Here is a 115,343-nt window from a genome sequence, read left to right as displayed (position 1 = left end):
GAGTCTGACGCCAGGGCAGAAGATTAATGGTAGCTATCATCAGTACGCGCCTCCCATAGCGAGTCCCAGCGCAATGGCGAAGTGATGGCTTTGCGTTGGAATGGGCGGCTGGCGTACAGACACGGCGCTCAAAGGGTCGAAGCCGTCAAGGGAGCATTGCGCAATGGCTGTCGTGGGCAGAGATAATGTCGTGGCAAGCTCATCGATACTGCCAATATCGCCCGTTGATTTACGTCCCCATGCCGAACGGGTCGCCCATAACCACTGGGCGTCATCACGCCATACCAGACACTGCTGATGCTCTAGCAAGAAGGGAATAAATCGCTGTAACGCGCTGGCATCCGGTGTAATCGCCGTAACCTGCACCTTCAGGGTTTGGATAAGCGTCAGAAGCGCTGAAATCTCTTTGCTTTGCGCAGCAGTGACGTTAAACGCCGGGCTCAACGTGTCTTCGCTATAATCAAAATGCAGCGCATCCGGCGCCATATCCAGTTCACGCGCCATCGAACCAGACAACCATGCGGTTTGCTCTGGCTCGCGTAACGTCATTGTCGGACGAGGAAACTTTTTTTGTAACGTCCTGTTGGCGGGAAAAGAGAGATGAATATGGTGTCGGCGAGGAAGCTCCCGGCTCCACGGCAGCAGCGCGGCGACCAGCTGTTCAGGCTCGCGAATGTGGCCATCGACGATAGCCTGAGGCGTCAGCGGTATACGCCACCAGCGTTGCAGATACCAACCTGATGCTTCGCGAACGATAGCGACAGCCAGCGCTTCATGTTGCTGAATATGCAGACCAATTTTCCAGATATTGAAAGCCATTGCTGATGATCTCCTTATCACCCGTCGCTTTAACGGGTATATCAATGCGTCTGGCTTGCCTTTATACTACCGCGCGTTTGTTTATAAACTGCCCAAATGCCACTAAATGGGAAATCTCCAGTGAAGTTCGTAAAGTATTTATTAATCCTTGCAGTATGTTGCATCCTGCTGGGAGCAGGCTCGATTTATGGCCTTTATCGCTATATCGAGCCGCAATTACCTGACGTCGCGACGCTCAAAGATGTGCGTTTACAGATCCCGATGCAGGTTTACAGCGCTGACGGCGAGCTAATCGCGCAATATGGCGAGAAACGTCGAATCCCGGTCACGCTGGATCAGATGCCGCCGGTAATGGTTAAAGCCTTTATCGCCACAGAAGACAGCCGCTTTTATGAGCACCATGGGGTAGACCCGGTGGGGATCTTCCGTGCGGCCAGCGTCGCATTGTTCTCAGGTCACGCATCGCAAGGGGCGAGTACTATTACCCAACAGTTGGCGAGAAACTTCTTCCTCAGCCCGGAACGTACGCTGATGCGTAAGATCAAAGAAGTGTTTCTGGCGATCCGCATTGAACAACTGCTGAGTAAAGATGAGATCCTCGAACTGTATCTGAACAAGATCTATCTGGGGTATCGCGCCTATGGCGTGGGTGCTGCCGCGCAGGTCTATTTCGGTAAGACGGTGGATCAACTCAGCTTAAGTGAAATTGCGGTGATTGCCGGTCTGCCAAAAGCGCCGTCAACCTTCAACCCGCTCTATTCGATGGACCGTGCAACCGCGCGACGTAACGTTGTACTGTCGCGTATGTTGAGCGAAAACTACATCACGCAGGCCCAGTACGATCAGGCGCGCGGCGAGGCCATTGACGCCAACTACCACGCGCCGGAAATCGCGTTCTCTGCACCGTATCTGTCTGAAATGGTGCGCCAGGAGATGTATAACCGTTATGGCGAAAAAGCCTATGAAGACGGGTATCGCATCACCACCACCATTACGCGCAAAGTACAGCAGGCAGCTCAGCAGGCAGTACGTAACAACGTGATGGATTACGACATGCGCCACGGCTACCGCGGCCCGTCGAACGTGCTGTGGAAAGTGGGCGAAAGCAGTTGGGACAGCAAGAAAATTACCGATACGCTGAAAGCGCTGCCGACTTATGGCCCCCTGCTGCCGGCGGTTGTTACCAGCGCCAATCCACAGGAAGCCATTGCCGCGTTAGCGGATGGTACATCAGTGTCATTACGGATGGATGGTATGCGCTGGGCGCGTCCTTACCGTTCGGATACTCAACAAGGCCCAACGCCGCGTAAAGTGACTGACGTAGTACAGACTGGCCAGCAAATCTGGGTACGCCAGGTGGGAGATGCCTGGTGGCTGGCGCAAGTGCCGGACGTCAACTCCGCCCTGGTCTCCATCAATCCGCAAAACGGCGCGGTGCTGGCGCTGGTTGGTGGTTTTGACTTCAACCAGAGCAAGTTTAACCGTGCAACCCAGGCGTTACGCCAGGTGGGCTCCAACATCAAGCCATTCCTGTATACCGCCGCCATGGATAAAGGTCTGACGCTGGCGAGCATGCTCAACGACGTGCCAATCTCCCGCTGGGATGCCGGTGCTGGTTCTGACTGGCAGCCGAAGAACTCCCCGCCGCAGTACGCCGGTCCTATCCGCTTACGTCAGGGGCTGGGTCAGTCGAAAAACGTAGTGATGGTACGCGCCATGCGCGCTATGGGCGTGGATTACGCGGCAGAGTATTTGCAACGTTTCGGTTTCCCGGCACAGAACATTGTGCATACCGAGTCACTGGCGCTGGGTTCGGCTTCGTTCACGCCGTTGCAGGTGGCGCGCGGTTACGCGGTGATGTCTAATGGCGGCTTCCTGGTCGATCCGTATTTCATCAGTAAGATTGAAAGCGATATGGGCGGCGTTATCTTCGAAGCGAAGCCGAAAATTGCCTGCCCGGAATGCGATATTCCGGTGATATATGGCGATACCCAGAAATCTAATGTGCTGGAAAACAGTAACGTAGAAGATGTCGCCGTCTCGCAAGAACAGCAGAATGCCGCCGTGCCTATGCCGCAACTTGAGCAGGCAAACCAGGCTCTGGTCGCGCAAAGCGGCACACAGGAGTACGCTCCGCACGTGATCAACACGCCGCTGGCCTTCCTGATTAAAAGCGCGCTGAACACCAATATCTTTGGTGAACCAGGCTGGATGGGAACCGGTTGGCGCGCAGGTCGCGATTTACAGCGCCATGATATCGGTGGGAAAACCGGGACCACCAACAGCTCTAAAGATGCGTGGTTCTCCGGTTACGGACCAGGGGTAGTAACGTCGGTATGGATCGGTTTTGATGACCATCGCCGCAACCTTGGTCATACAACGGCTTCCGGCGCGATCAAAGACCAAATCTCCGGCTACGAAGGCGGTGCGAAGAGTGCACAGCCTGCATGGGATGCTTACATGAAATCCGTGCTGGAAGGTGTGCCTGAACAGCCACTGACGCCACCGCCGGGTATCGTGACGGTCAATATCGATCGCAGTACCGGTCAACTGGCGAGCGGCGGTAACAGCCGTGCAGAGTATTTCATTGAAGGTACTCAGCCAACGCAGCAGGCGGTACACGAGGTAGGGACAACCATTATCGATAATGGTGAGACACACGAACTGTTCTGATCGATTGCCGGATGGCGCTTCGCTTATCCGGCCTACAATTTCGGTACAATTATTTGATCTTCCGGAATTTTGTAGGCTGGATAAGGTATCAGTTGGCAATCGTAATTAAAGCCGTCCCTGCCCTTTCAGCCATTCACGGACGAGGAACAGCGCACTGACATTACGTGCTTCATGAAAATCAGGATCTTCCAGTAGGTCCATCAAATGCGCCAGCGGCCAGCGCACCTGCGGTAATGGCTCGGGTTCATCACCCTCCAGCGATTCAGGATATAAGTCCTCTGCCACCACGATGTTCATCTTGCTGGAGAAATAAGATGGCGCCATGCTGAGTTTCTTTAAAAACGTCAGATCTTTTGCGCCAAACCCCACCTCTTCTTTCAGCTCCCGATTCGCCGCCTCAAACACGCTTTCGCCAGGATCGATTAATCCCTTGGAAAAACCCAGTTCGTAGGACTCCGTCCCGACCGCGTACTCGCGAATAAGGATCAGATGGTCGTCAACAATCGGCACAATCATTACCGCTTCACGCGTGGATGGACGCATACGTTCATAAACGCGGCGTACACCATTGCTGAACTCAAGGTCCACGCTTTCGACCTTAAACAGCCGGGATTGGGCGACGGTTTCCACTTTCAAAATCGTGGGTTTCTGTAATGATTTGCTCATTGTGAGGATCTATGCTGTGAAATCTGGGGTTATTGTGCGATATACCGCACGGTTTCGGCAATGTGAATTGCCGTTTATTTACATTTATGTAACGTACTAAAAGTTAATCCCTATTTCAAATTAAAAGTCAATAGGTTGAAATAACTCCAGGAATTTGCTGATATTCCATTTTTGGTGATTTTGCTATGATTCGCATTTACTGGGCTGTACTTAAAGATGCTCAAGTTCGACTCCACACTTGCCGATAGCCAACCACAGAATCACGAATATTGAACAGGGTGCGACTGACCACGCCTGACAGACTAAGTAAGATGGGGAAAGCATGAGCACCATTCTGATTTTTTTAGCTGCTTTGCTGGCCTGCTCATTGCTTGCAGGATGGCTACTCAAATCAAAATCCAGGCAGAAAAATTTACCCTTGAGCAGCGTCTTCTCAGACGCCTCGAAACGTAAACTCACACCTGAAGAACGCAGCGCAGTCGAAAACTATCTCGAAAGCCTTAGTCAAATTCAGCAAGTTCCTGGTCCAACAGGAGCCAGTGCTGCGCCGGTCTCATTAACGTTGAATGCCCAAAGTAATAGCGTCATCGTGCTTACTCGTTCGATTACACGTTACGGCATTACCACCGACGATCCTAACAAATGGCGCTACTATCTTGATTCCGTTGAGGTACATCTTCCCCCTTTCTGGGAACAATACATCAACGACGAAAACAGCGTTGAGATAATCCACACCAATACGATACCGCTGGTTATCTCGTTGAACGGCCATACGCTGCAGGAATATATGCAGGAAGCGCGAGGTTATGCGTTACAGCACACCGCTTCTACCCAGGCTTCCATTCGTGGTGAAGAAAGTGAGCAGATTGAACTGCTGAATATTCGCCAGGAAACCCATGAAGAATATGCGCTCAGCCGCCCTTCGGGATTGCGCGAGGCGTTGCTGATAACCGCCTCATTCCTGCTGTTCTTTTTCTGTTTGGTTATCCCGAACACGTTTGTTCCGTGGGCAGTTGGTGGCGCGGTATTGCTGTTAGCTGCGGGTCTGTGGGGATTGTTCGCCCCGCCGTCTAAAAGCGCCCTGCGGGAAATTCATTGTCTGCGCGGTACGCCGCGTCGCTGGGGATTGTTTGGCGAAAACGACCAGGAACAAATTAATAATATCTCGCTGGGTATTATTGATCTGATCTACCCACCTCACTGGCAACCTTACATCGCCCAAGACCTTGGCCAGCAAACGGATATCGATATTTATCTCGATCGCCACGTTGCCCGCCAGGGGCGTTTTTTATCTCTGCACGATGAAGTGAAAAACTTCCCGTTACAGCACTGGCTGCGCAACGCCGTCATCGCAGGCGGCTCGTTGCTGGTACTACTGATGCTGCTGTTTTGGATCCCGCTGGATATGCCGATAAAGGTCACGCTCTCCTGGATGAAGGGCGCGCAAACTATCGAAGCAACCAGCGTTAAACAGCTCGAAAACGCGGGCGTTCGCGTGGGTGACACGCTGCACCTGAGTGGTACGGGTATGTGTAACATTCATACCCAAGGGAGCTGGAATGCGCAGCCTGCCACGCCGTTTATGCCTTTCGATTGCTCGCAAATTATCTGGAATGACGCGCGCGCATTGCCGCTGCCTGAGTCTGACCTGGTGAATAAGGCTACCGCCCTCACGCAGGCAGTGAGCCGTCAGCTGCATCCCAAACCTGACGATGACTCTCGCGTCAGCGCTTCGCTACGCTCGGCAATCCAAAAGTCCGGCATGGTGTTACTGGACGATTTTGGTGAGATTGTCCTGAAAACGGCCGATCTGTGTGCAGCCAAAGATGAATGTGTACGCTTAAAGAATGCACTGGTTAACCTCGGTAACAGTAAAGACTGGGCCGCGCTGGTGAAACGGGCAAACGCAGGCAAACTGGATGGCGTGAACGTGCTACTGCGTCCGGTAAGCGCAGAGTCGTTGGATAATCTGGTGAATACCTCTACGGCACCGTTTATTTCACGCGAGACTGCGCGAGCAGCCCAGGCGCTGAATAGCCCTGCCCCTGGCGGTTTCCTGATTATCAGCGACGAAGGCAGCGATCTGGTCGATCAGCCGTGGCCGACGACCTCGTTATATGACTATCCGCCTCAGGAACAGTGGAACGCCTTCCAGCGCCTGGCGCAGATGCTAATGCAGACGCCGTTTCGCGCGGAGGGGATCGTCACCAATATTTCGACTGACGCCAATGGTACCCAGCACATTGGCCTGCACCGTATCCCGGATCGTTCAGGATTATGGCGCTACCTTGGCACGACGCTGCTGATGTTCTCCATGCTCGGATGCGCTATCTACAACAGCATACAGGCATTCAGACGCTACCAGCGTCACCGCACCCGCATCGCGGAAATTCAGAGCTACTATGAAAGTTGCCTCAATCCAACACTGATTGACAACCCGGAAAGCCTGATTCGATAACACGCTCGCGCGCCAGGATATGCTACCCTGTCGCGCATCATGTTTTCTTCTGGGGAGTTTCCATGCATATCAATATTGCCTGGCAGGATGTCGACACCGTGTTGTTAGATATGGACGGCACGCTGCTCGACCTGGCATTCGATAACTATTTCTGGCAAAAACTGGTGCCGGAAACCTATGGCGCGAAGCAGGGTATCTCTCCTCAGGAAGCTCAGGACTATATTCGTCAGCAGTATCATGCCGTGCAGCATACGCTAAACTGGTATTGCCTGGATTACTGGAGCGAGTGCCTGGATCTGGATATTTGCGCCATGACCACGGAACAGGGACCGCGCGCCGTTTTGCGCGAAGATACCGTACCGTTTCTTGATGCCTTAAAAGCCAGCGGCAAGCGCCGCATTTTGCTCACCAACGCGCATCCGCATAATCTGGCGGTGAAGCTTGAGCATACCGGTCTGGCCTCACACCTTGATTTATTACTTTCCACCCACACATTTGGTTATCCCAAAGAGGATCAGCGGTTATGGCACGCTGTGGCTGAAGAAACGGGAATGAGTGCAGAGAAGACGCTGTTTATTGACGACAGCGAACCCATTCTCGACGCCGCTGCTCTGTACGGTATTCGTTACTGCCTCGGCGTAACCAATCCCGACTCCGGCATCGCCGAAAAACAGTACGCACGCCATCCGTCACTGAATGACTACCGCCGACTGATCCCCTCACTGATGTGAAGGAGACGCCATGAAAGAAAAGCCCTCTGCTGAAGTCAGGCTGGATAAATGGCTGTGGGCTGCACGCTTTTACAAAACGCGTGCGCTAGCCCGCGAAATGGTTGAAGGCGGTAAGGTGCACTACAACGGCCAGCGCAGTAAGCCAAGCAAGATTGTCGAGCTGAACGCCACCCTCACCCTGCGCCAGGGAAATGACGAACGAACGGTCATTATCAAGGCCATTACCGAGCAGCGTCGCCCGGCAACGGAAGCCGTTACGCTGTATGAAGAAACCGCGGAAAGCGTGGAAAAACGCGAAAAAATGGCGCTGGCGCGTAAACTTAACGCGTTAACCATGCCGCACCCGGACAGACGACCGGACAAGAAAGAGCGCCGCGACCTGTTACGATTTAAACACGGCGACAGCGAGTGACTGTCACCTGCAAGAGAGATGATTATGCCGCAACATGACCAATTACATCGTTATCTGTTTGAAAACTTTGCCGTGCGCGGCGAGCTGGTGACCGTTTCGGAAACCCTGCAACAGATCCTCGAAAATCATACTTACCCGCAGCCGGTCAAAAACGTGCTGGCTGAGCTGCTGGTTGCCACCAGCCTGCTCACCGCCACGCTGAAGTTTGCCGGTGATATCACTGTGCAGTTGCAGGGTGATGGTCCGCTGAGCCTGGCCGTCATCAACGGCAACAACAACCAGCAGATGCGCGGCGTGGCCCGCATGCAGGGTGATATTCCTGAAGATGCCGATCTGAAAACGCTGGTGGGCAACGGTTACCTGGTGATCACCATTACCCCGGAAGAAGGCGAGCGTTATCAAGGCGTGGTCGGTCTGGAAGGTGACACGCTGGCAGCGTGTCTGGAAGATTACTTCATGCGTTCTGAACAGCTGCCGACACGCCTGTTCATCCGCACTGGCGACGTCGATGGCAAACCCGCTGCTGGCGGAATGCTGCTGCAGGTAATGCCGGCGCAAAACGCACAGGCAGATGATTTCGATCACCTGACCGCCCTGACCGAAACCATCAAAGCCGAAGAGCTGCTGACGCTGCCGGCCAACGAAGTGCTGTGGCGCCTGTACCACGAAGAAGAGGTTACTCTCTACGATCCACAGGACGTTGAGTTCAAATGCACCTGTTCACGCGAACGCTGCGCAGGCGCACTGAAAACGTTGCCGGACGAAGAAGTGGACAGCATTCTGGCGGAAGAAGGCGAGATCGATATGCACTGCGATTACTGCGGTAGTCACTATCTGTTTAACGCCATGGATATTGCTGAGATCCGCAGCAATGCCTCCCCTGCCGATCCCCAGGTGCATTAATCACTGTCTTGCCTGATGGCACGGCGCTTATCAGGCCTACGGAAAAACTGTCGTAGGCCGGATAAGGCGTTCGCGCTGCCATCCGGCAAAAACGATGTCGGCAACACACTCACTCGGTGTAATAAGTCATCGGCAGTCTTTTGCCATCAATAGTGATATCCCGCCAGATTCTGGGGGCTGAGCCCAGTTGCTGATTCGCCACCGCCTGCAGCAATTTATCCTTATTGAATCCTTCAGGTAGCCTGGCAACAGCTAACAAATCCCATTTGTTTTTTTGCACGCCGAAGACCAGACTCTCCCCATCGCCAAAGGCATATAACACCTGCTCAGGATGACCATCCGCATTGAGGTCCTGACTCACCAGTACGCACGCATTCTGCTCAGCACAAGAGGTGATGCGATACCCCTGTGTTTTGACAAACGCCCAGAACGCATCGTCTGGCTTCTGGCTCCCCGGAGCAATCACAACCTTCGATACTAACTGTGTTGCGGTTAGCTCTTTAACCGGATCCCGGCGCCCTTGCAGCAGAGAAATCAAGTCGCGTCTGCGTTTACTGTCTTGATTAAACGCCACATCTTTTTGTAATGCTTCCAACGCTGCGCGCCCTGGTTTTCCACTGTGATCCAACATATACAGGCTGACTTGATCCGGTTTAATTTTTCCGCTGTGATACAGCCTCATATGGCTGTTAACGCTGATGCGCCAGGCATCAATAACCGGCGATGACAGCAGAACCAACAGCCCCAACGCCAGCAACGAAACGCCAAGAATGACCGGCCCCTGAAGCTCAAGTGGATTGCGCCCGCGGCGCAAAATGCTGGCCAGATAGCCAAACGACCATACCAGCAGTACCACGACCACCAGCACGCCATACAAACGCTCAGGCGTCCAACCGTACTGTTGTATTCGCACCCACAGTGACCAACCGGCAATCAGCATATAGATAGGCGCGACAATCAGAGAGCATTTGATCAGATAGCGTAACGCGCCAGGATAGGGTAACGCCTCTTTTTGCGGTTCACGCACAATAGCCATCAACAGCAACAGGAGCAGCGTCAGCGTTGACATCAACCCGGCCGCAGACACGCGTTGCGAAATAGCCTCCAGCCCGGTGAAGGGTAAGGTCAGTATGAACATCAGCGCCAACAGCGCGACCAGAGGTAACAGACCGGTGGCGATAAACGTCAGTAATTTTTGTACCGCCGTGACCAGACGCGACTGTGTTCGGGCCAGTACCACTGCCAGTGCGGTAATCAGACCAAAGGCCACATAGCCAAACCAGTCAGTATCAAAGAAGAGCGTGCTGAAGAAGGGAATACCGACCAGCTTAAACATCTCGCTCCATAGAAGGAGCACCAGCCAGAACAAACCGTTGGCGACAAAGACAATCAGCAACGCCAACGCATTAAGCCACAATTGCCGATAAAAATGCGGGTAACGCGCCTGCTCACGAGAGACATGAAGCGAGTACTGAATCCAGGGCAAAGCAAGCATCGCCATCAGCAGTAAGCGCCAACCATAGAACATAAAAACTTCATGTTGCCGCCACTTATCACTGTCCTCGACTTGCCACTTTAGCCAGACACTCATCGCCAGCACGACAACAAAGATCAGCGCCATCCAGTACCACAGCGCGCGTTGTTTGAAAGAAACAACAGTAAGTAAAAGAGCCGAGGTGATCGCAATCGTCGCAGGCATGCCATAGAACAGCCAGCCGTCATTATGGGGCACCAGATATGTCATCAGCAGATAGCATAATGTCCCCTGCAACAGGCCGATGAATATCATGCCCCAACGCGTCGTACGTGAAATTTCAGCACTATCCATGTCAGTATCCAGAATGAAGGGAAAAGCTAATTATCGCATCAACTTCACAATTTTGAGCATTGATAGAGCGATTTCAGACCACGACGACGGGAAGTGAATCGATATTGTTTATGTATAACCCACATTCATTTCTTACGTGAATGCGATTACACTCACAAGATTCCCGCCAAAAACACTCTCCATTAACGTTTTAAGAACATTTTCCACAACAAAAAAGGGTTTCCTGCCATAATATCTGCCTCTTTGTGACAGGAGTCGCAGCGCATTCGGTCGCCCGTGATTTTCCCGGATGCGTAAATCTATGAGCCTTGTCGCGGTTAACAATCCCTAAAAAACCTTACTATTCCAGGTAATACATATTGGCTAAGGAGCAGTGAAATGCGTGTGAACAACAGTTTAACCCCGCAAGATCTCAAGGCTTATGGTATCAATGACGTTCAGGATATCGTTTACAATCCAGACTACGACACGCTTTTCCAGGAAGAACTTGATCCAAACCTGGAAGGTTATGAACGTGGCGTGTTAACGAATCTGGGCGCCGTTGCCGTTGATACCGGTATCTTTACCGGACGTTCGCCAAAGGATAAGTACATTGTCCGTGACGACACCACGCGCGACACGCTGTGGTGGTCCGACAAAGGTAAAGGTAAGAACGACAACAAGCCGCTCTCCCCGGAAACCTGGCAGCATCTGAAAGGATTAGTCACCCAGCAACTTTCCGGCAAGCGCCTGTTTATCATTGATGCTTTCTGCGGCGCTAACGCCGATACCCGTCTTTCCGTGCGCTTCATTACCGAAGTTGCCTGGCAGGCGCATTTTGTCAAAAACATGTTCATCCGCCCAAGCGACGAAGAGCTGGTTGATTTCAAACCTGATTTCATCGTGATGAACGGCGCTAAATGCACCAACCCGCAGTGGAAAGAGCAGGGTCTGAACTCCGAAAACTTCGTGGCTTTCAACCTGACTGAGCGTATCCAGTTGATTGGCGGTACCTGGTACGGCGGCGAAATGAAGAAAGGTATGTTCTCCGTAATGAACTACCTGCTGCCGCTGAAAGGCATTGCCTCCATGCACTGCTCAGCAAACGTTGGGGAAAAAGGCGATGTGGCAGTCTTCTTTGGCCTGTCCGGCACCGGTAAAACCACGCTGTCCACCGACCCGAAACGTCGCCTGATTGGCGATGACGAACACGGCTGGGATGACGACGGTGTGTTTAACTTCGAAGGCGGTTGCTACGCGAAGACCATCAAACTGTCTAAAGATGCCGAGCCGGAAATCTACAACGCGATCCGTCGTGACGCGCTGCTGGAAAACGTCACCGTGCGCGAAGATGGTTCCATCGATTTCGATGATGGTTCAAAAACTGAGAACACCCGCGTTTCCTACCCGATTTATCACATCGATAATATCGTTAAGCCGGTGTCAAAAGCGGGCCATGCTACCAAAGTGATCTTCCTGACCGCCGACGCATTTGGCGTGCTGCCGCCGGTTTCTCGCCTGACCGCAGACCAAACACAGTACCACTTCCTGTCTGGCTTCACCGCCAAACTGGCCGGTACCGAACGCGGCGTCACCGAACCGACCCCAACCTTCTCAGCCTGCTTCGGCGCAGCATTCCTGTCTCTGCACCCAACGCAGTACGCAGAAGTGCTGGTGAAACGTATGCAGGCGGCAGGTGCGCAGGCGTATCTGGTTAACACCGGCTGGAACGGTACCGGCAAGCGTATCTCTATCAAAGATACCCGTGCGATTATCGACGCCATCCTGAACGGTTCGCTGGATGACGCGGAAACGTTCCGTCTGCCAATGTTTGACCTGGCTATCCCGACCGAGCTGCCGGGTGTGGACACTCGCATTCTCGATCCGCGTAATACCTACGCATCTCCGGAGCAGTGGCAGGAAAAAGCCAATGCACTGGCGAAACTGTTTATCGAGAACTTCGAGAAATATACCGATACCCCTGCGGGTGAAGCGCTGGTTAGCGCCGGACCGAAGCTGTAACGAAAAGTGCCGGATGGCGGTTTCGCCTTATCCGGCCTACAGCAACAAAAAGGGAGGCATTTTGCCTCCCTTTGTTATGCGTCTTTCGTGTTGCCCGGCGCGCGAGTGAAGGGAACCGGAAGCCATGCACGAATCGACAACCCACCGCGTTCACTGGTACCAATCTCCAGCATACCGTTATGGTTATCAATAATACGCTGCACAATCGCCAGCCCCAGGCCCGTGCCGCTGGTACTGCGCGCGCTGTCGCCGCGGACAAACGGCTGGAACAGGTGCTTACGCTGCTCCGGCTTGATGCCCGGACCATCATCTTCTACCTGGAACCAGGCGCGATGCTGCTCCATTCCGCTACTGACCTTAATCCAGCCGTTGCCGTAGCGGGCGGCGTTAACCACCATATTGGCAACTGCACGCTTGATCGACAGCGGGTGCATCTTCACCTGAATGCTGCCCGGCAGCAGCGCAGTTTCGATTTCACGTTCGTAGCCGCTTTCTGCCGCAACCACTTCACCCAGCACCGAGTTCAGATCTGCCATCTCCATTGGCATCTCCTGACCGGTACGCAGGTAATCGATAAACTGCTCGATGATGGCGTTACACTCTTCGATGTCCTTATTGATGGACTCCGCGAGATAACCGTCTTCCTCGCCCATCATTTCCGTCGCCAGACGAATACGCGTCAGCGGGGTACGTAAATCGTGGCTCACGCCCGCCATTAACAGTGTACGGTCATCGGCCAGCTGCTTCACGCCCGCGGCCATATGGTTAAAGGCTCGGGTTACGGAGCGCACCTCTGAAGCGCCATACTCACGCAACGGCGGCGGAATGATACCTTTCCCCACCTGCAGCGCCGCATGTTCAAGATCCACCAATGGCCGGTTCTGGATACGGATAAACAGCCACGCCCCACCGATAGCCAGCAGCATAATCGCCAGCGTATAGCGGAACAGTGGTGAAAAATCGCCCTGATGAATTTCCGTAAGCGGCACGCGTACCCAGATATTGGGCGACAGCCAGGTTTTCAGCCACACGACCGGCGAGCTTTTGTTGACCTCAACGCGGACTTCCGTTGGGCCACCCAGCTGCTGCGCCATCTGATGGCTTAAGAATTCATAGTGTTGCGCCCAACGCAGTCCGGCCTCTTCAGCGGCCTCATTGGAATAGAGGGAAATACCCAGCTCACGATAAATTTCCCGGCGGAATGCGGGCGGCACCACCAGTTGCGTACCGTCCTCCAGTTGCAGTTTATCGGTCATCAGCATACGAACTTCGTACGCCAGGACCTTATTAAACTGCTGGAGGCTCGGCAGAATCGCGAAGTTCAGCACTACCAGGTATGTCGTCACCAGGCTGGCAAACAGCAAGGTGACGATGAGCAATAACGTGCGGGCAAACGAACTTCGTGGTGAGAAGCGCATTCGCCTCATGCTTTAGAACCGTCCGGAACAAAGACGTAGCCCAGACCCCATACGGTCTGAATGTAGCGTGGATGAGCCGGATCTTCTTCCACCATGCGGCGCAGACGGGAGATCTGGACGTCGATAGAACGTTCCATCGCAGAATATTCACGACCACGGGCGAGGTTCATCAGCTTGTCTCGCGACAGCGGCTCGCGCGGGTGGCTTACCAGCGCTTTCAGTACCGCAAATTCCCCGCTGGTGAGCGGCATCGGCTCATCTTCGCGGAACATTTCACGCGTACCGAGGTTCAGCTTGAACTTACCAAAAGCGATAACCGCTTCTTCCTGAGAAGGTGCGCCCGGCAGTTCATTCGCCTGACGACGCAGGACTGCGCGAATACGTGCCAGCAGCTCACGCGGGTTAAACGGTTTCGGGATGTAATCGTCGGCACCGATTTCCAGCCCTACGATACGGTCAACTTCTTCACCCTTCGCTGTGACCATAATGATCGGCATCGGGTTGCTCTGGCTGCGCAGGCGACGGCAAATAGACAGGCCATCTTCTCCCGGCAGCATTAAATCCAGCACCATCAGGTGAAAGGACTCACGGGTCAGCAGACGATCCATCTGCTCAGCGTTTGCGACGCTTCGAACCTGGAAGCCCTGCTCGGTCAGATAACGCTCCAGAAGCGCACGCAAGCGCATGTCGTCATCGACCACCAGAATCTTATAGTTCTCTTGCATTGTTATTACTCCCAAAGGTTCGCAACAATTAAGTGTATATTCTTAAGAAAGCTAACGTGAGTCACCAGCGAATTCTGGTATGAATTCCAGGCTAAATTGTTACAAAGCATATTAAACAGCAGCTTAAGTATACAATGTTTCTCGCAATACATTATTTATTCTGTTGATATGCTCACGTAATACTAATTGTGCGCATCATCACAGAGTCGAAGGTAAAACAATAAGATGAAAACGCCCCTGATAACCCGTGAAGGGTATGAAAAACTTAAACAAGAGCTGAATTATCTCTGGCGTGAAGAGCGCCCGGAAGTCACCAAAAAAGTTACCTGGGCCGCAAGTCTGGGTGACCGCAGCGAAAATGCCGACTACCAGTATAATAAAAAGCGCCTGCGTGAGATCGACCGCCGCGTCCGTTATTTGACCAAGTGCATGGAGAATCTAAAAATCGTCGATTACTCCCCGCAGCAGGAAGGCAAAGTCTTCTTTGGCGCATGGGTTGAGATTGAAAATGACGATGGCGACATCCGCAAATTCCGTATTGTTGGCTACGATGAGATCTTCGGTCGTAAAGATTACATCTCAATCGACTCACCAATGGCGCGGGCGCTATTGAAAAAAGAGGTCGGCGATCTCGCAGTAGTAAACACCCCAGGTGGCGAAGCCAGCTGGTACGTGAACGAGATTGAATACGTGAAGTGAGACCGGAACAATCCGAAGCCCCGGCAGATGGCTGGCATTTTTGCCAGTCAATCCGTATAACTATCCCCTGATTTTTTATCCTATAGACGAAGCTATCCATGATGAATGATTCTTTCTGCCGCATTATCGCAGGTGAAATTCAGGCTCGTGCTGAACAGGTAGAAGCTGCCGTTCGCCTGCTTGACGAAGGGAACACCGTGCCGTTTATCGCACGATATCGTAAGGAAATCACCGGCGGTTTGGACGATACGCAACTGCGTAATCTGGAAACCCGTCTGGGATATCTGCGTGAACTGGAAGACCGCCGTCAGGCAATCCTGAAATCTATCGGTGAGCAAGGCAAACTGACCGACGATCTGGCGAAAGCGATCAACGGTACGTTAAGTAAGACCGAACTCGAAGATCTCTATCTGCCGTATAAACCAAAGCGCCGCACCCGTGGGCAGATCGCCATTGAGGCCGGACTGGAGCCGTTGGCAGACCTGCTGTGGAACGAACCATCTCACGACCCGGAAACGGAAGCCGCAAAATATCTCAACACCGAAAACGGCGTGGCGGATACCAAAGCCGCCCTCGACGGCGCGCGCTACATTCTGATGGAGCGCTTCGCTGAAGACGCTGCTCTGCTGGCGAAAGTACGTGATTATCTGTGGAAAAACGCCCATCTGGTTGCCACCGTGGTAAGCGGTAAAGAAGAGGAAGGCGCTAAGTTCCGCGACTACTTCGATCACCACGAACCGATTTCTACAGTACCATCCCACCGTGCACTGGCCATGTTCCGTGGTCGTAACGAAGGCGTGTTACAGCTTTCACTGAATGCCGATCCGCAATTCGATGAGCCACCAAAAGAGAGCCACGGCGAGCAGATTATCCGGGATCACCTGGGACTACGCCTGAACAACGCCCCAGCAGACAGCTGGCGTAAAGGCGTGGTTAGCTGGACCTGGCGCATCAAAGTGCTGATGCACCTCGAAACGGAGCTGATGGGTACCGTGCGCGAACGTGCGGAAGATGAAGCTATCAACGTCTTTGCCCGTAACCTGCATGACCTGCTGATGGCCGCTCCGGCCGGGCTGCGCGCCACCATGGGCCTCGATCCAGGTCTGCGTACCGGTGTAAAAGTGGCAGTGGTTGACGGTACCGGCAAGCTGGTCGCGACCGACACCATTTATCCGCATACCGGTCAGGCCGCCAAAGCCGCCGTTGCCGTTGCGGCGCTGTGTGAAAAACACAACGTTGAACTGGTGGCGATTGGTAACGGTACGGCGTCGCGCGAAACCGAGCGTTTCTTCCTCGACGTGCAAAAGCAGTTCCCGCAAGTGACCGCGCAGAAAGTGATCGTCAGTGAAGCCGGCGCGTCGGTTTACTCCGCATCCGAACTGGCGGCGCTGGAGTTCCCGGACCTCGACGTATCTCTGCGTGGCGCAGTGTCTATCGCCCGTCGTCTGCAGGATCCGTTGGCTGAGCTGGTGAAAATCGATCCGAAATCTATCGGCGTGGGCCAGTATCAGCACGACGTAAGCCAGACTCAGTTGGCGCGTAAGCTGGATGCGGTGGTGGAAGACTGCGTGAACGCCGTCGGCGTCGATCTAAATACCGCCTCCGTACCGCTGCTGACCCGTGTTGCTGGTCTGACGCGCATGATGGCGCAGAATATCGTTGCCTGGCGTGATGAGAACGGTCAATTCCAGAACCGTCAGCAACTGTTAAAAGTCAGCCGCCTGGGTCCTAAAGCCTTTGAACAGTGCGCGGGCTTCCTGCGTATCAACCACGGCGATAACCCGCTGGATGCCTCTACCGTTCACCCGGAAGCTTATCCGGTTGTGGAACGCATTCTGGCTGCCACCGAGCAATCGTTGCGTGATCTGATGGGTAACAGCAGCGAATTGCGTAATCTGAAAGCCGCTGATTTTACCGACGAACGCTTCGGGGTGCCGACCGTCACCGACATCATCAAAGAGCTGGAAAAGCCGGGCCGCGATCCGCGTCCTGAATTTAAAACCGCGCAGTTTGCCGATGGTGTAGAAACCATGAACGATCTGCTGCCGGGAATGATTCTTGAAGGGGCAGTCACCAACGTCACCAACTTCGGCGCATTTGTTGATATCGGCGTGCATCAGGATGGTCTGGTGCATATATCTTCACTGTCGAATAAGTTCGTCGAAGATCCGCACACCGTGGTGAAAGCGGGCGACATTGTGAAGGTGAAAGTGCTGGAAGTGGACCTGCAACGTAAGCGTATCGCGCTGACCATGCGTCTGGACGAGCAGCCGGGTGAAACCAATGCGCGTCGCGGCGGCGGGAATAACGATCGCGCTCAGGGCAATCGCCCGGCACCAAAAGCGGCGAAACCGCGTGGCCGTGACGCACAGCCTGCAGGCAACAGCGCGATGATGGATGCGTTGGCGGCGGCGATGGGTAAAAAACGCTAAGTTTAAACCCTGTGCCGGATGGTGGTGTAAACGCCCTGTCCGGCCAGGTTATCGCAATTAATTTGCAGGCCGGATAAGACGCATGAGCGTCGTCATCCGGCATATTTAATCCATGCCCCGCTTTGCACCACAATATATTTATCACTTCATTAACAGATGAAACCTTAATTAAACATTAAGATCCCCAATAATTACTTCCGCGAATCACTCGTTTCCAACCAGAATAAATATTGAGGAATATCAAAATTGGCTCAAATTATTATCCAATTGTACATTCCGTCACATTTATTCTATTGATGATAGAAACCATTCTCATTATCATTGATTTGTTGATTATTTACTCTTTCCTTACGTTGGCTAATCATCTGGTCTCATGCCGCCCTGTCGCCCCATGAGGTTATCATCCAGTTAGCGAGATATAAGTAGGTCCCTATGCAATTCACTCCTGACAGTGCGTGGAAAATTACCGGTTTTGCCCGTGAAATCAGCCCGGCTTATCGTCAGAAACTGTTGTCACTTGGCATGCTACCCGGCTCATCCTTCAACGTGGTACGCGTCGCCCCGCTCGGCGATCCTATCCATATCGAAACGCGTCGCGTAAGTCTGGTATTGCGTAAGAAGGATCTGGCGTTATTAGAAGTGGAAGCGGTTTCCTGTTAATACAGTGAGTCTATAAAAATGAAAAAACTAACCATTGGTTTAATTGGTAATCCTAATTCCGGCAAGACAACTTTATTCAACCAGCTCACCGGCGCGCGCCAGCGTGTAGGCAACTGGGCTGGCGTTACCGTTGAGCGTAAAGAAGGCCATTTCGCCACGACGGACCACCAGGTCACGCTGGTCGATTTACCCGGCACCTATTCTCTGACGACAATCTCATCGCAAACCTCTCTCGATGAGCAGATTGCCTGCCACTATATTTTAAGCGGCGACGCGGATCTCTTGATCAACGTGGTCGATGCTTCAAACCTTGAACGCAACCTCTACCTGACGTTGCAACTGCTTGAGCTGGGTATTCCCTGCATCGTCGCACTGAACATGCTGGATATTGCTGAGAAACAGCAAATCCGTATCGATATCGACGCCCTCTCCGCTCGTCTTGGCTGTCCGGTGGTTCCACTGGTTTCCACCCGCGCCCGCGGCATTGAAGCACTGAAGCTGGCGATCGATCGCTACAAAGAAAACGACACCGTTGAGCTGGTCCATTATGCCCAGCCGCTGCTGCAAGAAGCTGACTCCCTCGCCGACGCAATGGCCAAAGATATGCCGCTTAAACAGCGCCGCTGGCTGGGCCTACAGATGCTCGAAGGCGATATCTACAGCCGTGCTTACGCCGGTGATGCAGCACAAAACCTTGATGCCGCTGTTGCTCGCCTGAGCGAGACAATGGACGACCCGGCGCTACATATTGCCGATGCACGTTACCAGTGCATTGCCGCTATCTGCGATACCGTCAGTAATACCCTGACGGCAGAGCCGAGCCGTTTCACCACCGCGGTAGATAAAATTATCCTCAACCGCTTCCTCGGTCTGCCGATTTTCCTGTTCGTGATGTACCTGATGTTCCTGCTTGCCATCAACATTGGCGGCGCGCTGCAGCCGTTGTTTGATGTTGGCTCCGTGGCACTCTTTATCCATGGTATTCAGTGGATTGGCTATACGCTGCATTTCCCGGACTGGCTGACCATCTTCCTGGCCCAGGGCCTTGGCGGCGGGATTAACACCGTGCTGCCGCTGGTACCGCAAATCGGCATGATGTATCTGTTCCTCTCCTTCCTTGAAGACTCCGGCTACATGGCGCGCGCCGCATTTGTGATGGACCGTCTAATGCAGGCGCTGGGACTGCCGGGCAAATCGTTCGTCCCGCTGATCGTCGGCTTTGGCTGTAACGTACCGTCAGTGATGGGCGCACGTACGCTGGATGCCCCGCGTGAGCGTCTGATGACCATCATGATGGCGCCGTTTATGTCCTGTGGTGCACGTCTGGCGATTTTCGCCGTCTTTGCCGCCGCGTTCTTTGGTCAGAACGGCGCGCTGGCGGTCTTCTCGCTGTACGTACTGGGTATCGTCATGGCGGTGTTGACCGGCCTGATGCTCAAACACACCATCATGCGTGGCGAAGCAACGCCGTTCGTGATGGAGCTGCCGGTATATCACGTACCGCACATTAAGAGTCTGATCATTCAAACCTGGCAACGTCTGAAAGGCTTCGTTCTGCGTGCAGGTAAAGTCATCATCATCGTCAGCATTTTCCTCAGTGCCTTTAACAGCTTCTCACTGAGCGGGAAAATCGTCGACAACATCAACGACTCAGCTCTGGCTTCCGTTAGCCGCGTCATTACCCCAGTCTTCAAACCGATTGGTGTTCACGAAGATAACTGGCAGGCAACCGTAGGTCTGTTCACCGGCGCGATGGCGAAAGAAGTGGTTGTCGGTACGCTGAACACGCTCTATACCGCAGAAAACATTCAGGAAGAAGAGTTCAACCCGGCAGATTTCCACCTCGGTGATGAGCTGCTCAGCGCGGTAGATGAAACCTGGCAAAGCCTGAAAGACACTTTCAGCCTGAGCGTGCTGGCTAACCCTATCGAAGCCAGCAAGGGCGACGGTGAAATGGCTACCGGTGCAATGGGCGTGATGGGCGAGAAATTTGGCAGCGCCGCCGCCGCGTACAGCTACCTGATCTTTGTTCTGCTGTATGTACCGTGCATTTCAGTGATGGGCGCTATCGCACGTGAATCCAGCCGTGGCTGGATGAGCTTCTCGATTCTGTGGGGCCTGAATATCGCCTACTCTCTGTCGACGCTGTTTTATCAGACGGTCAGCTACAAAGAGCACCCGACCTACAGCCTGGTGTGCATTTTAGCGGTCATCCTGTTTAACATCGTGTTGCTGGGCCTGCTGCGTCGAGCTCGCAGCCGCGTGGACCTCGCACTGCTGGCAACCAACAGGACGGCGAGTTCCTGCTGTTCCAGCACGACTGGCGATTGCCACTAAGGTTATCGACAATGGCATCGCTTATTCAGGTTCGTGATTTACTGGCTTTGCGGGGGCGCATGGAGGCTACACAAATTAGCCACACGCTGCATACCCCGCAGCCCATGATTGACGCCATGCTGAATCAGTTAGAAAAGATGGGCAAAGCGGTGCGGATTCAGGAAGATGCCGACGGGTGTCTTTCCGGAAGCTGCAAAAGTTGCCCGGAAGGTAAAGCCTGCCTGCGCGAGTGGTGGGCTTTACGCTAATCAGATGCTCTTTGCCGGATGGCGCTACGCTTATCCGGCCTACAAATGATGCAAACATCCAGGCCGGATAGCGCGTTTACGCTGATATCCGGCTTTTTTGCGTAATGGATTCCACACAGATTTCATTATTTCAGCAAAAAAGATCTATCCTCCAGCCAGCCACGCATCGTTATTAATTCGTGGATGATTACTGGTAACCTGGGAAGTAGAGTCTCGTCATCTTTTTTCTCAGGTATAGCACCGCGTTTCCACTGATCGATATCACTGTTGTGCCCGATGACGAGATTATGCAGCATCGCCGGATAGCGCTGTTGGAGCTCATCCAAAAGCATATTCGTAAACGCGATTTGATGGGGCTGGTAGAAAAACTGGCCATCCTGCTTGTTAAAGGACACGCTAATGACAACCAGTTGAAAGCCTTGTTTAATTATTTAATGCAGGCTGGTAACACCACACACTTTGGCGAGTTTCTTCATGAAGTCGCCGAACGTTTACCCCAACATAAGGACAAGTTGATGACTATCGCCGAAAGATTACGACAGGAAGGGCACCTTAATGGTCTTCAGGAAGGCCATAGGAAAGGGTTGCAAGAAGGGTTACAAACGGGTCTGCAACAAGGCAAACGAGAGGAAGCATTACGTATTGCATCAACTATGCAGGCTGATGGTATAGACCCACTAACCATCTTCAGAATTACTGGCTTGACCGCTGAGGATCTGGCTACGCGCAGCCATTAATCTCAGGCCCGGCGAGCATGGCACCACCGGGCAACACATCAAATTTATAGTTTCTGTTTTAACGCCACAAGCGCTGCACAGAACTCTACGGGATGCGAGATAAACGGCGCATGCGCCGCTTTGGCAAACACCAAAGACTCGCTCTGCGGCCACAGTGCATCCAGCATCGGGACGACTTTGCGCGGCACCAGCCCGTCAAGATAGCCATACAACCGCAGGAAAGGCATTTCCACCGCGCACAGCGGTTCTCGCAGATCGACCGTTTTCAGGATCTCAAGTCCACCATTGAGCACCTCGACGTCCGGCATGGGTAAAGCCAGTACCGTTTTCTTTAGCGCTCGCGCATCCTGACGCGCAGTTTCTGTGCCCATCGTTTGCAATGCCAGAAAACGCTCCACCGTACGCTGGAAATCTTCGCTCAGCTGCTGCTGGAAACCTGCCAGCACCTCTGGCTTGATTCCCGGCCACTCATCCCGCGCGCTAAAGCAAGGGGAAGACGCGACGGTCGCCAGCGCCTGAACACGCTCAGGATGCGTTAACGCCACCTGACTCGCGACCAGCCCGCCCAGACTCCAGCCGAGCCAGATAGCTTTCTCCGGTGCCTGTTTCAATACCCGCTCAGCCATCTCTTCCAGTGACATTGCACCGAAACCCTGGCTACGACCAAATCCCGGTAAGTCGACAAGATGCAGCGTAAAATGCGAGCTCAGTTCCTCGCTTATGCAATGCCACACTTGCGCATTCAGTCCCCATCCGTGCAGCAGCACAAGATGGCAATTTCCCGAACCCTGGGTCTGCCACCAGATGTCATTCATCAGTTATTGTTCTCTTTTAGCCTGAAAGGATGCATCTATGCTAACAGTACCGGGATTGTGCTGGCTATGCCGAATGCCCCTGACGTTAGGGCATTGGGGGATCTGCTCAGTCTGTACGCGGGCAACGCGTCAACACGCCAGCCTGTGCCCTCAATGTGGACTCCCTGCCGCTCATACCGTCATTCCCTGTGGGCGCTGCCTGCAAAAACCGCCGCCGTGGCAGCGACTGGTTACCGTCAGCGACTATGTTCCGCCGTTGAGCGGGCTTATCCACCAGCTCAAGTTTTCACGACGCAGCGAAACAGCCTCAGCTCTTTCACGTTTGCTATTACTGGAGGTACTACAGACCCGGCGCGCCAGCGGCCTTCTTCTACCGGACAGGCTGGCTGGTCAGCGTCCCGCTCTGGCAACGCCGACACTGGCGCAGGGGGTTTAATCAGAGCGATTTACTGTGCCGTCCGCTGGCGCGCTGGCTGGGTTGCGACTGGGACAGCCGGACCATCTCGCGGGTTCGGGCAACCGCCACACAGCACCATCTCAGCGCCCGATTACGTAAACGTAACCTGAAAAATGCCTTTCGCCTTGAATTGCCGGTGCAGGGACTCCATATGGTTATTGTGGATGATGTCGTCACTACCGGAAGTACCGTCGCGGAAATCGCGCAGCTGCTTTTACGCAATGGCGCGGCGACTGTCCAGGTATGGTGCCTGTGTCGAACCTTGTAGAGCCTCGATGATGGGCGTATTATAACCAAGTAAAATAGTCAACTATTAGGCCATTACTATGATCCATATTTCCGATGCTGCACAAGCGCACTTTGCCAAACTGCTGGCAAATCAGGAAGAAGGGACACAAATCCGCGTATTTGTGATTAATCCCGGCACGCCTAACGCTGAATGCGGCGTTTCTTATTGTCCGCCGGACGCCGTGGAAGCAACCGACACCGCCATTAAATTTGACCTGCTGACCGCATATGTTGATGAACTGAGCGCACCGTATCTGGAAGATGCAGAAATCGATTTCGTTACCGACCAGTTAGGCTCCCAGCTGACCCTGAAAGCACCAAACGCCAAAATGCGTAAAGTTGCCGATGATGCGCCGCTGATGGAACGCGTGGAGTACATGCTGCAATCGCAGATCAACCCACAGCTGGCTGGCCACGGTGGTCGTGTCTCTCTGATGGAAATCACCGATGAAGGCTACGCCATTCTGCAGTTTGGCGGCGGCTGTAACGGCTGTTCAATGGTAGATGTAACGCTGAAAGAAGGTATCGAGAAGCAGCTGCTGGCTGAATTCCCTGAACTGAAAGGCGTTCGCGATTTAACCGAACACCAGCGCGGCGAGCACTCTTACTACTAACGCCCGAACCTGTAGAGTATCCGTAGGCCCGATAAGACGCGCCCGCGTCGCTATCGGGCATTGCTGCCGAATGGCAGCGTAACGGCCTACAACACTGCATTTCTCTGCCTGTGCCCTGCAACAATCCCCCGCATAATTTGACCAGCCTCTCATATTTTAAATTTTGCCTGTCCAGGTGATTTTCAAGCGCAGCATGTTACCCGTATCATTCGTATCAGCACCTAACACACCCATAATAGCCAGTTAAACTGATTAGTTTTGAAGGCAACCAGCATTGGTGCTGAGAATACTCTGTTCCCGGTCGGGACAATCGGAATTTGTCATCTAAACACTGACGTTACCCATAACAAAGTAAAGGCCAGGTAAATCATGCCATTAGTCATCGTTGCTATCGGTGTAATCTTGTTACTCCTCCTGATGATCCGTTTCAAAATGAACGGCTTCATCGCTCTCGTCCTGGTGGCGCTTGCTGTCGGATTGATGCAAGGGATGCCACTGGATAAAGTCATCGGTTCGATTAAAGCCGGCGTCGGCGGAACCCTTGGCAGCCTCGCCCTGATTATGGGTTTTGGCGCCATGCTGGGCAAAATGCTGGCGGACTGCGGCGGCGCACAGCGCATCGCAACCACGCTGATTGCTAAATTCGGCAAAAAACACATTCAGTGGGCAGTGGTATTAACCGGATTCACCGTCGGTTTTGCCCTGTTCTACGAAGTCGGCTTCGTGCTGATGCTGCCGCTGGTATTCACCATTGCTGCCGCTGCTAACATCCCGCTGCTGTACGTTGGTGTGCCGATGGCGGCTGCGCTGTCCGTTACTCACGGCTTCCTGCCACCGCACCCGGGTCCAACCGCTATTGCCACCATTTTCCACGCAGACATGGGTAAAACTCTGCTGTTTGGTACGATTCTGGCAATCCCGACCGTTATTCTCGCCGGTCCGGTATACGCGCGTTTCCTGAAAGGTATCGATAAGCCAATCCCGGAAGGTCTGTACAGCGCAAAAACCTTCACTGAAGAAGAGATGCCAGGCTTTGGCGTCAGCGTCTGGACCTCTCTGGTCCCGGTTATCCTGATGGCAATGCGCGCCGTGGCGGAGATGATTCTGCCGAAAGGCCATGCTTTCCTGACGGTTGCAGAATTCCTCGGTGACCCGGTCATGGCAACGCTGATTGCAGTGCTGATTGCGATGTTCACTTTTGGTCTGAACCGCGGACGTTCGATGGATCAGATTAACGACACGCTGGTGTCCTCAATCAAAATCATCGCGATGATGCTGTTGATCATCGGTGGTGGCGGTGCCTTCAAACAGGTTCTGGTTGATAGCGGCGTGGACAAATACATCGCTTCAATGATGCACGGCTCTAACGTTTCTCCGCTGCTGATGGCATGGTCTATCGCTGCAGTACTGCGTATCGCACTGGGTTCCGCAACCGTTGCAGCGATTACTGCAGGTGGGATTGTGGCACCGCTGATTGCAACGACCGGCGTAAGCCCTGAGCTGATGGTTATTGCGGTTGGTTCCGGTTCCGTCATCTTCTCCCACGTGAACGATCCTGGGTTCTGGCTGTTCAAGGAGTACTTCAACCTGACCATCGGTGAAACCATCAAGTCATGGTCAATGTTGGAAACCATTATCTCTGTCTGCGGTCTGGTAGGGTGTCTGCTGCTGGGTATGGTGGTCTGATAAAACTGAGCCTGATGGCGCTACGCTTATCAGGCCTACGTGCTACGAGCCATCACCATAAAAAAGCCGGGGAAATCCCCGGCTTTTTTACTTCTTCTTCGCGGCCGCTTTTCGCCGCTTATCCAAATCCTTAATCAGCTTATTCACGCCTTCATCGGCGAACATCTGTTCCAGCGTGGCGGTGAGCTTACGCCGCCAGTTTTTGTACTGGTCGCTGGTCCCCGGAATGTTGACCGGCTCAGCCATATCCAGCCAGTCTTCCGGTTGCAGGCCCAGCAGCGCACTGTTGCTGTCAGCGATGTAGCGTTGCATGCCGCGATTCAGAATCGGCGTCATCGACATCAGGGACGCCTTGTGACCGGCACGTTTTGGCAGGCAGCCGTATTTGTGCAGCGAGTCCAGCAGCCCTTGTTTCGCCAGTTCCCGGTCCTGATACAACCCGCGCAGCACGACTTCATCCGGATACAGGCCCAGTGCTTTACCTAGCGTCAGATCGCCGCTATCCCAATAACCTTTAAGCGTAGGAAGGTCATGCGTCGCCGCGACTGCCATTGATTGTTCCGGGTACGCTTTCGGCGCACGGAAGTTTTTCTCATGGTCATTCTCAAAATAAAGCACTTTGTAGGAGTAGACGCCGCTGTCACGCAGCTTGCTGACGATCTCCACCGGCACGGTACCCAGATCTTCACCAATCACCATGCAGTGGTGACGTTTACTTTCCAGCGCCAGAATTGAAAGCAAATCATCGACCGGATAATGCACGTAGGCACCGTGATCGGCAGTTTCACCGTAAGGGATCCACCACAGACGCAGCATCGACATGACATGGTCGATACGCAACGCGCCGCAGTTCTGCATATTGGCGCGCAGCAGTTCGATAAACGGTTCGTAGGCGCGTGCCGAGATGATGTGCGGATCCATCGGCGGCAGTCCCCAGTTTTGCCCAAGCGGACCGAGAATATCCGGCGGCGCGCCAACTGAAGCTTTCAGGCAATACAACTCGCGGTCACACCAGGTTTCCGCCCCGCCTTCGGCCACGCCAACGGCCAGGTCGCGATACAACCCTATCGGCATTGCAAAGCCCTGGCTGGTTTTCCAGCAGTCAGCAAACTGGGTATACGCCAGCCACTGTAACCACAGGTAGAAATCTACGTCATCACGATGTTCTTCGCAGAAGCGTTTTACCTCTGGCGAGTCCACTGACTGGAAAGCTTCTGGCCACACCGGCCAGCCCCAGCGCAATGCGTCCTCTTTCACCTGATGCGCATGCAGCGCATCAAAGGCCGCCTGCCAGTAGAGGCTATCCCCTTCCTGAGCCACAAACTGGCGAAATGCCGCCATCTGCTCATCATCACGCGCAGAGAAGCTTTTCCACGCCATACGTAGCGCCGTCATCTTCAGTGCGGTAACAGCAGAATAATCAACCCACTCGGCATCGCGGGCGCGTTGCAGAGCTTGCTGAGTCGCGGGTTTCTTCCACCACGCCTGCGCCTCTTTACTCAGACGGAAATCATCTACGGCGTTTACATCAATATAAATAACGTTCAACCAGCGACGTGACGACGGGCTGTACGGGCTGGCACTCTCCGGATTCGCCGGATACAGCGCGTGAATCGGATTAAGCCCGATAAACGCGCCGCCGCGTTGCGCCACATCCACCAGCATGGTGCGGAGATCGCCGAAATCGCCAATCCCCCAGTTCTTTTCCGATCGCAAAGTGTAGAGCTGAACACATGCGCCCCACAGCTTCTGCCCGGCTAACAACGCCTGCGGTTCATAGCAGCGCTTTGGTGCCACGATGATACGACAATGGGAACGCAGCTCGCCCTGGGTCAGGGTCAACGTGTGATACTCCTCCGGCAGCTTCGCCGGAAGGTTAAAAGATTTACCGCCGACGGCATGCCCTTTGTGCTGCACGCCCTCTTCGGTGGTCAGCAGCCAGTTAAACTCTCCGCTTCCCTCAACCGCCAGCGGCATTTTCTTGCCAGCGGTATAGACCATGACATTCGGCACCGGGGTTACCGCCACCTGAGTGGCAGCGGTGGTGCGATGCATGGCGTCAAGCAAACGCCGTTTGGTTTCGGCGCCAATAGACTGCGGTTTACCGTGGGCATTAATGTAATTGGGGCTGATCCCCGCCGCCAGCGCGGCATTATCCAGACGTTTGCTTTCCATCGCGATTCCTTAACGTTTCGCCTGCCAGATACGAGCCTGATAATCGCGGATGGAGCGATCCGAGCTGAACATGCCGCAACGCGCGGTATTCAGAATCGCCGCCCGGGTCCAGGCGTCCTGGTCACGATACAACACGTCAACCTGCTTCTGAGCTTCAACGTAGGCCGCGAAGTCCGCCATCACCAGATACGGATCGCCGCCCTGCTTGCCGATACTGTGCAGCATCTGGTCAAAGGCATGCTTGTCGCCATCACTGTATTTCCCGCTTTCCAGCTCTTTCAGGACAGCATCCAGCACTTTGTCTTTTTTACGCCATTTCACCGGGTCGTAGCCTTTGGCTTTGAGCGCCTTCACCTCTTCCACGGTATGACCAAAGATAAAGATATTCTCGTCACCCACCTTCTCGGCGATTTCGACGTTTGCGCCATCCAGCGTACCTACGGTTAACGCACCGTTCAGCGCCAGCTTCATGTTACCGGTGCCGGAAGCCTCTTTCCCTGCGGTTGAAATCTGCTCAGAGATATCCGCCGCCGGGATCAGCATTTCCGCCGCCGAGACACAATAATCCGGCAGGAAGACGACCTTCAGCTTGTCACCGACTTTCGGGTCGTTATTGATGGTTTGTGCAACCTGGTTGATGGCGAAGATGATATTTTTCGCCAGGTAGTAACCCGGAGCAGCTTTTGCGCCAAACAAGAATACGCGCGGCACGCGATCTGCCTGCGGGTTCTCACGGATTTCTTTGTACAACGCCAGAATATGCAGCAGATTCAGGTGCTGGCGCTTGTACTCATGAAGACGTTTAATCTGAATATCAAAGATAGCGTTAGTCGTTATTTCAATACCGGTACGCGCTTTAATAAACTTCACCAGACGCTCTTTGTTCGCCAGCTTGATGTCACGATACTGCTGACGGAATTTCGCATCGTCCGCGTATTTTTCCAGGTTAATCAGCTGGTCGAGGTCGTTAGCCCACTCTTTTTTCAGCGATTTATCCAGCAGTGCGGCAAGCGCCGGGTTGCATTGCTTAATCCAGCGGCGCGGAGTAATCCCGTTAGTGACGTTATGGAATTTGTTCGGCCAGAGCTGGTGATATTCCGGGAACAGATCTTTCACCACCAGATCGGAGTGCAGCGCCGCCACACCGTTGACCGCAAAACCGCTGACCACGCACATGTTGGCCATACGCACCTGTTTATTGTGCACCACTGCCAGCTTCGCCCAGACTTCAGCATCACCCGGCCAGGTTTTATCAACCAACGTCTTAAAGCGGTCGTTAATCTCTTTGATGATTTGCATGTGGCGCGGCAGGAGTGCTTTCACCAGTTTCTCATCCCAGCACTCTAACGCTTCCGGCATCAGGGTGTGGTTGGTGTAAGCGAAGGTCTTGCTGGTAATCGCCCACGCATCGTCCCAGCTCATCTGGTGCTCATCAATCAGCACGCGCAGCAGTTCAGGGATCGCGATAGTCGGGTGAGTATCGTTAAGTTGAATGACTTCGTAATCAGCCAGTTCGTGCAGCTTACGCCCTGCCAGATGATGGCGGCGCAGAATGTCGGCTACGGAGCAGGCGCACTGGAAGTACTGCTGCATCAGGCGCAGCTTTTTACCCGCGGTGTGGTTATCGTTCGGGTACAGCACTTTCGTCAGTTTTTCAGCGTCGATGCCCTGCTGCTCTGCGCGCAGGAAATCGCCGTCATTAAATTTGGTCAGGTTAAACGGGTGCGCATGGCTGGCCTGCCACAGACGCAGCGGTTGCGCTACGCCGTTACGGTAACCGAGAACCGGCAGATCCCATGCCTGGCCGGTGATGGTAAACCCTGGCTCCCAGTGCCCTTCTTTGGTGACCTTGCCGCCAATCCCAACCTGCACGTCCAGCGCCTCGTTGTGACGGAACCACGGGTAGCTGCCACGATGCCAGTCATCCGGGGCTTCCATCTGTTGGCCATCGGCAAACGACTGACGGAACAGGCCGTACTGGTAGTTGAGGCCATAGCCCGTCGCCGACTGGCCGACTGTCGCCATCGAATCAAGGAAGCAGGCCGCAAGGCGTCCCAATCCACCGTTACCCAACGCCGGATCGATCTCTTCTTCCAGCAGATCAGTCAGGTTGACGTCATGCGCTTTCAGCTCATCGCTCACCGCCTGATACCAGCCGAGGTTGAGTAAATTGTTGCCGGTCAGGCGACCAATCAAAAACTCCATCGAGATGTAGTTAACATGACGCTGATTTTTTGCCGGTTTTGCCGCAGGCTGGGCGCTGAGTAACTCAGCCAACGCCCCACTCACTGCCTGCCACCACTGGCGCGACGTCATTTCTTGAGCCGACAGTAAACCGAAGCGCTGCCACTGACGCGTCAGGGCAGCCTGAAATTGATCTTTGTTGAAAGTAGGCTGTGACATAGGGGTTCCAGATCCTTAGGTAATAAAACAACGTTATCGCTAGTTTGCCTGGCTCGTTGTTGACATTCCTCATCCTGGCACGGATTAGGGAGGGAGGAGGAGCGGGGATGAGCATAAAAGTGTGATCACCACCACTTAAAGGGGAGGTAATTGCCCGTAAATTCGCGAAACCCCCGCATAACGCTCTTCGGATGACGCATTAGTAACAAAGGATTAATCGACAATATCAAATAGCGATATGACGATGAGAAACAATGTGTAAATAGGGAAATAGTTTCTAACCTGAAATATCTGTGCCGGATAAGATAATTCACATAAAACTTTTAAGTCGGCCACAAAATTCGGTGATATTCATTAGCTATTTGAGTAACCACATAAAAGGAGAGGGATTTTTCGACACAGTTAAAATTACAACGGATCCAGTCGCCACGCCTGTTGCGACTCTTTAAAGCATTTATTGCAATAGATGTATAGATTTGTGACATAGTGCAAAATCAGACACACAAAAAGTCCGCTTAGCTTGCATAAAACACCAATCTGGCCGACCTTATATCTATTAATTACGAAGCGCAAAAAAAATCATTCTTCCCTATTTTCACACAGTGAAGTGACTAACTTATGTTGATTCCGTCTAAATTAAGTCGTCCGGTTCGACTCGACCATACGGTGGTTCGTGAGCGCCTGTTGGCTAAACTTTCCGGCGCGAACAATTTCAGGCTTGCCCTGATAACAAGTCCTGCTGGTTATGGAAAAACGACGCTGGTTTCACAATGGGCGGCAGGGAAAAATGATTTAGGTTGGTATTCTCTGGATGAGGGCGATAATCAGCAAGAGCGCTTTGCCAGTTATCTGATCGCCGCTATCCAACAGGCAACAGGTGGACACTGCACCACCAGTGAAGCAATGGTGCAAAAACGTCAGTACGCCAGCCTGACGTCACTGTTTGCCCAGCTATTTATCGAACTGGCCGAGTGGCACCGCCCGCTCTACCTGGTAGTAGATGATTATCATCTGATCTCTAATCCGGCCATTCACGAAGCGATGCGTTTCTTCCTGCGTCATCAGCCTGAGAACCTCACGCTGGTCGTGCTGTCGCGCAACCTGCCGCAGTTGGGTATTGCCAACCTGCGGGTGCGCGATCAACTGCTGGAGATAGGCAGTCAACAGCTGGCCTTTAACCATCAGGAAGCCAAACAATTTTTCGACCGACGTTTGTCCTCCCCCATAGAAGCGGCTGAAAGCAGCCGAATGTGCGATGACGTTGCTGGCTGGGCCACAGCATTACAACTGATCGCCCTTTCCGCCCGCCAGAACAATCATTCCGCGCACCAGTCGGCACGACGCCTCGCGGGGATCAACGCCAGCCATTTGTCCGATTATCTGGTTGATGAAGTGCTGGACAGCGTCGACCTCGGCACCCGTCACTTCCTGCTGAAAAGCGCCATTCTGCGTTCCATGAACGATGCGCTAATCGTCCGCGTTACCGGGGAAGAAAACGGCCAGATGCGGCTGGAAGAAATTGAGCGCCAGGGGTTATTCCTGCAGCGAATGGATGACGTTGGCGAGTGGTTCAGCTATCACCCGCTGTTTGGCAGCTTTTTACGCCAGCGCTGCCAATGGGAGCTGGCGAACGAACTGCCCGAAATACACCGCGCCGCAGCTGAAAGCTGGATGGCGCAAGGCTTCCCCAGCGAAGCTATCCACCACGCGCTGGCGGCCGGCGACGCCCATATGCTACGCGATATCCTGCTTAATCATGCGTGGGGACTGTTTAACCATAGCGAGCTGACGTTACTGGAAGAGTCGCTGAAAGCCCTGCCGTGGGAAAGCCTGCTGGAAAATCCGCGTCTGGTTCTGTTGCAAGCCTGGCTGATGCAAAGCCAGCACCGCTACGGAGAGGTTAACACCTTGCTGGCGCGCGCAGAGCAGGAAATGAAAGGCGACATGGAGCCAACACTGCACGCCGAATTCAACGCTTTACGGGCGCAGGTAGCGATTAACGACGGCAACCCTGACGAAGCCGAACGCCTGGCGAAACTGGCGCTGGATGAGTTGCCCATCGCCTGGTTCTATAGCCGGATCGTCGCCACCTCGGTGCACGGCGAAGTCCTGCACTGTAAGGGCGATCTCACGCGCTCTCTGGCGTTAATGCAGCAAACCGAGCAAATGGCGCGTCATCATGACGTCTGGCATTACGCGCTGTGGAGCCTTATCCAGCAAAGCGAAATTTTGTTTGCCCAGGGCTTTTTACAGGCCGCCTGGGAAACTCAGGAAAAAGCATTCCAACTGATCAAAGAACAGCACCTGGAACAGCTGCCGATGCACGAATTCCTGGTACGTATTCGCGCGCAGCTACTGTGGGCATGGGCGCGTCTGGATGAATCAGAAGCTTCTGCCCGTAGCGGTATTGAACTGCTTTCCACTTTCCAGCCGCAGCAACAGCTACAGTGTCTGGCGCTGCTGGTTCAGTGTTCACTGGCACGGGGCGATCTCGATAACGCTCGCAGCCTGCTCAACCGTCTGGAAAACCTGCTGGGTAACGGTCACTATCACAGCGACTGGATCTCCAACGCCGATAAGGTGCGGGTGATTTACTGGCAAATGGTGGGCGACAAAAACTCGGCCGCCAACTGGCTGCGCCACACGCCGAAACCAGAATTCGCCAATAACCACTTCCTGCAAAGCCAGTGGCGCAACATCGCTCGCGCGCAAATCCTGCTCGGCGAGTTTGAACCGGCTGAGATTGTGCTGGAAGAGTTGAATGAAAATGCGCGCAATCTGCGCCTGATGAGCGATCTGAACCGCAACCTGTTGCTGCTTAATCAGCTCTACTGGCAGGCAGGGCGCAAAAATGACGCCCAGCGTGTGTTACTCGACGCCCTACAGCTGGCGAACCGTACCGGATTTATCAGCCACTTTGTTATCGAAGGCGAGGCCATGGCGCAACAACTGCGTCAGCTGATTCAGCTCAATACCTTACCGGAACTCGATCAGCACCGCGCCCAGCGCATTTTGCGTGAAATTAACCAGCACCACCGCCATAAATTTGCCCACTTCGATGAAGGGTTCGTTGAGCGTCTGCTTACTCACCCGGAAGTGCCGGAGCTTATCCGCACCAGCCCGCTGACTCAGCGCGAATGGCAGGTTCTGGGACTGATTTATTCGGGCTACAGCAACGAGCAGATCGCCGGAGAGCTGGCCGTCGCGGCAACGACCATCAAGACGCACATCCGCAATTTGTACCAAAAGCTCGGCGTCGCACATCGCCAGGATGCGGTGCAACATGCGCAGAAGCTGCTGAAGATGATGGGGTACGGCGTTTAGTTAATGCCTGATACGCAACGCTTATCAGGCCTGGAATTACCTTAGCACAGCTCTAACTGGATATGATGGTCAGCAATCACCTGCATCACACCAGCAGGCGGCAGCGTGTCGGTATACACCGCATCCACCATGCTGATGCTGCCCATATTCACCATCGCGTTACGCCCAAACTTCGAGTGGTCCACCACCAGCATCACATGCCGTGAATTCTCAATGATCGCGCGCTTGGTGCGAACTTCGTGATAATCAAACTCCAGCAGGGAACCGTCGCTGTCGATGCCGCTGATCCCTAAGATGCCGAAGTCCAGACGGAACTGAGAAATAAAGTCGAGGGTCGCTTCGCCCATAATACCGCCGTCGCGGCTACGCAGTTCACCACCGGCGAGGATTATGCGGAAATCCTCTTTCGCCATCAGCGTGTTCGCCACATTGAGGTTGTTGGTCACAATGCGTAAATTGCTGTGATTAAGCAGCGCGTGAGCCACCGCTTCCGGCGTGGTTCCGATATCAATAAACAGCGTTGAGCCGTTCGGGATTTGCGTGGCAACTTTGCGGGCAATGCGCTCTTTTTCCGCCGTCTGCGTCGCTTTACGGTCATGCCACGGGGTGTTGACCGAGCTGGATGGCAGCGCCGCGCCGCCGTGATGGCGCAAAATCATGTTCTGATCGGCCAGATCGTTAAGATCGCGGCGAATCGTCTGCGGGCTGACGGAGAAATGCTCCACCAGCTCTTCAGTACTGACGTATCCCTGTTTTTTTACCAGCTCGATGATCGCGTCATGTCGTTGTGTTTGCTTCATTAGTGTTCCCTGAAATTTTGCCGGATGCGCTAACTCTTATCCGGCCTAAAAAGTTCGTTTCCGCACATTCATCGTATCGGCAAACGCCATTGCCAGACCCACGGCCAATCCGGCGATATGAGCACCATTCGCCATCGACATGCCGAATAGATCAAACCAGCCGGCAACAATCCAGATCAAAGCAAAGATAATCAAACCACGCTGCAGGAAAATACCGCTTTGCGGATCGCGCTCGCCACGCAACCACACGTAGCCCATCAGCGCATATACCACGCCAGACAGTCCACCAAACCACGGGCCGCTAAATTTCTGCTGAACATAGCCGCTCAACAGGGCGCTGATCACGGTAATAACAATCAGTTTTCCACTGCCCAGACGCTTTTCAACCGCACCGCCGAGATACCACCACCACAACAGGTTGAACAGAATATGCATCAGCGAGAAGTGCATAAAAGCGTGGGTGAAATAACGCCAGAATTCAAATTTCAGCGAAGGGTCAAACGGCCATGCCAGCCAGAGCATCACCGCCTGGTCGCCCAGCACGTTCATCGCGATAAACACCAGCACACACGCGGCCATCACCAACCAGGTTACCGGGCCTGCGCGTTCGCGCAATGTGGCCAGGAACGGATAACGCTGGTAGTGCAGACCGCTGTCGGTCTGACCCGACTGCCAGCTTGCCGCGAGGTAGCGCGGATCGCCCGGATTCTCCAGAAATCTCGCCAGTTCAGCATGCACGCGCTCGGCCTGGGACTCATCCGCCAGCCAGACATCCGTTTGCTGATGTTGTTGAATCGTCAGGATAACGCCCTGTGTCGCCATATAATCAACAAATGCCTGCGCCACGCGGGGGTTAGCAAAAGAGGTAATCATCAACATGGTTGCTGTCGCTTCATCCACACAAAAGAGGACAGTATATATATCCTACCCGTTTCAGGCTGCATCTTTGTTAGCTTACGAACCGTATGCCACTTCTGCCGGAAAATGTCGATGCCAGGCGTCGAAGCCGCCGTCAACGCTGTAAACCGCGTCATAACCCTGCTGAAGAAGATATTGCGCCGCACCTTTACTGCTGTTGCCGTGATAACACATCACCAACACGGCGGTGTCGAAATCATGCTCGCGCATAAATGACCCCAGCGTGTCGTTCGTCAGATGAAACGCCTGCGGGGCATGACCCATGGCATAGCTTTGCGGATCACGGATATCCACTAACACCGCGCTCCCCTGATGCAGCTTCTGATGCGCTTCTTCGACATTAATACATTCAAACTGATCCATTGCTCTCTCTTCTTTATATGGCAGGTGACGCTTTTCAGACATGTTACTGCTTAGTGTACGTCCCGACGGCAGTTAAACGCCATAATGTTATATGTATCACTGTAAATTGTTTATCCGATGTTACCAATGGCGCGATTCTTTGCTATTATGCTCGATAACGAACATTAATGAGCTATAACGAAAGTGCGAGAGGCCAGCATGGAAACCAAAGATCTGATTGTGATAGGTGGAGGCATCAACGGTGCCGGTATCGCGGCAGATGCCGCTGGACGCGGTTTATCCGTGCTGATGCTGGAAGCGCAGGATTTAGCCTGCGCCACCTCTTCCGCTAGCTCCAAACTCATCCACGGTGGCCTGCGCTACCTGGAACACTACGAATTTCGTCTGGTAAGCGAAGCGCTGGCCGAACGTGAAGTGCTGTTGAAAATGGCACCGCATATCGCCTTCCCGATGCGCTTTCGCCTGCCCCATCGCCCGCACCTGCGTCCGGCGTGGATGATCCGCATTGGTTTGTTTATGTACGATCATCTGGGCAAACGCACCAGTTTACCGAGTTCTACCGGTTTGCGTTTTGGCGCGGATTCCGTAATGAAACCTGAGATTGTGCGCGGTTTCGAATATTCCGACTGCTGGGTAGACGATGCGCGACTGGTTTTGGCAAACGCCCAAATGGTCGTACGCAAAGGCGGAGAAGTATTAACCCGCACTCGCGCCACTTCTGCTCGCCGTGAAAACGGTTTGTGGATTGTTGAAGCTGAAGATATCGATACCGGCAAAAAATACACCTGGCAGGCGCGTGGCCTGGTCAACGCCACCGGTCCGTGGGTGAAAGAGTTCTTCGACGACGGTATGCACCTGCCATCACCGTACGGCATTCGCCTGATTAAAGGCAGCCACATCGTAGTGCCGCGCGTACATACCCAGAAGCAAGCTTATATTCTGCAAAACGAAGATAAGCGTATTGTGTTTGTTATCCCATGGATGGACGAATTCTCGATCATCGGGACGACAGACGTTGAATACAAAGGCGATCCGAAAGCAGTGAAAATTGATGAAAGCGAAATCAATTACCTGCTGAAGGTCTACAACGCGCACTTTAAGAAACAGCTGGGCCGTGATGATATCGTCTGGACTTACTCAGGCGTGCGTCCGCTGTGCGATGACGAGTCTGACTCACCGCAGGCGATCACCCGTGATTACACGCTGGATATCCACGACGAAAACGGCAAAGCGCCGCTGCTGTCGGTCTTTGGCGGTAAGCTGACCACCTATCGTAAGCTGGCTGAGCACGCGATGGAAAAACTGGCATCGTACTACCAGGGTATTGGTCCGGCATGGACGAAAGAGTGCATTCTGCCAGGCGGTGACATTGGCGGCGATCGCGAAGATTACGCGGCCAAACTGCGCCGTCGCTACCCTTTCCTGACCGAGTCGCTGGCACGCCATTACTCTCGCACCTACGGCAGCAACACCGAATGGGTTATCGGCGAAGCCACCTCGCTTGCCGAGTTAGGTGAAGACTTTGGCCATGAGTTTTATGAGGCCGAGCTGAAATATCTGGTCGATCACGAATGGGTTCGTCGTGCGGAAGATGCGTTGTGGCGTCGCACGAAAGAAGGTATGTGGCTGAATGCTGAGCAGCAGTCGCGTATGACCCAGTGGCTGGCGGAGTACATTGAAAAACACCAGCTGTCGCTGGCGTCCTGATAAAAATGCCGGATGCGGCTAGCGCCTTATCCGGCCTACAAGAGTGCATAAACGTAGGCCGGGCAAGCGAAGCGCCCCCGGCATCGTGTGTTACAACCGCACCGAATCGATATGCCAGATGTTTTCGGCGTACTCTTTTATCGTTCTGTCCGACGAGAAGTATCCCATGTTGGCAATATTAATCATCGACTTGGTGGTCCACTCTTCCGGGTGACGATACAGTTCATCAACCTTATCCTGGCAATCAACGTAGCTGCGATAATCCGCCAGAACCTGATAGTGGTCGCCAAAGTTAATCAGCGAATCCACCAGGTCGCGATAGCGTCCCGGCTCCTCAGGGCTGAATACGCCGCTGCCGATCTGCGTCAGCACCTGGTGCAGCTCTTCGTCTTTCTCGTAATACTCACGCGGCTTGTAGCCCTGGCTGCGTAAAGCCTCGACCTCTTCCGCCGTATTACCAAAGATAAAGATATTTTCTGCGCCCACATGCTCCAGCATCTCAACGTTGGCGCCGTCCAGCGTACCGATGGTCAGCGCACCGTTAAGAGCAAATTTCATATTACTGGTACCGGAGGCTTCGGTCCCGGCCAGAGAAATCTGTTCAGAAAGGTCGGCAGCAGGAATAATCACCTGCGCCAGGCTGACGCTGTAGTTGGGGATAAACACCACTTTCAGCTTGTCGCCAATTTGCGGATCGTTGTTGATCACTTTCGCGACGTCGTTGATCAGGTGAATGATGTGTTTCGCCATGTAATAAGCAGAAGCCGCTTTACCGGCGAAGATATTCACACGCGGCACCCACTCAGCGTCAGGATCGGCCTTAATGCGGTTGTAGCGGGTGATCACATGCAGCACGTTCATCAACTGGCGTTTGTATTCGTGAATACGCTTTATCTGCACATCAAACAGCGATTTCGGGTTCACCACCACGTTCAGTTGCTGGGCGATGAGCGTGGCCAGACGCTTTTTATTCTCCAGCTTCGCGCGGCGCACAGCCTGATTTACCAGTGGGTAATCGCAGTGCTGCTCAAGCTCGCTGAGCTGGCTGAGATCGGTTCGCCAGGTGCGACCAATGTTCTCATCCAGCACTTCAGAGAGCGACGGGTTAGCCAGCGCCAGCCAGCGGCGCGGCGTCACGCCGTTGGTGACGTTGCAAAAACGAGTCGGGAAAATCTTCGCAAAATCAGCAAACAGCGACTGCACCATCAGGTTGGAATGCAGCTCGGAAACGCCGTTAACCTTGTGGCTCACCACCACCGCCAGCCATGCCATACGCACACGACGGCCGTTAGATTCATCGATAATCGACGTCCGCCCCAGCAGAGCAGTATCGTTTGGATACTGTTCCTGCAACGTCTTCAGGAAGTAGTCGTTGATTTCAAAGATGATTTGCAGATGGCGCGGCAAAATTTTGCCCAGCATATCGACAGGCCAGGTCTCCAGCGCTTCGCTCATCAAGGTGTGGTTGGTATACGAGAAGACCTGGCAGCAGACCTCAAACGCATCGTCCCAGCTGAACTTATGCTCATCGATCAGCAAGCGCATCAGCTCAGGGATCGACAGCACCGGATGGGTATCGTTGAGGTGAATGGCGATTTTATCCGCCAGATTGTCGTAGGTTTTGTGCAGCTGATAATGACGGTTCAGGATGTCCTGCACCGTAGAGGAGACCAGGAAATACTCCTGGCGCAACCGCAGCTCGCGTCCTGAATAGGTGGAGTCGTCCGGGTACAGTACGCGGGAGACGTTCTCGGAGTGGTTTTTATCTTCCACAGCCGCAAAGTAGTCGCCCTGGTTAAATTTACCGAGGTTGATCTCGCTACTGGCCTGGGCATTCCACAGGCGCAGCGTGTTGGTGGCGTCGGTGTCGTAGCCGGGGATAATCTGGTCGTAGGCGACCGCGAGGATCTCTTCGGTTTCTATCCAGCGCGTTTTCTTACCTTCCTGCTGAATACGCCCGCCAAAACGCACTTTGTAGCGCGTGTTGTGGCGTTTGAATTCCCACGGGTTACCGTATTCCAGCCAGTAGTCCGGCGACTCTTTCTGGCGGCCATCAACAATGTTCTGCTTGAACATGCCGTAGTCATAACGAATACCGTAACCGCGTCCCGGCAGGCCCAGCGTTGCCAGTGAGTCCAGGAAGCAGGCCGCCAGACGTCCGAGACCACCATTGCCAAGACCCGGGTCGTTTTCTTCGTCGATCAGATCTTCAAGATCCAACCCCATACCTTCCAGCGCATTTTTGACATCGTCATAAATGCCCAGCGATAACAGTGCATTGGAAAGCGTGCGGCCAATCAGAAACTCCATAGACAGGTAATAGACCTGACGAGTTTCCTGAGATAATTGCGCACGGTTAGAACGCAGCCAGCGCTCCACGAGACGGTCGCGCACCGCGAACAACGTGGCGTTCAGCCACTCATGTTTATTGGCAATGACCGGGTCCTTACCAATCGTGAACATCAGCTTATAGGCAATAGAATGCTTAAGTGCCTCTACGCTGAGTGTGGGCGATGCATAAGTAAATGGAGCATTCATATAGGTGATTCCTGGATATCTATTTCAAGCGATAGTAAAGCTCACGGTATGACTTCGCCGCGACTTGCCAGCTAAAATCCATGGTCATGGCCTGACGTTGTACAAACCGCCAAAGCGAAGGCCGGGACCACAATACGAAAGCACGCCGGATCGCGCGTAACAGCGACCAGGCATTACTATCTTCAAATACAAACCCACTGGCGATACCGTCCGCCAGGTTTTCCAGCGAACTGTCAGAGACTGTATCAGCCAGCCCACCGGTGCGCCGCACCAGCGGCAGCGTGCCGTACTTCAGTCCATACAACTGCGTTAAGCCACACGGCTCAAAACGGCTGGGAACCAATATCACATCGGCCCCACCCATGATGCGGTGCGAGAAGGCTTCGTGATAGCCGATCTGCACACCCACCTGTCCTGGATGTTCCGCCGCTGCGGCGAGGAATCCTTCCTGTAATACCGGATCGCCCGCGCCTAGCAATGCCAGCTGTCCACCCTGCTCTAACAACCCCGGCAGCGCTTCCAGCACCAGATCCAGCCCTTTTTGACTGGTCAGACGGCTCACCACGGCAAACAGCGGTACTTTATCGTTGACCTTAAGTCCCATCGCTATCTGAAGCTGACGTTTGTTTTCTGCCTTCTCCTCCAGCGTGTCGCGAGTATATCGCGATGCCAGCAGGAGATCGGTTTCCGGGCTCCAGATTTTTTCATCAACGCCGTTCAGCACACCGGAAAGACGGCCTTCACGATGACGCTGCTGCAACAGACCTTCCATCCCGTAGGCAAACTGCGGCTCGGTAATTTCCCGCGCGTAGGTCGGACTGACCGCCGTAATGTGGTCGGCGTAGTACAACCCTGCCTTCAGAAACGAAATCTGCCCGTTAAACTCCAGTCCGTGCACATTAAAGAACGACCATGGCAATTGGATGTCATCCATATGCTTTGCATAAAACATGCCTTGATACGCCAGGTTGTGGACGGTGAACACCGATTTCGCCGGATGGCCGCGCGCCGCCAGATACGCCGGAGCCAGACCCGCATGCCAGTCGTGCGCATGCACCACATCCGGGCGCCAGAATGGGTCAAGGCCACAGGCCATTTCACAGCCAACCCAGCCCAGCAATGCAAAACGCTGCACGTTATCGGTATACGCAAACAGGTTAGTGTCGTGATACGGGCTACCGGGGCGGTCATAGAGATGCGGCGCGTCAATCAGGTAAATACCCACGCCGTTGAAATGCCCGAACAGCAGCGTGATACGTCCGGCGAAGGTATCCCGACGCGTTACAACCTGCGCATCGGGAATGCCGCGACGGATATCAGGAAACGCCGGGAGCAGCACGCGGGCATCCACGCCGTCCGCTATTTGCGCTGCGGGTAACGCCCCAATAACATCCGCCAGTCCCCCGGTTTTTAACAGGGGGAACATCTCTGAACAAACGTGTAAAACCTGCATTATCGCTCCTGTTTGATCTGCAGTTTGCGTAGCATTTCACGCGTGACCAGCACAATACCTTCCTCTGAACGGTAGAAACGACGCGCATCTTCTTCCGCGTTTTCACCAATCACCATGCCTTCGGGAATAACGCAGGCACGGTCGATAATGCAACGACGTAAGCGACACGAACGTCCCACCCACACTTCAGGTAACAACACTGCCGAATCAATGTTACAGAATGAATTCACCCGCACTCGCGGGAACAGAACGGACTGCACCACCACCGAACCTGAAATTATGCATCCGCCAGAAACCAGCGAGTTCAGCGTCATTCCGTGGCTGCCGGAACGGTCCTGAACAAATTTCGCTGGTGGCAGCGATTCCATGTGCGTACGGATTGGCCAGTCCTGGTCGTACATGTCCAGTTCAGGCGTCACCGAAGCCAGATCGAGGTTCGCCTTCCAGTAGGCTTCCAGCGTACCCACATCACGCCAGTACGGCTCGGATTCCGGGTCAGACTGCACGCAGGACAACGGGAATGGATGTGCATACGCCATGCCAGCTTCGGTGATTTTCGGGATAATGTCTTTACCGAAATCGTGACTGGAGTTTTCATCGAGGTCATCTTCCGCCAGCAATTCATACAGATAATCGGCGTTGAAAACGTAGATCCCCATACTGGCAAGAGATTTGGTCGGGTCGCCTGGCATGGCTGGCGGGTTAGCGGGTTTTTCAACAAACTCGATAATTTTGTCGCTGTCGTCCACGTCCATTACGCCAAACGCGCTGGCCTCTTCAATAGGCACTGGCATACAGGCCACGGTGCAACGCGCGCCTTTCTCGACGTGGTCGATCAGCATGCGTGAGTAGTCCTGCTTGTAGATATGATCGCCCGCGAGGATCACCACATATTCCGCTTTATAGCGTCGAATGATGTCCAGGTTTTGGGTCACCGCATCCGCCGTACCGCGATACCAGTTTTCACCCTGCATTCTCTGCTGGGCAGGCAGCAGATCGACAAACTCGTTCATCTCTTCGCTAAAGAACGACCAGCCGCGCTGAATATGCTGCACCAGCGTGTGGGACTGGTACTGGGTGATCACGCCAATACGGCGGATCCCGGAGTTAATACAGTTGGATAAGGCAAAATCGATAATGCGGAACTTACCGCCAAAGTGCACAGCAGGTTTGGCACGTTTGTTGGTTAAATCTTTTAAGCGGGTACCGCGGCCACCGGCCAGGATCAGGGCAACAGATTTTAATGGCAGCTGGCGCGCCAACATTACACGATCGTTCTTCTCTAAACTCACCATGACTAACTCCTTTTTTATCTTCTCTGGAACACACACAGTCCGTGCGCAGGTCCCTGCCAGACAGCCGTAAGCACCGGATTATCCTCTCCGGCAAATGGGGGAACGGCGCACCATTCCCCTTCAGGTAAAACGATATCTGTCACCTCAAGCGTGGCATTTATTGCAATCAGAAAACGGTCTGATAGCAGGATTTGCATCTGCCTCGGGCCGTTTTGCCACTCATCCGCACTTAAGGGTTGTGCGTACTTATTCAGCCAACGAACATTGCCATCGCCCTCTTCCCACCAGCGATCGTCCGTTAATGCAGGAATTTGCTGACGAAGATGGATCAGGGCAGCGGTAAATGTGGTTAGCCCGCTGTTTGCCTGCTGCCAGTCCAGCCAGGTTAGAGCGTTATCCTGGCAGTAAGCGTTATTGTTGCCGTGCTGGCTATGACCATGCTCATCGCCCGCCAGCAACATCGGCGTCCCCTGGGAGAGCAACAGCGTGGATAACAGCGCATGAATGCTGTCGCGCCGCCGCTCAATCAGGTCCAGCGTGCCGCCTAATCCTTCTTTACCATGATTGTCGCTGTAGTTATTGCTAGTGCCGTCGCGATTTTCCTCACCATTCGCTTCATTGTGCTTATTTGTGAAGCACACACAGTCGCGTAGCGTAAAACCGTCGTGCGCAGTCACCAGATTGACCGTCGCGCTGGGTTTGCGACCATCGCGTTTAAACACGTCGCTTGATGCGGCAAAACGCCCGGCAAACTCACCCAACGAGAGATTACGCTGGAGCCAGAAGCGTCGGGTCGCATCGCGGAAATGGTCATTCCACTCGGCAAACGGCGGGGGAAAATTCCCCACCTGATACCCGCCTTCACCAATATCCCACGGTTCCGCAATCAGCTTAACGCGTGAGAGCAGCGGACAGTTTTGGATCGCGGTAAACAGTGGCGCATCCTGACGAAACGCAGGTGTACGCCCCATGACGGAAGCCAAATCAAAACGAAAACCATCCACATGGCAGGTTTCAACCCAGTAGCGCAGGCATTCACATGCGTATTCCACAACGCCCGGATGGCTCAGATTGAGGGTGTTCCCACAACCGGTCCAGTTGTAGTAATCACCATCGTCCCTGATCCAATAATAGCTACGGTTATCAATTCCGCGCAGCGAGAAGACGGGGCCTTCGAGATCCAGCTCGGCGCTGTGGTTCAAAACGATATCGAGAATGACCTCAATCCCCGCTTTGTGCAGCGCTTTTACCGCGTCGCGAAACTCATCAAGCGCACTCTCCGGCGAACAGGCATAGGCCGGATGCAGCGCGAACATCGCTACCGGGTTGTAGCCCCAATAGTTCGACAGCCCCAGCCGCTGAAGCCGTGGTTCGCTGGCAAAATGCGCCACCGGCAGCAGCTCCAGCGCGGTAATGCCGAGGCGCTTGAAGTAATCGATCATCACTGGATGGCCCAGCGCTTTGTAGGTTCCGCGAATCTCTTCCGGCAGCTCAGGATGCAAATACGTCAACCCTTTGACATGCGCTTCGTAAATCACGGTATTGCCCCACGGCGTGCGCGGCGGGATATCATCCTCCCAGTCATAATGATCGGACACCACCACGCCCTTCAGCGCGATGTTGGCATTATCATGATGATCCGGTTCATTTAGCCCACCGTGCAGCAGCGGGTTATCTTTTAACTCGCCATCCACCCGACGGGCGCAAGGGTCAAGCAGCAGCTTGGCCGGATTAAACCGGTGGCCCTGCTGCGGTTGCCATGGGCCATGAACACGATAGCCATAGCGCAGACCGGGCCGGGCGTTGGCCAGATAGCCATGCCAGACATCACCGCTACGCCCCGGCAGGTCATAGCGAAGTTCGCACCCTTGCTCATCGAATACGCATAATTCAACGCGTTCAGCGTGGGCCGAGAAGAGTGTGAAATTGACACCATGGCCGTCATACGTTGCACCATGGGGGGTGGCGTTGCCGGTTGCCAGTTGCGTCATTACCCCTCCCGGACCAGCCAGATCGTTGCCAACGGCGGTAACGTGAGGCTCAGTGAGTGCTGACGACCATGGCTGGCGATTTCATCGCTGTGCACCGCACCGCCGTTGCCGGTATTGCTACCGTGGTAATGCATCGAGTCGGTATTGAGGATCTCACGCCATTTGCCTGGCTGATTGATACCGAAGCGATAGCCGTGGCGGGGCACAGGCGTAAAGTTACTGACCACGATGATTTCATTGCCGACCTTGTCACGACGCACGAAAGCCAGCACCGAACGTTCGTTGTCATCCACCACCAGCCATTCAAAACCATAGGCGTCAAAGTCGAGCTCGTGCAGCGCTTTGTGATGACGGTAGGTGTGGTTCAAATCGCGCACCAGACGCTGTACGCCGTGGTGCCAGTTATCGCCACCTTCCAGCAGGTGCCAGTCGAGGCTGGCGTCATGGTTCCATTCACGTCCCTGCGCAAACTCGTTGCCCATAAACAGCAGTTTTTTGCCCGGGAAGGCCCACATCCAGCCGTAGTAGGCGCGCAGGTTGGCAAACTTCTGCCATGCGTCTCCCGGCATGCGATCGAGAATGGATTTTTTACCGTGTACCACTTCATCATGCGACAGCGGCAGGACAAAGTTTTCGGTGTAGTTGTACAGCATGCCGAAGGTCAGCTTGTCGTGATGGTACTGACGATGAATCGGATCCAGCTTCATGTAGTCCAGCGTGTCGTGCATCCAGCCGAGGTTCCACTTATACCAGAACCCTAAACCGCCCATATCCTGTGGTCTTGAAACGCCGGCAAAGTCGGTCGACTCTTCCGCCATGCTCACCGCACCAGGCACCTGCTCGCCAAGAATGCGGTTGGTATTGCGCAAAAATTCAATGGCTTCGAGGTTTTCACGACCACCAAATTCGTTTGGGATCCATTCCCCTTCTTTGCGGCTGTAGTCGCGATAAATCATCGACGCCACGGCATCCACGCGCAGCGCGTCAATACCAAAGCGTTCAATCCAGTACAGGGCGTTGCCCACCAGGTAGTTGCTGACTTCACGGCGACCATAGTTGTAGATCAGCGTGTTCCAGTCCTGGTGATATCCTTCGCGCGGGTCGCTGTGTTCATACAGGTTGGTGCCATCAAACTCAGCCAAACCAAAGTCGTCCGATGGGAAGTGGCCCGGCACCCAGTCGAGAATAACGTTCAGCCCCGCCTGATGCGCGGCATTCACGAAATAACGGAAATCATCGCGCGTCCCGAAGCGACGGGTCGGCGCATACATGCCGGTAGGCTGGTAGCCCCAGCTACCGTCGAACGGATGCTCGTTAATCGGCAACAGTTCGAGGTGGGTAAAGCCCATCCATTTGGCGTACGGCACCAACTGATCCGCCAGCTCGCGGTAGCTCAGCCAGAAGTTGTTATCGGTATGACGACGCCATGACCCCAGGTGAACTTCATAGATAGAGATCGGTGCATCAAACTGGTTGGCTTTTTTGCGCGCCTCGCTTTGCACTACTTTTTCCGGCAGACCACAGATAAGCGACGCGGTTTCCGGACGCATTTGCGCTTCGAAGGCGTAAGGGTCCGCTTTGATTCGCAGCTTACCGTTGGCATCGATCATCTCGTATTTATACAGCTGACCATGCTGCGCGCCGGGGATAAACAGCTCCCAGATACCGCTTTCTTTGCGCAGGCGCATTGGGTGGCGACGGCCATCCCAGTAGTTGAACTGCCCAACCACTGACACGCGTTGAGCGTTAGGCGCCCAGACTGAGAAGCGCGTACCGGTTACGCCATCCATGGTATCCGCATGCGCACCCAGCGTTTCGTAAGGTCGCAGGTGCGTACCTTCAGATAACAGCCAGGCATCCATATCCTGGATCAGCGGGCCAAAACGATAAGGGTCATCAATCAGATTCTGCTGTCCATGCCAGACAACGGCCAACTGATAGCGAAAGAAATTTTTACGGCGGGGAAGTACTGCACAGAAAAAACCGCGAGAGTCGAGGCAATCCAGCTTGCCGACTTTGCGTCCGGTTTTGGGTTCGATCACCCACACTTCGGTGGCGTCAGGTAATAGGGCGCGGACTTCAAGTCCAGCATCAGTTTGGTGCATACCGAGTACGGAAAAAGGATCCGCAAAATGGCCTGCAATTAGCGCATTAATCACGTCTCTATCGATACGAACGGACATGGTTGTCATCCTGTTTTATGGCGTCACCCCTTCCAACTGATTTTCGACATCAGGTAGTGACACTTTTTTTGACCTGAACGGCGCAGCACAATTGTGCATCCTCTCTGCGTCGTCCCACCTTCAGGCAACAACTTAATACCTCCGGTACTAAGTCACCCTTAAAGAATAGCCAATGCTTTATCTTACTCCTGGTAAAAAATGAAACATCTGCGCTTACTCCTGTATTACGCAAAAAAAGGGGTGATTCCTCACCCCTTGATCGTTAACAAACTATTACGCCAATTGGCGCAGCATACGGCGCAATGGCTCCGCAGCACCCCACAGCAACTGGTCGCCCACGGTAAAGGCTGACAGGAACTCCGGTCCCATGTTCAGCTTACGCAGACGGCCTACTGGCGTGGTCAGCGTGCCGGTAACGGCCGCCGGGGTTAACTCACGCATGGTGATATCCCGATCGTTTGGTACAACTTTGGCCCACGGATTGTGCGCCGCCAGCAGTTCTTCCACGGTCGGAATAGACACATCTTTTTTCAGTTTAATGGTGAACGCCTGGCTGTGGCAGCGCAGCGCGCCGACGCGCACACACAGACCATCAACCGGGATCGCGGAAGACGTGTTGAGAATTTTGTTGGTTTCCGCCTGTCCCTTCCACTCTTCACGGCTCTGACCGTTATCGAGCTGTTTGTCGATCCACGGAATCAGGCTACCGGCCAGCGGTACGCCAAAGTTATCAACCGGCAGTTCGCCGCTGCGGGACAGGGTCGTCACTTTACGTTCGATGTCGAGAATAGCAGAGGAAGGGGTCGCCAGTTCCTCGGCCACATGGCCATACAGATGACCCATCTGAGACAGCAGTTCACGCATATGGCGCGCGCCGCCGCCGGAAGCCGCCTGATAGGTCGCCACGGAAACCCAGTCAACCAGGTCATTGGCAAACAGGCCACCGAGGGACATCAGCATCAGGCTAACGGTACAGTTGCCGCCAACAAAGGTCTTAATGCCTTTGTTCAGGCCGTCGGTGATGACATCCTGGTTAACCGGATCGAGAATAATGATGGCATCGTCTTTCATACGCAGCGAAGAGGCTGCGTCAATCCAGTAACCCTGCCAACCGCTTTCACGAAGCTTTGGATAGATTTCGTTGGTATAATCGCCGCCCTGACAGGTCACGATGATATCGAGCGCCTTCAGCGCATCCAGATCAAAAGCGTCCTGAAGTGTGCCGGTCGCGGTGCCACCGAACGTCGGTGCCGCCTGCCCGAGCTGGGAAGTAGAAAAGAAAACAGGGCGAATGGCGTCGAAGTCACGCTCCTCAACCATGCGTTGCATGAGAACAGAGCCGACCATACCGCGCCAGCCGATAAAACCAACATTTTTCATAGCGTTTTTTCCTGCAGAGATGTGTGCTGTGTATGCTAACCAGTATCCTACTGGCCTATCCTTCACCATACAAAAAGCAGCCAAAGTCGCAAGTGAAATTAATCAATGATAGCGAAGCCATCAGTAATGCGACTTATCCCGCTGCGCAAGCAAGCAGAAAGTCCGCGGTAATTATCAGGGAATTTGAGTTATGAATGAAATCATTTCAGCGGCAGTTTTATTGATCCTGATTATGGATCCGCTTGGAAATCTGCCCATTTTCATGTCCGTATTGAAACATACCGAACCAAAACGTCGCCGCGCGATTATGATTCGCGAGCTGTTTATTGCGCTGTTGGTGATGCTGATATTCCTGTTTGCGGGCGAGAAAATTCTGGCATTTCTTAACCTGCGTGCAGAAACCGTATCGATCTCCGGGGGCATCATTTTGTTCCTGATCGCCATTAAGATGATTTTCCCCAGCGTCACCGGGAATAGCACCGGGCTTCCGGCTGGTGAAGAGCCATTTATCGTACCGCTGGCGATTCCGCTGGTAGCCGGGCCGACAATCCTGGCCTCATTAATGCTGTTGTCGCATCAGTATCCAAACCAGATGGGGCATCTGGTGATTGCGCTGCTGATCGCCTGGGGCGGTACATTCGTTATTTTGCTGCAGTCTTCGCTGTTTTTACGTCTGCTGGGAGAGAAAGGGGTTAACGCGCTGGAGCGCCTGATGGGGCTGATTCTGGTGATGATGGCAACCCAGATGTTCCTCGACGGCGTGCGGATGTGGATGAAGGGGTGACAGTATTTTCTTTGATTTTGTAGGCCCGGTAAGCGCCACCGGGCAACCGTTTTGAAGCTGGAGAACATGGCATTTCAGAGAACGATTCCGTTCACGTTATGCTCATTGCTTCTCTGAGATCTCGTCACCAGTGAACGTGCTAAGGGGCTACGCAGCCCCCTTAGCAATCCCGGCTCCCGGCAGGAAAATTGCCACTTCGTGGTTCCCTCCACTTATTCCTCCAGGCTACCGGGCCGGGCGCGAGGCAGCGTCCATGCAAAACGCGCCCTGAACCCGCATCCCTGCGGGTTCTCCCGGCCTTACGGAAACGTGTCGGCAATTTTCAGCCGGACCAGCTCACACCTGACCACCTGAGCTTTTACTTAAATACCTGTGAACAGCAAAACGGATATAGCTGAAAGCCAGAGCGCTGAAGCGACACCCTGGTCCGGCTGAAAATCGATGAGGTGTTGACGGCTGACCGGGTCTGCCCGCAGGGATGCGGGCAGAGGGGACGGCCTGCATGGATGCAGGCTCGGCCCCGACCCGACAGGCAGACGGAATAAGACGAATAACTCGCGCAGCGACGATTTTCCCGCCGGGAGCCTGGGTTGCAAGGGAGGCGGCGGTGAGCCTCCCTTGCACGTTCACGGACATCAGCGCTTCAGAGAAATGACACCACTGAGGTGAACGGAACCCTGAGCAATAATCACATGTTCACCCTACATGCTTAACTGAACGGCATTGCACTGTAATACCAGGTATTCCTTATGCTTTTAAACCGCTGAGAAAACGTATTTTCATTTCTGCGAAGCGCCTTCCGGAATGCCCTCTTGTCAGCATCACGGATAAGCATTATCTTCTCGCTGCACCTGCAAAATCAGGTGCCAGAATTAGCCTTCTGAACTCCTTCATCGGTGACGCAAGTATTTTTGTGTCGCACGCTTAGGTACACTCCAATGGTGGACCGGGCGGGGGCGTCGCAAGACGCGCCGGTATCCGATGAGGCCGGTAAGGCTAACCCTGTTCGGCTCCACCACCAGTGAGATTAGCCTCTCCAGTGGTGGATGAAATCACTCATCGGAGGCTGCCCTATGGCTACTACCCCTCTCTTTTCACACTCTTTATTTACCCTTCCCTTTAGCCATGCCACGGACTTCACCGAACTGGCGGATAACTGTGAGCGTTTTGTCGAAGGGCTTGTTGAATGTCATGACCCGGTAGAAAAACTGGCGATGTGTGCGCGCCTGTCGGCCTGTCTGGCACTACTACAACCAACCTTAACGGAACCTGTACCGCAGCATCTAAAGGCTAGCCTGACGGTAGAAACCTTACCGACCCGCTCTCCCCTCTTTGAACCCGAACCAGATCAGATGGGGCGTTACTGCCAGCTTTTGACGCATTTACTGATGAGTAAAACGCTGTCTGACGAGATGGAACGCGTGGCGGGTGATTTACTGCAGGATTTAGTGGGCTATTTCGCCGACACACTGAAAGCGCCGCGCTGGTTGAAAACCGAGGATGGGGTGATGGTGCTGTAAAAAAGCCGGGTGGCGGCTTCGCCTTACCCGGCCTACGGTGTCGATATGTGCTCGTTTCCAGGCCCGGTAAGCGCTAGCGCCACCGGGCAATGCCATCAGCTCAACAGCTGAAAAGCAATCATACCGACAATCGCGCCGACCGTACCGAGGATGGTTTCCATCATCGTCCAGGTCTTCAGCGTTTGCGCTTCGGTCGCGCCGGTAAATTTACCGAACAACCAGAAACCCGCGTCGTTAACGTGGCTGACCACGATAGAGCCGCCCGCGATACAGATAGACAGCGCCGCCATCTGGGCACCCGAGTAGTTCAGTTGCTCAATCACCGGCATCACCAGACCGACCGCCGTTAAGCAGGCCACTGTCGCGGACCCCTGAATGATACGCACCGCCGCCGCCAGCACGAAGCAGGTGATAGCGATCGGCAAGCCCATACCGGTTAACGCTTCGCCCAGTGCAGGACCAACGCCGGAATCTACCAGTACCTGTTTGAACACGCCGCCAGCACCAATCACCAGCAGAATAATCCCCGCTGGCTGCAGTGCATGGCCGCAGATTTCCATCACGCGGTCTTTTGGCATGCCCTGGCGTACCGCCAGACCGTAAATCGCCACCAGACAGGCAACCAGAATCGCGGTAAACGGATGACCGATAAACTCGAACCATTCGTAGGTTGAAGAACCGACCGGAACAAAGCGTGCGGCGATGGTTTTCAGACCAACCAGCACCAGCGGCAGCAGGATCAGCGATAAGCTGAAGCCAAAGGAGGGCATTTTTCCTTCGCCCAGATGCGGCTCGGTAATGTCTTCCGGTACGTGCAGCTCAACGTAACGGCTGATGAAATTACCCCACAGCGGCCCTGCGATAATCATGCCCGGGATCGCGGCGCACAGGCCAATCAGGATCATCCAGCCAAAGTCGGCGTGCATCTGAGAGGCCAGCAGCATCGGCGCAGGCCCCGGCAGCAGGAACGCTGCGGCAGCCGCCACGCCCGCAAACAGCGGAATGACCAATTTAACCAGGTTAGTACCGGTATGGCGCGCCATTGAGAACGCTACGCTAATCAGCAGCACAATCGCCACCTCAAAGAACAGCGGCAGCGCGCAAATCAGACCGGCCAGGCCAATCGCGTAATGTGCGCGGCTATGACCGAAGGATTTCAGCATTTTGACGGCAATCTGATCGACCGCGCCGGTCTCATGCAAAATCTTGCCGAACATCGCCCCCAGCGCCACCACAATCGCCAGGAAACCGAGCGTGCCTCCCATCCCTTTTTCCATGGTCGCCGCGATTTTATCGAGCGGCATACCGGAAAAGAGACCTGCACCAATGGATACCACCATCAAAGCAACGAAGGCGTGCATACGCGCCTTCATCACTAAAAACAGCAGTAATAAAACGGACCCTACTGCTGTTAAAACAAGCGTTAATGTGCTCACTACTTACTGCCTTGGTTAATAACCTCAATGGTGCTGGCGACCACACCGTCCAGTGGTTGATCGATATCGACCACCAGTACATCGTTTTCATTCGCACCCGGTTCTTCCAGCGCTTCAAACTGGGTAACCAGCATCTGCGTTTTGAAGAAGTGGCCTTTACGCGCCTTCAGACGGCTTTCAATAACGTCAAAATCCCCTTTCAGATAAATGAAAGAGAGGTTCGGGTTACCGTCGCGCAACTGGTCGCGGTAGACTTTTTTCAAGGCAGAACAGACGATCAGCGAAACCTTGTTGGTACGCTGCATCGCAAAAGCGGCGTCATTCAGCGCCTGTAGCCACGGTTTACGGTCGTCATCGTTGAGTGGCTCACCGGAAGCCATTTTCATGATGTTGCTGCGCGGATGGAGAAAATCGCCATCAAGAAACGCGGCCTGCAGTTGATGCGCCACTTCGCTGGCGACAGCAGATTTACCGCTGCCCGATACGCCCATCAGAACGTAAACGTGGTGATCATGATTAGTCGTGCTCAAAGCGTTGCCCCCACTGGTACAAGAATCAGGAAATTGTTACGGGTAACTGTTATCGGTAACATTGTCCAGCCGGATAAATAGAGAAGCAATATCCATTCGTGCTCGAAGTGTATAAGTGTGAGCTACTTCAAACTTGTTGGCTTAAATAGATCCGCCCGGTGACAAGGTGAAACCTAAATCTAACATTTTAGGCGTGACTGCTTCACCACGAATGCGCGCCAGCAGGCGTTCTGCGCCAATGCTGCCCATCCGTTCACGCGGCGTGAGTACACTCGCCAGACGCGGCTCCATCACCTGCCCGATGTCGTGACCGTGGAATCCGGCAATCGCCATGTCATCCGGGATTTTCAGCCCTAAACGCTGGCATTCGAAGGCCGCCCCTACCGCCAGGTCATCGTTGGTACAGAAAACGCCGTCGAGCTGCGGGTATTCACGCCGCGCCTGACGGATGAGTTCAATACCGGAGGAGTAGGAAGAAGACTGTTCCACCATCACGCTGTACGGCACCAGGTTGGCATCGCGCATTGCCTGCTCGTAGCCTCTCTGTTTGATGATAGTACGTTCATCAAGACGAGCGCCAAGATAGGCTACATGACGGTGCCCGCGGGCGATAATAGCGGCAGTCATCTGACGCGCGGCTTCGAAGTTGTCGAAACCGACGGCGATATCCAGACACGGAGACTGGCTGTCCATCAGCTCAACCACCGGGATACCGGCAACTTCAATCATTTTCAGCGTACGGGGCGTATGGCTACGTTCGGTGAGGATCAGGCCATCAATATTCCACGACAGCATCGATTCCAGGCGCTCTTGTTCCATCTCAGGCTTATAGCCGTAGTGCGCGAGCATAGTTTGATAACCATGGGCGTCGGTGACGGCCTCAATGCCGCGTAGCACTTCAGCAAAAACCTGGTTAGTGAGAGACGGTAACAGCACGCCGATAGCGCGGCTGGTGGCGTTAGAAAGGATATCAGGAGCGCGATTGGGAATATAACCCAGCTCATCAAGTGCAGCGGCAATTTTGCCCCGCAGCGCCACGGAGACCTGCTCCGGGTTACGCAAAAAGCGACTGACCGTCATTTTGGTCACGCCCACGCGGTCGGCTACATCCTGAAGTACGGGTCTTTTCTTTTTCATCGTCCTGAAGCGTTAAAAAGGGATAGATTCCCCCAGTTTACCACGGACGCATGGAATTAATGACAAACGATGAAAAGCCGGATGGCGACGCTTTCGCGTCTTATCCGGCCTACAATGGGTTACAGCACGTTAGACTGGCGGCAGGTCAAACAGTAACACTTCACTGTCGCTGTCGGCATGAATAGAAATTGCCTGTTCATCCCAGATTGCCAGACCGTCGCTGGTGGTCGCTTTGGTGCCGTTAATCGTGACATTGCCTTTTACCACCTGGATCCAAACGCGGCGTTCCGCGGCAATCTGATGCACCGACTGCTCATCTTTGACCAGTGCCCAACGGTACAGCTCCATATCCTGGTACACTTTCAGTGAACCATCACGGGCATCCGGCGACAGCACCAGTTGTTTACCCTGAGCGGCATCGAAACGACGCTGTTCATAGCGCGGTGTAATACCGTTCTCCTGTGGCATGATCCAGATCTGATACAGATGCAGCTTCTCAGTATTGCTCGGGTTGTACTCCGAGTGACGGATCCCCGTCCCGGCGCTCATAATCTGAAACTCACCGGCCGGAACCTGCTCTTTGTTGCCCATGCTGTCCTGATGCTCTACCGCGCCTTCCAGCACGTAGGTCAGGATTTCCATGTCTTTATGGGGGTGAGTACCAAATCCCTGACCTGCGTCGATCACGTCATCGTTAATCACGCGCAGTGCTGAGAACCCCATAAAGTTCGGGTCATAGTAGTTGGCAAAAGAGAAGGTATGCCAGGAATCAAGCCAGCCATGATTAGCGTGGCCACGGTCGTTAGCTTTGCGTAAGTAGATCATTGTGTTCACCCCCAGATGTTTTCGATGGAGTAAGTGTGGACTCAATCTGCCTGGGATCATAGAGGGTGAAAATTGACTCCTCTGTTCAAAAAATATGAACAAGCCCAGAGGAGTCTGTGCAGGCTATTTGGCGAGGGTTATCGTGGCAGGCGTTGCCTGTTCAAAGGCGCGTTCGATGATCTCCAGGTTGGTAAGAACTTCAGATTCCTTGACGTAATTAGGCGTACCGGTGGTCAGCGTCTGGTACAGCGCGTCATACACGCGACCGTAATCCCCCACTTCCGGCTTTACCTCTTCTTTTACCGTGATGCCGTCATCGTTGACGTACTCTAGCATCCCAATGGAATCATCAGCAGCGAAACCTGGTTCACCGGGCATGATATTGGCCTTCAGGCTGGTTTCCTGCTGGTCGATGCCGTACTTCACAAACGAGCCTTTGGTGCCATGGACAATAAACTTCGGATAGTCGATTTTCACCAGATGACTGGTTTTAACAATGGCTTTCAGGTCGCCGTAAAACAATTGCGCTTCAAAGGTATCGTCCGGGTTCGCTTTGTTGCGCAGACTGCGAATGTCATAGGCTACATGGTCAGGACGCCCGAAAAGGGAAATAATCTGATCCATGGTGTGTACGCCCAGACCATAAAACGCGCCGTCCTGCGGCAGTCCCGGCTTGGTTTCTGCTTCAGGACGGTAGTAATCGAAATGGCTTTCAACCTCAACAATCTTGCCGAGCTTGCCGCTCTCAATGGCTTTTTTCGCGGTGAGGAAGCAGGAGTCAAAACGGCGATTCTGATACGGCGTAACGGTCAGTCCTTTGCTTCGCGCCAGTTCGAACAGCTCTTTTGCTTGCGCAAGCGTCGGCGTGAAGGGTTTCTCAACCAGCACATTTTTACCCGCTTCCAGCGCGCGTTTAGCATATTCAAAATGGCTGTCAGCATGGGTACAGACGATCACCAGTTTCACCTGCGGATCGTTTAAGATCTCGTCGAGGTCGCTGGTGAAGTGAATATGTGAATACTGCGGCGCCTGCTCTTCCGGCCTGGCGTTGCGGCGGAAAATGTGCGCGACGTGCCAGCTATTTTTGCGGTTGAGGACGTACGGCAAATGGTAGCGGGTAGTGCTTTTACCAAAACCAATAAATGCGCAGTGTAAGGTCATGAGACGATCCTTTTGAAGGTGATTGTCTACACCATAGCGCAAAGCGGCTGGAGACTGAATCCATCCTGTCATCGTGCCGGATGCGGCGTTGCCTTATCCGGCCTACCGCATTATACAGCCAAAAGATCGGGCGTAAGTGGCGTAGGCAGATTATTCACGGCCTGCGCGCAGCAACCGGAGCGTACACAGAGTACGTGAGGATTGCGAGCACAGCCCGGGATTAAGCTGGCAAGCAAACTAGCCCGAAACCCAGCCAAAAAAAAAGCCAGCAAAAGCTGGCTAAAGTAATACTGGAAGCAATGTGAGCAATGTCGTGCTTTCAGGTTCTCCGTAGGGGTTCCCCTGAACGCAGAGCAATAATAATCATTCTCATTCGCACTTGTCTACTTCTTTTTGCAAAAAAATGCAGTTGACGGATTTTTCTTTCTCAGCGAGTGTAAATGCACAATTAACCCTGCAGGAGATAAGGAATGAGTGAGATAGTGATACGCCACGCTGAACCGAAAGATTACGACGCAATTCGTCAGATCCACGCCCAGCCGGAGGTGTACCACAACACGCTACAGGTTCCTCATCCTTCCCTCGAAATGTGGCAAACGCGGCTAACCGAGCAAGCCGGTGTCAAACAGCTGGTTGCCTGCATTGACGATATCGTCGTGGGGCATCTCTGTATTGAGGTCGCGCAGCGTCCGCGCCGCAGCCACGTGGCCGATTTTGGTATCTGCGTGGATGCCAGGTGGCACAATCGTGGCGTTGCCAGTGCGCTGATTCGTACGATGATCGACATGTGCGACAACTGGCTGCGCGTCGAGCGCATTGAGCTGACGGTATTTGTTGATAATGAGCCTGCGGTAGCAGTCTATAAGAAGTACGGCTTTGAAATCGAAGGCACCGGTAAGAAATACGGCCTGCGCAACGGTGAGTACGTTGATGCCTACTTTATGGCGCGCGTGAAATAAATTTAAGGGCGAGTCATATCGCCCTGATTATTGAAAGGACGCAATAGTGAAAAAGTTTCTTCCCCTGGTTTTGCTGGCCTCGCTCTCCCCTGCTTTTGCCACTACTGTACAAAATCTCGATTCCATACCCAGTGCTATCCAACATACTGAAGGTAAACAGATTTTTGCTGATCAAATGGCAGGAGCAACCCCTGTGAAAGGATTTGGTGAGCTTCCTCAGGGCTTATCTGAAAAGCAGTGGATTGCCTGGGTTGCACCGAATGAAGATCCTGACAACCTGATCCTGACGGGTGCTAAATCTTGGGGAAAAGACGGTAAATATATTGGCATTGCCTGTTTCGCCGATAATAAGGCTGACGCCGAGCAAGCAAAAAAATACGCGGATAACACCTGCCCGGAAAACTACAGCAACGGGCGCGCTAATAAATTATATCTCGGCGTTTTTTCCTGGCAGAATCCACAGCTAACGCCGATTGCACGCTCGGAAAAACCGTTAAACCAGCTCTCAGAGTGGAATAAAGCCGCTGAAAAAGAGAGCGATGATGAGTCCGTCAGACCGCTGGCTTATTATACAAAGCTGGATCTGGCACCGTACCGGATAGCACCCGATACCCTGGCATTCGGGGTGCGGGGTGGATACTCTGATGCGTATTCCGGCGGCGGCGCATTTTATGAAGTGCTGGAACTCTACACCATCAAAGACAGCAAGATAATCAACGTGTTTTCTGACCTTGTTTATTACTATTCGGACATTGCTGGAGACTGGAATAAAGACGGCACAAGGCAGCACGACATCAGCGAAAGTAAGTACATTCTCAAAATGCGCTCGGCAAAGACGCACGGATTTTATGACTTAGAGCGCGTTAGCCTACAGGATAAAAGCAGCCAAATATTCCGCTGGTCCGAATCACTGCAGCGATATGCGCCATAACCTACCAGTCAGGCCTACATCGTTCAGAACGCTGTAGGCCATTATTCTTAGTACCCCGCCGTTAAATCATCCACGGAACGCGGGTCAGAAGCACCATACAGTGCGCCATCCGGTCCAACCATAATACTCTGCGTGCTACCCATCGCCTCTTTCAGCGCGACTTTCTGTCCTTTTTGCTCCAGCAGCTTGATGGTATCCGGGCTGAAGCCCTTCTCGATGCGCAGTTCATCCGGCAGCCACTGATGATGGAAACGCGGCGCGTTGGTCGCTTCGGCGACGTTCATCCCGAAATCAATGCTATTGACTACCATTTGCAGCACGGTAGTGATAATTCGGCTTCCGCCAGGGCTGCCGGTAACCAGCCAGGTTTTCCCGTCTTTTACCACGATAGTCGGCGACATTGATGACAGCGGACGCTTCTTCGGCCCAACCGCGTTGGCATCACCGCCCACCAGTCCATAAACGTTTGGTACGCCCGGCTTAGCGGAGAAATCATCCATTTCGTTATTGAGCAGAATACCGGTGTTACCCGCCACGATGCCGGTCCCGAAGGTGGTATTCAGGGTATACGTTACCGCCACGGCATTGCCGTCTTTATCCACTACCGAGAAGTGCGTAGTCTGGTTGCTTTCATACGGGGCGAGCTTGCCAGGTTTGATCTGGCTGGAGGGCTTAGCCTTGTTGATATCAATCTGATCGGCAAGCGTTTTAGCATAGGCTTTGTTGGTCAGCGCTTGCCACGGCACTTTCACAAAATCCGGGTCGCCCAGATATTCTGAACGGTCGGCGTAAGCATATTTCTCCGCTTCAGCCATAACCTGCATAGCATCGGCGCTGCCAAATCCGTACTTCTTCATATCGAAGTTTTCGAGAATATTGAGGATCTGCACGATGTGAATACCGCCAGAGGACGGCGGCGGCATGGAGAAGACCTGATACCCGCGATAGTCACCGCTGATCGGCGTGCGCTCCACGGCTTTATAGCTGGCTAAATCCTCTTTGGTCATCAGCCCGCCGTTCTTCTGCATTTCCCCGGCTATCTGATCGGCAATTGCCCCTTTATAAAACGCATCCGGGCCATTCTCGGCAATCATTTCCAGGCTTTTCGCCAGATTCTTTTGCACCAGCTTGTCGCCCTTTTTCAGCGGCTCGCCGTCCTTCCAGAAAATGGCTTTGCTACTCTCGTGATTAGGGAGCACTTCGCTGCCATAGGTTTTCAGATCGTCGGCCAGCGCGTCATTAACCACAAAGCCCTCTTCCGCTAGCTTCATCGCCGGGCGCACCACTTTGTTCAGCGGCATCGTGCCGTATTTCTCCAGCGCCAGCGAGAAACCCGCCACGGTACCCGGCGTACCGGATGCCAGATGCGACGTCAGCGACTTTTTCGCATCGGCGTTGCCCTGCTCATCAAGGAACATATCACGGGTCGCGCCAGCAGGCGCCATTTCACGAAAATCGATCGCTGTGGTGTTACCGTCTTTGGTACGCAGCAGCATAAAACCACCGCCGCCCAGATTGCCCGCCTGGGGATGCGTCACCGCCAACGCATAGCCAACGGCCACGGCGGCATCAACGGCATTCCCGCCCTGTTTAAGAATGTCCACCCCAACCTGGGTAGCTAAAGCATCCACGGAGGCCACCATCCCTTGCTTAGCGCGTACGGGATGGAACACATCTTCCTCGACTCCGTAAGATACCGGCGGTGGCGCAGCCGGCGCGGCAGCAACGCTAAAACAACTTCCTGAGAGCAGAGCAGCAATGGCTACCCGGCGTAAAAACGTCGGTTTTATCATCGTTATTCTCCAGATGTATGGGGGTCGGCCCCCACTAAGCCTGGTGCATAACTCTGAAATAATCATCGTAACGGCGAGAAAGGAGTAAACTTAAGAGATCCCCGAGAGGAGAAAAGCGATGAAACGACTCTTACTTTTAGCCATGCTGTTGCCGTTTGCAGGCTTTGCACAGCCCATCAACACCATGAATAACCCGAACCAACCCGGTTATCAGATCCCGAGTCAGCAGCGTATGCAAACCCAAATGCAAACGCAGCAAATTCAGCAGAAAGGGATGCTCAACCAACAGTTGCAAACCCAGACGCGTATGCAGCAACAGCATCTGGAAAACCAAATTAACACCAACTCCCAGCGGGTCCTTCAGTCTCAGCCAGGCGAGTTGAATCCCAGCCAGCAGCAAATGCTGCCCAACAGCAACGGTGGGATGTTGAGTGGAACCCGTAACCCGGACAGCTCTCTGAATAAGCAACATATGCTGTCAGAGAAAAAGAACGGCGACATGCTGAAGCCCTCCAGCACGCCGCAGCCTAACGTTCCGTTAAAAACGATTGGGCCTTAAAAAGGTTGGAAATCCGGACCAATCGTATCAATGGCATCGGTACAGATGCAGTCCACGCCCCAGCGCAGCAGTTCCGCCGCGCGCTGGGGTCGGTTGACGGTATATACCAGAATACGTAGCCCCGAATCGCGCAGCGCATCCACACGCGCTTCATCCAGCAGTTTGTGATTAAGATGAATAGAGACGCAGCCAAGCCGCATGGTCAGCTCGCGCCAGTCCTCGCGCCATTCATCAAGCAGCAAGCCTCTCGGCAGTTCAGGTACCGCCTGCTGCGCCGCTTCAAGTGCATCAATTTCAAAGGATGACAATAGTGGCGGTGTCATTCCCGCCCACAGTTCCCGCGCGGCCAGCGCCACGACTTTGCCGGTTAACGTTCCGGTGCCGGTTGTGGGTTTAATTTCAATATTCGCCATCATACCGTGCTGACGGCAGCGCTCGGCCACTTGCGAGAGCAGCGGCAGCGGTTCACCTTTAAACTCACCGCTAAACCAGCCGCCGGCGTCCACGCGCAATAAATCCTGCCAGTTCAGCTCACCTGCCACGCCCCAGCCGTTGCTGGTTCGCTCCAGGTTGTCGTCATGCAGTAAGAAGATCTCACCGTCTTTCGACAATTTAGCGTCAAACTCGATCATGGTATGCCCGTATCGCGCCCCCACGTCGATCGCCGCCAGGGTGTTTTCCGGGGCCAGCTTACCGCCGCCACGATGGGCGACAATATGGGGGTAAGGCCAGTTACTCATACACGTTGTCCTGTTTCGCCATCAAAAAGATGCAGATGATTTTCCGGCAGATGCAGCCACAGCGTGCTGCCTGCCGTTGGGCGATGCTGATGCGCCAGTCGCACCACCAGCTTTTGCTCACCCCAGCGTCCGTGTGCCAGGTTATCTGCGCCCAGCATTTCCAGCGTATCAACAACCAACGGCACACCGCCTTCGGCCTGCGAGCTTAGCGCAATATGCTCTGGGCGGATACCCAACGTCATTTTACGCCCAATAGACTCTCTCGCGCTTCTGCCGATGGGTAGCGTCATGCCGCCCTCCAGTTCAAAATGGGTGCCCGAGGTACTGATGCACCCGTCCAGCAGGTTCATCGCCGGGCTGCCGATAAAACTCGCCACAAAGCGGCTGGCAGGCTTTTCATACACCTCAACCGGTGTACCTATCTGCTCGGCAATGCCTTTGTTCATCACCATCACCCGTTGGGCGAGGGTCATCGCTTCAACCTGGTCGTGCGTCACGTATAGCGAAGTGGTTTTCAGGCGGCGATGCAGATGTTGTAACTCCAGACGCATCTGCACGCGCAGCTTGGCATCGAGGTTAGAAAGCGGCTCATCGAACAGGAATACCGCTGGGTCACGCACAATCGCTCGCCCCATCGCTACGCGCTGGCGCTGACCGCCAGAAAGTTCGCGCGGACGACGTTTGAGCAGCTCACCCAGCTCGAGAATACGCGCCGCCTCATTTACCCGCTCAGCAATGTGTTCCTTGCCCATCCCGCGGATTTTCAGCCCCCAGGCCATGTTTTCTTCCACGCTCATATGCGGGTAGAGCGCGTAGTTTTGAAAGACCATCGCAATGCCGCGATCCTTCGGCTCCATCTCGGTGACGCGTTTATTATCAATCCAGATATCGCCACCGCTCACCCGTTCCAGCCCAGCCACCATCCGCAGCAGCGTAGACTTTCCGCAGCCGGATGGGCCAACCATCACGATAAATTCCCCGTCCGCGACGTCCAGCGTCAGCGGTTTAATCACCTGGGTTTTGCCGTCCCAGCTTTTGGTTACTGCCTGTAGTTTGAGTCCTGCCATTTTATTTCTCACTGTCCACTAAACCACGCACGAAGGCACGCTGCATGGCTAACACGATGATTACCGGAGGGATGAGCGTCAGCAGCATGGCTGCCATCACCTGATTCCATTGGGTGGTACCTTCGCCGGTGGCGATCATGCCTTTGATGCCCGCTACCGCAGTGCCCAGGTTGACATCGGTAATAATTAATAACGGCCACAAATACTGGTTCCAGCCGTAGATAAAGGTGATAACGAACAGCGCCGCCAGATTGGTTTTTGACAGTGGTAGTACGATATCGCGGAAAAAAAGCATCGGTGACGCACCGTCAATACGCGCCGCCTCAACCAGCTCATCCGGCAGGGTCATAAAGAACTGTCGGAACAGGAAGGTCGCAGTAGCCGATGCCATCAACGGCAGCGTCAGACCCGCATAGCTGTCGAGCATTTTCAGGTTGGCGATAACCTCCACAGTGGGGAAGATTCGCACCTCAACCGGCAGCATCAGGGTGATAAAAATCATCCAGAAGAACAGGTTGCGCAGCGGAAAACGGAACCAGACGATGGCGAATGCGGAGAGCATGGAGACGGTGATTTTCCCTACCGTAATACTGAACGCCATGATGAAACTGTTAAGCATCATCAACCAGAACGGCGCGTTGTTGACGCCCACACCGTTGACCCAGATGTATTTCATGTTCTCCAGCAACTGCGTGCCGGGAACCAGCGTCATCGGCGTTTCAAACACCGCTTTGTTGTCCAGCGTCGCCGCGACAAACGCGACGTACAGCGGAAACAGGATCACCATAATCCCCATAATCAACATGGCATGGCTGAATATTGTCAGCCCACGACGGTTCTCAATCATTGGTAACGCACCTTACTTTCCACATAGCGGAACTGCACCACCGTCAAAATAATGACCAGGAACATCAGCACCACCGATTGCGCGGCCGAGGCGGAGAGATCCAGCCCAACAAAGCCTTCGCGATAGATCTTATAAATCAACGTCGTGGTCGCCTGTACCGGTCCACCCGCCGTGGCGGCATCGATCACCGGGAAGGTATCAAAGAAGGCATAAACCAGATTCACCACCAGCAGAAAGAAGCTGACCGGGGCTATCAGCGGCAGCGCCAGCTTAAAGAAGCGGCGAACCGGCCCTGCGCCATCAATCGCAGCGGCTTCGATCAGCGATCGCGGGATAGACTGCAGTGCGGCAAAGAAGAACAGGAAGTTGTAACTAATCTGCTTCCAGACCGACGCGAACACCACCAGAAACATTGCCTGACCGCTATTTTGCGCATGGTTCCAGTCATAGCCAAACTCACCGAGAAAATGGGTAATCAGCCCGCGACCTGGGTTAAACAGGAAGATCCACAATACGGCGGCGACAGCGGGCGCAACGGCATAGGGCAACAGCATCAGCGTCTGGTAAAAACGGCTGCCGCGCACCACGTAATTCACCAGCGCCGCAAAAAATAACGACACCAGCAGACCGCTTACCGTGACTAACGTACTGAACTTAATGGTGGTCCAGAATGAGTCGAGGTAGTACGGGTCATGAAACAGCGCGACAAAGTTTTCCAGTCCGACAAACTGGCTAGAAAGACCAAACGGATCAACGGATTGTAGCGAGTACCACAGCGCTTCACCGGCGGGCCAGATAAAGAAAATAACGGTGATAACCAGCTGCGGAGCCACCAACAAATAGGGAAGCCAACGCGAGCGGAATACCGGACGGGATGAAGACATGTAGGTTCTTTTCCTGGAAGGTGCCGGATGGCGGTGCAAGCACCTTATCCGGCCTACAAACTACGAACTTGTAGGCCTGATAAGCGCAGCGCCATCAGGCACTTATACACTTAAGACTTGGTCGATTGCTCAAAGCGGCGCAGTAACTGATTGCCACGCTCAACGGCGGCATCCAGTGCCTGCTGCGGGGTTTTCTTCCCGGTCCAGACGCTTTCCAGCTCTTCATCCACAATAGTGCGGATCTGCGGCATATTGCCCAAACGCAGCCCTTTGGTGAACGGCAACGGCGGCTTGTTCAGCATCTGGCGGGTGGCAATATCAGCCCCAGGGTTCTTCTCATAGAAGCCCTGCTCACGGGTCAGGTCGTAGGCAGCGGTGGTGATCGGCAGATAGCCGGTCTTCTGGTGCCATTCGGCAGCAATTTCAGGCTTCGCCAGGAAGTTGAGGAACTGCGCCACGCCTTCGTAGGTTGCTTTGTCTTTACCCTGCATCACCCACAGGCTGGCCCCACCGATAATCGCATTCTGCGGCGCGCCCTTCACATCGGCATCGTACGGCATCATCCCGACGCCATAATTGAATTTAGCGTAGTGGCGGATGTCGGCCAGCGAACCGGAAGAGGCGGTGGTAATGGCACAATCCCCGTTGTAGAACTTCTCAGTGGATTCGTCCTTACGCCCGAAGTAGCTGAAATCACCTTTTTTGTTCAGCTCTTCCAGCAGAGCGATATGTTTCACCTGTTCCGGTTTATTGAACTCCAGCACCGCGTCAGTACCGTCAAAACCGTTGTTTTTGGTTGCTACCGGCAGACCGTTCCAGGCGCTGAAGTTTTCAATCTGAATCCATCCCTGCCAGCCGCTGGCGTAACCGCACTTCATTCCTGCGGCTTTCAGCTTCGCGGTGTACTCCGCCAGATCCTGCCAGGTTTTCGGCGGCTGCTCAGGGTCTAAACCGGCTTTTTTGAAGGCATCTTTGTTGTAGTACAGCACCGGAGTGGAGCTGTTAAACGGCTGGGAGAGCAAGTGTCCGCTTTTAGAGTCGGTGTAGTAACCGGAAACGGTCGGTACGAACTGAGACTCATCGAAGTTAATGCCAGCCTCTTTGAATACTTCATAGACCGGTTTAATGGCTTTTGAGGCCATCATGGTTGCCGTGCCCACTTCATAAACCTGCAGCAGCGCAGGCGCGTTTCCGGTACGGAAAGCGGCAATTCCTGCACTCAGGCTCTGCTCGTAGTTACCTTTGTACTGCGGAACAATTTTGTAGTCGGGATTGGCTGCATTAAAACGTTGCGCCAGTGAATCAACTTCTTTACCCAGTTCGCCTTCCATTGAGTGCCAGAACGGGATAGTGGTGACCGCCAGTGCCTGACCTGCAAATGCCAGGCTAAGTGCCAGTCCTAAAGCTGTATGTCGTAACGATATCATCGGTTATCTCTCTTGTTGTGCCGGATGCGCGATATCACGCGTTTTATGCTCGCGGGGGTAACATGACATGCTCGAATGACAGAAAAATAACTTTTTTATTACAAAAAAAAGATAGTAAGGCGACAAACAGATGGCAAGGCGGTGAAAGCGTAGTGACAGGAAAATGCGGGGTGGTGCACAACAAAGCCGGATATCGCTATACCTTCTCCGGCCTGGATGGCGTTATCTGCTGCTCCAGCAAGGAAGATTAATCCCGACGCCAGCGTCGCTCATATTCATTCTGTAAACGCTGCTGCTCTCGCCGCTCACGTTCACGTTGGATATCCGATTTATCATCATCCCAGCCTGGGCATACCGAGCTGGTAAACACTTCGCAGGGCGAGTCGGATTGCGCTAACGGGTTGTCCGGTTTCTCTTCCCAGATAGCGGGATCGCGCGGGTCAAACGCTGGCGGTGTTGAGGCCAGGGTAGTTAATGAAAGCGTCAAAAACAAACTGCCAATCATCATGCAGGTACCTGAACGAATCATCCTTTCTCCATGTTCATTTTATTATTGATAACTATTCTCAATAATAACATAGAGCAATAAAAAGGGGCCACAGCGGGCCCCTTGTCTATTCAGAGAATGATTAACCGCCCAGATACGCACTACGCACCGCTTCGTTAGCCAGTAACGCATCACCGGTGTCTTCCAGCACCACATGACCGTTTTCCAGCACGTAGCCGCGATCGGCGAGCTTCAGCGCCTGGTTAGCGTTCTGTTCGACGAGGAAGATGGTCATCCCCTGTTCGCGCAGCTGTTCGATGGTGTTAAAAATCTGCTGGATGATAATCGGCGCCAGACCCAGCGACGGTTCATCAAGCAGCAGCAGCCTCGGCTGGCTCATCAGTGCACGGCCTATCGCCAGCATCTGCTGTTCACCGCCGGACATAGTTCCCGCACGCTGAATACGACGCTCATGCAGACGGGGAAACAGGTCATACACCCATTTGATGCGTTCCTGAAACTGGTCCTTTTCGGCAAAGAAGCCGCCCATCGCCAGGTTCTCTTCCACCGTCATGCGGGAAAACACGCGACGCCCTTCCGGCACAATCGCTACCGCTTCGCGCATGATTTTCGCCGTCTGCCAGTCGGTAATGTCTTTACCATCAAAGACGATTCGCCCGCTGGTCGCTCGCGGGTCGCCACACAATGTGCCGAGCAGCGTGGTTTTTCCCGCGCCGTTAGCACCAATCAGAGTAACGATTTCACCCTGGTTGATATACAAGCTGACGTCGTGCAGCGCCTGTATCTTGCCGTAGTGGGCGTTGACTTTGTCGAACGATAACATCGCCTTATCCATATTAATCCTCGCCCCCATTATGCTTCACCTAAATAGGCGCGGATAACATCCGGGTTATTACGAATCTGTTCCGGCGTCCCATTTGCCAGCGGTGTGCCCTGGTTCACCACGTAAATACGGTCGGAAATCCCCATCACCAGCTTCATGTCGTGCTCAATCAACAAAATGGTGGTGTTGTGATGGTTACGCAGTTCAGCAATCAGCTCGTCCAGCTCCTTGGTCTCTTTCGGGTTGAGTCCAGCAGCGGGTTCGTCAAGCATCAGGATTTCCGGCTGGGTCACCATGCAGCGGGCTATTTCCAGACGGCGCTGGTCGCCGTAGGCCAGGTTACTGGCCTGACGGTTGGCATGCTCCAGCAAGCCAATACGCGCAAGCCAGGTGGCCGCGCGATCCAACGCTTCACTCTGCGCGCGACGGAACGACGGGGTTTTCAACAGGCCGGAGAAGACGCCGGTTTTCAGTTGCTGATGTTGCGCCACCAACAGGTTTTCAATCACCGTCATTTCGCGAAACAGACGTACGTGCTGAAAAGTACGCACCACGCCCATACGCGCGATTTGCTGACCCGGCAGCCCTTCCAGGTGCTGGTCGCGCAGCTTAATCGTCCCGCCGGTCGGCTTATAAAAACCGGTCAGGCAGTTGAAGACCGTGGTTTTCCCCGCGCCGTTCGGGCCGATTAACGAGACAATCTCCTGCGGTCGTAGTTCCAGTTCAACGTTGTTTACCGCCAGCAGACCGCCGAAGCGCATCATCAGGCCGTTAACGGATAATAATGGCTGACTCATGCCTGCTCTCCTTTTGCTTCCCCGTTTTTCAGCTTCAACTGTGGACGGGTCATCGGCAACAAGCCCTGCGGACGCCAGATCATCATCAGTACCATTAAACCACCCAGCATTAACATGCTGTATTCGTTGAAATCACGCATCAGTTCGCGTGACACCACCAGCAGGATAGCTGCGAGGATGACCGCAAACTGCGAGCCCATTCCGCCCAGTACCACAATCGCCAGCACAAAGGCCGACTCGGCAAAGGTGAAGGATTCCGGGCTGACGAAGCCCTGGCGCGCGGCAAACAGCGTACCGGCAAAACCGGCAAACGCGGCGCTGATGGTAAAGGCTGTCAGCTTGATACGCGTAGGGTTTAAGCCCAGAGAACGACAGGCAATTTCATCTTCACGCAGCGCTTCCCACGCACGACCCAGCGGCATACGCAGCAAACGGTTGATAACAAACAGCGAGAAGACCACCAGCAGCAGCGCCACCAGATAGAGGAAAATGACGCGGTCAGACGGATCGTACTTGACGTTAAAGAAGTTGCTGAAGGTATCCCAGCCGCCTTCACGGGCGGTACGGCTGAACTCCAGACCGAAAAAGGTCGGTTTCGGGATCTGGCTAATACCGTTTGGACCGCCGGTTACTTCGGTGTTGTTGAGCAGCAGGATGCGGACGATTTCGCCGAAGCCTAAGGTCACAATCGCCAGATAATCACCGCGCAGGCGCAGTACCGGGAAGCCGAGCAGGAAGCCCGCAGCAGCGGAAACCAGTCCCGCCAGCGGCAGACAGGTCCAGAAGCCGAGTCCGTAATAGTGGTTCAGCAGCGCGAAGGTGTAAGCGCCGATGGCATAGAAGCCGCCGTAGCCCAGCACCAGCAGGCCGGAAAGCCCCACCACCACGTTTAAGCCGAGGCCGAGGATGATATAAATCATCGTCAGCGTGGCGATATCCACCGTACCGCGCGAGACCATAAACGGCCACGCCACGGCAATCACCAGCAGCGCCACCAGGAACAGTTTCTGTTTAACGGTGGAGCCGTCAATCGCCGGCAGAATAAATTTCGGTCCGGAGACGCTCTTCAGGCCTTTCTGGAAGGCTGGACGCAGCAGTTGGAAAAGAAAGACCACGCCAGTGCCGATAAATACCCACTGCCAGCGGATATCCGCGGCGGTATCGACCACCAGCTTGGTACCGTCCAGCTCTAACTGAACGCCCATAAAGACGCCCGCCAGGACGAAGAACATAGCGGCAGAGAGCAGCGCCATTGCAAAATGCATCGGTTTCATACTTTCTCTACCTCCGGGCGACCCAGAATACCGGTCGGCATCACCAGCAGCACCAGAATCAGCAGCGCGAATGAAACAACGTCTTTGTATTCAGTACTCAGATAAGCAGAGGAGAGCGCTTCCGCAACGCCCAGAATCAGGCCGCCGATCATCGCCCCAGGAATACTGCCGATGCCGCCCAGTACCGCCGCGGTAAAGGCCTTCATCCCGGCCATAAAGCCGATGTATGGGTTAATTACGCCATAGAACTGACCGAGCAGCACGCCCGCTACCGCCGCCATTGCCGCGCCAATCACAAAGGTCAGCGCAATCACGCGATCGGTGTTAATGCCGAGCAGGCTGGCCATCTTCAGGTCTTCGGCACAGGCACGGCAGGCGCGGCCCATACGGGAGTAACGGATAAACAGCGTCAGCGCCAGCATCGCCAGGAAGGTTACGATCCAGATAACCAACTGCATGGTGGTGATGGAAGCAGAGAAGTTATCGCTACTGCCGACAGTCCACTGGCCATTAAACAGGCTGGGCAGCGCCACGTCGCGCGAACCTTCCGTCAGGCTGACGTAGTTTTGCAGGAAGATGGACATCCCGATAGCGGAAATCAGCGCGATCAGGCGCTTGGAGCTGCGCACGGGCCGATACGCCACGCGTTCAATGCTCCAGCCATAGGCGCTGGCAATCACAATCGCGCCGACGAAGCCCGCCGCGACCAGTAGCCAGCTGGAATCGATGCCCATCATCATTAGCGCTGCGATGATCATAAAGGAGACATAGCTGCCGATCATATATACCTCGCCGTGGGCGAAGTTGATCATGCCGATAATGCCGTACACCATCGTGTAACCGATGGCGATCAGCGCGTAGGTGCTTCCCAGCGTGACGCCGTTAAACATCTGCTGCAAGAAATAGAGGAACTGCTCGGACATAAGGTAACCTTTTTAAACCCGCCCGTTTTGCACGGGCGGTGGGATAACTCGTCTTCAGGTATTACTTCGCGACGGTCGAAGAACCGTCTGCATGCCACTGGAAGACACCAAACTCAAATCCCTTCAAATCGCCTTTTTCGTCCCATTTCAGCGGCCCAATCACGGTATCAGCCCCGTGTGCTTTCAGATCTTTCACCAGGTCCAGCGGCTCTTTGCTACCGCTTCGATCCATTGCTGTCGCCAATGACTGGACGGCTGCATAAGTGATCCACACGTATGGTCCGGTTGGATCTTTCTTGTCAGCTTTGAGCGCATCGACGATAGCTTTATTCGCCGGATCCTGGTCATAGCGTTTTGGCATGGTTACCAGCATGCCTTCAGCAGCATCACCGGCGATATTAGACAGCGACGCATTGCCGACGCCCTCCGGGCCCATAAACTGGGTTTTCAGCCCGACGGAACGCGCCTGACGCAGCATTTGCCCCATTTCCGGGTAGTAGCCACCGTAATAAACAAAGTCGATATTTTCTTTTTTCAGGCGAGCGATCAGCGCAGAAAAATCTTTTTCCCCGGCGGTGATACCGTCAAAGAAAACGATGTTGGCTTTGCCCGCTTTCAGGCTGCCCTGCACCGAACGCGCCAGACCTTCACCGTATTGCTGTTTATCGTGAATGATGGCGATACGCTGTGGCTTCACCTTCTCCAGAATGTATTTCGCGGCAGTCGGCCCCTGAGAGGAGTCCAGACCCGCTGTACGCATAATGTGAGCGTAACCGCGCTGGGTCAGTTCCGGGTTTGTGGCACCCGGAGAAATCATCAGAATGCCTTCATCTTCATAGATATCTGATGCGGGCTGCGTGGAAGATGAGCACAGATGTCCAATAACGTACTGAATACCGTCATTGACGATTTTGTTCGCTACCGCAACGGCCTGTTTCGGATCGCAGGCGTCGTCATATTCCACAGCGACCAGTTTGTCGCCTTTGACCCCGCCTTTGGCATTGATATCTTTAATGGCCTGACGTGCGCCATTAAATTCCATATCGCCCCACTGCGCGACCGGACCTGACATCGCGCCGACAACAGCGACCTTGATATCTTCCGCCATGACCGCGTGTGACATTGCCAGTGCTATCACCCCTGCGATGATTGTTTTCGCATTCCGTTTCATTACCTGAATCCCCATTCGTGACGTAATTAATATTTTGTATTTATGTGGTTAAAAAGCAGTCTGTGCTTTTTTTGAACTACACTATTTTTACCAGTCTCATTAATGGTTTAGCGCAGTTTTTTAAGCAAAATCAGGCTAAAATCTCTATTTTTCAGTCGATTAAGAAAAGATAATATTCTGCTTTTCACTATAGATAAACAAAAAAAAGCACGTTTGTCAGCATAAAATAACGGTACAAAGAGCCGAATAAAATGCTGCATTCCAGGGTATTATTCTGCCTGTTTTTCAATCTCTACGGTTTCAAACTGTCATTACCGTTGTTACAAAATTATTAATCTGGTTATTCACATAAAAAAGAGAAAGCATCCGGGCGAATTATTTCGGTACACTCATTCCATCTTTTGTGATTTGGACATGCTGTTAATGAAGCTGACCATCGTTCGTTTAGATAACTTTAGCGACCAGGACCAGATTGATCTGGGCAAAATCTGGCCGGAATATTCCGCCTCATCATTAAGCGTAGATGAAACGCACCGGATCTACGCCGCACGCTTTAACGAGCGTCTGTTAGGCGCAGTTCGCGTAACCCTGAGCGGCACGCAAGGTGCATTAGATTCATTGCGCGTACGCGATATCACCCGCCGTCGCGGCGTCGGGCAGTATTTGATCGAAGAAGTCATCCGGGAAAACCCTGACGTGAGTTCATGGTGGATGGCCGACGTCGGCGTCGAAGACCGCAGCGTGATGGCCGCGTTTATGCAGGCGTTAGGGTTTACAGCCCAGGAGAATGGCTGGGAAAAAAGATAAAAAAGCCGGATGGCGCTGACGCTTATCCGGCCTACATGCTGGGAGCAAAAAATAAAAAACCACCTCGCAATTTTCCAAGAATTTCACGTTGCAGGAAGGCGGCAAGTTATGAAGTCCCCGGGAGCTTACATAAGTAAGTGACCGGGGTTGAATAACGTAGCCAACGCATTTGCAGCGCGAAAGGCACCTGGAAAATTATTTGGCGTCGGTCGCCGTCCCGTTTGCATGCCAGTCAAACACACCGAATTCAAAGCCTTTCAGATCGCCCTTCGCATCCCATGACAGCGGCCCCATTACGGTTTCCACTGAGTTTGCTTTCAGGTATTTGGCAATTTCAGCCGGGTCGTCAGACTGGTTCAGACCGGCCTGCAAGGATTGCAGCGCGGCATAAGTGGTCCATACGAATGCACCGCTCGGATCCTGTTTCTTGGCTTTGATCGCGTCCACAATCGGTTTGTTCGCCGGAACCTGATCGTAGTTCTTCGGTTTCGTTACCAGTAAGCCTTCTGCAGACTCACCCGCGATGTTAGACAGCGACACGTTCGCTACCCCTTCTGGTCCCATAAACTGGGTTTTCAGACCTGCGGCACGAGACTGACGCAGGATCTGCCCCATTTCCGGGTGATAACCACCGTAGTAAACGAAATCGATATTCTCTTTCTTCAGACGCGCCACCAGCGTAGAGAAATCTTTCTCGCCAGCGGTGATCCCGTCGAAGAACACCACGTCAGCGTTGGCTTTCTTGAGGTTGTCCTGCACGGAACGCGCCAGGCCTTCACCGTACTGTTGTTTGTCGTGAACGATCGCAATGCGCTTCGGCTTCACTTTTTCAACGATATATTTGGCAGCGGTTGGTCCCTGATCGGAATCCAGACCGGTGGTACGCATCACCAGGTTATAACCGCGCGCGGTCAGCTCCGGCGCCGTTGCCGCTGGGGTGATCATCAGAATGCCTTCGTCTTCATAGATATCTGACGCAGGCTGAGTGGAAGACGAGCACAGGTGGCCGATAACATATTTAATCCCGTCGTTGACCACTTTGTTAGCTACCGCTACCGCTTGTTTCGGGTCACAGGCATCGTCATATTTCACCATGACCAGTTTGTCGCCTTTCACGCCGCCTTTGGCGTTGATATCTGCAATCGCCTGCTCTGCGCCAGTAAATTCCTGATCGCCATACTGCGCTACCGGACCGGACATCGCGCCGACGACGGCAACTTTAATATCCTTAGCAAACGCCATATTGCTCAAAGACAGGGCGATACATCCTGCCAATAACGCTTTACCCTTCATATTCATCCTGACAATCCCCATTATTGTGGTTATTACGTGTGTTGTGATGTTGTTGTTCAGCACTTTATTTCGATTATTGGATAGCCACCCGTGCTTTAGCAGCATACTCTGCTAAAACATACCCGATTTTTATTATTTTGGAATAGCTAAATTTGACATGCAGATAACAACTTGATGACAAAAAGCTTAAACGTCAGGAGAGAGGGGAAGAGATAAAAACAAAAAACCCCGGATTTTCATCCAGGGTTTATCAGCATTTCCAGTTCGGCTGGAAGATTACGCTTCGATCGCCGCGCGCAGTTTTTTCATGGCGTTCTTTTCAAGCTGACGAACACGTTCAGCGGAAACGCCGTAGCGATCGGCCAGTTCCTGCAACGTCGACTTGTTGTCTTCGTCCAGCCAACGGGCACGAATGATGTCCTGGCTACGCTCGTCCAGACCTTCCATTGCGTGAGTCAGTTTGTTCGCGGCCTGATCTTCCCAGTTATCTTCTTCAATGCCGTCGGCAAAGTTAGAAGATTTATCCTGCAGATACAGCACCGGGGCCATCGGCTGGCTGTCAGACTCGTCGTCTGAAGACATGTCAAACGTCATGTCCTGCGCCGCCATACGGGATTCCATTTCGCGCACGTCTTTGCTGGAAACACCCAGCTCGCGAGCAACCATTTCAACTTCGTCCTGGTTAAACCAGCCCAAACGCTGCTTGGTTTTACGCAGGTTAAAGAACAGCTTACGCTGTGCTTTGGTGGTCGCAACTTTAACGATACGCCAGTTACGCAGAACGTATTCGTGGATCTCAGCTTTGATCCAATGCACGGCGAAGGAAACCAGGCGCACACCCACTTCCGGGTTGAAACGGCGCACGGCTTTCATCAGGCCGATATTACCTTCCTGAATCAGATCCGCCTGCGGCAGGCCATAACCCGCATAATTACGAGCAACATGAACAACAAAGCGCAGGTGAGACAGGATCAGCGTTTTAGCTGCTTCCAGATCGCCCTGGTAATGCAGCTTTTCAGCCAGTGCCCGCTCCTCGTCAGCCGACAACATCGGCCACGCGTTCGCAGCCCGGATGTAAGATTCCAGGTTACCAACAGGGGCTAAAGCTAAATTTTGCATTTCTTTGGTCATTCAAATCCTCTCAATCTTTTCATCTGGCGCATTGGCTAAAAACTAATTAACAAAAACCAGTAGCAACAACCATGCCAGAGCTTATGAGCAACGAGAATATCATTCAATCTTTTATCAGACAGTGATTTTATCCACAAGTTCCATGTCGTAATGTGTATAGATTACGCACAAAATGTGACATCACAATGAATACGCCGGGAAGAGATCACAGGGACTCTTTCCCTGCAGAGCGAACTACTCAGTGCAGGGAAAGATTATACCAGAGATTTTTTAATCGGGGGTAAAGTGGCGTAAATGTTGAACCGTGGCAAGCCAGGCTGCCACCCAGCCAATCATTGAGCACACCAGCAGCAATAACAGGCACTCATCGAATGATAATCCATTGATATCAAACTTGGTTCCAAATACCTGTGCCACCTCAGTCACCGCTGACGACAGACGCATCACCAAAATTTCTGACAAAATCAGTGAAAGAAATGCACCGGAAAAACCGAGCAGTGCACCGCCGTAGAGGAACGGACGCAGGATAAATCCATCCGTCGCGCCAATCAGTTTTTGCACGTTAATGGTATCGCGACGCGCAAAAATACTCAGCCGCACGCTGTTACCGATGACGAGGAAGACCGCCGCCACCATCAGCACGCCAATCATCGCGGAAACGCGTCCGACAAGGCCCGTCAGCGCCGCCAGGCGAGCGAACCAGCTGTCATCCATTCGCACTTCATCAATACCGTTGATTTGTGCGATGCGGTCACGCAGCGTGTTCAGCGACTCCGTACCCTGGAAGTCCAGTTTCGGGATAACAACCGCCACGGCCGGAAGCGGGTTCTCTTCCAGCATATCCAGCGCGCCGCCAAAGCCAGACCAGTTGCGGAATTCACCCAGCGCGTCGTCACGAGAAAGATAATTCACTTTCTCCACGCCCTGCTCGGCCTGCAACTGACCAACCACCCGCGCCGCCGCATCATCATCCAGCGTTTTTTGCAGGTAAACGGTGATCTGCGGAGACGGATAATACTGGCTTGCCGCATGGTTTACGTTCTTATAAACCATGTAGCACACGCTTGGCAGCGTCAGGGAGATGGCAATAACCATCACCGTCAGAAACGTCGCCAGCGGCTTGCTTTTCAGGTCCTGTAACGCGCCCTGAAACGCATAACGTACCTGCTCGTTAAAGACATTGGTTTTACGCGAATTCGGCTTTGGCGCGGCTTTCGCACGCTTTGGCGTGTTGCGACCGCCGTCACCCGGCGCACCGCCCGATTTACGAAAGCGATCCAGTCGGCCACCGAACTGTTTGATTTGGTTAATAGCGTCACGTCTATTCATGCGCCAGGCCTCCATGCAGATGTCCATCGCTCAGAACCATTTGGCGATAGGAGCGACGGGAGATCAGGCCAATATCGTGCGTGGCCATTAATACCGTGACCCCGACGCGGTTAAACTCTTCGAACAGGCGAAGGATCCCTTCTGACAGCGCGTCATCCAGGTTCCCCGTTGGTTCATCCGCCAGCAGCACCGCAGGTTTGTTCACCACCGCACGGGCGATGCCGACGCGTTGTTGTTCACCGCCGGAGAGCTGAATCGGGAAGTTTTTCGCTTTGTCCAACAGCCCGACCTTATCCAGCGCCGCTGACACGCGACGACGAATATCGTCCCCGCTGGCACCCGCGATGATTAGCGGGATTGCCACGTTGTCAAACACGGTTCTGTCCATCAACAGGTGGTGATCCTGAAAAATCATGCCAATCTGACGACGCAGAAACGGCACTTCACGGTTTTTCAAACGGCTGATGTCATGCCCGCTAAAGTAGATTTTCCCGGCGCTGGGCCGTTCAATTCCACAAATCAGCTTCAGCAGGGTACTTTTCCCCGCGCCGGAGTGGCCGGTCAGAAACGCCATCTCGCCAGGCTGCATATGGAAGGTCACTCCCTGCAGCGCTTGTCTCCCACCGAGATAGGCCTTGCTGACATGTTCAAAGCGAATCATTGTTAATCCTCTCGGGCAAAAAGTGCCTCTATAAAATCGTCCGCTTTAAACGGACGTAAATCCTCGATACGTTCGCCCACACCGATATAGCGGATAGGGATGCCAAACTGATCGGCTACCGAGAAGATAACCCCGCCCTTCGCCGTACCATCCAGCTTGGTCAGGGTGATACCGGTTAAGCCCACCGCTTCATGGAACAGTTTGGCCTGGCTTATCGCATTCTGCCCGGTGCTGGCGTCGATAGTCAGCATAACTTCATGCGGCGCATCTTCGTCCAGCTTCTTCATGACGCGAACGATTTTTTTCAATTCTTCCATCAGGTGCGATTTATTCTGCAAACGCCCTGCGGTATCAGCGATCAGCACGTCTACGTTACGCGCCTTCGCCGCCTGGATGGCATCAAAGATAACGGACGCGGAATCCGCGCCAGTATGCTGAGCAATCACCGGGATGTTGTTACGCTGACCCCAAACCTGCAGCTGTTCTACTGCCGCCGCACGGAAAGTATCACCTGCCGCCAGCATTACCGATTTACCCTGCTGCTCAAACTGACGCGCCAGCTTACCAATAGTGGTGGTTTTGCCCACGCCGTTGACGCCAACCATTAAGATAACAAATGGTGTTTTGCCATCAACATTCAGCGGTTCGTCAACCTTCGCCAGAATCTCGCCCATCTCTTCTTTCAACAGACCGTACAGCGCTTCCGCATCTTTAAGCTGCTTGCGGCTGGCGCCTTCCGTCAGATTCGCAATGATTTTGCGGGTCGTTTCTACACCCACATCAGCGATCAGCAGTTGCTCTTCCAGCTCTTCAAACAGATCATCGTCGATCTTTTTACCACGGAACAGACTGATAAATCCGGAACCGAGGTTTTCTTTTGTTTTCAGCAGGCTGCGTTTCAGGCGCGCAAAGAAACCTTCTTTGGTTGGTTTTTCCTGCTCCTGGACCACCTCTTCTTCTACCGGTTCTTCTACAGCAGGTTCTTCTACCGGCACCACCATAACCGCTTCTTCAGCAGCCTCAGCGGCCAGCGCCTGTGCTTCCAGCTCTTCGTCGGTCAGTTGCGGTTCGTTTTCAGCTTCTTCTTCAGCCGCCTCAACGATTTCCACGGTTTCCGCTTCGGCCTGCCACTCTTCGGCAGAAACTTCTTCAGTTTTCACCTCTTCCGGCAGCGGCAATTCTTCGCGTTCGATAACCACCGCTGCTGGCGTTTCTACTACAGTTTCAGCAATGGGTTCAGCAACCGGCTCAATCTCCGGCTGCGCTTGTTCGGCGACAGGTTCGACTTCCGGCTGCAGTTTTTCGATTTCCGCAACCTGTTCAGTTACTTCAACGACTTCAGCTGCAAAGGCTTGCGTTTCAGCCTCGCTACGGGTTTCCTCGACGTGCGGTTGTTCGTCAACGACGGTAGTTTCTTCAGCAACCGGTTGTTGTTCTTCGTTTTTTACTTCTGTCTCGTTTTCCGGTGCCTGCTCTTTTTGACCAAAGCCCAGCCAGGAAAAAAAGCCACGTTTTTTCTCTTTCGCCATTTGCGACTACACTCCCCCGCTGTTGCTTCATGGCACAGCGTCAACGCTATGTACATAGCAGCTAAAAAAATGATGAAATAGTCTATCACTTAACTTAACTCACATCACCGCCTGGAATGACACGTCAGCAGCGGATTGAGCAATAATTGAAATGAAAAAACCGAATCACTCTGGTAGCGGCCAGATCCGCATTATTGGCGGTCAATGGCGTGGCCGTAAACTCCCGGTTCCGGACAGCCCCGGCCTGCGTCCGACCACCGACCGTGTGCGCGAAACGTTGTTTAACTGGCTGGCCCCGGTAATGGTCGATGCTCACTGTCTGGACTGCTTCGCCGGCAGCGGCGCGCTGGGGCTGGAAGCCCTCTCTCGCTATGCGGCAAATGCGACGCTTCTGGAGATGGATCGCGCGGTATCTCAGCAGCTACAAAAGAATCTCGCCACGCTGAAAGCCTCTCACGCCCGCGTCGTCAACACCAATACGCTGACATTTTTGGCTCAGGCAGGTACGCCGCATAACGTGGTATTTGTTGACCCGCCGTTTCGCAAAGGATTACTGGAAGAAACATTAACGCTTCTGGAAACTCATGGTTGGCTGGCAAATGAAGCGTATATTTACGTTGAAAGCGAAGTAGAAAACGGCTTACCGCCGGTTCCGGTGAACTGGTCGCTATACCGTGAGAAAGTCGCCGGACAGGTCGCCTATCGCCTGTACCAACGTGAAGCACGAGGAGAACACGATGCTGATTAACCTGGGACGCCTGCTGATGCTGTGCGTCTGGGCATTTTTACTACTGAATATTTTCCAACCCTTTCCACGCCCGCTTAACATCTTCGTTAACGTCGCACTGATATTTATGGTGCTGATGCATGGCATGCAGCTGGCGCTGCTAAAAAGCACCATGCCTAAAGATGGCCCGCAGATGACCAACGGAGAGAAAATCCGTATTTTTCTGTTCGGCGTCTTTGAGCTACTGGTGTGGCAGAAGAAGATTAAAGATCAGTTGAAGAAGTAGCTGTGATCTTTTCGCCCGGCGGCACGTTGCGGGCCGGGGCGAAAAATCTGTAGGCCGGATAAGGCGTAAGCCGCCATCCGGCATCAGTCAGATGACACTTTAGCGTTCAAGCGTAAAATCAACAAATCGCGAACCTTTGTAACTCAGCGTGCCTTTATCCCCGACCGTTAACGCGTGGTACTGCTGGGCATCCAGACGAAACGTCTGCTCCATCCCCCCGTTTTGTGGCTTAAAGCTGGCTTCATAGCGCATGCTGGTTCCTGACGGGCTTACTTCCTGCTGACGGGATCGTCGATCGTTTAGCGGTTTTTCCCGTTTGTTACTTACCACCACCTGCTTTTGCACCAGCGGCGCCGCATCATTATCGGCTTTTTCTCGCCGCTGCTGAACAAAGCGAAACGACGCAGCGACAACGATTAAGACAATGATAACAATGAAAAAAAGTGGTGGTTTGCTCATATTATTAACCCATCAGAAAATGCGGAAATAAGCATACATCGCCTGTTATGGTGTTGTCATCTGGCTGTGTCGACCTCTACACTGGACAGTAGAGCCGTGAGCACCCCGCTTACGAAAAAATAACGAATTCAAGGAACTAAGATGCTTTGGTCGTTTATCGCTGTCTGTCTTTCCGCATGGTTGTTCGTGGATGCTTCCTATCGTGGACCTGCCTGGCAACGCTGGGTCTTTAAGCCCCTGACGTTACTCCTGCTGGCGCTGCTGGCCTGGCAGGCGCCAATGTTTAACGCTATCAGCTATCTGGTGCTGGCTGGCCTGCTTGCCTCGCTGCTGGGCGATGCGCTGACGCTGTTACCGCGCCAACGCCTGCTGTACGCCGTGGGGGCATTCTTCCTGTCGCATCTGCTGTATACCATTTACTTCGCCAGCCAAATGACACTGTCGTTCTTCTGGCCTTTGCCGTTGGTGCTGGTAGTGCTGGGGGCGTTGCTGATCGCCGTGATCTGGACGCGTCTGGAAGAGCTGCGTGTCGCTATCTGCACCTTTATCGGCATCACGCTGATGATGGTCTGGATGGCCGGTGAGCTGTGGTTCTTCCGCCCGACCGCCCCGGCGCTGTCGGCATTTATGGGCGCATCCCTCCTGTTCATCGGCAACATTGTCTGGCTGGGTAGCCATTACCGTCGCCGCTTCCGCGCCGATAACGCCATTGCCGCCGCCTGCTACTTCGCCGGACATTTCCTGATTGTTCGTTCGTTGTATCTTTAAAACGCTTGACTCTGGAGTCGACTCCAGAGTGTATCCTCCGGTTAATACGAAATGATTATCAACCGGAGGATGCCATGTCGACACCCGATACCCGTGGCAAAAAAGTCCCACAATTCTCTTCTTTCAAGCCAGCGCCTGCACCACAAAAGGCGGATGACTGCTGCTGCGAAGGAAGCTGCTCCACTACACCAACCGTATCCGATACCGTAATAGGTACCCGCTATTCCTGGAAAGTGGCAGGCATGGACTGCGCAGCTTGCGCCCGCAAAGTAGAGAATGCGGTCCGCCAGGTCAGCGGCGTCAACCAGGTCCAGGTTCTGTTCGCCACTGAAAAACTGGTGGTCGATGCCGGTTCCGATATCCGCCAGCAAGTTGAAAACGCGGTGCAAAAAGCAGGCTATACCCTGCGCGATGAGCACGCGACGGACGCCGCACCCGAGTCACGTTTTAAAGAAAACCTGCCGCTGATTTCGCTGATTATCATGATGGCGATTAGCTGGGGGCTGGAGCAGTTCAATCATCCCTTCGGTCAGATAGCGTTTATCGCCACCACGCTGGTCGGCCTGTATCCCATTGCCCGTCAGGCCCTGCGTCTGATGAAAACCGGCAGCTACTTTGCCATTGAAACGTTGATGAGCGTCGCCGCCATTGGCGCACTGTTTATCGGCGCGACGGCGGAAGCCGCTATGGTGCTGCTGCTGTTTTTAATTGGCGAGCGTCTGGAAGGTTGGGCCGCCAGCCGCGCCCGTAAAGGGGTCAGCGCACTGATGGCGCTCAAACCGGAAACCGCCACACGCCTGCGTAACGGCGAGCGCGAAGAGGTGGCTATCAATACCCTCCGGCCTGGCGATGTTATTGAGGTTGCCGCGGGTGGGCGTTTACCTGCCGACGGCAAACTGGTCTCCGGCTTTGCCAGCTTTGATGAGAGCGCCCTGACCGGCGAATCGATCCCGGTTGAACGCGCCACCGGCGAGAAAGTCCCGGCGGGTGCCACCAGCGTGGACCGTCTGGTTACGCTGGAAGTGCTCTCCGAGCCGGGTGCCAGCGCGATTGACCGTATTCTGAAGCTGATTGAAGAAGCGGAAGAACGCCGCGCTCCCATTGAGCGCTTTATTGACCGTTTCAGCCGGATTTACACTCCAGCCATTATGGCGGTTGCGCTGCTGGTCACCCTCGTACCGCCACTGCTGTTTGCCGCATCCTGGCAGGAGTGGATTTATAAAGGGCTGACGCTGCTGCTGATTGGCTGCCCTTGTGCTCTGGTGATTTCAACCCCCGCAGCCATTACTTCTGGTCTGGCCGCTGCGGCGCGTCGTGGGGCATTAATCAAAGGCGGAGCCGCGCTGGAACAGTTGGGTAGAGTCACTCAGGTGGCGTTTGATAAAACCGGCACCCTGACCGTCGGTAAACCACGCGTCACAGCGATTCATCCAGCGAGTGGTATTGGTGAGGCTGAACTGCTGGCACTGGCGGCAGCGGTAGAGCAAGGCGCGACGCACCCGCTGGCACAAGCAATTGTTCGGGAAGCACAAACGCGCGAGCTGTCTATTCCTGTCGCAAAAGAGCAACGGGCGCTGGTTGGCTCTGGAATTGAAGCGCTGGTCAACGGCGAACGCGTACTGATTTGCGCCGCCGGTAAGCAGCCTGCCGATGCCTTTGCCGGGCAGATTAGCGAGCTGGAAAGCGCGGGCCAAACGGTGGTGTTGGTGCTGCGTAACGATACCGTTCTCGGCGTACTGGCCTTACAGGACACGCTGCGCGATGACGCTCGCAGCGCCATCAGCGAGCTTAATCAGATTGGCGTGAAAGGGGTGATCCTGACCGGTGATAACCCGCGTGCGGCCGCCGCCATTGCCGGTGAACTGGGCCTCGAATTCAAAGCAGGACTCTTGCCAGAAGATAAGGTGCAGGCCGTTACCCATCTTAACCAACAGTCGCCGCTGGCGATGGTCGGCGACGGCATCAACGACGCTCCGGCAATGAAAGCGGCCACAATTGGTATTGCGATGGGAAGCGGGACCGACGTCGCGCTGGAGACCGCCGATGCCGCTCTGACCCACAACCGTCTGCGTGGTCTGGTGCAAATGATTCAGCTGGCGCGGGCTACCCACGCCAATATTCGCCAGAACATTGCGATTGCGCTGGGCCTGAAGGGGATTTTCCTCGTCACCACGCTGCTCGGGATAACCGGACTGTGGCTGGCGGTGCTGGCGGATACGGGGGCGACGGTGCTGGTGACCGCGAACGCGCTGCGGTTGTTGCGTAAAGGGTAGTGCCTGTTTCTCGCCTGATGGCGCTTCGCTTATCAGGCCTACAGGTTACTCAGTCTTTATAGGCCGGAGAAGCGTTAGCGCCATCCGGCATGACAAGATTACTGCCCTTTGCGCACTAAATAACGGTACGGCAGCGAGTCGGTCTCTTTGGCCACCAGCTCATGTTCCATAAAGGTACAGAAGCCAGGAATATCGCGGGTTGTTGCCGGATCGTCGGCGACAATCAGCAGCGTTTCACCGGCCTGCATGCCGCGTACGGTTTTACGCACCATCATTACCGGTTCCGGGCAGCGCAGCCCCTGGGCATCAAGAGTATGGTCGGGGGAAGTAAACAGGTCGCTCATCGTCGTCTCATTCATACAAAAACGGCGTTATTTTACGCTCTGTTGTGGCGTAAGCCAATCAGGTTAACGATTGCGTGAAAAACAACCATTGCAATGTGCTCTTAAAGCAGTATCATGCGACGGTTTTTTATTGGGTTCCCTCACCCCATCCAACAAAAAGGTCACAATATGACTCCGTTTACACAAACTCAGCGCGTAAAAGCGTTGTTCTGGCTATCGCTATTTCATCTGCTGGTGATCACCTCCAGCAACTATCTGGTGCAGCTTCCAATCTCCATTTTTGGTTTCCATACCACATGGGGCGCGTTTAGCTTTCCGTTTATTTTCCTCGCGACCGACCTGACCGTGCGTATTTTTGGCGCGCCGCTGGCTCGACGTATCATCTTTGCGGTTATGATCCCCGCGCTGCTGATCTCCTATGTCGTTTCATCACTGTTCTATATGGGATCGTGGCAAGGATTCGGCGCGCTGCTGCACTTTAACCTGTTTGTCGCCCGTATCGCCGCCGCCAGCTTTATGGCCTACGCGCTGGGACAAATTCTGGATGTGCATGTCTTTAACCGCCTGCGTCAGAACCGTCGCTGGTGGCTGGCACCGACGGCGTCCACGCTGTTTGGCAATATCAGCGATACGTTGGCCTTCTTCTTTATCGCTTTCTGGCGTAGCCCGGATGCCTTTATGGCCGAGCACTGGATGGAAATCGCACTGGTCGATTACTGCTTCAAAGTGCTGATCAGCATTATTTTCTTCCTGCCAATGTATGGCGTGCTGCTGAATATGTTACTGAAAAGGCTGGCAGATAAATCTGAAATCTCTGCATTGCAGACGAGTTAAAGGTTCATTTTCCGAGTTGTGATAAGATGGACGAATGAGCCGTTATGGCCGTTTATCGAAAGGAAGAAGTCAATGCGCAATCTGGTTAAATATGTCGGTATTGGCCTGCTGGTTATGGGGCTTGCGGCCTGTGATAATAGCGATACAAAAGCGCCAGCCGAGGGTGCTGCCGCAGAAAGTAACGCCACCGGACAACCGGTCAGCCTGCTGGACGGCAAACTCAGTTTTTCCCTGCCAGCGGATATGACCGATCAGAGCGGTAAGCTGGGCACCCAGGCGAACAATATGCACGTATATTCTGACGCAACCGGCCAGAAAGCAGTGATTGTGATTGTTGGCGACAACACCAACGAAGACCTGGCGGTGCTGGCAAAACGTCTGGAAGATCAGCAGCGTAGCCGTGACCCGCAGCTGCAGGTCGTCACCAATAAATCTATTGAGCTGAAAGGCCACACGTTGCAGCAGTTAGACAGCATCATCTCGGCCAAAGGCCAGACCGCATACTCTTCCGTGGTGTTGGGTAAAGTGGACAACCAACTGCTGACGCTGCAAATCACGCTGCCTGCTGACGATCAGCAAAAAGCGCAGACTACTGCAGAAAACATCATTAACACGCTGGTTATCCAGTAACGGTTAAGACGATGACGCGGCCTCCGGTGACACCACCTGAGGCCGTTTTTTTAACCGCCAGGTCAGCAATAACGCCACCGCTACCAGCCCTGCCGCCGCCAGATAGATAACGGGCACACCCGCCCACGTCATGACCAGCCCGGCCAGCGGCCCGGTAACCCCCAGCGATAAATCCATAAACACCGTGTAGGTCGCCAGCGCAGCGCCCTGATTTTGCTGAGGAACGGCTTTTACCGCCACCACGCCCAGCGCCGGGAAAACCAGTGAGAACCCAGCCCCGGCCAGCAGAACGCCGATTTTCGCCATCCACGGCATCGAAGCCATCCCGACCAGTAACAGCCCGACAATCTCGACGCTAAAGCAGATCATCGCCACATTCAGCCCGCCTAAACGGTTGATACCATTTGGGAACAACAAACGAGTACCGACAAACGTGCAGCTAAAAAGCGTCAGCGCGAATGCGGCGCCATCCCAGCCTTTGGCATCATAGAACAAGGTAATGAAGGTAGCGATTACCCCAAATCCGGCGGAGGCCAGGGCCAGCGCCATGCCATACAACCAGACGCGCCCAAGCACCGCGCGAAATGGCAACGGTTTGCCTTTGCTGGCCTTAACCGCCGGACGAGGGAGCGCCAGCAGGATTGCCAACAGTGCCACGCCCATCACGGTCAGCGCCAGCCCCTGTAAGCCACCCCAGGCATAAAACAGAACACCCAGCGGCGCGCCTATCGCCATCGCGCCATAGGTCACGATGCCATTCCAGGAAATCACCCGTCCGATGTGCATTGAGCCAACCACCCCCACGCCCCACAGCGTAGAGCCGGTCCCGGCAAAGCTTTGCCCGATCCCTAGAATCACGCGCCCCAGACAAAGCAGCAGCAGACTGGCCAACGGCCAGCCGTTCGTTGATCCCGCCAGTAAATAGCCCAGACCACTTAAAAAGCAGCCGCACAGCCCAAATACCACAATCTTCTTTGGCCCCAGCAGATCGGCATAGCGACCGGCATGCGGACGGCTCAGCAGCGTAGCGAAATATTGCAGGCTGATGACCAGCCCAGCCCAGAAAGCGCTAAATCCCATTACATCATGGACGTAGCCAGGCAACACCGCGAGCGGCAGGCCGATGGTCAGGTAGCTGGCGAAGTTAAACATCACCACAGAAACAATACGCAGGTTCAGGCGTAAACCGCTAAGCGTCGGTTCAGCGACGGGTTCGGGCATGGAGGGTCACCACGTTTTCACAACAGTGTTTCATTTCTACCATGTTGCAGAGCAGAAATCAGTAGCCAGTTTAGGAATATCAGTCGCAAGCCAGCCGCTACACTTAATGCAAAAACGCAAACAGGAAGAAGACATGATAACCACCCAGCCCGATAAAACGGGTTTGCACATTTTGCTCAAACTGGCCGCTCTGGTGGTGATCCTCGCAGGTATCCATGCTGCGGCGGATATCATTGTGCAGCTGCTGCTGGCCCTCTTTTTTGCCATTGTATTGAATCCACTGGTCACATGGTTTATCCGCCGGGGAGTCGGTCGCCCAATCGCTATTACCTTAGTCGTGGTGGTGATGCTGATCGTTCTTACGGCGTTGGTTGGCGTGCTGGCGTCGTCAATCACTGAATTCATGGACCTGCTGCCAAAATACAATAAGGAGCTAACGCGCAAGGTTCTGTATTTGCAAGAGATGGTGCCTTTTCTGAATCTGCATATGTCCCCGGAACGTATACTGCAACGCATGGACTCTGACAAGCTGATGACCTTCACAACCACGCTGATGACGAGTCTTTCTGGTGCCATGGCCAGCGTCTTTCTGCTGGTGATGACGGTAGTTTTTATGCTGTTTGAGGTGCGTCATGTCCCCTATAAGATGCGTTTTGCGTTGAATAATCCGCAAATCCACATTGCGGGGCTACATCGAGCGCTGAAGGGTGTGTCACACTATCTGGCGCTGAAAACGCTGCTCAGCTTATGGACCGGTGCCATAATCTGGCTGGGACTGGCACTGATGGGGATTCAGTTTGCTCTGATGTGGGGCGTACTGGCATTCCTGTTAAACTACGTGCCCAACATTGGCTCGGTCATTTCCGCCGTCCCGCCCATGATCCAGGCACTGCTTTTTAATGGCATTTACGAATGTCTGTTGGTTGGCGCACTGTTTCTGGTGGTGCATATGGTGATTGGCAATATTCTCGAACCCCGAATGATGGGGCATCGGCTGGGATTATCGACGCTAATCGTCTTCCTCTCTCTGTTGGTATGGGGATGGCTGCTCGGTCCGGTCGGCATGTTGCTCTCCGTGCCGTTAACCAGCGTGTGTAAAATCTGGATGGAAACCACCAAAGGCGGCAGCAAACTGGCGATTTTGCTGGGGCCCGGCAGGCCCAAAAGCCGATTACCGGGATAAACTTGCAAACAGCATGTGAAGAATGATACATAACCCCATTATTACTAAAGGTTAGCCCTAATATGTACCGGATCGTTCTTGGGAAAGTTTCTGTTTTAAGCGCTGGTGCACTGCCTGCCGCACTGTGTGAGCAAGCGCCGCAAGGTGCTCGCCGTGCGCGCTGGCTGGCCGGTCGCGTGCTGCTTTCCCATGCCCTTTCGCCATTACCAGACATCGTCTATGGCGAGCAAGGAAAACCGGCCTTTTCTGCTGACACGCCGCTGTGGTTCAATCTCAGCCACAGCGGTGATGATATCGCCCTGCTGCTCAGCGACGAAGGGGAAGTCGGCTGCGATATTGAAGTCGTGCGCCCGCGCGATAACTGGCAAACGCTGGCAAATACGGTATTCAGTCTTGGTGAACATGCCGAAGTCGAGGCCGAACGCCCGGAGCAACAGCTGGCGGCGTTCTGGCGCATCTGGACGCGTAAAGAAGCTATCGTGAAACAGCGCGGCGGTAGCGCCTGGCAAATCGTCAGCGTCGACAGTACCGCGCTAACTTCCTCACTCTCCGTCAGCCAGTGCCAGCTCGATACCCTGAGCCTGGCGGTGTGCACCCCCACGCCGTTTACCCTGACCGCAGACGCCGTGCAGCGCCTGGAAGCCTTAGCGTAAATTTTCCGGAAAGTTTTTCGGCAGCTCGCTCGCCGCACAGGCAATAACGTCATCGTTGTTCGCGCCGCAGTCACGTACGAAAGTGATGGTCGCGAACTCATCAATCACCTCGGTGGGATACGCCGGGCCGGTATCGCGGTACGACATCATTAGCGGAATATGGTCATTCTGGAAGCAGACCGTTTTTTCCGGATTATTGATCACCCAGCGAGGGAAAAAGATGGTGCCGTGAAAGAGTTTGTCACCCAGGTTTACGATCAGGCTGACGTCGGTCCCGGTCGGTTCGGTCCATGAAATTTTATAAACGCTCTCCCCGACCCGCACAATATAGGCCCGCTGATCTTTCACCCAACGATTTCCCACAATACCGCTGTGAATGCGGTAATCCAGGGTAGTGTCGTTTTTCACGTAGATCTCGTAATTCCAGCCATTATCGTAGGTATAGACCAGATGTTTGCCAACAAATCCGCTTAAATCATGTTTATCAAACGCGCTCATATTCGTTCTCCTCTTACTTGATGTGAGGATCTTAACGCTTCAAAAATTGGATGAATAACGCTATGTTTGCATCAAATTCATTCAATTATTAGATGAGTTATGCACAAAACAACCCTCGAGCAGTGGGCCCTATTGGAGAAAGTGGTGGAGCTGGGCAGCTTCGCTAAAGCGGCGGAAGAGACCAACCGTAGCCAGTCTTCGGTAAGCTACAATCTGGCACTGTTACAGGAGCGACTTGGCGTAACGCTGCTGACCCCGGAAGGCCCAGGGCTGTCCTGACACCGGCCGGAGAGCTATTGCTCAATCAGGTCAAACCGCTACTGAAGGCCTTTTTATGGGTGGAAACCCGGGCCGCAACGTTACAAAACGGTACTCGAACGCGGCTGGATTTGATGGTAGATAGTATCTTCCCACGCAAACGCCTGTTTGCCATTCTCAAACAGTTTCAGCAGGCCTGGCCGCAAACGCAGGTGCGTCTGACCGAAGTCCTGGAGAATGGCGATGCTCGACTGGCAGCACATGCCGATGCGGACGTAATGGTCCTGACCCGGCGTCAGGATGTCACCGGACGCGGCGAATGGCTGATGAATATTGACTTCGTGGCCGTGGCCCACCGCGATCACCCACTCTGCATGCTGGATGCGCCGCTGAATGAAGACGCATTACGCGCCTGGCCGCTGATTCGCATTGCCGATCGCGATAACCCACAACAACCGGCGCGTGCTGCCTGGACCTTCTCGACCATTGATGCCGCGATTGATGCGGTGATGTATCAGGTCGGTTACGGCTGGCTGCCCGAGGAACGTATTCAGACGCAGCTTGATCAGGGGCTTTTACGCCCACTGCCGTTAAGCCATGGTGCTCGTCGCGCCACGCCTTTGCATCTGATCGTTAAAGATACGCTCGCTCCGCTGGATGAACAGGTCAGTACCCTGCTGCGTTTATTGCGAGAGCATTAACCTTTTCCCCGGATGCCGGACGTGTGTTACAAAATACGCTATTCCCCTTACCCCCTGTGCGCCAACGCGCCACATGAAAGGTTAACTGCAGATGCAACGAGTCACCATTACCCTCGATGACGATTTACTGGAAACGCTCGACGGCCTGAGTCAGCGCCGTGGCTACAACAACCGTTCCGAAGCGATCCGCGATATTCTGCGTGGCGCACTGGCGCAGGAAACTACCCTTGAACACGGCACTCAGGGCTTCGCGGTGCTCTCGTATGTTTATGAGCATGAGAAGCGTGATCTGGCCAGCCGTATTGTTTCTACCCAACACCACCACCACGATTTATCGGTCGCCACGCTGCACGTGCACATCAACCATGACGACTGCCTGGAAATCGCCGTGCTAAAAGGCGACATGGGCGATGTACAGCATTTTGCCGATGACGTGATTTCCCAGCGCGGCGTGCGCCACGGCCATCTACAGTGCCTGCCGAAAGAAGAGTAATTGCCTGTTTCGTTGTCGGATGCCGGCTACGCCTTATCCGGCCTACGTCCGTTATACTTTGTAGGCCAGGTAAGCGAAGTGCCCCGGCAATAATGATTACGCCATCGTACCAATCGTCTTTCTGAAACGCAGCAGTGCTATCAGGAAGAACGCGCTGCCAATCGCCAGCAGCGTCAGAAACTGCGGCCAGACAATGCTAAACCCGGCGCCGCGGTAAAGTATCGCCTGCGCGAGACTGACGAAATGGGTAGTCGGCATGGTCAGCATAATGTCCTGCACCGCCTGCGGCATGCTTTCACGCGGTGTGGAGCCACCTGAGAGCATCTGTAACGGCAGCAGCACCAGAATCATCAGCAGCCCCAACTGCGGCATGGAGCGCGCCAGCGTGCCCATAAAAATGCCGATCGAGGTGGTGGCGAACAGGCTCAGCGCCACGCCCAGCATAAACAACGGTATCGAACCTTCAATCGGCACCCCGAGCACACCTTTTACCATCAGCATCAGCGACAGACCGGAAACCACCAGCACCACCAGCCCCATCGACCAGATTTTTGCCATCATGATCTCAAACGGCGTCACCGGCATCACCAGCAGATGTTCAATGGTCCCGTGCTCGCGCTCGCGGATCAGCGCCGACCCGGTCAGCACAATCGCCAACATGGTGATGTTGTTGATAATCGCCATCACCGCGCCAAAGCGGGCGGGTTCCAGATTAGGGTTAAAGCGCATGCGCATTTCCAGCGCTACCGGCGGCTCATTGTTATCGCGGTAACGCGCCACAAAGCTGTTCACCTCGCCGCTGATGATATTCTGGATATAGCTGTTGCCGGTAAACGCCTGGCTCATCCGCGTGGCATCGACGTTAACCTGTATATCCGGTTGTCGTCCGGCCAGCACATCACGCTGAAAATCAGGCGGAATGTTTACGGCGAAGGTATAGCGCCCGGCGTCCAGCCCGGCATCCATTTCATCGGCAGTGATCATCTCCGGCGGTAAAAACCACGGGCGATAAAAGCTGTTCACAATCCGATTCGACAACTGCGACTGGTCCATATCGGCAATAGCAATCGGTGCCAGATGCAGCGAACCCGGCAGGACGGTCGCGGAAGAATAAACCGAAATCGTGAAGGCGAAGACGATCAGCGTCAGCATCGCTTTGTCACCCAGCAGGCTGCGCAACTCTTTGATGCCGAGGTTATAAATATTGCGTAATCGGCGCATCACCCCTCCTGTTTTTTCAGCAGTAATACGCTCAGACCAATCACCACCGGAATGGCTACCGCCAGCGGAATAAACAGCTGCCAGAGATCGGTCAGATCCAACGCTTTAGAGAACGTTCCGCGCGCGATGGTCAGAAAATGGCTGGTCGGATAAATTTCACCAATCCACCGGCCCGGCCCTTCCAGCGAGGCAACTGGATCGATCATTCCGGAAAACTGCGTCGCCGGGATCAATGTAATAATCGCCGTACCAAAAATGGCCGCGATCTGGCTTTTCATAAACGTGGAGATTAACAGCCCCAGCCCGGTGGCAATGGTGACGTACAGCAGCGCAGCCAGCGTCAGGGTCACAAAGCTCCCCTTATGCGGAACGCCGAATACAAACACCGACAGCGCGCACAACAGCAGGAAATTCAGCATGCCCAGCACGATGTACGGCAACTGTTTGCCGAGTAAAAACTCGCTGCGGGTCGTGGGCGTAACGTACAGATTGATAATCGACCCCAGCTCTTTCTCACGCACCACGCTGAGGGCGCTGAGCATGGAGGGGATCATCATCAACAGCAGTGGGATCACTGCCGGAACAATCGCCGGCAGGCTCTTCACATCCGGGTTGTAACGATAGCGAGTTTCAATGGTCATCAGCCCGTTTTGCCCGCTGGCATTTGGCTGGCGCGCCATCACATCCTGCAGCCAGGTCTGGTGCATCGCCTGCACGTAACCCCTGACCGTTTCAGCGCGGCTTGGCATTGCGCCATCGACCCAGACGCCAATCTTCACCGGCGTTCCACGTGCGATGTCGCGGCCAAAATTTGGCGGAATTTCAATTGCTACCGCAACTTCGCCAGAACGCATCCGTTTGTCCAGATCGTCATAACTGGTGAGCGGCGGTTGTTCGATAAAATAGCGCGATCCCGCCAGATTCAGCGTCCACGCCTGGCTGCTGACGGTCTGGTCGCGGTCGAGCACCGAAAAACGCAGGTTTTCCACATCCATGCTGATGCCGTAGCCCATGATAAGCATCAGGATCACCGTGCCCATCAGCGCCAGCGTGGAGCGTACCGGATCGCGCCGTAGTTCCAGCGCTTCACGGCGGCTGTAGCTGAATAAGCGCCGCAGGCTAAAACCTTGCCGCGGCGGCTTACTGTTTTCATGCACTGTCGGGACATTGGCTGGCGCTAACTGAGTTTCCGGCGCCGGGCCTGCCGCTTCCTGCAACCAGGAGATAAACGCCTCTTCCAGACTGGCAGCTCCACGCTGTTTCACCAGTTCCTGCGGCGTACCGCTGGCCAGTACTTTTCCGGCGTGCATCAGCGACATGCGGTCGCAGCGCTCCGCTTCGTTCATAAAGTGGGTGGAGATAAAAATGGTCACTTTGTCCTGGCGCGACAGGTCGACCATCAGTTGCCAGAACATATCCCTCGCAACCGGATCGACCCCGGAGGTCGGTTCATCAAGAATGAGCATCTCCGGGCGATGGATCACCGCCACCGCCAGCGACAGGCGTTGACGGATCCCCAACGGCAGCGCACCGGGCAGCGCATCTTCGACATCGGTCAGCGAAAAGCGCTCGCTCATCTCCTGCACCCGCCCAGGGATTTCTGCTTCGGGGATATGGAACAGCCGCGCATGTAGTTCGAGGTTTTGCCGGACGGTCAGCTCGCTGTAAAGCGAAAATGCCTGCGACATATAGCCTACCCGGCGGCGGGTATCGATATTTTTCGGATCAACCGCTTGCCCAAACAGCCACGCCTCGCCTTCGCTTGCGGGCAGCAGTCCGGTGAGCATTTTCATGGTGGTGGATTTACCGCAGCCGTTGGAGCCGAGAAAACCGAAGATTTCCCCGCGCGGAATGCGGAAGTTAACGTGGTCCACCGCCACAAATTTACCGAAGCGCATGGTCAGGTTTTTCGCCTCGATGGCAATCTCTTCCTGCTCAGCGTGATACGGCGGGATCACTACCGGTTTATGCGCCTGGCGCTGGGCTTCAGGTAACAGCGCGATAAACGCCTGCTCCAGCGTGTTGCTGTTGGTTTGCTCACGTAGCTGCTGCGCGCTCCCGGTGGCTAACACCTCCCCGGCGTTCATCGCCACCAGCCAGTCAAAGCGCTCGGCTTCTTCCATATAAGCGGTCGCAACCAGCACGCTCATGTTGGTCTGCCGCTGACGAATACTGTTAATCAGATCCCAGAACTGGGCGCGGGACAGCGGGTCGACCCCGGTGGTGGGTTCATCGAGAATTAACAGTTCCGGGTCGTGGATTAACGCGCAGCACAGCCCCAGCTTTTGCTTCATCCCGCCCGAGAGTTTCCCGGCAGGACGGTCGCGAAACGGTGCCAGTCCGGTGCTATTCAGCAGCTCGGTAATCCGCGCCTCACGCTCCGCTTTGTCATGCCCAAACAGGCGGGCAAAGAAATCGACGTTCTCATATACCGACAGCGTGTGATACAGGTTTTTCCCCAGCCCCTGCGGCATCCAGGCAATGCGCGGGCAGACATCCCGGCGATGTTTTGGGTCGCGCATATCGCCGCCCAGCACCATCACGTTGCCGTGTTCAATGACCCGCGCGCCGGAGATGAGCGACAGCAGGCTCGATTTTCCGACACCATCCGGGCCAATCAACCCCACCATACATCGGGCAGGGATATCCAGCGTGATATTGTTCAGCGCTACCGTTTTCCCGTAATGCTGACTCACGCCGTCAAGGTGCGCCACGGGAGGAACGGGAACCAGCGCCAGATGCGTCATTGCGGCAACCTCACCACCAGGTCGTCAGGCCAGGCGCGACTTTCATCAACACGCACCCACGCCATGCCCGGCAGACCGGTTTTCACGTACTCCAAATGCTGCTGTAACAGCTCTGGCGGGATACGCGCTTTGACGCGAAACATCAGTTTCAGCCGTTCATCGCTGGTTTCGACCGTTTTCGGCGTGAACTGCGCGACGCTAGCCACAAAGCTGATGGTCGCCGGAATACGCAGATCCGGCGCAGCATCCAGCACCAGCCGCGCTTCTCCGCCAATCTTCAGTAAACCAGCCTGTTCGGTTGGCAAGAAGAACGTCATGTAGACATCGCTGAGATCGACCATATTCAGCACGCGACCGCCTGCGGAAAGCACCTCGCCCGGTTCAGCTACGCGGTACTGTACGCGGCCATCGCGCGGGGCTTTCAACTCGCTGTCATCAATATCAGCCGCAATACGACGTTCGGTAGCCTGCGCGGCTTCTACGCGGGTTTGCGCCTGAATGATACTGGTGCGAGCGGCTTCAATGGCGGCTTTTGCCGCAGAGACCTGCGCCTTTGCGGATTCCAGTGCAGCGCGTGCGCTTTCTGCCGCAGCCCTGTCGTCATCCAGCTGTTGCTCAGACACCGCCCCACGCTGAGATAGCGAACGGGAGCGGACGTGGCGTTTAGAGACCGACTGCAGTTCCGCCTCACGCTGTTTTACCACCGACTGCGCGGCGCGCATTTCACTTTGCCGCTGCTCTAACAACGCCCGCGCTGCCGCCACCGCACTTTCGGCCTCTTTGATTTGGGCTACCGCTTCCAGCCGCTGCTCCTGCAGCACGCGGGTATCCATTTTCGCCAGCACTTCGCCCTGGCGAACGAACTGCCCTTCCGACACGAGGATCGTGTCAATTCGCCCGGCAATCTTGGTGGCAATATCCACTTCGGTAGCTTCAATTCTGCCATTGCTGGCTGCAAACCCCTCCGGTATTCCCGCAGGACGAAGCACCCACCATGCTATCGCGGCCACCACGACCAGAATGCCCGCCACCCACCACATCATATGACGTTTAAACTTATCCATATTCGACCCGCCGTAATCCCTGTTATCAAACGATGCGTGTCACAAAGCCCACTGAACAGCTATTCAGCGGGAGATTCCATCCGGGATAAGAAGGAATGAGAAACAATGGCCAGAGAGCAGACAGGCATGTAAGCAACCTGCGCCGCGAAGGAAGTGAATGATGAAAATGCTGTGATATCGGGTAGTAATGTTGTCATCATCAGCGTTCCTGGCCGGAAATGAAACACGCATACTCATTACTGCTGTCTATTGAATACTAACACCTGGATTCAATATGTCTATTCGGTTGTAGCAGGTATGTTGCAGGCAAAAAACCGTGCCCGGCAATCCATTTACCGGGCAAATTTCACAAGTGAGCTTTATGTAAAACGCAGCGGGTCCACGCTCAACGTATCGTCTTCGCTTATTCAGACACCTGTGTAGAGACATTAAAGTTGTATCCTTTAACCTGAAAAAGACTTTAAAGTTGTAAAGTTTTAAAAAAACACATACAAAACATGATGCTAAGTGTGTATCACACGCTGTTCCAACATTATGCCTTGATGTTCTTGCAGGAACTGCAATTTACAGGAGGAAAAAGGTGTTTTTGTAGTTATCTGGCGTTACGTGACAGTGTTGGTCAGATACTTCCACCTCTTCAGAGTTAAAGTTTGATATATGGGAAAAAAAACGCTCCCGGACGGGAGCGTAAGCCAGTGACTTCGGCGTCAAATGAGGGTCTAACAAGTGGAGCTGCGGGTTAATTCTGGGTGATCTGACTGCGATGCTTATCAGCCTGCTGCTGGTGAACAACGGAAGACTGACCATTATTCGCCTTCTCATGTACAGCTGCGGCCTTCTCATGCTCGCTCATTTCAGAAAATGACTTTGCTGTTTCGTTGGTAGCTCCGGGTTTAGCTTTCATCATTTTTTTATGCATTTCAGCCATGTCCTGGTGGGCAGCAGAATTGCTGTTTTGCATCATGTCATGGGACATTGCGGCCTGATCGTGACTGCTCATATCCATCATTGTCATGCTGTCTCCCTGAATTGCACTTTTTTCAGCAGATGACTGCATCTGGTGGGCAGGTGCCTGTGCATTATTTACCTGGTCATGCATGTTCATTGTCTCTGCAGCCATGGCAGATGAAGCGGCAGCCATAATGGCAACAAATGATACGAGAATCTTTTTCATGGTTGGGTCTCCGGTGTTTACATACCCAAACAATCAATGGCTTATAACAGAGAAAGCAGTTGATCTCAGGGCGGGTTAATCATCACTCCAGGAACCAGGTGATTGTGTTATCACGCTGCTCCTGATTTATGAATAATTATAAAAAACCGCCTCTGTTTATCGCGTGACTGAATGATGACAATTTTGTCACCTTCCAGGTTTCTCCTGAACAACGGGATTAATCCATTAACAGGCGCACTTTGAACACAATTTCACGCCCCTGCTGTTCTGCTGACAGCTCGCCGCCGTGAGCATGAATGATCGACCTTGTAATTGATAATCCCAGCCCCGCGCCTTCCGTGTTGTAGAACCTTGATGAGTCTGCGCGATAGAACCGGTCAAACAAACGTTCCAGATTAGCGGGAACCTGGCCGGACATCGTATTCGTAATCATCACGTTCACACAGTCACTGTCACGCTCAAGGTGTATCGCTGTACAGGTGTTATCGGGAGAATACTTGATTGCATTGGAAAGCAGGTTACTGAAAGCACGTCGGAGCATATCGCTGTCTCCGGCAACAACGCCCTCTCCTTCAACCGTGATTGTCTTTCCTGTTTCGTCTGCCAGGGGCTCGAACAACTCACGTAATTCATTCAGTTCGGCTGCCAGATCCACATCATGTTTATCCAGCCGCAGCAGACCATGCTCTGAACGTGCCAGAAAAAGCATGTCACTGGTCATTCGTGACAACCTTTTCAGTTCTTCCAGGTTAGCGAATAAAATTTCGCGGTAATGCGAAACATCCCTTTCCTTAGCCAGTGCAAACTGCGTCTGCATCATCAGATTACTGACTGGTGTGCGCAGCTCATGCGCGATGTCAGACGAGAAATCTGACAGTTTCCGGAATGCCCCCTCCAGGCGATCAAACATATTATTGAACTCCTGCATGGTCTCAGAGATTTCCGGCGGAGCCAGATCGGGATTTAGACGCTGATCCAGGCTGTGTACGGTCATGGAGGAAGCCAGACTGGTCATTTCCCGTAGCGGTTTCAGACCAATACGTGTGGTCAGCCAGCCCAGAAAAACAGAAATAAAGACCAGACCGATATTGAACCAGAACAGCCAGGTACTGAGTTTGTCCATAAACAGGGTGTGATACCCAGTATCCGTGGCAACCGTAATGATGACATGTTTGCTTTTACCCTGTTCCGGCGTCACGGCAACCCGCCGCGAGATACTGCGGTACACGGTGTTATTTTCTTCCGTCTGGATCATATAGTCGAGAATATCACCCGACTTATTAAGCAGGACCGCTGGAACAACAGAATTTTTGGCATAGAGTTCAACAATTTTTTCATTTTCCATGTTTTTTATAGAAATGAATAAGCCATTGTGCCCCACCATCGCATCGTTTATTTTTTCTGATAATGACTTAATATCCGTTTTGTTCCTGAACGTCTCTGTTTTAAGAAACTCTTCGGTGAGCTGAAGTTTACCTGTCAGAAAATCGCGGTCCTGATTATCGAAATAGCCATTAAGGGTGCTAATCAGGATAAAACTTGATAACCACCATACCGTAAGCATCACCGCAGAAAAAATCAGGCTCAGGCGTGTGGTCAGGGAAATTTTGAACCTCACTCTTCTCTGATCTCCAGGACATATCCGGCACCGCGAACGGTATGGATCAGTTTTGGCTCAAAGTCATCATCAATTTTACTTCTCAGACGTCTCACGGCGACATCAATCACATTCGTATCACTGTCAAAATTCATGTTCCAGACCAGGGACGAGATAAGACTCCTGGGTAACACTTCTCCGGTGCGTTGCAGCAGCAACTCAAGCAGAACGTATTCTTTACCGGTGAGATGGATCTTCTTCCCCGAACGGATCACGGTCCGGCGCACCATATCAACGGTCATATCGGCGATGGTGCAGACTGTTGCGGCCTGCGAGCGTGCCCGGCGCAGTAGGGTTCTTACACGTGCAACCAGCTCCGTAAAATCAAAGGGCTTAATCAGGTAGTCATCTGCGCCAAGCTCCAGTCCTTTCACTTTGTCCCGCACGTTGTCCTTTGCGGTTAAAAACAGGACCGGTTCTTCGTGCCCGGACTCCCTCAGTGCGCTGATGATTTGCCACCCGTCGAGGAAAGGCAGCATCACGTCCAGTATTATCAAATCATACTGTCCCTTCGACGCGGCCCCGAGACCATCGCGGCCATTATTAAAGAGATCGGCCTGATAGCCTTCCTCAACCAGTCCCTGCTGCAGGTAACGACCTGTTTTTTGTTCGTCTTCAACGATTAAAATACGCTGCATGGTCAACTCGCTGATATGAAAGTAAAAATCTCACGCATGAGCTTTGGCTGTCCCCTAGCTGACCTGAGACGGAGCAAGCATTCCGAGCCACGCTACGGCGCCCAGAATGATAATCGCAACAACGAATTCTGTCAGGATGCTGTTTCGCATCAGGGCAACGCTGCGATCATAATTCCCTTCCCTGACCATAACTTCAAGCCGGGGACCCAGGTGAAACCGGTTTGCTGCAGCCAGAAGAAGCATCAGAACAAACAGAGCCGTCTTGGCAAGCAATATCCTCCCCCAGGAACTGTTGAATAAGGGAGTTAAGTTACCCTCAGCAATATACAGATAGTTGACCAGCGCACTCAGGATCAGGGCTACAACAATCACCGTTCCTGCCGTGGCAAATTTTGCCAGGGAGTCAGATATCACAATGACGCTCTGTGCATTATGCTCGTTTCTGCGCATCAGCAGGATAGCAAATGCAACCAGAGCACCTGTCCAGGCACCTGCAGCGCCGAGATGGGTCAGATCGCTCAGTAAATGGAGATAGTAATGCAGACCGTCATGCATAACGGCGTGTCCTCCCCAGGCAAGTGTAGCCAGCGCCACGCCCCCACTCATCGTCATCAGCAGGCAGGACAATACTCTCTTATTAGTGTAAAGGAACAAAGCACCGAGTGTGGTAAACAGGGCACAGAGCCTGACAATCCAGCTAATACCCACATCAGTTTCTTCTATCACCATCTCGATAACATGGATGGATAATTCTCTGAGGTCAGTTACTCCACTCATGGCATTAGATACCAGGAGCATATTAATGCCAGTAAGAATGATGCCTGTAACAACAGCAAAAGTTATAAACGACCTGAAATTAGTCAGGTTATAGGTTTCATGTCTGACACCGCTTATTCCATATATCTGAAAAAATGGCAATCCAAATATTACCATCAAATCCAGATAAAGAAGAAAACGAATAACAATCATAATCAGGTCGTTCATAATATTACTTCACTGTAAAGGTGTAATTACCGGTAATAGGGTGCGTATCTGAAGAAACCGCGCGCCAGTCAACACGATAAGTGCCAGCGGGTAAAGGCTCTCGCGGAATAATGACCATCGATTTAGGGTCAGCGCCTGGCGCCACTTTTGCCGCGACCGGCATCGGAGAATGTGATGACATGCCTTTCATACCCGTCATCGTTAATTTTGCACCTGAGAATTTCACGGTCAGATTTTCCGAGAAATTAAGCTGAATCTTTTCCGGGGCCGCTACGGCTGAATCAGCCTGTGGCACAGAGCTTTTTAATTCCGGATGGGCCATAGCAGAGAAAGCAACGCCCATAACGAGGCCACCTGTAAGAATGGCTTTATTTAAAATCGACATTTTATTTACCTGTTTAGTTGAGTGTTTTATATCAGTGCGTTAAAACCAGATTCTGGCTCCCGCCAGGAATACTACCTGATGGTCTTTCTCACCTTCTCTTTTCGCCATATCGGATGTTTTCCCGTAAAGTTGATTCCAGGAAACGCCTATATAGGGTGCAAACTCACGGCGTATTTCATAGCGCAGCCGGAGCCCCAGCTCTGTGTCAGTCAGTCCCCTGCCGCGACCCCGCGATTCATCATCCTGACTGTAGAAATTCACCTCATAGGATGGCTGGAGTATGAGCCGGTTAGTCAGTAAAACGTCGTATTCTCCTCCCAGACGAAGGGCTGCTTTTCCGCCATTACTGACAAAACCCGTAATTTCAGACTCAAAATTATAGAGTGCCAGCCCCTGAAAACCGACAGCAGCCCAGGTCCGGGCAGAAGCAGGTCTGAAATCCTGCCTGACACCCGCAACCAAATCCCACCATGGGCCAACCGCATGTCCCCAGAGTAACTGCGCTTCAGCCGCCTCCGTTTCCCCATTGCTTCGTTCACCTTCACTCTTTAGCCAAATCCGATCTGTGTCGCCTCCAATCCAGCTGTTAACACTCCAGCTGAAATTGTTGGTGTTATCCGACCGTTGCCATTCCAGTTGATCCAGCAGAACCAGATAATTAATCGCACTGTCGTGAATCGCATGCCCCTGTAAATTGCCGAATGCAGCCTTCCGGTCGGCATCGGTAACAGGCGGAATTGGCGTTCTGCTCTCAGTTACAATGGGCTCCATTGACGTCATCTCAGTGAAATTCTCATCTGCTGGCATCTGCATGGCAGACATGTCGTGCCCGGCGTGGGGATCTGCAGAGACGGAGCCCGCCGCAATAGAAAGCTGTGAGGTAAACAAACCGGCGACCAGAACAGGTATGGCCTTCAAATTTCTCTTCATTCGCATCATTCCTCCACCCGGACTTCACGAAACATTCCCATTTCCATGTGATAGAGCAAATGGCAGTGATACGCCCAGCGGCCAAGCGCATCTGCTGTCACTCTGTAACTGCGTTTTGTACCAGGGGGAACATCTATTGTGTGTTTACGAACCATGAAATTACCGTTTTCATCTTCCAGATCGCTCCACATACCATGCAGGTGAATGGGGTGAGTCATCATGGTATCGTTGATCAGCGTGATCCTGAGCCGCTCACCGTATTTCAGCAGCACCGGTGCGGCATCTGAAAACTTGATTCCGTTAAATGACCAGGCAAACTTTTCCATGTGGCCGGTTAAATGCAGTTCTATGGTACGGCCAGGTTCACGTCCGTCAGGATCCTCAAAGCGGCTTTTCAAATCCGCGTACGTGAGAACCTTTCTTCCGTTATTTCGAAGACCAATACCCGGATCATTTAATTTCGGAGAGACGCTCATCGCCTGCATATCAACCAGTGGGTTATCCGTTTCTGACGCAGGATGACTTTGCATACCCGGCATTCCGGCCATCCGGGAATGATACATACCGGCCATGCTGCTGTGATCCATGGGCGCGGAGGATGTCCCGCTATCCGGAAGGTCAGCACCGTCCATAGACATCATCTCTCCGCTGTTATCCATGCCTCCCATCTGGCTGTGGTCCATTCCTGCCATATCATGTCCCATTCCCCCCATACCCATATCTTCCATGGTCAACAGAGGACGGGGATCGAGGGGGGGAACGGCAGCACTTAACCCCTCTCTCGTGGCCAGTGTCCCTCGAGCGTAACCGGTCCTGTCCATGGATTGTGCGAAGATGGTATAGGCCTCACCCTGAGGCTCCACAATGACATCATAGGTTTCGGCAACGGCAATCCTGAATTCGTCAACGGTAACCGGGTTTACATACTGGCCATCTGCAGCCACGACCGTCATTTTCAGCCCGGGGATACGGATATCGAAATAGGTCATTGCCGAGCCGTTGATAAACCGTAAGCGTATCTTTTCACCGGGACGGAACAGTCCGGTCCAGTTTTTCAGCGGGGCCTGCCCGTTCATGAGATAGGTGTAGGTGTAGCCACTGACATCCGCGAGGTCAGTCGGATTCATTTTCATTTCAGCCCACATTTTCCGATCGGCAATGGTGGCTGACAGCCCCCTGGTATTCACGTCGCGGAAAAAAGAGCCAACGGTTGGTTTATTGAAATTGTAGTAATCCGACTGTTTTTTTAATTTTTTCAGCAGGCTGTGAGGATTTTCATCGGTCCAGTCAGACAACATGACCACATGCTCACGATCGTAAGTAAACGGTTCTGGCTCCCCGGCATCGATGATAATGGCACCGTATACCCCCTCCTGTTCCTGCAGACCGGAATGGCTGTGGTACCAGTAAGTCCCGTTCTGCTTAACCTTAAAGGTGTAAACGTAGGTATCATCAGGCTCTATGCCCATAAAACTCAGCCCCGGAACACCATCCATATTGGCCGGAAGAATAATGCCGTGCCAGTGAATGGACGTCTGTTCATTAAGACGGTTTTTGACCTTCAGGGTAATGGTGTCACCTTCTTTCCAGCGAAGAACGGGCCCCGGCAGGCCTCCATTGATTGTTTTGGCCTGACGCTCACTGCCCGTGATATTGACGGCCGTTTCACCAATGGTCAGGTCAAACTGAGTACCCTGCAGGGATGCGGCAACTGGCAGGCTCAGACTGGAACGCGCATTGAAACTCCATACGCCAAGACTTCCGGCTACGCCAGAGAGGGTTAACCCCTTCAGGAAAGTTCGTCGAGACGTTTTCAACAGCATGCGCATTCCCTTATTTAAAGTATGGTTACTGACAGAATTCGAGAACCGATTTAAATTAAATTACTGGTTCATCCACTTACAATGAAATGAATCTAGCACACCTTAAGAAACAAATTCATTACAATCGTGTAATGTACATAGCTGTATTACATTTACGTCATCTTCCCCACAGGTTGATTATTTTTATATATGATCATAAGGACATCTTTTATGTACCTCAGAAGGTAATTACACATGAATATATTAATCACGACCACTGCGTTTACAGCTTTATTTTGTGGGGCAGCTTTTGCTCAGTCCAGTGATATTGCCCATGAAGCACATCGATTTGTTAATAATGCCTCAGCCGTCAGTCATGTGAATTCCTCGACGCATGAAAACTTACCGGACAGGGTTAATAAAAACAACACGCCCTCATTCTCTGAAATGAATGAACATGAAAGGGCCATTGTTGCTCATTCATTTATGAACAACAGCGCGTCCTATGCGCATCAGAAAATGATTGAGGAACATAAAAAAATGCTGTCCGGCAGTGATGCAAATTCAAAGACCTCGTCTTCTTCTTTTAACGAACTGAATGCCGGAGAAAAAGCCGCTCTCGTGCATGAGCAGGTCAATAATGCCGGTGCGGAAGCACATCAGACGCAGGCAAGAAAGCTTCGCGGGCTGTATTCGACCAGGTAACTGCAGGCGGGTTAGTGCTTAGCGTCAGGTGCGCAGCAGGGCTTTACTGACGGGTTACGTAGCAGGACATGAGCCCCATATTGCTCTGCCGTAACCTGTTTCAGTCCCGTTAATCATCACCGTCGGGCTGGTCATACAGTTCCCAGAGCTTCAGGAGCAAACGGGAAACAAGATATGTTACAAAAATGACGACCATCAACGGTGCTCCCGATTAACTGACAGATGACACGCCTCCTGAAAACCCCTAGCATACGCCGCAGTGTTCATGCTAACGGCGAATTCCAGTAAATGTATTCTACCGATGTCGTAAAAGAAAATGCCTACCTTTCAGCCACCCGCTCGGGGCTGGAATCGAACGAGATCGCTACTCTTCAGCGCTCCTTGCCTTCCCGGTTTAATCTGCGGCATTTGAAAAAAAATGAATCATTAAAACTCGTACTGCAAAAGAAAGCGGGAAAATCACGTGTCGTGGCCTATAAATTTACGTCCGGTTCATTTAATTACACGGCGTATCGTATATCAGATAAAAAGTTCTATAACCTTTCCGATACTTCCGGGAAAGGCAGTCTCGATTATCCGTTACCGGCCACAGCAAGACTCAGTTCGCCTTTCAATCCTGCAAGACTTAACCCGGTATCGGGAAAAGTGAGTCCCCATAATGGCATTGATTATTCCATGCCCATGAACACGAAAATAGTCAGCGTCATCGACGGAAAAATCACCCGGGCCGAATACAACAGTACCATGGGATATTTTGTTGAAGTAACGGGAAAAGCCGGTGTTAAAACTCGCTATCTCCACCTCAATAAAATACTCGTTACTAAAGGGGCCAGGGTTACACGGGGAGGTGCTATTGCGTTATCCGGTAACAGCGGACGTTCATCCGGTCCTCATCTGCATTACGAGCTGGTCATCAATAACAACCCTGTTAACTCTCTGGCGTTCCGGGCAGCGGCACCCGCTGATAACAAACTCGAACAGCATGCCTTTGCGCATGCCAGAGACTACGAACGATACCTGGACTGATAACGGGACCGCGACGCGGCCCCGTCTGCCGGATTAATTTTTTTTATCGTTTTCACTTCCGTGATGTTGATGATCTCCATGCCCTCCGTGGCCGTGGAAAAGATGCATTAGCGGGCAGACCAGCAATAACAGATATGGCCAGTAACCTGCCACATGTGACCAGTGTTCGCGCAGGAGGGCAAATGCCGCGATCGCGGCGACAGCAATAAGCGCATAGGTGGTACTTTTCATACTGGACTCCTTCTGTTCGTAACTGACCCTTCACTCAGTGTTATTTCCCGAGCCTGACACTTTTCAGACGCAACGCATTCACAATGACGCTGACGGAGGAAAGAGCCATGGCCGCCGCCGCAATAACTGGCGACAGCAGTATTCCATACACAGGATAAAGCAGACCTGCAGCCACAGGCACGCCAAGTGCGTTGTAGATAAATGCAAAAAACAGATTCTGACGGATATTTTTCATGGTGATCTCTGACAGATGACGGGCCCTGTTCAGTATCATCAAGTCGCCTTTGAGAAGGGTGACTCCGGCACTTTCAATTGCCACATCTGTACCCGTTCCCATGGCTATACCCACGTCAGCCGCTGCCAGCGCCGGGGCATCATTCACACCGTCTCCGGCCATCGCAACCACATGGCCAGACTCTTTCAGTCGGGTTATCACTGCTTTTTTGCCATCCGGCAGAATTCCGGCTTCAACCTCATCTATTCCCAGTTTCCGTGCGACTGCTTCAGCAGTAAGCTGGTTATCCCCGGTGAGCATAACGATGCGGATCCCCGCCTGACGCAAAGCTTTAAGCGCATCCGGCGTGGTTGTTTTCACGGGATCCGAGATAGCTATCAGGCCTGCAAGGTCCCCGTCTGTGGCCACATAGATAACGGTAGCGCCTTCCATCCGCAACGTATCCGCAACGGCCTTTTGATTATCAATAACTATACTGTTTTCCTGCATAGCCAGTTCATTACCAATAACAACCCGTTGACCTTCGACATCGCCTGAGACACCTTTACCCGACGGTGCATCGAAATGAGTGACTGCGGGTATTGCGATCCCCTTTTCCTGTGCTGCTTTAACTACTGCCATACCCAGCGGATGCTGCGAGCCTTTTTCCACTGCGGCTGTTACACGCAAAAGAGATGTTTCCCCACCCGGATTGAGACTGATAATCCCTGTCACCGTAGGCGAACCTTCCGTGAGCGTGCCTGTTTTGTCGACAACCAGCGTGTCCACTTTTTCAAGACGCTCAAGGGCTTCGGCATTCCTGATTAACACCCCGGCCTGGGCTCCTTTGCCCACCCCCACCATTATCGACATCGGCGTGGCCAGCCCCAGCGCGCAGGGACAGGCAATAATCAGGACCGACACAGCCGCAATGAGACCGTGCGCCATCCTGGGCTCGGGCCCCCTGACAGACCAGATCACGAAAGCAACAACCGCGATAAGTATCACCAGAGGAACAAACCAGCCTGAAACGCTGTCAGCCATTCTCTGGATGGGGGCACGCGAACGCTGTGCATCAGCGACCATCTGAACAATTCGTGAGAGCATTGTTTCATCACCGACTTTCTCTGCACGGATGATGAGACTCCCTGTCTGATTAATGGTCCCCCCGATGACAGGGTCACCCTCCGTTTTGGTAACCGGCATAGATTCCCCGGTCACCATCGATTCATCAACGGTTGTTTTGCCTTCGATCACGATACCGTCGACCGGAATACTCTCTCCAGGTCTGATGCGGAGCTTATCGCCAGGCAGGACATCTTCCGCATTAATATCCGTTTCATGACCGTCATGATCCAGCCGTCTGGCGGTTTTGGGGGCAAGGTTCAGAAGCGCAGTAATGGCGCCTGAGGTTTGTTCCCGTGCCCGCAGCTCAAGAACCTGTCCCAGCAGAACAAGCACCGTAATAACTGCTGCGGCTTCAAAATAAACGGCCACCAGGCCATCCATGTTTCTGAACGATGCAGGAAACCAGGAGGGGAAGACGGTTGCAATGACGCTGTAAACCCAGGCTACGCCGGTCCCCATTGCAACAAGGGTAAACATATTCAGGGAGCGGTTACGTAACGACATTCCGGCCCGGGCGAAGAATGGCCAGCCACACCACAACACGACAGGGGAGGCCAGAAGCAGCTGCAGCCATGTGTTGTACTGTGGCGGTACTGTATTCCTCAACTCGGGAAACAGATGAGATCCCATTTCGAGTACCAGAACCGGAAACGCCAGCAACAACCCCAGCCAGAAGCGTCTTGTCATGTCGTGAAGTTCATCACTCGGCCCCGTGGATGCCGTAGCTACGAGCGGCTCCAGTGCCATTCCACAGACAGGACAGCTTCCGGGACCACTGCGGCGTATCTCCGGGTGCATCGGACATGTCCACACACCTTCAGAATTCTCTTTTTCCGCCTGGTGGTGAGGCTGTTTTATCTGATCAGGGCTGACTTCGTGATGATCGTGGTGATGGTGATGGGAATGTTCACTGGCATCTTCGGTAAGATAACGATCGGGATGGGCTTTAAATTTACTCTCACAGCTGGCGGAGCAGAAATAAAGTTGATGGTCCTGGTATCGAATGCTGCTGTGCGCCCTGTCGGGCAGGATGGCCATCCCGCACACGGGATCTCTCACCTTATGCAATACGTGGCCCTCGTCCGGGGATAATGTCTGCTCAGAAGCAGTCTGGTTGTTGTGTTGCACTGCATTGTCATTTTTCACAGTAACTCTCCTTATGCATACCGAAGCATCTTCTGTCTTCAGGGTATGTCATGGATGCGATTACCACGAATATCGCCGGCACAGGAGTGCCTGCTACCGGCGTCCCGTTATCAGCCGTTCCGCTGACTATTCGATTCGCTGGAAGACTTTTTTACTTCCATCCGGTGAGAATGCGATAACATCGTAAGCCTCTTTTCGGGCTCCCATCTCCATTCCAGGACTTCCTGCTGGCATACCGGGGGTGGCGAGACCGTATATACCTGAACCAGACTGCATTGCCTTATGTATCGTTGTCGCAGGCACATGGCCTTCAATGATCAAATTACCGGCAACCGCGGTATGACAACTTCGCAGTCCTGCAGGAATAGCATGCTTTTCTTTCAGGGCTGACAGCGCCTGATCATTCATGACGTGAGTTCGTACTTCAAACCCGTCTTTTTCCATCGCCTTGCCCCACAGGGAACAACAGCCACAGTTTTCAGATTTGTACATATCAATCACTTTTTCACTCGCCATCGCGGGCAGTGAAAGGCCGAGAGCCAGCGCCATCAGAACCACTTTTTTCATACTCACCTCTGTATATTATCGATTTAAACCCTGACGTCAGGGTGAATCAGTAAAGAAGGACACCCACAGGGGGTGCCCTTTCAGGTTCAGGACACGCTTTTTTTATGTCTGCGCAGCCAGATTAATTTGTAGGCGGCAGGAATAATGAACAGGGACAGCAGCGGAGCCGTGATCATCCCACCAATCATGGGTGCCGCGATACGGCTCATGACTTCTGAACCTGCACCGGTTCCCCAGAGTATTGGCAGCAGACCCGCAATGATCACCGCCACGGTCATGGCTTTCGGCCGGACACGCAGTACGGCACCATGATAGAGGGCTTCATCAAGGCCTTCCGGTGTGAACGTCTCTTTACGGGACAATTCCGGGTGCGCTTCAATGGCATGACGCAGATACATCAGCATGACCACGCCAAACTCTGCTGCCACCCCGGCCAGAGCGATAAACCCCGTTCCGGTTGCGACAGACATATGGAAGCCCTGCCAGTACAGGAACCATATCCCGCCAACCAGGGCGAACGGCAGGCTCATCAGGATCAGCAGGGCTTCATCAACCCGGCGGAATGCCAGATACAACAGGATGAAGATGATCATCACCGTCATCGGCACCATCAGCTTCAGTTTCTTGTTGGCATGCTCAAGCAGTTCAAACTGTCCGGAGAATGACACGCTGGTACCCGGTCTCAGTTTCACTTTCTGACTGATCGCCGTTTTAATGTCATTAACCACCGACACCATATCCCTGCCGCGCGCGTCAATGTAAATCCAGCTGGCTGGACGGGCATTTTCCGTTTTCAGCATAGTCGGCCCGGAAACGACCTTAATATCCGCAACATCGCCCAGCGTGATCTGCTGCTTCATCGGGGTCAGGATCGGCATCTGTTTCAGGGCCTGCGGGCTGTTCCGGTAATCCTGCGGATAGCGGATATTAATCGGGTACCGGGCCACGCCTTCAACCGTTTCCCCTACCGTCGCGCCGCCGATGGCTGATGAGATGAACAGCTGCACATCGCCCACCGTCATTCCGTAGCGGGAGGCTTTTTCCCGGTTGATATCCACATCAATGTAGCGCCCGCCTTCCAGTCGCTCTGCGAGAGCAGACACTACGCCGGGTACGGTTTTGGCGACCGCTTCGATACTCTGCGCCGTTGCATCGATATCGGACAGAACCGTTCCGGACACCTTGATACCTATCGGGCTTTTGATCCCGGTTGAGAGCATATCAATACGGTTACGGATTGGCGGCACCCAGAGGTTTGCCAGCCCCGGTAAACGGACGGTCCTGTCGAGTTCTTCAATAATCTTGTCAATCGTCATGCCTGGACGCCACTGATCCTCAGGTTTGAGCTGGATCGTGGTTTCAACCATTTCGAGCGGTGCGGAATCCGTGGCGGTCTCTGCTTTACCGGTCTTGCCAAATACAGAGGCCACTTCAGGAACGCTTTTGATTAACTTGTCCGTCGTCTGCAGGAGCGCTGCAGCTTCAGCCGGAGAGACACCCGGCAGGGTCGACGGCATATACAACAGGTCGCCCTCGTTAATCTTCGGCAGAAACTCACCGCCCACCTGGCTCAGCGGCCAGATAACGGTGAAAATGGACAAGGCCGCAACCAGCAGGGTTGTTTTTGGCCAGTGGAGAACCCGCAACAGCAATGGATGATACGCTTTGATCAGTACCCGGTTCAGGGGGTTACTGGTCTCTGCAGGAATTTTCCCCCGGATCCAGAATCCCATCAGAATCGGAATGACGATGATGGCCAGCGCGGCCGCGCCCGCCATGGAGTACGTTTTCGTGAATGCCAGCGGGCCAAACAGACGTCCTTCCTGACCTTCCAGGGTAAAGATAGGAATAAAGGACAGGGTGATGATCAGCAGGCTGATAAACAGTGCGGGTCCCACTTCAACGGAGGCATCGGTAATCACCTTCCAGCGGGTGGCGTTGTCAATCTGCTCACCCGGATGCTGATGATCCCACTCCTCAAGCCGCTTATGCGCATTCTCAATCATCACAATGGCGGCATCCACCATCGCACCGACGGCAATCGCTATCCCTCCCAGCGACATGATATTGGCGTTCAGTCCCTGGAAGTGCATGACGATAAAGGCGATACACAGACCAAGCGGCAGAGAGATAATCGCCACCAGGGCAGAACGTACGTGCCACAGGAACAGGGCACAGACGATGGCCACCACGATAAACTCTTCCAGAAGTTTGGAACTGAGGTTATCAATCGCCCGGTCGATGAGCTGGCTGCGATCGTAGGTGGTCACGATTTCAACGCCTTCCGGCAGGCTGGCCTTCAGCGTCTCAAGTTTATCCCTCACTGCCGTGATAACGTCGCGTGCATTTTTACCCGACCGCAGGATCACCACGCCGCCAGCGACTTCGCCCTGGCCGTTCAGCTCGGCAATACCACGCCGCATTTCAGGCCCGGTCTGCACGCGGGCAACATCCCGCAGATAAACCGGCACGCCGTTCTCGCCTGTTTTCAGGACGATGTTATTAAAATCATCAATGCTCTGAAGATAACCGCTGGCACGGACCATATACTCAGCTTCGGCCATTTCAACGGATGAGCCACCGGCCTCCTGGTTAGACGATTCAAGGGCCTGTTTCACTTCGGGCAGGCTGATACCATACTGAGACAATTTTACCGGATTGACCTGAATCTGGTACTGTTTCACCACGCCGCCAACCGAAGCGACCTCAGCCACGTTCGGGATGGTTTTCAGCTCAAATTTCAGGAACCAGTCCTGCAGAGAACGCAGTTCTGAAAGGTCGTGTTTTCCGCTGCGATCGACAAGGGCATATTCAAATATCCAGCCCACCCCCGTGGCGTCCGGACCGATTTCAGAACTCACACCGGCGGGCAGTTTTCCCTGTACCTGGTTCAGGTACTCCAGCACGCGGGAACGGGCCCAGTACAGATCGGTGCCGTCTTCAAAAATGACATACACATACGAATCACCGAACTGTGAAAAACCACGCACGGTTTTTGCGCCAGGCACGGACAGCATGGTGGTGGTAAGTGGATAGGTGACCTGGTTTTCTACAATCTGCGGGGCCTGGCCGGGATAGCTGGTTTTGATAATGACCTGCACATCTGACAGGTCAGGCAAGGCATCGACAGGCGTGTTAATAATCGTCCATGTGCCCCAGATGCTGAGAAACAGGGCCCCCATCATGACCAGGAAACGGTTGGCGACAGAGCGCCGGATAATCCATTCAATCATCGTCGTCTCCTCAGTGCCCTGAATGCATATTTACAGGCTGGTCAGACATTGCTGGCATACTGCTTTCTGTTTTTTCAGGGTGGCGCATACGTTCCAGTGCGCCCGTAATATTGGCTTCAGAGTCAATGAGGAACAGGCCACTGACCACCACGGTATCGCCTTCATTCAGGCCGGAGCCGATGCCGGACTGTTGCTGTGACTCATGCAGAACGTGGATCTGTTTCGGCACAAACTTGCCTTCATCATCAACAGTAATCACGCGCTGTTCTTTGCCGGTATCGATAACGGCCTGGCTTGGTATCAGCAGCATCTCCTGGCTTCTGGTATTCAGTTTCAGATAGGCATTCATGCCCGGCTTGAGAAACTCATCCTTATTAGAAACCTGGAGACGGACCTGAAGCGTACGGGTTGTCTGATCCACGCTGGGAAGAATATTCCATTTTTCGACATGGAATGTTTTATCCGGATAAGCCGGTACCGAAATTTCAAACTGCGACGTATCTTTCAGCAGATAGGCGATAGATTCTGGCACTGCAGCGCTGATCCAGACCGGGTCCATTCCCTGAATTTGAGCCACCACCTTATCTTTCGAAATATTCATGCCGGTGCGCAGGTCAAATGCAGTAATGACACCATCAATAGGTGCTTTAATGGTAAAACGGGTCTGAATGCTCCGGGTAGAACGCAGTCTCTGAATATCCTCTTCCGGCATACCTGCCAGGCGAAGCCGTTCCAGAACGCCTTTAATTTGCGTGGAAGTACCACCGGTGCTGGATAACAGAAGGAATTCACTCTGTGCTTCCACCCAGTCCGGAATGGTAATATCGATAAGTGGCGTCCCCTTCTTCACATGATCGCCAATCGTCATGGGGTAGACTTTTTCGACAAACCCGTCAGAACGCGCCTGCACAATAACAAACTGATACTCGTTATAGCTGACATTAGCCGGGATTGTCTGAGAATAATTCAGCATTCCTCGCGTGACTTTTTGCGTTTTTAATCCCAGATTCTGAACCTGGGTTGGGTCGATACGGATCCCGCCACTGCTTTTATCGCCACTGTCATCAGCATATTTTGGCACCAGGTCCATATCCATAAAGGGCGATTTTCCGGGTTTATCAAATTTGGTATCCGGTTTCATTGGGTCATACCAGAAAAGCACCTTTCGTTCCGGTGCCTTTTGTTCTGTTTTTTCTGTCTTTTGTGCTGAGTTTACATACTGCCAGGCAGTAACCGATATCAGCCCCCCTGCTATGAGGCTGCTGATAATTATTGCAGCATATTTTATCTTTAAAGAAGCCATACAATTTTCCGCTAAAAAATCAAAACACCTGGCATATGCGCCTGACGGTTAACTCACACATATACCTATGTGAATGTACAGGCGCACAGGATGTAATCGCTCCGGACAGCCAATCAGGACTGCGTCACGTTAATGCTTTTGAGTAAGGAGATATTGCCCTGCTGAATAAACGAGAAATCGACATGGTTGCCTGTTTTCAGGGCATTAATAGCATCGTCTGCATTAACAAAAGTAAAGCGCATGGTCATTGCAGGCCAGCCCACCGCTGGAATTGCTTCATGCGAAATGGTGATTTTCTTAGTATTCATATCAATGTCTTTAACGACACCGGTGCCCTTGATAACTTGCTGTACCGAAGCATCACTGGCAGTATTCATATCGCCATGCTGATGTGTTTCAGCATGAAGACCGGCAGAAAACATGACAGAGAAGGCACCAAATAAAACGGCTTTAAGTGAATTACGCATTTTAATTTCCTGATTAATTAAATAAATTTACTCTACCCAACCGCCACCCAGCGCGGTAAACAGATTAATTTCGTTAACCTGCCGGGAATAGGTAAGATCGAGAATGGTTTGCTGGGTAGCGAAGAGGGAACGTTCTGCATCCAGCACTTCGATGTAACTGACAGCACCACTTGCATACAATCCTCTGGCACGCTGGAGAGTTATCTGAAGTGAATCAAGATAACGCTGCTGTGACTCAAGTTGCTGGCTAAGGCTGTCGCGCAGCGCAAGCGTGTCGGAAACATCCTTAAAGGCTGACTGAATCTTTTGTTCGTAATTAACCACCGACTGTTGCTGGCGAATTTCAGCCAGCTTCAGATTGGCTTTATTCCTGCCAGCATTAAATATAGGAATTTCAATTTTAGGGATAAAATTCCACATTCCACTTCCTGACGTAAACAGGCTGGACAGCTCCGTACTGCTTGCGGAAAGACCACTGGTCAGGGTAATTGAGGGGAAAAAGGCCGCTCGCGCTGCGCCAATATTGGCATCAGCCGCTTTCAGCTGATATTCCGCTTCCATAATATCCGGTCGCTGCAGCAAAATTTGTGAAGACAGATTTGGTGGCAATTTTACTGGGGCTATCTCCCCGCCTTTCATCCCTTTTTCTGACGGAAGTGCGCGGTACGTTCCCAGCACCAGTTGCAGGGCATTGTTTGCCTGAGCCAGATCGCCTTCTCGTTTGGCTATTTCGGCGCGGGTACTTTCGATTTGTCCTCGCGCCTGTTCAAGTGCCAGAACGTTCGTACTCCCGGTCACGAGCTGCTGCTCAACGAAAGCATAGGACTGTTGATAATTTTTCAGCGTTTCCCGCGCAATACGAAGTTGTTCGTACGCCAGTTGCTGGCTGAAATAGCTTTGTGAAACGTTGGATACCAGCAGGATGTGTACGGCCCGACGGGCTTCTTCGCTGGCAAAGTAGTTCTGGCGATCAGCATCACTCATGTTCTTAAGTTTGCCGAAAAAATCGAGCTCATAGCTGAGCTCCAGTCTCGCGTCGTACTCCTGTGTGGTCGGCTTGTCACCTTTCAGACCACCGCTGTATGTTATCCCGGATGAGGCATTCAGCTGGGGATAACGATCTGCATCCGTGACGTTGAACTGGGCTCGGGCCTCTTCAACCTTCAGGGCAGCCATTCTCAAATCACGGTTATTAGTCAGAGCTTCACCGATCAACCGGGTAACCTGGGGATCGACAAAAAAGTTACGCCAGCCCGTATCCTGATAGCCATTTACCGCTGGCGTCAGGCTGTTATGGGACAGTGAAAACTGCTGGGGTACCGGTGCTGCGGGCCGCTGATATTCAGGCGCAAGCGACACGCAGCCTGCCAGGATGAATATCGTGCTAATGCTGAGTAATTTTAATTTGAACATAACGCTTCTCGTCCAGGCAGACCTGGTAAATGGTTCAAATGAAGTCCAGAGTATTGATAGGGGTACTTTACCTAACGCTCTCTGTTTGCCGGGTGACAGGATAATGACAATGTTGTCATTTTTGCTGTAATCCGTTGATAACGATCGTGGGCGCAATAGAATGACATTAGCAGCCAGCCGGGGAGCAAGATGAAAATATTGATCGTCGAAGACGAAATTAAAACAGGTGAATATCTCAGCAAAGGGCTTACAGAGGCAGGGTTCGTAGTGGATCACGCTGATAATGGTCTTACCGGATATCATCTCGCCATGACAGCCGAGTATGATTTAGTCATTCTGGATATCATGCTACCTGATGTGAACGGCTGGGATATCATCCGCATGCTGCGCACTGCCGGAAAGGGTATGCCGGTCTTACTGCTGACAGCCCTCGGCACGATCGAACATAGGGTCAAAGGACTGGAACTGGGTGCGGACGATTATCTGGTTAAACCCTTTGCGTTTGCCGAACTGCTCGCCCGGGTGAGAACCCTTCTGAGGCGGGGAAACACGATGATCACGGAAAGCCAGTTTAAGGTGGCTGACCTCTCGATTGATCTCGTATCCAGAAAAGTCAGTCGCGCCGGAAACCGCATTGTGCTCACCAGTAAAGAGTTCAGCCTGCTGGAATTCTTCATTCGCCATCAGGGAGAGGTTCTTCCCCGCTCCCTGATTGCCTCTCAGGTCTGGGACATGAATTTTGACAGCGACACTAATGCGATCGATGTCGCAGTAAAGCGACTCCGCGCTAAAATAGACAACGATTACGAGACAAAGCTGATCCAGACAGTCCGGGGCGTGGGCTACATGCTGGAGGTCCCGGATGCATAGCAAACCTTCCAGACGCCCTTTCTCACTCGCTCTGCGGCTGACCTTTTTTATCAGCCTGTCCACGATACTGGCTTTTATCGCATTCACCTGGTTTATGCTGCATTCTGTTGAAAATCATTTTGCCGAGCAGGATGTCAGCGATCTTCAACAAATCAGCACCACACTGAACCGTATACTGCAGTCCCCGGTGGATCCGGATGATAAAAAAATAAGCAAAATAAAGGAATCAATTGCCAGCTACCGCAACGTTGCCCTTTTGCTCCTCAATCCCAGGGGGGAAGTGCTCTTTAGCTCAGCTCAGGGGGCGGCACTACGCCCGGCAGTGAATTCAGCAGATTTTAGCGAGCACAGCCGCGCACGGGATGTCTTTCTCTGGACGGTGGAGGATCCTGCGGGACCGATGGATACCGGGTCCGAAATGAAGATGGAAACATACAGGATTATCGCCTCCTCTGGTCAGGCGATATTTCAGGGCAAACAGCAGAACTATGTCATGCTGACTGGCCTATCCATTAATTTCCATCTCCATTACCTCGATGCGCTGAAAAAGAACCTGATTGCGATTGCCGTCGTGATAAGCCTGTTGATTGTTCTGATCATTCGAATCGCTGTCCGTCAGGGGCACCTGCCCCTTCGTAATGTCAGCAATGCCATTAAAAACATCACCTCCGAGAATCTTGATGCGCGACTGGAACCGACACGCGTTCCCATTGAGCTGGAGCAACTGGTTATCTCGTTCAATCATATGATTGGAAAGATTGAGGATGTCTTTACCCGCCAGGCCAATTTCTCTGCCGATATCGCGCATGAGATCAGAACGCCCATCACCAATCTGGTGACGCAGACTGAAATCGCACTGAGTCAGGATCGAACACAGAGGGAACTTGAGGATGTCCTCTATTCCAGTCTTGAAGAGTATAACCGGATGACCAAAATGGTCAGCGATATGCTGTTCCTGGCACAGGCAGATAATAATCAGCTGATACCTGACAGGGTCATGTTTGACCTCAGAGCGGAAGTCATGAAAGTCTTCGAGTTTTTCGAAGCCTGGGCCGAAGAACGCAATATCACGCTCAAATTTAACGGGATGCCCTGCCTGGTTGAGGGAGATCCACAAATGTTCAGAAGGGCGATCAATAATCTGTTATCCAATGCCCTGCGTTATACCCCGGAGGGACAGGCAATCACCGTCTCAATAAGAGAGCAGGAGAGCTTTTTTGACCTTGTGATTGAAAATCCGGGGAAACCAATCCCTGAAGAGCATTTATCAAGGTTGTTTGACCGTTTTTATCGGGTGGATCCGTCCAGACAACGAAAAGGAGAAGGCAGCGGCATCGGCCTTGCGATTGTGAAGTCAATCGTGGAAGCACATCACGGAAGAGTGCAGGTGGAATCGGACGTACACTCAACGCGTTTTATCTTATCCGTGCCCAGACTGGAGAAAATGATTCCGGACACCCAGTGCTGGGAATAAAGATTTAAATGACAAAGATGTCATTAGCCTGTCATGCAGCAAACAGAAGCCATTCGATATAATTAGTGCAACTTATCAGGAAGGCTGGATTGCTTTATCAATATCCGGCGTCAGTGGACGCCAGGAAATGAATATCCAGTCCCCTCCCGGAGAAATAAACACTTCCGAACCTGTTTCAGTTATGGAACTGAAAACACCGGTTGTACTCCCCCGGACATCACTAATTAAGAAATGGAGAGTTATCATGAAAAATATCGTATTAGCATCCTTGCTGGGCTTTGGCTTAATTTCTTCGGCCTGGGCCACTGAAACCGTGAATATCCATGAGCGGGTCAACAATGCACAGGCACCTGCTCACCAGATGCAGTCTGCTGCGGCTCCTGTCGGAATCCAGGGGACTGCACCTCGTATGGCCGGTATGGACCAGCATGAACAGGCCATTATTGCTCATGAAACCATGACGGACGGGTCGGCGGATGCGCACCAGAAAATGGTGGAAAGTCATCAGAGGATGATGGGAAGTCAGACCGTTTCCCCTACCGGGCCGTCGAAGTCATTAGCGGCAATGAATGAGCATGAAAGAGCTGCAGTTGCCCATGAATTTATGAATAACGGTCAGTCTGGCCCACATCAGGCCATGGCCGAAGCGCATC

The 115,343-nt window shown here is 53.4% G+C and carries 96 protein-coding genes and 5 pseudogenes (2 of these 101 running past the window's edge); 40 read left to right on the top strand and 61 right to left on the bottom strand.

The annotated features are described in order from the left end of the window. Window positions 1-40, bottom strand: the 5' portion of a protein-coding gene (locus tag OGY33_RS01720; protein ID WP_191238058.1) for a PilN domain-containing protein. 500 nt of this gene lie to the left of the window's left edge; 40 of the gene's 540 nt are visible here — the first part of the coding sequence; its start codon is at window positions 38-40; the stop codon falls past the left edge of the window. Continuing rightward, entirely contained in the window at window positions 40-819 is a 780-nt protein-coding gene (locus OGY33_RS01715; RefSeq protein ID WP_191238057.1) for a type IV pilus biogenesis protein PilM, read from the bottom strand. Before OGY33_RS01715 ends, OGY33_RS01720 begins: the two co-directional genes overlap by 1 nt. Window positions 820-939: 120 nt before the next feature. Between OGY33_RS01715 and mrcA the strand changes: the two genes are divergently transcribed. Next, window positions 940-3,492, top strand: coding sequence for a peptidoglycan glycosyltransferase/peptidoglycan DD-transpeptidase MrcA (gene mrcA / locus OGY33_RS01710; protein ID WP_003827669.1), 2,553 nt, complete (start codon window positions 940-942; stop codon window positions 3,490-3,492). Window positions 3,493-3,597: 105 nt separating this feature from the next. Here the strand turns inward: mrcA and nudE are convergent, their stop codons facing one another. Further along, window positions 3,598-4,158, bottom strand: a complete 561-nt coding sequence (gene nudE, locus OGY33_RS01705) for an ADP compounds hydrolase NudE (RefSeq protein WP_003827667.1) — start codon at window positions 4,156-4,158, stop codon at window positions 3,598-3,600. A 322-nt stretch (window positions 4,159-4,480) separates the two neighbouring features. Here nudE and igaA point away from each other — a divergent pair, with 322 nt between their 5' ends. The 4 genes from igaA (at window position 4,481) to hslO (ending at window position 8,662) form a co-directional block, all read left to right on the top strand. After that, window positions 4,481-6,616 (top strand): intracellular growth attenuator protein IgaA, encoded by a 2,136-nt coding sequence (igaA, locus tag OGY33_RS01700; protein ID WP_032945218.1) that lies wholly within the window; start codon window positions 4,481-4,483, stop codon window positions 6,614-6,616. Window positions 6,617-6,678: 62 nt separating this feature from the next. Beyond that, window positions 6,679-7,347 carry a GMP/IMP nucleotidase gene (yrfG, locus tag OGY33_RS01695; protein ID WP_003023533.1) on the top strand — a complete coding sequence of 223 codons (669 nt, stop codon included), beginning with the start codon at window positions 6,679-6,681 and terminating at the stop codon, window positions 7,345-7,347. 10 nt (window positions 7,348-7,357) lie between these two features. Beyond that, window positions 7,358-7,759 (top strand): ribosome-associated heat shock protein Hsp15, encoded by a 402-nt coding sequence (gene hslR, locus OGY33_RS01690; RefSeq protein WP_003837900.1) that lies wholly within the window; start codon window positions 7,358-7,360, stop codon window positions 7,757-7,759. Window positions 7,760-7,783: 24 nt separating this feature from the next. Further along, entirely contained in the window at window positions 7,784-8,662 is an 879-nt protein-coding gene (hslO, locus tag OGY33_RS01685; RefSeq protein ID WP_003023531.1) for an Hsp33 family molecular chaperone HslO, read from the top strand. 109 nt (window positions 8,663-8,771) lie between these two features. On the opposite strand, the gene OGY33_RS01680 is transcribed toward hslO, so the two are convergent. Next, on the bottom strand, window positions 8,772-10,490 hold the full coding sequence (locus OGY33_RS01680; protein ID WP_191238056.1) for a DUF4153 domain-containing protein: 1,719 nt from the start codon (window positions 10,488-10,490) through the stop codon (window positions 8,772-8,774). Window positions 10,491-10,868: 378 nt separating this feature from the next. Between OGY33_RS01680 and pckA the strand changes: the two genes are divergently transcribed. Then, a complete protein-coding gene (gene pckA / locus OGY33_RS01675; RefSeq protein WP_003023529.1) occupies window positions 10,869-12,491 on the top strand; it encodes a phosphoenolpyruvate carboxykinase (ATP) in 1,623 nt (540 codons plus the stop codon). Window positions 12,492-12,565: 74 nt separating this feature from the next. On the opposite strand, the gene envZ is transcribed toward pckA, so the two are convergent. Continuing rightward, window positions 12,566-13,918: a two-component system sensor histidine kinase EnvZ gene (envZ, locus tag OGY33_RS01670; RefSeq protein WP_003827658.1), complete on the bottom strand. Its 1,353-nt coding sequence runs from the start codon at window positions 13,916-13,918 to the stop codon at window positions 12,566-12,568. Further along, window positions 13,915-14,634 carry an osmolarity response regulator transcription factor OmpR gene (gene ompR / locus OGY33_RS01665; protein ID WP_001157751.1) on the bottom strand — a complete coding sequence of 240 codons (720 nt, stop codon included), beginning with the start codon at window positions 14,632-14,634 and terminating at the stop codon, window positions 13,915-13,917. Before ompR ends, envZ begins: the two co-directional genes overlap by 4 nt. A gap of 225 nt (window positions 14,635-14,859) precedes the next feature. Here ompR and greB point away from each other — a divergent pair, with 225 nt between their 5' ends. The 6 genes and pseudogenes from greB to OGY33_RS01635 all read left to right on the top strand — a co-directional run. After that, a complete protein-coding gene (greB, locus tag OGY33_RS01660) occupies window positions 14,860-15,333 on the top strand; it encodes a transcription elongation factor GreB (protein WP_003023524.1) in 474 nt (157 codons plus the stop codon). A 98-nt stretch (window positions 15,334-15,431) separates the two neighbouring features. Next, window positions 15,432-17,765 carry a Tex family protein gene (locus OGY33_RS01655; RefSeq protein ID WP_191238055.1) on the top strand — a complete coding sequence of 778 codons (2,334 nt, stop codon included), beginning with the start codon at window positions 15,432-15,434 and terminating at the stop codon, window positions 17,763-17,765. A gap of 432 nt (window positions 17,766-18,197) precedes the next feature. Continuing rightward, window positions 18,198-18,425 (top strand): ferrous iron transporter A, encoded by a 228-nt coding sequence (feoA, locus tag OGY33_RS01650; protein WP_003023519.1) that lies wholly within the window; start codon window positions 18,198-18,200, stop codon window positions 18,423-18,425. Between the two features lie 18 nt (window positions 18,426-18,443). After that, entirely contained in the window at window positions 18,444-20,762 is a 2,319-nt protein-coding gene (feoB, locus tag OGY33_RS01645) for a Fe(2+) transporter permease subunit FeoB (protein WP_008786334.1), read from the top strand. An 11-nt stretch (window positions 20,763-20,773) separates the two neighbouring features. Next, on the top strand, window positions 20,774-21,010 hold the full coding sequence (gene feoC, locus OGY33_RS01640; protein WP_003023516.1) for a [Fe-S]-dependent transcriptional repressor FeoC: 237 nt from the start codon (window positions 20,774-20,776) through the stop codon (window positions 21,008-21,010). Between the two features lie 233 nt (window positions 21,011-21,243). Continuing rightward, window positions 21,244-21,747, top strand: a pseudogene (locus OGY33_RS01635) (Rpn family recombination-promoting nuclease/putative transposase); the annotation flags it as partial. 44 nt (window positions 21,748-21,791) lie between these two features. On the opposite strand, the gene bioH reads toward OGY33_RS01635, so the two are convergent. Then, the gene (gene bioH / locus OGY33_RS01630; RefSeq protein ID WP_048215399.1) at window positions 21,792-22,562 is read right to left on the bottom strand and encodes a pimeloyl-ACP methyl ester esterase BioH; all 771 of its coding nucleotides are present in this window, start codon (window positions 22,560-22,562) and stop codon (window positions 21,792-21,794) included. A 37-nt stretch (window positions 22,563-22,599) separates the two neighbouring features. Between bioH and gntX the strand changes: the two are divergent. The 3 genes and pseudogenes from gntX (at window position 22,600) to gntT (ending at window position 25,607) form a co-directional block, all read left to right on the top strand. Then, window positions 22,600-23,287, top strand: a pseudogene (gene gntX / locus OGY33_RS01625) (DNA utilization protein GntX). A gap of 58 nt (window positions 23,288-23,345) precedes the next feature. Then, complete coding sequence (gene nfuA, locus OGY33_RS01620; protein WP_003023509.1) at window positions 23,346-23,921, top strand: Fe-S biogenesis protein NfuA; 576 nt, start codon at window positions 23,346-23,348, stop codon at window positions 23,919-23,921. A 369-nt stretch (window positions 23,922-24,290) separates the two neighbouring features. Next, complete coding sequence (gene gntT / locus OGY33_RS01615) at window positions 24,291-25,607, top strand: gluconate transporter (RefSeq protein WP_003023507.1); 1,317 nt, start codon at window positions 24,291-24,293, stop codon at window positions 25,605-25,607. Window positions 25,608-25,694: 87 nt separating this feature from the next. Here gntT and malQ read toward each other — a convergent pair whose 3' ends face one another. Together malQ and malP are read right to left on the bottom strand one after the other, a co-directional pair. Next, window positions 25,695-27,782 carry a 4-alpha-glucanotransferase gene (gene malQ, locus OGY33_RS01610; RefSeq protein ID WP_286570997.1) on the bottom strand — a complete coding sequence of 696 codons (2,088 nt, stop codon included), beginning with the start codon at window positions 27,780-27,782 and terminating at the stop codon, window positions 25,695-25,697. 9 nt (window positions 27,783-27,791) lie between these two features. Further along, on the bottom strand, window positions 27,792-30,185 hold the full coding sequence (gene malP / locus OGY33_RS01605) for a maltodextrin phosphorylase (protein ID WP_103284630.1): 2,394 nt from the start codon (window positions 30,183-30,185) through the stop codon (window positions 27,792-27,794). Window positions 30,186-30,803: 618 nt separating this feature from the next. Here malP and malT point away from each other — a divergent pair. Then, window positions 30,804-33,509, top strand: coding sequence for an HTH-type transcriptional regulator MalT (gene malT, locus OGY33_RS01600; RefSeq protein WP_003827634.1), 2,706 nt, complete (start codon window positions 30,804-30,806; stop codon window positions 33,507-33,509). 41 nt (window positions 33,510-33,550) lie between these two features. Here the strand turns inward: malT and OGY33_RS01595 are convergent, their stop codons facing one another. The 3 genes from OGY33_RS01595 to glpE form a co-directional block, all read right to left on the bottom strand. Beyond that, window positions 33,551-34,309: a DeoR/GlpR family transcriptional regulator gene (locus OGY33_RS01595; RefSeq protein WP_003023499.1), complete on the bottom strand. Its 759-nt coding sequence runs from the start codon at window positions 34,307-34,309 to the stop codon at window positions 33,551-33,553. 45 nt (window positions 34,310-34,354) lie between these two features. Further along, entirely contained in the window at window positions 34,355-35,188 is an 834-nt protein-coding gene (gene glpG, locus OGY33_RS01590) for a rhomboid family intramembrane serine protease GlpG (protein ID WP_191238053.1), read from the bottom strand. Window positions 35,189-35,263: 75 nt separating this feature from the next. Then, on the bottom strand, window positions 35,264-35,590 hold the full coding sequence (gene glpE, locus OGY33_RS01585; protein ID WP_003827629.1) for a thiosulfate sulfurtransferase GlpE: 327 nt from the start codon (window positions 35,588-35,590) through the stop codon (window positions 35,264-35,266). Window positions 35,591-35,788: 198 nt separating this feature from the next. Here glpE and glpD point away from each other — a divergent pair, with 198 nt between their 5' ends. Beyond that, on the top strand, window positions 35,789-37,297 hold the full coding sequence (glpD, locus tag OGY33_RS01580) for a glycerol-3-phosphate dehydrogenase (RefSeq protein ID WP_008786343.1): 1,509 nt from the start codon (window positions 35,789-35,791) through the stop codon (window positions 37,295-37,297). A gap of 90 nt (window positions 37,298-37,387) precedes the next feature. Here the strand turns inward: glpD and glgP are convergent, their stop codons facing one another. The 6 genes from glgP to asd form a co-directional block, all read right to left on the bottom strand. Next, entirely contained in the window at window positions 37,388-39,835 is a 2,448-nt protein-coding gene (gene glgP / locus OGY33_RS01575) for a glycogen phosphorylase (RefSeq protein ID WP_048215392.1), read from the bottom strand. 19 nt (window positions 39,836-39,854) lie between these two features. Continuing rightward, window positions 39,855-41,288 (bottom strand): glycogen synthase GlgA, encoded by a 1,434-nt coding sequence (glgA, locus tag OGY33_RS01570; RefSeq protein WP_003827622.1) that lies wholly within the window; start codon window positions 41,286-41,288, stop codon window positions 39,855-39,857. Continuing rightward, entirely contained in the window at window positions 41,288-42,583 is a 1,296-nt protein-coding gene (gene glgC / locus OGY33_RS01565) for a glucose-1-phosphate adenylyltransferase (protein ID WP_006687433.1), read from the bottom strand. Before glgC ends, glgA begins: the two co-directional genes overlap by 1 nt. Window positions 42,584-42,597: 14 nt before the next feature. Then, entirely contained in the window at window positions 42,598-44,574 is a 1,977-nt protein-coding gene (gene glgX, locus OGY33_RS01560; RefSeq protein WP_191238052.1) for a glycogen debranching protein GlgX, read from the bottom strand. Continuing rightward, window positions 44,574-46,757: a 1,4-alpha-glucan branching enzyme gene (glgB, locus tag OGY33_RS01555; RefSeq protein WP_032945237.1), complete on the bottom strand. Its 2,184-nt coding sequence runs from the start codon at window positions 46,755-46,757 to the stop codon at window positions 44,574-44,576. Before glgB ends, glgX begins: the two co-directional genes overlap by 1 nt. A gap of 273 nt (window positions 46,758-47,030) precedes the next feature. Continuing rightward, on the bottom strand, window positions 47,031-48,137 hold the full coding sequence (asd, locus tag OGY33_RS01550) for an aspartate-semialdehyde dehydrogenase (RefSeq protein WP_191238051.1): 1,107 nt from the start codon (window positions 48,135-48,137) through the stop codon (window positions 47,031-47,033). 190 nt (window positions 48,138-48,327) lie between these two features. Between asd and yhgN the strand changes: the two genes are divergently transcribed. The 3 genes and pseudogenes from yhgN to OGY33_RS01535 all read left to right on the top strand — a co-directional run. Continuing rightward, window positions 48,328-48,921 (top strand): NAAT family transporter YhgN, encoded by a 594-nt coding sequence (gene yhgN / locus OGY33_RS01545; protein WP_032950413.1) that lies wholly within the window; start codon window positions 48,328-48,330, stop codon window positions 48,919-48,921. Window positions 48,922-49,994: 1,073 nt separating this feature from the next. Continuing rightward, entirely contained in the window at window positions 49,995-50,441 is a 447-nt protein-coding gene (locus tag OGY33_RS01540; RefSeq protein ID WP_191238050.1) for a hypothetical protein, read from the top strand. Further along, window positions 50,435-50,614: pseudogene (locus OGY33_RS01535) on the top strand (MarC family protein); the annotation flags it as partial. The gene OGY33_RS01540 and the pseudogene OGY33_RS01535, both read left to right, overlap by 7 nt. On the opposite strand, the gene gntU reads toward OGY33_RS01535, so the two are convergent. The 5 genes from gntU to OGY33_RS01510 all read right to left on the bottom strand — a co-directional run bounded on the left by gntU (window position 50,537) and on the right by OGY33_RS01510 (window position 55,530). After that, complete coding sequence (gene gntU, locus OGY33_RS01530; RefSeq protein ID WP_003827609.1) at window positions 50,537-51,877, bottom strand: gluconate transporter; 1,341 nt, start codon at window positions 51,875-51,877, stop codon at window positions 50,537-50,539. The pseudogene OGY33_RS01535 and the gene gntU sit on opposite strands and share 78 nt — an antisense overlap. Next, window positions 51,877-52,407, bottom strand: coding sequence for a gluconokinase (gntK, locus tag OGY33_RS01525; protein ID WP_003023475.1), 531 nt, complete (start codon window positions 52,405-52,407; stop codon window positions 51,877-51,879). Before gntK ends, gntU begins: the two co-directional genes overlap by 1 nt. A gap of 141 nt (window positions 52,408-52,548) precedes the next feature. Then, the gene (gntR, locus tag OGY33_RS01520; protein WP_008786351.1) at window positions 52,549-53,544 is read right to left on the bottom strand and encodes a gluconate operon transcriptional repressor GntR; all 996 of its coding nucleotides are present in this window, start codon (window positions 53,542-53,544) and stop codon (window positions 52,549-52,551) included. A gap of 129 nt (window positions 53,545-53,673) precedes the next feature. Continuing rightward, a complete protein-coding gene (gene yhhW, locus OGY33_RS01515) occupies window positions 53,674-54,369 on the bottom strand; it encodes a quercetin 2,3-dioxygenase (RefSeq protein ID WP_003023472.1) in 696 nt (231 codons plus the stop codon). Window positions 54,370-54,492: 123 nt separating this feature from the next. After that, window positions 54,493-55,530: an oxidoreductase gene (locus OGY33_RS01510; RefSeq protein WP_032945239.1), complete on the bottom strand. Its 1,038-nt coding sequence runs from the start codon at window positions 55,528-55,530 to the stop codon at window positions 54,493-54,495. Between the two features lie 470 nt (window positions 55,531-56,000). Between OGY33_RS01510 and yhhY the strand changes: the two genes are divergently transcribed. Together yhhY and OGY33_RS01500 are read left to right on the top strand one after the other, a co-directional pair. Continuing rightward, complete coding sequence (gene yhhY / locus OGY33_RS01505; RefSeq protein WP_191238049.1) at window positions 56,001-56,489, top strand: N-acetyltransferase; 489 nt, start codon at window positions 56,001-56,003, stop codon at window positions 56,487-56,489. A 46-nt stretch (window positions 56,490-56,535) separates the two neighbouring features. Continuing rightward, on the top strand, window positions 56,536-57,420 hold the full coding sequence (locus tag OGY33_RS01500) for a hypothetical protein (RefSeq protein WP_191238048.1): 885 nt from the start codon (window positions 56,536-56,538) through the stop codon (window positions 57,418-57,420). Between the two features lie 47 nt (window positions 57,421-57,467). Here the strand turns inward: OGY33_RS01500 and ggt are convergent, their stop codons facing one another. Beyond that, window positions 57,468-59,213, bottom strand: a complete 1,746-nt coding sequence (ggt, locus tag OGY33_RS01495) for a gamma-glutamyltransferase (protein ID WP_191238047.1) — start codon at window positions 59,211-59,213, stop codon at window positions 57,468-57,470. Between the two features lie 118 nt (window positions 59,214-59,331). On the opposite strand from ggt, the gene OGY33_RS01490 reads away from it, so the two are divergent. Then, on the top strand, window positions 59,332-59,772 hold the full coding sequence (locus OGY33_RS01490; protein ID WP_048215386.1) for a DUF2756 family protein: 441 nt from the start codon (window positions 59,332-59,334) through the stop codon (window positions 59,770-59,772). On the opposite strand, the gene ugpQ is transcribed toward OGY33_RS01490, so the two are convergent. From ugpQ to livK, 11 genes are all read right to left on the bottom strand, one after another. Continuing rightward, window positions 59,769-60,512, bottom strand: a complete 744-nt coding sequence (gene ugpQ, locus OGY33_RS01485; RefSeq protein WP_191238046.1) for a glycerophosphodiester phosphodiesterase — start codon at window positions 60,510-60,512, stop codon at window positions 59,769-59,771. The two genes, OGY33_RS01490 and ugpQ, sit on opposite strands and share 4 nt — an antisense overlap. Next, on the bottom strand, window positions 60,509-61,579 hold the full coding sequence (locus tag OGY33_RS01480; RefSeq protein WP_008786359.1) for a sn-glycerol-3-phosphate import ATP-binding protein UgpC: 1,071 nt from the start codon (window positions 61,577-61,579) through the stop codon (window positions 60,509-60,511). The genes ugpQ and OGY33_RS01480 overlap by 4 nt, the downstream gene beginning before the upstream one ends. A gap of 1 nt (window position 61,580) precedes the next feature. After that, window positions 61,581-62,426 (bottom strand): sn-glycerol-3-phosphate ABC transporter permease UgpE, encoded by an 846-nt coding sequence (gene ugpE, locus OGY33_RS01475; protein ID WP_191238045.1) that lies wholly within the window; start codon window positions 62,424-62,426, stop codon window positions 61,581-61,583. Continuing rightward, the gene (gene ugpA / locus OGY33_RS01470; RefSeq protein ID WP_048215384.1) at window positions 62,423-63,310 is read right to left on the bottom strand and encodes a sn-glycerol-3-phosphate ABC transporter permease UgpA; all 888 of its coding nucleotides are present in this window, start codon (window positions 63,308-63,310) and stop codon (window positions 62,423-62,425) included. Before ugpA ends, ugpE begins: the two co-directional genes overlap by 4 nt. A gap of 110 nt (window positions 63,311-63,420) precedes the next feature. Beyond that, window positions 63,421-64,737 carry a sn-glycerol-3-phosphate ABC transporter substrate-binding protein UgpB gene (ugpB, locus tag OGY33_RS01465; RefSeq protein WP_003827583.1) on the bottom strand — a complete coding sequence of 439 codons (1,317 nt, stop codon included), beginning with the start codon at window positions 64,735-64,737 and terminating at the stop codon, window positions 63,421-63,423. A gap of 247 nt (window positions 64,738-64,984) precedes the next feature. Further along, window positions 64,985-65,266 (bottom strand): hypothetical protein, encoded by a 282-nt coding sequence (locus OGY33_RS01460; RefSeq protein WP_048215382.1) that lies wholly within the window; start codon window positions 65,264-65,266, stop codon window positions 64,985-64,987. A 100-nt stretch (window positions 65,267-65,366) separates the two neighbouring features. Next, on the bottom strand, window positions 65,367-66,080 hold the full coding sequence (gene livF / locus OGY33_RS01455; protein ID WP_003827581.1) for a high-affinity branched-chain amino acid ABC transporter ATP-binding protein LivF: 714 nt from the start codon (window positions 66,078-66,080) through the stop codon (window positions 65,367-65,369). A gap of 17 nt (window positions 66,081-66,097) precedes the next feature. Then, entirely contained in the window at window positions 66,098-66,865 is a 768-nt protein-coding gene (livG, locus tag OGY33_RS01450) for a high-affinity branched-chain amino acid ABC transporter ATP-binding protein LivG (RefSeq protein ID WP_003827578.1), read from the bottom strand. Further along, entirely contained in the window at window positions 66,862-68,139 is a 1,278-nt protein-coding gene (gene livM, locus OGY33_RS01445) for a branched chain amino acid ABC transporter permease LivM (protein ID WP_048215381.1), read from the bottom strand. Before livM ends, livG begins: the two co-directional genes overlap by 4 nt. After that, entirely contained in the window at window positions 68,136-69,062 is a 927-nt protein-coding gene (livH, locus tag OGY33_RS01440) for a high-affinity branched-chain amino acid ABC transporter permease LivH (RefSeq protein ID WP_003827575.1), read from the bottom strand. Before livH ends, livM begins: the two co-directional genes overlap by 4 nt. A gap of 61 nt (window positions 69,063-69,123) precedes the next feature. After that, window positions 69,124-70,233, bottom strand: coding sequence for a high-affinity branched-chain amino acid ABC transporter substrate-binding protein LivK (livK, locus tag OGY33_RS01435; protein ID WP_191238044.1), 1,110 nt, complete (start codon window positions 70,231-70,233; stop codon window positions 69,124-69,126). Window positions 70,234-70,656: 423 nt separating this feature from the next. Between livK and panM the strand changes: the two genes are divergently transcribed. Both panM and OGY33_RS24540 read left to right on the top strand, forming a co-directional pair. Further along, window positions 70,657-71,040 (top strand): aspartate 1-decarboxylase autocleavage activator PanM, encoded by a 384-nt coding sequence (gene panM / locus OGY33_RS01430; RefSeq protein ID WP_003827573.1) that lies wholly within the window; start codon window positions 70,657-70,659, stop codon window positions 71,038-71,040. Continuing rightward, window positions 71,025-71,152 (top strand): annotated as a pseudogene (locus OGY33_RS24540) (hypothetical protein). The gene panM and the pseudogene OGY33_RS24540 overlap by 16 nt, the downstream one beginning before the upstream one ends. A gap of 83 nt (window positions 71,153-71,235) precedes the next feature. On the opposite strand, the gene OGY33_RS01425 reads toward OGY33_RS24540, so the two are convergent. The 5 genes from OGY33_RS01425 to ftsY form a co-directional block, all read right to left on the bottom strand. Continuing rightward, window positions 71,236-72,339 carry a branched-chain amino acid ABC transporter substrate-binding protein gene (locus OGY33_RS01425; RefSeq protein ID WP_139157946.1) on the bottom strand — a complete coding sequence of 368 codons (1,104 nt, stop codon included), beginning with the start codon at window positions 72,337-72,339 and terminating at the stop codon, window positions 71,236-71,238. Window positions 72,340-72,609: 270 nt separating this feature from the next. After that, window positions 72,610-73,464: an RNA polymerase sigma factor RpoH gene (rpoH, locus tag OGY33_RS01420; RefSeq protein WP_003023425.1), complete on the bottom strand. Its 855-nt coding sequence runs from the start codon at window positions 73,462-73,464 to the stop codon at window positions 72,610-72,612. 270 nt (window positions 73,465-73,734) lie between these two features. Next, window positions 73,735-74,793 (bottom strand): permease-like cell division protein FtsX, encoded by a 1,059-nt coding sequence (gene ftsX, locus OGY33_RS01415; RefSeq protein WP_020996073.1) that lies wholly within the window; start codon window positions 74,791-74,793, stop codon window positions 73,735-73,737. Next, complete coding sequence (gene ftsE / locus OGY33_RS01410; RefSeq protein WP_003023420.1) at window positions 74,786-75,454, bottom strand: cell division ATP-binding protein FtsE; 669 nt, start codon at window positions 75,452-75,454, stop codon at window positions 74,786-74,788. Before ftsE ends, ftsX begins: the two co-directional genes overlap by 8 nt. Before the next feature lie 2 nt (window positions 75,455-75,456). After that, entirely contained in the window at window positions 75,457-76,983 is a 1,527-nt protein-coding gene (ftsY, locus tag OGY33_RS01405) for a signal recognition particle-docking protein FtsY (protein ID WP_191238043.1), read from the bottom strand. Window positions 76,984-77,134: 151 nt separating this feature from the next. On the opposite strand from ftsY, the gene rsmD reads away from it, so the two are divergent. Together rsmD and OGY33_RS01395 are read left to right on the top strand one after the other, a co-directional pair. Next, window positions 77,135-77,731: a 16S rRNA (guanine(966)-N(2))-methyltransferase gene (gene rsmD, locus OGY33_RS01400; protein ID WP_003827565.1), complete on the top strand. Its 597-nt coding sequence runs from the start codon at window positions 77,135-77,137 to the stop codon at window positions 77,729-77,731. After that, the gene (locus tag OGY33_RS01395) at window positions 77,721-77,996 is read left to right on the top strand and encodes a DUF1145 family protein (protein ID WP_003023415.1); all 276 of its coding nucleotides are present in this window, start codon (window positions 77,721-77,723) and stop codon (window positions 77,994-77,996) included. Before rsmD ends, OGY33_RS01395 begins: the two co-directional genes overlap by 11 nt. A 99-nt stretch (window positions 77,997-78,095) precedes the next feature. Here the strand turns inward: OGY33_RS01395 and OGY33_RS01390 are convergent, their stop codons facing one another. Further along, window positions 78,096-78,455, bottom strand: a complete 360-nt coding sequence (locus OGY33_RS01390) for a DUF2500 domain-containing protein (protein ID WP_191238042.1) — start codon at window positions 78,453-78,455, stop codon at window positions 78,096-78,098. A 141-nt stretch (window positions 78,456-78,596) separates the two neighbouring features. On the opposite strand from OGY33_RS01390, the gene OGY33_RS01385 reads away from it, so the two are divergent. Together OGY33_RS01385 and zntA are read left to right on the top strand one after the other, a co-directional pair. Then, window positions 78,597-79,223, top strand: coding sequence for a lysoplasmalogenase (locus OGY33_RS01385; RefSeq protein WP_003827558.1), 627 nt, complete (start codon window positions 78,597-78,599; stop codon window positions 79,221-79,223). 74 nt (window positions 79,224-79,297) lie between these two features. Continuing rightward, window positions 79,298-81,496, top strand: coding sequence for a Zn(II)/Cd(II)/Pb(II) translocating P-type ATPase ZntA (gene zntA / locus OGY33_RS01380; RefSeq protein ID WP_191238041.1), 2,199 nt, complete (start codon window positions 79,298-79,300; stop codon window positions 81,494-81,496). A 98-nt stretch (window positions 81,497-81,594) separates the two neighbouring features. On the opposite strand, the gene tusA is transcribed toward zntA, so the two are convergent. Continuing rightward, complete coding sequence (gene tusA / locus OGY33_RS01375; protein WP_003827551.1) at window positions 81,595-81,840, bottom strand: sulfurtransferase TusA; 246 nt, start codon at window positions 81,838-81,840, stop codon at window positions 81,595-81,597. Window positions 81,841-82,008: 168 nt separating this feature from the next. Here tusA and OGY33_RS01370 point away from each other — a divergent pair, with 168 nt between their 5' ends. Beyond that, window positions 82,009-82,674, top strand: a complete 666-nt coding sequence (locus OGY33_RS01370) for a 7-cyano-7-deazaguanine/7-aminomethyl-7-deazaguanine transporter (protein WP_003827549.1) — start codon at window positions 82,009-82,011, stop codon at window positions 82,672-82,674. Window positions 82,675-82,746: 72 nt separating this feature from the next. Then, a complete protein-coding gene (locus OGY33_RS01365) occupies window positions 82,747-83,304 on the top strand; it encodes a DcrB family lipoprotein (RefSeq protein WP_003827547.1) in 558 nt (185 codons plus the stop codon). A gap of 3 nt (window positions 83,305-83,307) precedes the next feature. Here OGY33_RS01365 and OGY33_RS01360 read toward each other — a convergent pair whose 3' ends face one another. Next, window positions 83,308-84,525, bottom strand: a complete 1,218-nt coding sequence (locus tag OGY33_RS01360; protein WP_003827545.1) for an MFS transporter — start codon at window positions 84,523-84,525, stop codon at window positions 83,308-83,310. Window positions 84,526-84,658: 133 nt separating this feature from the next. On the opposite strand from OGY33_RS01360, the gene OGY33_RS01355 reads away from it, so the two are divergent. Together OGY33_RS01355 and acpT are read left to right on the top strand one after the other, a co-directional pair. Continuing rightward, window positions 84,659-85,708 carry an AI-2E family transporter gene (locus tag OGY33_RS01355; protein ID WP_079934309.1) on the top strand — a complete coding sequence of 350 codons (1,050 nt, stop codon included), beginning with the start codon at window positions 84,659-84,661 and terminating at the stop codon, window positions 85,706-85,708. 62 nt (window positions 85,709-85,770) lie between these two features. After that, entirely contained in the window at window positions 85,771-86,361 is a 591-nt protein-coding gene (gene acpT / locus OGY33_RS01350; RefSeq protein ID WP_191238040.1) for a 4'-phosphopantetheinyl transferase AcpT, read from the top strand. Here the strand turns inward: acpT and OGY33_RS01345 are convergent. Continuing rightward, window positions 86,353-86,859 (bottom strand): phenolic acid decarboxylase, encoded by a 507-nt coding sequence (locus tag OGY33_RS01345; protein WP_048215363.1) that lies wholly within the window; start codon window positions 86,857-86,859, stop codon window positions 86,353-86,355. The two genes, acpT and OGY33_RS01345, sit on opposite strands and share 9 nt — an antisense overlap. Before the next feature lie 99 nt (window positions 86,860-86,958). Here OGY33_RS01345 and OGY33_RS01340 point away from each other — a divergent pair. Further along, a pseudogene (locus OGY33_RS01340) lies at window positions 86,959-87,818 on the top strand (LysR family transcriptional regulator). A gap of 91 nt (window positions 87,819-87,909) precedes the next feature. Next, on the top strand, window positions 87,910-88,311 hold the full coding sequence (nikR, locus tag OGY33_RS01330) for a nickel-responsive transcriptional regulator NikR (protein ID WP_003827507.1): 402 nt from the start codon (window positions 87,910-87,912) through the stop codon (window positions 88,309-88,311). A 96-nt stretch (window positions 88,312-88,407) separates the two neighbouring features. Here the strand turns inward: nikR and OGY33_RS01325 are convergent, their stop codons facing one another. The 10 genes from OGY33_RS01325 to pcoA all read right to left on the bottom strand — a co-directional run bounded on the left by OGY33_RS01325 (window position 88,408) and on the right by pcoA (window position 100,934). Next, window positions 88,408-89,532 carry an ABC transporter permease gene (locus OGY33_RS01325; RefSeq protein WP_020996068.1) on the bottom strand — a complete coding sequence of 375 codons (1,125 nt, stop codon included), beginning with the start codon at window positions 89,530-89,532 and terminating at the stop codon, window positions 88,408-88,410. Further along, a complete protein-coding gene (gene rbbA, locus OGY33_RS01320; RefSeq protein ID WP_191238038.1) occupies window positions 89,532-92,279 on the bottom strand; it encodes a ribosome-associated ATPase/putative transporter RbbA in 2,748 nt (915 codons plus the stop codon). The genes OGY33_RS01325 and rbbA overlap by 1 nt, the downstream gene beginning before the upstream one ends. Next, the gene (locus OGY33_RS01315) at window positions 92,276-93,343 is read right to left on the bottom strand and encodes an HlyD family secretion protein (protein WP_048215360.1); all 1,068 of its coding nucleotides are present in this window, start codon (window positions 93,341-93,343) and stop codon (window positions 92,276-92,278) included. Before OGY33_RS01315 ends, rbbA begins: the two co-directional genes overlap by 4 nt. 739 nt (window positions 93,344-94,082) lie before the next feature. Beyond that, window positions 94,083-94,517, bottom strand: a complete 435-nt coding sequence (pcoE, locus tag OGY33_RS01310; protein ID WP_000723069.1) for a copper resistance system metallochaperone PcoE — start codon at window positions 94,515-94,517, stop codon at window positions 94,083-94,085. Between the two features lie 217 nt (window positions 94,518-94,734). Further along, complete coding sequence (gene pcoS / locus OGY33_RS01305; RefSeq protein WP_001211180.1) at window positions 94,735-96,135, bottom strand: copper resistance membrane spanning protein PcoS; 1,401 nt, start codon at window positions 96,133-96,135, stop codon at window positions 94,735-94,737. Then, window positions 96,132-96,812, bottom strand: a complete 681-nt coding sequence (gene pcoR, locus OGY33_RS01300; protein WP_001188930.1) for a copper response regulator transcription factor PcoR — start codon at window positions 96,810-96,812, stop codon at window positions 96,132-96,134. The genes pcoS and pcoR overlap by 4 nt, the downstream gene beginning before the upstream one ends. A gap of 54 nt (window positions 96,813-96,866) precedes the next feature. Next, complete coding sequence (gene pcoD / locus OGY33_RS01295) at window positions 96,867-97,745, bottom strand: copper resistance inner membrane protein PcoD (RefSeq protein WP_229692861.1); 879 nt, start codon at window positions 97,743-97,745, stop codon at window positions 96,867-96,869. Between the two features lie 55 nt (window positions 97,746-97,800). Further along, a complete protein-coding gene (gene pcoC, locus OGY33_RS01290) occupies window positions 97,801-98,181 on the bottom strand; it encodes a copper resistance system metallochaperone PcoC (RefSeq protein ID WP_000025662.1) in 381 nt (126 codons plus the stop codon). A gap of 39 nt (window positions 98,182-98,220) precedes the next feature. After that, the gene (pcoB, locus tag OGY33_RS01285; protein WP_001378118.1) at window positions 98,221-99,111 is read right to left on the bottom strand and encodes a copper resistance outer membrane transporter PcoB; all 891 of its coding nucleotides are present in this window, start codon (window positions 99,109-99,111) and stop codon (window positions 98,221-98,223) included. Between the two features lie 5 nt (window positions 99,112-99,116). Then, window positions 99,117-100,934, bottom strand: coding sequence for a multicopper oxidase PcoA (gene pcoA, locus OGY33_RS01280; RefSeq protein WP_191238037.1), 1,818 nt, complete (start codon window positions 100,932-100,934; stop codon window positions 99,117-99,119). 234 nt (window positions 100,935-101,168) lie between these two features. Here pcoA and OGY33_RS01275 point away from each other — a divergent pair, with 234 nt between their 5' ends. After that, the gene (locus tag OGY33_RS01275; RefSeq protein ID WP_001023257.1) at window positions 101,169-101,618 is read left to right on the top strand and encodes a PcoE/SilE family metal-binding protein; all 450 of its coding nucleotides are present in this window, start codon (window positions 101,169-101,171) and stop codon (window positions 101,616-101,618) included. Between the two features lie 288 nt (window positions 101,619-101,906). Beyond that, entirely contained in the window at window positions 101,907-102,644 is a 738-nt protein-coding gene (locus OGY33_RS01270; protein WP_000287501.1) for a peptidoglycan DD-metalloendopeptidase family protein, read from the top strand. 33 nt (window positions 102,645-102,677) lie between these two features. Here the strand turns inward: OGY33_RS01270 and OGY33_RS01265 are convergent, their stop codons facing one another. The 7 genes from OGY33_RS01265 to silC form a co-directional block, all read right to left on the bottom strand. Further along, the gene (locus OGY33_RS01265; RefSeq protein ID WP_000843494.1) at window positions 102,678-102,875 is read right to left on the bottom strand and encodes a DUF2933 domain-containing protein; all 198 of its coding nucleotides are present in this window, start codon (window positions 102,873-102,875) and stop codon (window positions 102,678-102,680) included. 40 nt (window positions 102,876-102,915) lie between these two features. Continuing rightward, the gene (silP, locus tag OGY33_RS01260) at window positions 102,916-105,363 is read right to left on the bottom strand and encodes an Ag(+)-translocating P-type ATPase SilP (protein ID WP_048227755.1); all 2,448 of its coding nucleotides are present in this window, start codon (window positions 105,361-105,363) and stop codon (window positions 102,916-102,918) included. 126 nt (window positions 105,364-105,489) lie between these two features. Beyond that, window positions 105,490-105,930 carry a DUF411 domain-containing protein gene (locus OGY33_RS01255; RefSeq protein WP_000758228.1) on the bottom strand — a complete coding sequence of 147 codons (441 nt, stop codon included), beginning with the start codon at window positions 105,928-105,930 and terminating at the stop codon, window positions 105,490-105,492. Between the two features lie 86 nt (window positions 105,931-106,016). Then, window positions 106,017-109,163 carry a Cu(+)/Ag(+) efflux RND transporter permease subunit SilA gene (gene silA / locus OGY33_RS01250; protein ID WP_000574029.1) on the bottom strand — a complete coding sequence of 1,049 codons (3,147 nt, stop codon included), beginning with the start codon at window positions 109,161-109,163 and terminating at the stop codon, window positions 106,017-106,019. A 10-nt stretch (window positions 109,164-109,173) separates the two neighbouring features. Then, a complete protein-coding gene (gene silB / locus OGY33_RS01245) occupies window positions 109,174-110,466 on the bottom strand; it encodes a Cu(+)/Ag(+) efflux RND transporter periplasmic adaptor subunit SilB (RefSeq protein WP_000157620.1) in 1,293 nt (430 codons plus the stop codon). Window positions 110,467-110,579: 113 nt separating this feature from the next. Continuing rightward, window positions 110,580-110,933: a cation efflux system protein CusF gene (cusF, locus tag OGY33_RS01240; RefSeq protein ID WP_001246155.1), complete on the bottom strand. Its 354-nt coding sequence runs from the start codon at window positions 110,931-110,933 to the stop codon at window positions 110,580-110,582. A 27-nt stretch (window positions 110,934-110,960) separates the two neighbouring features. Then, a complete protein-coding gene (gene silC, locus OGY33_RS01235) occupies window positions 110,961-112,346 on the bottom strand; it encodes a Cu(+)/Ag(+) efflux RND transporter outer membrane channel SilC (RefSeq protein ID WP_000475506.1) in 1,386 nt (461 codons plus the stop codon). 189 nt (window positions 112,347-112,535) lie between these two features. Here silC and silR point away from each other — a divergent pair, with 189 nt between their 5' ends. The 3 genes from silR to silE form a co-directional block, all read left to right on the top strand. Next, the gene (gene silR / locus OGY33_RS01230; RefSeq protein WP_000697968.1) at window positions 112,536-113,216 is read left to right on the top strand and encodes a copper/silver response regulator transcription factor SilR; all 681 of its coding nucleotides are present in this window, start codon (window positions 112,536-112,538) and stop codon (window positions 113,214-113,216) included. Further along, entirely contained in the window at window positions 113,209-114,690 is a 1,482-nt protein-coding gene (gene silS, locus OGY33_RS01225; RefSeq protein WP_000555736.1) for a copper/silver sensor histidine kinase SilS, read from the top strand. The genes silR and silS overlap by 8 nt, the downstream gene beginning before the upstream one ends. A 244-nt stretch (window positions 114,691-114,934) precedes the next feature. After that, window positions 114,935-115,343 carry the 5' portion of a silver-binding protein SilE gene (gene silE, locus OGY33_RS01220; RefSeq protein WP_286570972.1) on the top strand. 23 nt of this gene lie beyond the right edge of the window, so 409 of the gene's 432 nt are visible here — the first part of the coding sequence; it begins with the start codon at window positions 114,935-114,937; its stop codon lies off the right edge, out of view.

It is taken from the genome of Citrobacter sp. Cpo032, assembly GCF_030332975.1.
GTDB lineage: Bacteria > Pseudomonadota > Gammaproteobacteria > Enterobacterales > Enterobacteriaceae > Citrobacter > Citrobacter portucalensis.
This window is presented reverse-complemented; position numbering and strand designations above follow the sequence as displayed.

Excerpts from the sequence above, each read along its gene's own strand:
- OGY33_RS01655 (WP_191238055.1), top strand. The coding sequence starts at position 15,432 with ATGATGAATGATTCTTTCTGCCGCATTATCGCAGGTGAAATTCAGGCT.
- pcoB (WP_001378118.1), bottom strand. The coding sequence starts at position 99,111 with ATGAAGAGAAATTTGAAGGCCATACCTGTTCTGGTCGCCGGTTTGTTT.
- OGY33_RS01315 (WP_048215360.1), bottom strand. The coding sequence starts at position 93,343 with ATGGATAAGTTTAAACGTCATATGATGTGGTGGGTGGCGGGCATTCTG.
- zntA (WP_191238041.1), top strand. The coding sequence starts at position 79,298 with ATGTCGACACCCGATACCCGTGGCAAAAAAGTCCCACAATTCTCTTCT.
- ugpB (WP_003827583.1), bottom strand. The coding sequence starts at position 64,737 with ATGATATCGTTACGACATACAGCTTTAGGACTGGCACTTAGCCTGGCA.
- panM (WP_003827573.1), top strand. The coding sequence starts at position 70,657 with ATGAAGCTGACCATCGTTCGTTTAGATAACTTTAGCGACCAGGACCAG.
- livH (WP_003827575.1), bottom strand. The coding sequence starts at position 69,062 with ATGTCCGAGCAGTTCCTCTATTTCTTGCAGCAGATGTTTAACGGCGTC.
- livF (WP_003827581.1), bottom strand. The coding sequence starts at position 66,080 with ATGGATAAGGCGATGTTATCGTTCGACAAAGTCAACGCCCACTACGGC.
- OGY33_RS01270 (WP_000287501.1), top strand. The coding sequence starts at position 101,907 with ATGTATTCTACCGATGTCGTAAAAGAAAATGCCTACCTTTCAGCCACC.
- pcoE (WP_000723069.1), bottom strand. The coding sequence starts at position 94,517 with ATGAAAAAGATTCTCGTATCATTTGTTGCCATTATGGCTGCCGCTTCA.
- silA (WP_000574029.1), bottom strand. The coding sequence starts at position 109,163 with ATGATTGAATGGATTATCCGGCGCTCTGTCGCCAACCGTTTCCTGGTC.
- ftsX (WP_020996073.1), bottom strand. The coding sequence starts at position 74,793 with ATGAATAGACGTGACGCTATTAACCAAATCAAACAGTTCGGTGGCCGA.
- OGY33_RS01480 (WP_008786359.1), bottom strand. The coding sequence starts at position 61,579 with ATGGCAGGACTCAAACTACAGGCAGTAACCAAAAGCTGGGACGGCAAA.
- OGY33_RS01255 (WP_000758228.1), bottom strand. The coding sequence starts at position 105,930 with ATGAAAAAAGTGGTTCTGATGGCGCTGGCTCTCGGCCTTTCACTGCCC.
- pcoD (WP_229692861.1), bottom strand. The coding sequence starts at position 97,745 with ATGGTAATATTTGGATTGCCATTTTTTCAGATATATGGAATAAGCGGT.
- yhhY (WP_191238049.1), top strand. The coding sequence starts at position 56,001 with ATGAGTGAGATAGTGATACGCCACGCTGAACCGAAAGATTACGACGCA.
- OGY33_RS01365 (WP_003827547.1), top strand. The coding sequence starts at position 82,747 with ATGCGCAATCTGGTTAAATATGTCGGTATTGGCCTGCTGGTTATGGGG.
- OGY33_RS01715 (WP_191238057.1), bottom strand. The coding sequence starts at position 819 with ATGGCTTTCAATATCTGGAAAATTGGTCTGCATATTCAGCAACATGAA.
- asd (WP_191238051.1), bottom strand. The coding sequence starts at position 48,137 with ATGAAAAATGTTGGTTTTATCGGCTGGCGCGGTATGGTCGGCTCTGTT.
- nfuA (WP_003023509.1), top strand. The coding sequence starts at position 23,346 with ATGATCCATATTTCCGATGCTGCACAAGCGCACTTTGCCAAACTGCTG.
- livG (WP_003827578.1), bottom strand. The coding sequence starts at position 66,865 with ATGAGTCAGCCATTATTATCCGTTAACGGCCTGATGATGCGCTTCGGC.
- pcoR (WP_001188930.1), bottom strand. The coding sequence starts at position 96,812 with ATGCAGCGTATTTTAATCGTTGAAGACGAACAAAAAACAGGTCGTTAC.
- OGY33_RS01395 (WP_003023415.1), top strand. The coding sequence starts at position 77,721 with ATGCTGATTAACCTGGGACGCCTGCTGATGCTGTGCGTCTGGGCATTT.
- glgC (WP_006687433.1), bottom strand. The coding sequence starts at position 42,583 with ATGGTGAGTTTAGAGAAGAACGATCGTGTAATGTTGGCGCGCCAGCTG.
- gntR (WP_008786351.1), bottom strand. The coding sequence starts at position 53,544 with ATGAAAAAGAAAAGACCCGTACTTCAGGATGTAGCCGACCGCGTGGGC.
- OGY33_RS01355 (WP_079934309.1), top strand. The coding sequence starts at position 84,659 with ATGATAACCACCCAGCCCGATAAAACGGGTTTGCACATTTTGCTCAAA.
- silS (WP_000555736.1), top strand. The coding sequence starts at position 113,209 with ATGCATAGCAAACCTTCCAGACGCCCTTTCTCACTCGCTCTGCGGCTG.
- igaA (WP_032945218.1), top strand. The coding sequence starts at position 4,481 with ATGAGCACCATTCTGATTTTTTTAGCTGCTTTGCTGGCCTGCTCATTG.
- yhgN (WP_032950413.1), top strand. The coding sequence starts at position 48,328 with ATGAATGAAATCATTTCAGCGGCAGTTTTATTGATCCTGATTATGGAT.
- nudE (WP_003827667.1), bottom strand. The coding sequence starts at position 4,158 with ATGAGCAAATCATTACAGAAACCCACGATTTTGAAAGTGGAAACCGTC.
- tusA (WP_003827551.1), bottom strand. The coding sequence starts at position 81,840 with ATGAGCGACCTGTTTACTTCCCCCGACCATACTCTTGATGCCCAGGGG.
- ggt (WP_191238047.1), bottom strand. The coding sequence starts at position 59,213 with ATGATAAAACCGACGTTTTTACGCCGGGTAGCCATTGCTGCTCTGCTC.
- OGY33_RS01360 (WP_003827545.1), bottom strand. The coding sequence starts at position 84,525 with ATGCCCGAACCCGTCGCTGAACCGACGCTTAGCGGTTTACGCCTGAAC.
- malT (WP_003827634.1), top strand. The coding sequence starts at position 30,804 with ATGTTGATTCCGTCTAAATTAAGTCGTCCGGTTCGACTCGACCATACG.
- OGY33_RS01325 (WP_020996068.1), bottom strand. The coding sequence starts at position 89,532 with ATGCGCCGATTACGCAATATTTATAACCTCGGCATCAAAGAGTTGCGC.
- rsmD (WP_003827565.1), top strand. The coding sequence starts at position 77,135 with ATGAAAAAACCGAATCACTCTGGTAGCGGCCAGATCCGCATTATTGGC.
- glgA (WP_003827622.1), bottom strand. The coding sequence starts at position 41,288 with ATGCAGGTTTTACACGTTTGTTCAGAGATGTTCCCCCTGTTAAAAACC.
- OGY33_RS01490 (WP_048215386.1), top strand. The coding sequence starts at position 59,332 with ATGAAACGACTCTTACTTTTAGCCATGCTGTTGCCGTTTGCAGGCTTT.
- pcoC (WP_000025662.1), bottom strand. The coding sequence starts at position 98,181 with ATGTCGATTTTAAATAAAGCCATTCTTACAGGTGGCCTCGTTATGGGC.
- bioH (WP_048215399.1), bottom strand. The coding sequence starts at position 22,562 with ATGAATGACATCTGGTGGCAGACCCAGGGTTCGGGAAATTGCCATCTT.
- silR (WP_000697968.1), top strand. The coding sequence starts at position 112,536 with ATGAAAATATTGATCGTCGAAGACGAAATTAAAACAGGTGAATATCTC.
- OGY33_RS01680 (WP_191238056.1), bottom strand. The coding sequence starts at position 10,490 with ATGGATAGTGCTGAAATTTCACGTACGACGCGTTGGGGCATGATATTC.
- glgP (WP_048215392.1), bottom strand. The coding sequence starts at position 39,835 with ATGAATGCTCCATTTACTTATGCATCGCCCACACTCAGCGTAGAGGCA.
- ftsE (WP_003023420.1), bottom strand. The coding sequence starts at position 75,454 with ATGATTCGCTTTGAACATGTCAGCAAGGCCTATCTCGGTGGGAGACAA.
- malP (WP_103284630.1), bottom strand. The coding sequence starts at position 30,185 with ATGTCACAGCCTACTTTCAACAAAGATCAATTTCAGGCTGCCCTGACG.
- feoB (WP_008786334.1), top strand. The coding sequence starts at position 18,444 with ATGAAAAAACTAACCATTGGTTTAATTGGTAATCCTAATTCCGGCAAG.
- ompR (WP_001157751.1), bottom strand. The coding sequence starts at position 14,634 with ATGCAAGAGAACTATAAGATTCTGGTGGTCGATGACGACATGCGCTTG.
- nikR (WP_003827507.1), top strand. The coding sequence starts at position 87,910 with ATGCAACGAGTCACCATTACCCTCGATGACGATTTACTGGAAACGCTC.
- livM (WP_048215381.1), bottom strand. The coding sequence starts at position 68,139 with ATGAAACCGATGCATTTTGCAATGGCGCTGCTCTCTGCCGCTATGTTC.
- OGY33_RS01460 (WP_048215382.1), bottom strand. The coding sequence starts at position 65,266 with ATGATTCGTTCAGGTACCTGCATGATGATTGGCAGTTTGTTTTTGACG.
- glgB (WP_032945237.1), bottom strand. The coding sequence starts at position 46,757 with ATGTCCGTTCGTATCGATAGAGACGTGATTAATGCGCTAATTGCAGGC.
- hslR (WP_003837900.1), top strand. The coding sequence starts at position 7,358 with ATGAAAGAAAAGCCCTCTGCTGAAGTCAGGCTGGATAAATGGCTGTGG.
- glpE (WP_003827629.1), bottom strand. The coding sequence starts at position 35,590 with ATGGATCAGTTTGAATGTATTAATGTCGAAGAAGCGCATCAGAAGCTG.
- envZ (WP_003827658.1), bottom strand. The coding sequence starts at position 13,918 with ATGAGGCGAATGCGCTTCTCACCACGAAGTTCGTTTGCCCGCACGTTA.
- OGY33_RS01370 (WP_003827549.1), top strand. The coding sequence starts at position 82,009 with ATGACTCCGTTTACACAAACTCAGCGCGTAAAAGCGTTGTTCTGGCTA.
- pckA (WP_003023529.1), top strand. The coding sequence starts at position 10,869 with ATGCGTGTGAACAACAGTTTAACCCCGCAAGATCTCAAGGCTTATGGT.
- silC (WP_000475506.1), bottom strand. The coding sequence starts at position 112,346 with ATGTTCAAATTAAAATTACTCAGCATTAGCACGATATTCATCCTGGCA.
- malQ (WP_286570997.1), bottom strand. The coding sequence starts at position 27,782 with ATGGAAAGCAAACGTCTGGATAATGCCGCGCTGGCGGCGGGGATCAGC.
- livK (WP_191238044.1), bottom strand. The coding sequence starts at position 70,233 with ATGAAACGGAATGCGAAAACAATCATCGCAGGGGTGATAGCACTGGCA.
- ugpQ (WP_191238046.1), bottom strand. The coding sequence starts at position 60,512 with ATGAGTAACTGGCCTTACCCCCATATTGTCGCCCATCGTGGCGGCGGT.
- feoC (WP_003023516.1), top strand. The coding sequence starts at position 20,774 with ATGGCATCGCTTATTCAGGTTCGTGATTTACTGGCTTTGCGGGGGCGC.
- OGY33_RS01275 (WP_001023257.1), top strand. The coding sequence starts at position 101,169 with ATGAATATATTAATCACGACCACTGCGTTTACAGCTTTATTTTGTGGG.
- glgX (WP_191238052.1), bottom strand. The coding sequence starts at position 44,574 with ATGACGCAACTGGCAACCGGCAACGCCACCCCCCATGGTGCAACGTAT.
- yhhW (WP_003023472.1), bottom strand. The coding sequence starts at position 54,369 with ATGATCTACTTACGCAAAGCTAACGACCGTGGCCACGCTAATCATGGC.
- feoA (WP_003023519.1), top strand. The coding sequence starts at position 18,198 with ATGCAATTCACTCCTGACAGTGCGTGGAAAATTACCGGTTTTGCCCGT.
- silB (WP_000157620.1), bottom strand. The coding sequence starts at position 110,466 with ATGGCTTCTTTAAAGATAAAATATGCTGCAATAATTATCAGCAGCCTC.
- gntT (WP_003023507.1), top strand. The coding sequence starts at position 24,291 with ATGCCATTAGTCATCGTTGCTATCGGTGTAATCTTGTTACTCCTCCTG.
- acpT (WP_191238040.1), top strand. The coding sequence starts at position 85,771 with ATGTACCGGATCGTTCTTGGGAAAGTTTCTGTTTTAAGCGCTGGTGCA.
- OGY33_RS01540 (WP_191238050.1), top strand. The coding sequence starts at position 49,995 with ATGGCTACTACCCCTCTCTTTTCACACTCTTTATTTACCCTTCCCTTT.
- OGY33_RS01425 (WP_139157946.1), bottom strand. The coding sequence starts at position 72,339 with ATGAATATGAAGGGTAAAGCGTTATTGGCAGGATGTATCGCCCTGTCT.
- pcoA (WP_191238037.1), bottom strand. The coding sequence starts at position 100,934 with ATGCTGTTGAAAACGTCTCGACGAACTTTCCTGAAGGGGTTAACCCTC.
- rpoH (WP_003023425.1), bottom strand. The coding sequence starts at position 73,464 with ATGACCAAAGAAATGCAAAATTTAGCTTTAGCCCCTGTTGGTAACCTG.
- OGY33_RS01510 (WP_032945239.1), bottom strand. The coding sequence starts at position 55,530 with ATGACCTTACACTGCGCATTTATTGGTTTTGGTAAAAGCACTACCCGC.
- cusF (WP_001246155.1), bottom strand. The coding sequence starts at position 110,933 with ATGCGTAATTCACTTAAAGCCGTTTTATTTGGTGCCTTCTCTGTCATG.
- glpD (WP_008786343.1), top strand. The coding sequence starts at position 35,789 with ATGGAAACCAAAGATCTGATTGTGATAGGTGGAGGCATCAACGGTGCC.
- OGY33_RS01345 (WP_048215363.1), bottom strand. The coding sequence starts at position 86,859 with ATGAGCGCGTTTGATAAACATGATTTAAGCGGATTTGTTGGCAAACAT.
- ugpA (WP_048215384.1), bottom strand. The coding sequence starts at position 63,310 with ATGTCTTCATCCCGTCCGGTATTCCGCTCGCGTTGGCTTCCCTATTTG.
- ugpE (WP_191238045.1), bottom strand. The coding sequence starts at position 62,426 with ATGATTGAGAACCGTCGTGGGCTGACAATATTCAGCCATGCCATGTTG.
- greB (WP_003023524.1), top strand. The coding sequence starts at position 14,860 with ATGAAAACGCCCCTGATAACCCGTGAAGGGTATGAAAAACTTAAACAA.
- hslO (WP_003023531.1), top strand. The coding sequence starts at position 7,784 with ATGCCGCAACATGACCAATTACATCGTTATCTGTTTGAAAACTTTGCC.
- ftsY (WP_191238043.1), bottom strand. The coding sequence starts at position 76,983 with ATGGCGAAAGAGAAAAAACGTGGCTTTTTTTCCTGGCTGGGCTTTGGT.
- OGY33_RS01385 (WP_003827558.1), top strand. The coding sequence starts at position 78,597 with ATGCTTTGGTCGTTTATCGCTGTCTGTCTTTCCGCATGGTTGTTCGTG.
- glpG (WP_191238053.1), bottom strand. The coding sequence starts at position 35,188 with ATGTTGATGATTACCTCTTTTGCTAACCCCCGCGTGGCGCAGGCATTT.
- OGY33_RS01390 (WP_191238042.1), bottom strand. The coding sequence starts at position 78,455 with ATGAGCAAACCACCACTTTTTTTCATTGTTATCATTGTCTTAATCGTT.
- yrfG (WP_003023533.1), top strand. The coding sequence starts at position 6,679 with ATGCATATCAATATTGCCTGGCAGGATGTCGACACCGTGTTGTTAGAT.
- OGY33_RS01265 (WP_000843494.1), bottom strand. The coding sequence starts at position 102,875 with ATGAAAAGTACCACCTATGCGCTTATTGCTGTCGCCGCGATCGCGGCA.
- rbbA (WP_191238038.1), bottom strand. The coding sequence starts at position 92,279 with ATGACGCATCTGGCGCTGGTTCCCGTTCCTCCCGTGGCGCACCTTGAC.
- OGY33_RS01595 (WP_003023499.1), bottom strand. The coding sequence starts at position 34,309 with ATGAAGCAAACACAACGACATGACGCGATCATCGAGCTGGTAAAAAAA.